Raw genomic sequence first — 113,321 nt, forward strand, 5'->3', positions numbered from 1 at the left:
TGTCGGGGATGCCAAGTGAGCGTCCATTGGGGCGGGGGCATCTGTTGCGACCGTTGCTCAATGTCACTCGCGCCGAGCTAGAAGCCTACGCGACTGAACATCAGTTGAGCTGGATCGAGGATCCGTCGAACCAGGACCACCAGTTCTCACGCAATTATCTGCGTCATCAAGTGTTCCCTGTACTGACCGCGCGCTGGCCGCAAGCGGTGGCGACCATGGCGCGCAGCGCTGCGCATCTGAGCGAAGCGCAGGGATTGCTCGACGAATTGGCGCAAATCGATCTGGCCCACGCCAGCACCGCCAGTGATTTCGATTGGTTGGGTTTGCCGTCGCTGGAGTTGGCACTGCTGGAGAAACTGTCTGATGCACGTCAGCGCAATGCGCTGAGTCATTGGCTCAAACCGCTGACGACCTTGCCGGACAGTGACCATTGGTCGGGTTGGGAGAATGTGCGCGATGCGACCGGCGATGCGCGTCCGCTCTGGCGGCTGGCGGCGGGTGAGTTGCATCGCGCGGGTGGGCGTCTCTGGTGGCTGTCAGGTGGCTGGCTGCGCACTCCGCCATCCCCGGTGTCTTGGGCTGAGCCCTCGGTATCACTGGTGTTGCCGGATAACGGCGTGCTCACACTCACCGGTCAAATCCCCGATGGCCTGCTGCATATCCGCTATCGTGAGGGAGGTGAGGTGATGAATTTACCCGGTCGCGGCCATCGCGATCTGAAGCGATTGCTCAATGAAAGCGGCGTGCCGGGATTTGTCCGTGGCAGATTGCCGCTGCTCTATCGAGGCGAGCAATTGCTGGCGGTGGCCAACCTGCGGGGCTTGGATGGCAATGCAAAGGACCGTTGGAATTTGCATTGGCAGCCACCGCACGAAGATCTAGGTTTGAGCTGAAAGGGGCTTTCCGGTAGACTACGCTCCCTTCTTGATACAACTTCTGTGGATTCGCCTGAATTGCAGGAGTTGCCGATTACCAAGCAGTCTTTGCTGGGCGATTCCAAAAAATGTGTAGCGAGCAACCTACCGGTGTTTCATCTTCCGGTCTGTCCCAACGCGGCGGTTTTTTTGAAAGGTGCACTGTGATTAATGCAGGTGATCGGGGGCTTCGGCCTTCCTTCGCTTTCCCCGGCGGCTCGGACCGCTTTAACGCAGACTTCTAGGGTTTTTCATGACGCGCTACATATTCGTCACGGGCGGTGTTGTTTCTTCATTGGGGAAAGGCATCGCATCGGCTTCATTGGCGGCCATCCTGGAGGCGCGGGGACTTAAGGTCACCATGCTGAAGCTGGACCCGTACATCAACGTTGACCCGGGCACCATGAGCCCGTTCCAGCACGGTGAAGTGTTCGTCACCCACGACGGCGCCGAGACCGACCTGGACCTGGGCCACTACGAGCGGTTCATCCGCACGACCATGACCCAGAACAACAACTTCACCACCGGCCGTGTCTACGAACACGTCCTGCGCAAAGAGCGCCGTGGTGATTACCTGGGCGCCACCATTCAGGTGATCCCGCACATCACCGACGAAATCAAGCGCCGGATCATCAAGGGCGCCGGCGATGCCGACGTGGCCATGGTCGAGATCGGTGGCACCGTGGGTGACATCGAATCGCAACCGTTCCTCGAAGCGATCCGTCAATTGCGTTTCGAAGTCGGCGCCAAGCGCGCGATGCTGATGCACCTGACACTGGTGCCCTACATCGCCACTGCCGGTGAAACCAAAACCAAGCCTACCCAGCACTCGGTCAAGGAACTGCGTTCCATCGGCCTGCAGCCTGACGTGCTGGTTTGCCGTTCCGATCACCCGATCGACATCTCCTCGCGTCGCAAGATCGCTCAGTTCACCAACGTTGAAGAGCGTGCGGTGATTGCGCTGGAAGACGCCGACACCATCTACAAGATCCCGGGCATCCTGCACTCCCAGGGCCTGGATGATTTCGTTGTCGAGCGTTTCGGCCTGCAATGTGGCGGCGCCGATCTGTCCGAGTGGGAAGCCGTGGTCGATGCCAAGCTCAACCCTGAGCATGAAGTCACCATCGCGATGGTCGGCAAGTACATGGAACTGCTGGACGCCTACAAGTCGCTGATCGAAGCGATGAGTCACGCCGGCATCAGCAACCGCACCAAGGTCAACCTGCGCTACATCGACTCCGAAGACATCGAAAACCAGGGCACTGCGCTGCTGGAAGGTGTCGACGCGATTCTGGTACCGGGTGGCTTTGGTCTGCGTGGCGTGGAAGGCAAGATCACTGCCGTTCAATTCGCTCGCGAAAACAAGGTTCCGTACCTGGGTATCTGCCTGGGCATGCAAGTGGCCGTGATCGAGTTCGCTCGTAACGTGCTGGGCTGGAAAGACGCCAACTCCACCGAGTTCGATCGCGCCAGCGGCCATCCGGTCGTGGGGCTGATCACCGAGTGGGAAGATGCCACCGGCGCCGTCGAAACCCGTACTGAAACGTCTGATCTGGGCGGCACCATGCGCCTCGGCGCTCAGGATTGCCTGCTGGAGCAGGGTTCCCTGGTGCACGATTGCTACGCCAAGGACGTGATCGTCGAGCGTCACCGTCACCGCTACGAAGTGAACAACAACCTGCTGCCGCAAATCATGGAGGCTGGCCTGAAAGTCACTGGTCGTTCCGGTGATGGCGCGCTGGTTGAAGTGGTTGAAGCCCCGGATCATCCATGGTTCGTCGCTTGCCAGTTCCACCCTGAGTTCACCTCGACACCACGCGACGGTCACCCGTTGTTCAGCGGTTTCGTTAAAGCAGCTTTGGTTCAACACCAGAAGAAGGCGTAAATCCGATGGCCCAGAAGATCATCCGCGTAGGCGATATCGAGATTGCCAACGACAAGCCAATGGTGCTTTTCGGTGGCATGAACGTGCTGGAAAGCCGCGACATGGCGATGCAGGTCTGTGAAGAATACGTAAAGGTCACCGAGAAACTCGGTATCCCTTACGTGTTCAAGGCCAGCTTCGACAAGGCCAACCGTTCCTCCGTGACCTCTTACCGTGGCCCTGGCCTGGAAGAGGGCATGCGGATTTTCCAGGACATCAAGCAAGCGTTCGGCGTGCCGATCATCACCGACGTCCACGAGCCTGATCAGGCCGCGGTCGTCGCTGAAGTCTGCGATATCATCCAGCTGCCAGCCTTCTTGTCGCGCCAGACCGACCTGGTGGTCGCGATGGCCAAGACCGGTGCGGTGATCAACATCAAGAAAGCCCAGTTCCTTGCGCCTCAGGAAATGAAACACATCCTGAACAAGTGCGTGGAAGCCGGTAACGATCAGTTGATCCTCTGCGAGCGCGGTTCGAGCTTCGGCTACAACAACCTGGTCGTCGACATGCTTGGCTTCGGCATCATGAAGCAGTTCGAATACCCGGTGTTCTTCGATGTGACCCACGCGCTGCAAATGCCTGGTGGTCGTTCCGATTCCGCCGGCGGTCGTCGCGCTCAGGTCCTCGATCTGGCCAAGGCTGGCATGAGCCAGTCGCTGGCCGGTCTGTTCCTCGAAGCGCATCCGGACCCGGACAACGCCAAATGCGATGGCCCTTGCGCCTTGCGTCTGGACAAACTGGAGCCATTCCTGGCCCAGCTCAAAGCTTTGGACGAACTGGTGAAGAGTTTTCCGACGGTAGAAACCGCGTAATCCTCATTTCTCCGGTAAAGTACCGCACGAATTAATGCTCAGGCCCTCGGGTCTGGGCCTTCTCGTCCGCAAGTCTGCCCGCTGCACATTGCTTGCCGGCGATACAAGATTTCCTTCAGCTGCGTCGTTTTCGTCAACTTTGGAGTGTTTACAACAATGGCAAAAATCGTCGACATCAAAGGTCGTGAAGTTCTCGACTCCCGTGGCAACCCCACTGTGGAAGCAGACGTGCTTCTCGATAACGGCATCATCGGCAGTGCTTGCGCGCCGTCCGGTGCTTCCACTGGCTCGCGTGAAGCACTCGAGCTGCGTGATGGCGACAAGAGCCGTTACCTGGGCAAAGGCGTTCTGAAAGCCGTCGCCAACATCAACGGTCCGATCCGTGACCTGTTGCTGGGTACAGACCCAAGCGACCAGAAAGCGCTGGATCACGCGATGATCAAGCTCGACGGTACTGAAAACAAAGGCTCCCTGGGCGCCAACGCGATCCTCGCCGTTTCCCTGGCCGCCGCCAAGGCAGCCGCACAGGACCAGGACCTGCCGCTGTACGCTCACATCGCCAACCTGAACGGCACCCCGGGTGTTTACTCGATGCCGGTTCCGATGATGAACATCATCAACGGTGGCGAGCACGCCGATAACAACGTCGACATCCAGGAATTCATGGTTCAGCCAGTAGGCGCCAAGTCTTTCTCGGAAGGTCTGCGCATGGGCACCGAGATTTTCCATCACCTCAAAGCTGTTCTGAAGGCCCGTGGCCTGAGCACTGCTGTGGGTGACGAAGGTGGTTTCGCACCGAACCTGGCTTCCAACGAAGACGCTTTGAAAGTGATCTCCGAAGCCGTGGCGAATGCCGGTTACAAGCTGGGCACCGACGTGACCCTGGCGCTGGACTGCGCTGCCAGCGAGTTTTACGAAGACGGTAAATACAACCTGTCCGGCGAAGGCCAGGTGTTCACCGCCGAAGGTTTCGCTGACTACCTGAAAGGCCTGACCGAGCGTTATCCGATCATCTCGATCGAAGACGGTCTGGACGAGTCCGACTGGGCTGGCTGGAAAATCCTCACCGACAAGATCGGCGAGAAAACCCAGTTGGTGGGCGACGACCTGTTCGTGACCAACACCAAGATCCTGAAAGAAGGCATCGATAAAAAGATCGCCAACTCGATCCTGATCAAGTTCAACCAGATCGGCACCCTGACCGAAACCCTGGAAGCCATCCAGATGGCCAAGGCCGCTGGTTACACTGCCGTGATCTCGCACCGCTCCGGCGAAACCGAAGATTCGACCATTGCCGACCTGGCTGTGGGCACCGCGGCTGGCCAGATCAAGACCGGTTCCCTGTGCCGTTCGGACCGTGTTTCCAAGTACAACCAACTGCTGCGTATCGAAGAGCAGTTGAATGGCAAAGCCAAGTACAACGGTCGCAGCGAATTCCGCGGTTAATCGTTAATTGGTAAAAAAGACACCGGATTGTGTCGGAAAAATCGCAGCAGCGATGGATTTGCCACTAATCTGATGCCTTATAAGCACAAGCCTGGATCTTCCAGGCTTCGTGCTATCAGAAGCTTCAAAGTTTTGGCATGGCTGTCTTTTTTCACTGGATACCTGATATTCGATGCGCAGTCCCAATTGGTTGTTCCTCGTCTTGCTCCTGCTGCTGGCTGGCCTGCAATACCGCCTGTGGGTGGGTAATGGCAGTCTGGCGCAAGTGGCCGAACTGACTCAGCAGATCGCAGATCAACACGCTGAGAACGAGGGGCTGCTTGAGCGCAATCGGGTGATGGACGCTGAAGTCAGTGAATTGAAAAAGGGCATGGAGACCGTTGAAGAGCGGGCTCGTCATGAATTGGGCATGGTCAAGGACGGTGAAACCCTTTACCAGCTGGCTCAATGAACCTTTCGTTACCGGCCTTCTGGGCTGTAATTCCTGCCGCGGGCGTCGGTGCCCGAATGGCCGCGGACCGTCCCAAGCAATATTTGCAATTGGACGGGCGCACTATTCTCGAACACAGCCTCGGCTGTTTCCTTGATCATCCTTCCCTGAAAGGGTTGGTGGTCAGTCTTGCTGTTGATGATCCTTATTGGCCGAACCTGGCATGCGCTGGCGATCCACGGATTCAGCGGGTTGAAGGTGGTTCCGAACGTTCCGGGTCGGTACTCAATGCGTTGCTGCATTTGCATGCGCAAGGCGCTGACGATGACGATTGGGTGCTGGTTCACGATGCGGCGCGGCCGAATCTGAGTCGTGATGATCTGGACAAATTGCTGGGTGAGCTCGCTGATGATCCGGTTGGCGGACTGCTGGCGGTTCCGGCACGCGATACCCTCAAACGGGTCGACAAGCACGGTCGTGTGGTCGAAACCGTGGACCGCAGTGTGATCTGGCAAGCCTATACGCCGCAGATGTTTCGCCTGGGTGCATTGCATCGGGCTTTGGCGGACAGCCTGGTGGCCGATGCCGTGATTACTGACGAAGCTTCGGCGATGGAGTGGGCGGGGCTGGCGCCGCGACTGATTGAAGGCCGGTCCGACAATCTCAAGGTCACGCGCCCTGAAGATCTCGAATGGTTGCGCCAGCGTTGGGCTAACCGCCGCTGAATGACTTGTTGACTGTTCTGCCGCCATCGCGAGCAGGCTCGCTCCCACAGTGTTTTGCGTTGACCGGCTTTTCGGTGTTTGCCAGCGACCCCTGTGGGAGATTCTATGTTGCAGGCAACCTAGGACTTAACTCCGATACTCCGGCCGCTCAGCCAACCCTTCCTTCAAGTAATCCACCAACTTGCGCACCTTTGGCGACAGATGCCGCTGCTGCGGATAAAGCGCCCACACGGCAGTGTTCGGCGGTTGGTGGGCTTCCAGCAGCGAAATCAACTCGCCGCTTTTAAGGTGCTCCAGCACGTAGTAGTCCGGCAACTGACACAAACCCACTCCCTGTAACGCCGCATCCAGCACCGCTTGCCCACTGTTGCAGCGCCAGTTTCCCTGCACTCGCTGGGAAAATTCCCGCCCGTTCTGTTCCAGTTGCCAGATGTCCGAGCTACCGATGAGGCAGTTGTGGCGGCTCAGTTCCGACAAACTGTGCGGCCGGCCGTAGCGTTCCAGATAGGACGGCGATGCACACAGGTACATGCGTCGTGGCGCCAGGCGTGTCGCTACCAGCCGCGAGTCCTGCAGGCGACCGAGACGGATCGCCAGGTCCAGCCCTTCGTGCACGAGGTCGAGTTGACGATTGCTCAGTTCGATGTCGATGCGCAGTTGCGGATAGAGCCCCATGAAACGGGTTACCAGCGGCACGATGAATCGTTCGCCGTACGCCACGGCGCAGGTCATGCGCAGCATGCCTTTGGGTTCGCTGGTCAGGTCGCCCACCGCTCGCAGTGCTTCTTCGCGACCATCCTGCAGGCGCTGGCAATGTTGCAGAAAGGTTTGCCCGGCTTCGGTCAGCGTGACCCGGCGGGTGCTGCGATACAGCAGTCGCGTCTGAAGGCGCTCTTCGAGGCGTACTATTTGTCGACTGATGTGGGAGGAAGAAACCCCGAGGCGTTCTGCGGCAGCCGTGAACTGACTGCACTCGGCGACGGCGACGAACTCGTCGATACCTTCCCAGCGGTTTTCGGACATCAAGGATTATCCCTGTATGGCAATAATGTTTTGCTTTTGTCCGGATTATTCACCGTAAGGCGCTGTATTACACTCCTTGTCTTGTTTTTATTCGCTGGAGAATCCACATGATCAAGTCACGCGCTGCCGTTGCCTTCGAGGCCAAGAAACCCCTCGAGATCGTTGAAGTCGATGTCGCCATGCCGAAGGCCGGTGAAGTCCTGCTGCGAGTGGTTGCCTCCGGTGTCTGCCATACCGATGCCTACACGCTGTCGGGCGCGGATCCGGAAGGTATCTTCCCGTCGATCCTCGGTCACGAAGGTGGCGCGGTGGTCGAGGCGATCGGTGAAGGCGTTACCTCCGTGGCCGTCGGTGATCACGTGATCCCGCTGTACACCCCGGAATGCCGCCAGTGCAAATTCTGTCTGTCGGGTAAAACCAACCTGTGCCAGGCGATTCGCGCGACCCAGGGTAAAGGCCTGATGCCGGATGGCACTTCGCGCTTTTCCTACAAAGGCCAACCCATTTTTCACTACATGGGGACCTCGACGTTCTCCGAGTACACCGTGCTGCCGGAAATCTCCGTCGCCAAAATTCAAAAAGAAGCGCCACTGGAGAAAGTCTGCCTGCTGGGCTGCGGTGTCACCACCGGCATCGGTGCCGTTCTTAATACCGCCAAGGTAAAACCAGGTGATACCGTCGCTATTTTCGGTCTCGGCGGCATCGGTCTGTCGGCAGTCATCGGTGCTGTCAAAGCCAAGGCTGCGCGGATCATCGCCATCGACATCAACCCGGCCAAGTTCGAGATCGCCAAGCAGTTGGGTGCAACCGATTGTGTGAACCCGAAAGATTTCGATCGTCCGATCCAGGAAGTCATCGTCGACATGACCGACGGCGGCGTCGACTTTTCCTTCGAATGCATCGGCAATGTCCAATTGATGCGTGCTGCACTCGAGTGCTGCCACAAGGGGTGGGGCGAGTCGGTAATCATCGGCGTCGCCGGTGCTGGCCAGGAAATCTCCACCCGTCCATTCCAGCTGGTGACCGGTCGCGTCTGGCGCGGTTCGGCGTTCGGCGGCGTGCGTGGTCGTACCGAGTTGCCAAGCTATGTCGAGATGGCTGAAACCGGCGAAATCCCGCTGGATACGTTCATCACCCACACCATGGGCCTGGAAGATATCAACAAGGCGTTCGACCTGATGCATGAAGGCAAGAGCATCCGTTCCGTCATCCATTTCTGAGGTCGGTCATGAGCCTGGAAAATATCTCCTGCCAGAAAAGCTTCGGCGGCTGGCACAAACGCTATCGGCACCGCTCCGATGTGCTCGGCTGCGACATGGTGTTTGCCGTGTACCTGCCGCCGCAAGCGGAGCAGGGCGGCAAGTTGCCGGTGCTGTACTGGTTGTCCGGCCTGACCTGCACCGACGAAAACTTCATGCAAAAGGCCGGCGCCATGCGCATGGCCGCCGAGCTGGGGCTGATCATCGTTGCCCCGGACACCAGCCCTCGCGGTCCTGATGTGCCGGGTGATCCGGATGGCGCCTGGGACTTCGGTCTCGGTGCCGGGTTTTATCTGAATGCCACGCAGGAACCCTGGTCGCGGCATTATCGGATGCATGACTATGTCGTGCAGGAATTGCCCGCATTGGTCGAAGCCCATTTCCCTGCCTCGGACAAGCGAGGCATCAGCGGTCATTCCATGGGCGGCCACGGCGCGCTGGTCTGCGCGTTGCGTAATCCGGGTCGTTATCAGTCGGTGTCGGCGTTCTCGCCAATCAACAATCCGATGGACTGTCCTTGGGGGCAGAAGGCCTTTTCCCGCTACCTGGGTGAAGACCGGTCGAAATGGCGCGAATGGGATACCAGCGTCCTGATTGCCGAAGCGAACGAGAAGTTGCCGTTGTTGGTAGACCAAGGTGATCGCGACGATTTCCTGGCCACCCAGCTCAAACCTGAAGCCTTGCAACAGGCCGCCAAACTGGCCGGTCATCCGCTGACGTTGCGCCTGCAACCCGGCTACGACCACAGCTATTTCTTCATCGCCAGCTTCATTGATGACCACTTGCAGCATCACGCACGCGCCCTAGGCGCCTAATGCAGGTAGAATCACGCCCTGACAAAAATCGGGGCGTTTTTTTATGCGTATTGGCCACGGCTATGATGTGCACCGTTTCGCTGAAGGCGATTTCATTACTCTGGGCGGCGTGCGCATTGCACACGGCTTCGGGCTGCTCGCTCATTCCGACGGTGACGTCCTGCTGCACGCCTTGAGCGATGCCTTGCTCGGCGCCGCTGCGCTGGGTGATATCGGCAAACATTTCCCGGACACCGACCCGACATACAAAGGCGCCGACAGCCGAGTGCTGTTGCGCCACGTCGTCGCACTGATCCACGCCAAGGGCTGGAAAGTCGGCAACGTCGATAACACCATCGTCGCCCAGGCGCCGAAAATGGCCCCGCATATCGAATCGATGCGCGCGCTGATTGCCGCGGATCTTCAAGTTGAGTTGGATCAAGTGAACGTGAAAGCTACCACCACCGAAAAGCTCGGCTTTGTCGGTCGCGAAGAAGGCATTGCCGTGCACTCCATTGCCTTGTTGCTGCGCGCATGAACGAACTGCAATTGCTCGGCCCGCGGGCCTATGGCGAAGCCCTCGGCACTGCAGTGCTGAAAGCCACGGCGGAAGATTTCCAGGTCGATGAAGTCCTCAACATTCCCCTCAGTGGCGACGGCGAGCACTTGTGGATCTGGGTGGAAAAACGCGGTCTGAATACCGAAGAAGCGGCACGACGGATCGCCAAGGCGGCGGGCGTGCCATTGCGCACCGTCAGTTACGCGGGCCTCAAGGATCGTCAGGCGCTGACTCGCCAGTGGTTCAGCGTGCAGCTGCCGGGCAAGGCTGATCCTGATCTGTCGGCGGCAGAAAACGATACGCTGAAGATCCTCAAGACCGGCCGGCACAAACGCAAGCTGCAACGCGGTGCTCACTCGGCCAATGGTTTCACGTTGCGACTGACGCAATTCGCTGGCGACAAAGCGGCGATCGACGAGCGTCTGCAACTGATCGCCAAGCAAGGTATTCCCAATTATTTCGGCGCCCAGCGTTTTGGGTTTGACGGCGGTAACGTGGTCGATGCCCGTGCCTGGGCGGCGCGTAAAGCGTTGCCGGAACAGCGCAACGTGCGTTCGCGTCTGCTCTCTACGGCGCGCAGTTTTCTGTTTAATCAGGTGTTGGCGGCGCGTGTCGCCGATGGGAGCTGGCAGCGTGCCCTGGTTGGCGATCTGCTGGCCTTCACCGACAGTCGCAGCTTCTTTCCGGCCGGTGAAGCCGAGTGCAGCGACCCGCGCCTGGCGATTCTCGATCTGCACCCGACCGGTCCGCAGTGGGGCGAAGGTGACTCGCCGGCCACTGGCGCTGTCCATGAACTGGAGCAGGCAATCGCCACGCGCGAAGCGGACTTGCGTGATTGGTTGATTAACGCCGGTATGAGCCACGAACGTCGCATCCTGCGACTGCCCATTGGTGGGTTGACGTGGCATTATCCCGAGCCTGACATTCTGCAACTGGAATTCGTCCTTCCGGCCGGATGCTTTGCCACCGTATTGGTGCGCGAGCTTGTTGATCTGGTGCCGGTGGGGCAGACGGACAGCCCATGCGTATTCTGATTTCTAACGACGATGGGGTAACCGCACCCGGTCTCGCCGCGCTTTATGCTGCGCTGGCGGATTACACCGAATGCGTGGTTATCGCCCCGGACCAAGACAAAAGCGGCGCCAGCAGCTCGCTGACGCTCGACCGTCCGTTACACCCGCAAACCCTGGCCAACGGCTTTATCAGCCTCAATGGCACACCGACCGATTGCGTGCACCTGGGCCTTAATGGCTTGCTGGAGTGCGAGGCGGACATGGTGGTTTCGGGTATCAACCTGGGCGCCAACCTGGGTGATGACGTGTTGTATTCCGGCACCGTGGCGGCAGCCCTTGAGGGACGTTTCCTGGCGCGCCCTTCGTTTGCCTTTTCGTTGGTCTCACGGCAAGTGGAGAACCTTCCCACAGCCGCGTACTTCGCGCGCAAACTGGTAGAGGCTCACGCGGACCTTGAACTGCCACCGCGTACGGTACTGAACGTGAACATTCCGAATTTGCCGCTGGACCATATTCGCGGTGTTCAACTGACCCGCCTCGGTCATCGCGCACGTGCTGCGGCGCCGATCAAAGTGGTCGATCCGCGCGGCAAATCCGGTTACTGGATTGCGGCGGCGGGGGATGCCGAAGATGGCGGCCCGGGCACCGATTTTCATGCGGTGATGCAAGGCTATGTTTCAATCACCCCACTGCAACTGGATCGCACCTTTAATGATGCCTTCAGAAGTCTCGATGGCTGGCTGGAGGGGCTGAACTAATGGCTCGTGAACAAGACGATATTCTGCGTCGTGGTATCGGGATGACCTCGCAACGGACTCGTGAGCGCCTCATTCAACGCCTGTATGAAGAAGGAATTTCCAACGCCAAGGTGCTGGAAGTCATTCGCCGTACACCGCGTCACCTGTTTGTCGACGAGGCGCTGGCTCATCGTGCCTACGAAGACACGGCACTGCCGATCGGCAATAACCAGACCATCTCGCAGCCTTATATGGTGGCTCGCATGAGCGAGCTGCTGCTGGAGGCAGGTCCTCTCGACAAGGTGATGGAAATCGGCACCGGCTCGGGCTATCAGACGGCGGTACTGTCGCAACTGGTCGAACGGGTATTTTCAGTCGAGCGCATCAAGGTTCTGCAGGACCGGGCCAAGGAACGCCTGGTGGAACTGAACCTGCGCAACGTAGTGTTCCGCTGGGGCGATGGTTGGGAAGGCTGGCCGGCGCTGGCGCCTTACAACGGCATTATCGTGACGGCGGTGGCGACCGATGTACCTCAGGCGCTGCTCGATCAGTTGGCACCGGGCGGGCGGCTGGTGATTCCGGTCGGCTCGGGCGAGGTTCAACAATTGATGCTGATCATCCGGGAAGAGCAGGGCTTTTCCCGGCGTGTGCTGGGGGCTGTTCGCTTCGTCCCGTTGCTCAATGGGCCACTGGCCTGAGCATTTGTTTCAGGGCGCTGAATTCTCTTCGATTGCTTGTGTCTTACACCGGCATCGATCAGTTAAACGGATTTCATCGTCAGGCAGCAAACGTGTGCGCGAAGCCATTTCGCTTCATTAAAGGTAAAGCCTGCACGGCTCGTTATACTTGCGACATTTCATGCCGGAACACGGCAATCCACATTTTCAGCCACCACAAAGGGAGCGGCGGGTGAGTCTCACAGTCATTGCGCAGCGAATGGGTAAAACGAGCTTTCAGCGCCTGGTGACTGGCCTTGTCTTGAGCACCTTGCTGGTAGGTTGCTCCAGCAACAAGTCGAGTGATGTTCGCGTCGTCGATCGCAACAAAGCCGTCGCCCAGCGTCCGGCAGTGACCACGGGTCAATACGTCGTCCGGCCTAAAGACACCTTGTTCTCCATTGCCTTTCGCTACGGTTGGGACTACAAAGCCCTCGCGGCACGCAACAACATTCCTACGCCTTACACGATCCATCCGGGTCAGACGATTCGCTTTGACGGTCGCACCGGTTCAACGCCGACGCCGATGGCCAGCACCGCCGATTCAACGCCTTCTTCGTCGCTGAAAACCACGGTAATCCGGCGCCAGGCGAATGGCGCAACCACCAGTACTGCGGTGGTTACACCGTCCGTCGGCAGCAAGCCGACCCCTGTTCCGATGCCTCCTGCCGGTCCGGCCCCGACCGGCTGGGGGTGGCCATCTAATGGCATTCTTATTGGAAAATTCTCTTCAAACGGGAGTTTGAATAAAGGAATTGATATCGCCGGGGATTTGGGACAGCCTGTTTTAGCTGCGTCTGATGGGACGGTGGTATACGCCGGGAGTGGCTTAAGGGGCTACGGCGAATTAGTCATCATCAAACACAGCGACACCTACGTCAGTGCCTACGGACATAACCGCAGGCTGTTGGTTCGGGAGGGGCAGCAGGTCAAGGTCGGACAGACAATTGCCGAAATGGGGTCAACGGGTACAGACCGGGTGAAGCTGCATTTTGAGATTCGCCGACAAGGTAAACCAGTAGATCCGCTGCAATTCCTGCCACGTCGTTGATCGCTTTCCAGCCTGTTCCGTCGCGTAGAGGGAACAGGTTCCAGCGTTGCCAGGGATAAAGGCGCCGCTTGAGCCTGAGGTCGAACTCACCAAAGGACTATAACAATGGCTCTCAGTAAAGAAGTGCCGGAGTTTGACATCGACGATGAGGTTCTCCTGATGGAGACCGGCATCGGTACGGATTCGATGTCGAATGATGAAGGGGCTGCTCCACCTTCCGTTCGTGCCAAATCCAAACACTCCGCCTCGTTAAAGCAACACAAGTACATTGACTACACGCGTGCGCTCGATGCCACGCAGCTGTACCTCAATGAGATTGGTTTTTCCCCTCTGTTATCCCCCGAAGAAGAAGTTCATTTTGCGCGCTTGTCGCAAAGTGGAGATCCGGCCGGGCGCAAACGCATGATTGAAAGTAACCTGCGGCTGGTGGTGAAAATCGCCCGGCGTTACGTCAATCGGGGTCTGTCGCTGCTTGACCTGATCGAAGAGGGCAACCTCGGTCTTATCCGGGCGGTAGAGAAGTTCGACCCCGAACGCGGCTTCCGCTTTTCGACCTACGCGACCTGGTGGATTCGTCAGACCATCGAGCGCGCGATCATGAACCAGACCCGGACCATCCGGTTGCCGATTCATGTGGTCAAAGAGCTCAACGTGTACCTGCGGGCTGCACGGGAGCTGACGCAAAAACTCGATCACGAACCCTCACCCGAAGAAATTGCCAACCTGCTGGAAAAACCGGTGGGCGAGGTCAAGCGCATGCTCGGCCTGAACGAACGGGTTTCTTCGGTCGACGTCTCACTGGGTCCGGATTCGGATAAAACCCTGCTGGACACCCTTACCGATGACCGTCCAACCGATCCATGTGAACTGTTGCAGGATGACGACCTGTCCCAGAGCATTGATCAATGGCTCTCGGAGCTGACCGACAAGCAACGCGAAGTGGTGATACGCCGCTTCGGCCTGCGCGGTCACGAGAGCAGCACGCTTGAAGATGTAGGCCTGGAAATTGGCCTGACCCGGGAGCGGGTCAGACAGATTCAGGTTGAAGGCCTGAAGCGTCTTCGGGAGATTCTCGAGAAGAACGGCCTGTCGAGCGAGTCGCTGTTTCAATAAGTAATTTTCTGGCTGGCATTAAAAAGCCCCGACTGTTCGGGGTTTTTTATTGCCTGGAAGACAGGCTGGGAGTTCCCTCCGTAGTTCCTCTGGTTTGTAGTCTCCCGCTGTAAGAGTTTGCTTACTCTTTCGTAAGTGTTCGCTAATTTCAATGCGTAGCAGTCGTACATATTCCTACAAGAGCGAAGATTAACTTATTGATTTGTATGCTTATTTTTTTTATGTGAATAGCGTGTGACAGAAAACTTCAGCTATTGGAGGCGATTGCTCTTGGTAGGGAATTCTCTAGTATCTGAACTGTGTCGACGGACAGACACACCCTTCAAGGATGAGGGGAAGGACATCGCAGGAAGCGATTCATCAGGACGATGAAAAGGAACACAGGGAATAGGGAAAAAATGTGGGCGGGTCAAACCGCCCCTTTTTTTGCCTGCAGAAAAGCAAAAAGGCCCACAAGGGGCCTTTTCGGGAACGCGGGGGCAATCAGCGTTCGAGATCTTTGATCTTGCCTTTGACACCATCCCACTCTTCGGCATCGGGCAAAGATTCTTTCTTCTCGGTGATGTTGGGCCAGATTTCCGCCAGCTCAACGTTCAGCTGAATGAATTGCTGCATGTCTTCCGGGACTTCATCTTCGGAGAAGATGGCCACGGCAGGGCATTCTGGTTCGCACAGTGCGCAGTCGATGCACTCATCCGGGTGAATCACCAGGAAATTCGGGCCTTCGTAAAAGCAGTCCACCGGACACACTTCTACGCAGTCGGTGTACTTGCACTTGATGCAGTTGTCGGTGACGACGAAGGTCATTTCTAATTTTCTCCTCAGGCGGCGGCAGCGGAGCCCCTTCACGTTGGGGTCGCCAGGTTTGGGAGCGATAGTCTGCTGGTCAGGCTATAAGCCAGCAGCATCCCAAACCGCGCGAGATTCTAACAGCTTGCAGGCAAGTGCGTTAGATCCGTGTCTTTAGTGTATAGAGCATTTCGAGCGCACGACGCGGCGTCATGTCGTCCAGATCAAGTTTGGCCAGATCATCCAGCACCGGATGCGGCAGGCTGGCGAACATGTCGCTCTGTTGCGGCGTGGCTGGTTTGCCTTTGGCGGTCTTGGGAGCTTCATGAGGCAGGGCGGTCGCTTCCAGCCGGCCCAAGTGTTCGCGAGCGCGCACGATCACTTCGCTCGGCACACCGGCCAACTGCGCTACCGCAAGGCCGTAGCTTTGGCTGGCAGGCCCTGGCAGCACGTGGTGCAGGAACACGATGCGTTCGTTGTGCTCGGTGGCGTTAAGGTGGACGTTAGCCACCAATGGCTGGGCTTCCGGCAACACGGTCAGCTCGAAGTAGTGGGTGGCAAACAGCGTATAAGCCCGCAGATGCGCCAGGCGTTCGGCCGCCGCCCACGCCAGGGACAGACCGTCGAAGGTGCTGGTGCCGCGACCGACTTCGTCCATCAGCACCAGGCTGCGCTCGGTGGCGTTGTGCAGAATGTTCGCGGTTTCGCTCATTTCGACCATGAAGGTCGAACGTCCGCCGGCCAGGTCATCGCTGGAGCCGATCCGGGTAAAGATCCGATCCACCAGCGACAACTCGCAACTGGCCGCCGGAACGAAGCTACCGATGTGTGCCAGCAGCACGATCAGTGCGGTCTGGCGCATGTAGGTGGATTTACCGCCCATGTTCGGACCGGTAATCACCAGCATGCGGGTGTTGTCGTCGAGGCTCAGGTCGTTGGCCACGAACGGCGTGGTCAGCACTTGCTCGACCACCGGGTGACGACCCTGGCTGATGCGCATGCACGGCTCGCTAACGAAGCGCGGGCAGTTTAGATCGAGGTTCAGCGCGCGCTCGGCAAGGTTGCTCAGCACGTCCAGTTCGGCCAGTGCCGCCGCGGTGTCCTGCAACGGCGGCAACTGGGCGATCAAATCTTCGAGCAGTGCTTCATAGAGCATCTTCTCGCGCGCCAGGGCGCGGCTCTTCGCCGACAGGGCCTTGTCCTCGAATGCCTTCAGTTCCGGCGTAATGAAGCGCTCGGCACCTTTCAACGTCTGGCGACGGATATAGTCTGCCGGCGCCGATTCAGCCTGCTTGCTTGGCAACTCGATGAAGTAGCCATGAATGCGGTTGTAACCGACTTTCAGGTGCGACAGACCGGTACGGGCCTTCTCGCGGGCTTCGAGGTCGATCAGGAATTGCCCGGCGTTTTCGCTGAGCGATTGCAGATCGTCCAGTTCGGCGTCGTATCCGGTTTTTAACACGCCGCCGTCACGGATAACGGCCGGTGGGTTGTCGATGATGGCTTTTGCCAGCAGCGCCGCCAGTTCCGGGTAGGTGCTGGTGGTCTTCGCCAGTTGAATGATGTGCGGAGCTTCCAGCTCCGTCATCGCCACTTGCAATTCAGGCAATGCACCAAGCGCATCGCGCAGGCGAGCCAGGTCGCGAGGACGGGCATTACGCAGGCCGATCCGCGCCAGGATCCGCTCGATGTCGCCGATTTCCTTGAGCTGCGGTTGCAGTTTCTCGAAACGGTAACCGTCGAGCAGGCAGGTGATCGAGGTCTGGCGCGCCAGCAATACGGTCAAATCCCGTAACGGGCGGTTCAGCCAGCGGGTCAGCAGACGACTGCCCATGGCGGTCTGGCAGCGATCGACCACCGATTGCAACGTGTTGTCGCGACCGCCGGCCAGGTTGGTGTCCAGTTCCAGGTTGCGACGGCTCGCGCCGTCCAGCACCACGGTGTCGTCCAGGCGTTCATGGCGCAGGCTGCGCAAATGGGGCAGGGCGGTGCGCTGGGTTTCCTTGGCGTAGCTGAGCAGGCAACCGGCGGCGCCGATGGCCAGGGTCAGGTTCTCGCAGCCGAAACCTTTCAGGTCCTGGGTGGAAAACTGCTGGCAAAGACTTTTCAGTGCCGAGTCACGCTCGAAATCCCACGGCGCGCGGCGACGAACCCCACGACGTTTCTCCGCCGGCAGGTCTTTCGGCCAATCGTCCGGGATCATCAGTTCTACCGGATTGACCCGCTCCAGTTCCGCCAGCAGGTTTTCCCAGCCCTTGATCTCCAGCACGGTGAAGTTGCCGCTGGTGATATCCAGCACCGCCAGGCCGAACAGACGCTCGTCACCCAGCACCGCTGCGATCAGGTTGTCCCGACGCTCATCCAGCAGCGCTTCATCGCTGACCGTACCCGGCGTGATGATCCGCACCACCTGACGATCCACCGGTCCCTTGCTGGTCGCCGGGTCGCCGACCTGCTCACAGATCACCACCGACTCGCCGAGCTTGACCAGTTTCGCCAGGTAACCTTCCGCGGCGTGGTAAGGAATCCCACACATCGGAATCGCCTGGCCCGCCGACTGCCCGCGGGCGGTCAAGGTGATGTCCAGCAACTTGGCGGCCTTCTTCGCGTCTTCATAGAAGATCTCGTAGAAGTCGCCCATGCGGTAGAACATCAACTGGTCAGGGTGCTGGTTTTTCAGGCGCCAGTACTGCTGCATCATTGGCGTGTGGGAGGACAGATCAGAAAGGGCTTTATTCATCGGATAATCAGGCAAATTCGTTGAAAGGTGTAGGGCAAAGGAGGGGCATCGGCCCGGCTTTTCCGCGATGGGCGCAAGGTTAACATGGGCGGTCCACCCGACGCAGGCATGAAAGCCCCGCGATACATTTCTTCGGTGTATGCACCGCATATGCGCAATTTATGCAATTTGGCATTTGTCTTCCGCGAAAAGAACAAGCACTATGCGTTTTATGCAAAAACGCAATGTTTCTACCGTCTTAAGAGCGCTGCTCGATCAGGCCGGGATCTCCCCCACGGAGCTTCACCGTCGTACCGGCGTGCCTCAATCCACTCTCTCGCGGATCCTCAGCGGGAAGATCGTCGATCCCTCGGACAAACACATCTCGAAGATCGCCGAGTACTTCGGCGTGAGCACCGACCAGTTGCGGGGGCGAGCGGATGTCGTGCCGGCAGCCAGCGCCGGGCGCGATCAACTGCATTCGGAACTCAAGGACATAAGTCTGTGGGACGACGATACGCCTGTTGATGATGACGAGGTATCGGTCCCCTTTCTTCGCGAGGTTGAATTGGCGGCAGGATCAGGAAGATTCGTCATCGAAGAGAGCGAGCGCTCTAGCCTGCGTTTCGGCAAGCGGAGTCTGCGCCACAACGGCGTGCAGTTCGACCAGGCCAAATGCGTGACCGTGCGCGGCAACAGTATGTTGCCGGTGCTGCGCGACGGCGCCACGGTAGGCGTCAACGCCGGCAAGTGCGGGATTGGTGACATCGTCGACGGTGACCTCTACGCCATCAACCACAACGGCCAGTTGCGAGTGAAACAGCTTTATCGCCTGCCGACAGGGATACGCCTGCGCAGCTTCAATCGCGATGAACATCCAGACGAGGACTACACCTTCCAGGAAATCCAGGAAGAGCAGATTGTCATCCTCGGTCATGTCTTCTGGTGGGGCATGTACGCCCGTTAACCTCACCGCTGTCAGATAAAACCCACCACTGAGTGGGTTTTTTTTCGCCTGCAAAAAACCACCAGCGCCTTTGTCTGCAGGGCGTTAATGCGTTTGTGCATTTCTATCGCACAAATAAATGCGTTGGCGCATTGACTGTGTATGCATCAATGCATATTCTTTGTCTCAAGCCGCTCAACAAAGCAGCTCGAAACGAAGCTCTCTAGTTCCACCACAAAGGCAGCGATGAACCGGCCTCAACGGTTCAGAGGGTTGGCAACTGACCCGGGTGTGCAGCGTAAAGCACCGCAAGCAGTTATCCGGCGGGCAGGGACCGCGGTCGGAAAAATAATATGAATGGGCCCGTACCGCGCCAGTAGCGCCGAAAGGTCGACGCGAAGGATCGCATTCTGAAAAGTCCGGTTAGCGCCGTAATGCTGTTCACTTAAGACATTCTTCAGTCGAGCTAGAACCTGTGGCGAGGGGGGTTATCGGAATGCCGCACCACCCCGTTCGGCTGCGAAGCAGTCGTAATCCAGACAACTTAGTCTGTCTGAAAAGACGCTGGGGCCGCTTCGCAGCCCAACGGGGTGGTGCGACGTTTCGCTAAATCCCCTCGCCACAAATGTGGACGCCGCGCTTAAGTGAACAGTATTACGGTTAGCGCCGGGCTTTTTGGAATGCCCACCTACCGTCAGGCAACTCAAGAGACACCGTTTGAAAGACACCCCCATCACTCATCAATCCCCCCCTCAGGAGACGCGACATGACAAACGAGCAACAAGCGTTGCTGGAGATGCCGATCTGGCTCGTCATCGTCCTCGCCCTGGTGGGCGGGGTGTCCGGCGAAATGTGGCGCGCCGACAAGGAGGGCGCCCGCGGCTGGTCATTGCTGCGGCGTCTGGCCTTGCGATCCGGGGCCTGCATGGTCTGCGGGGTCTCGGCCATCATGCTGCTGTATGCCGCCGGCGTGTCGATCTGGACGGCTTGCGCATTCGGTTGCCTGACGGCGATGGCTGGGGCAGACGTTGCCATTGGCCTTTATGAGCGCTGGGCGGCCAAGCGGATTGGCGTTTGCGAAGTGCCGCCGCGAGATACCCGCCAGGATCGCTGAACACAAAGCCCAATGGACTGGCGAGCAGCGGTGCCGACCGGCATCCGACCCGCAAGGATGCGGGTTTCCCAAGGCCAAGTACCTTTCACTCAAACCCGCACTTAAGCGGGTTTTTATTACCCGATGAAACCCCCATGAAGATCACTCCGCTGATCGACCCACTGCATGATCATTGCCCAAGTCTTGTACATCGAGTCGCCGACGGCATTTTGGAGGCTATATGACTGTTACGCAGCAACAACTACAAATCGTTATGCCCAACGCCTGCTCCCAAGCGGGCGTTTTCATTTCCGCACTCAACACAGCCATGACCCGCCACAACATCAACACCCCGAAACGCATCGCTGCGTTTCTTGCGCAAGTCGGCCACGAGTCGGGGCAGTTGCAGCACGTGCGTGAGTTGGGCAGCGTTCAATATATGAAAAAGTACGACACAGGCGCACTGTCTGTACGCCTGGGTAATACGCCAGAGGCCGACGGCGACGGGCAAAAATACCGTGGCCGAGGCCTGATTCAGATCACGGGTCGCGACAATTACCGTCAGTGCAGTCTCGGACTCTTCGGTGATGATCGTTTGCTGTTTTTACCAGCACTTCTGGAAAAGCCCCGGTGGGCCGCTGAATCGGCTGCCTGGTTCTGGGAGCGCAATGGCTTCAACGAACTGGCCGACCGTGACCAGTTCAACAGCATCACCCGTCGCATCAACGGCGGCCTGAACGGTTTACAGGACCGCTTGCAACTCTGGGCGCGGGCGAGGGCGGTGTTATGTCAGCCGTCGGTTTGATGCCGATGTCTTACCGCATCATTGGCGTTGTTGTGTTTCTGGCTGTGTTGTCTGGTGGCTCGGCGGCGCTGAGGTGGCGCTTTCAGGATTGGCGTTATGGCCGGCAACTGGCGGAACAGGCAGCGTGCAACGAATTATCGCCATCACCGATGCCCGGAACCGCGGACTGATTGCCTTGCAAGCCTGTCAGGCTTATATCAGAGCCCTCGCTCGCTAACATTTTGATCGATCCTGCGCCTTGCAAGCGTTATCCGCTCGTGTACGGTAGTTCTCATTCCGCTTGCTCAGGAGATGACCGTGAAAGAAATCACCCAACTGGCCGCTGAACTTGGCCGGCGCTTGCGGGTTCTCAATGCCCATGTCACCGCTGCAGAGTCCTGCACCGGCGGCGGGATCAGCGAGGCGATCACCCGCATTCCCGGGAGTTCGGCGTGGTTCGAGGCCGGGTATGTCACTTATTCCAACCGTCAGAAAACCTTGCAACTGAATGTCCCCGAGGTGTTGTTCGAGACAGCGGGGGCGGTCAGTCGTGAGGTGGTCGAGGCCATGGTCCGGGGCGCGCAGGAGAAAAGCCAGGCGCGATTTGCCGTAGCGGTGAGTGGTGTGGCGGGACCGGATGGTGGTTCGCCGAGGAAACCGGTGGGTACCGTGTGGCTGGCCTGGGGCGTTGGAGAACAGGTGTTCAGCGAGGTGCAGTACTTTCGAGGCAGCCGTGACGAGGTCCGCCGACAAACGGTGAAGGCCGCGCTAGAGGGGCTGCTGCGCCATGTCGCTGGAGAAATCTCAAATCAGGGGTAGGCGATCCTGAAACGCTGTGGAATAATACTGGCTACTTATACAGGTGTTGGCCGTCAGGCCTTATTGATTACGTGAGGACTTTAATGGACGACAACAAGAAGAAAGCCTTGGCTGCGGCCCTGGGTCAGATCGAACGTCAATTCGGCAAGGGTGCCGTAATGCGTATGGGCGATCAGGACCGTCAGGCGATCCCGGCTATTTCCACTGGCTCTCTGGGTCTGGACATCGCGCTCGGCATTGGCGGTCTGCCAAAAGGCCGTATCGTTGAAATCTACGGTCCTGAATCCTCCGGTAAAACCACGCTGACCCTGTCGGTCATCGCCCAGGCTCAAAAAGCTGGCGCGACCTGTGCGTTTGTCGATGCTGAACACGCCCTCGATCCTGAATACGCCGGCAAATTGGGCGTCAATGTCGACGACCTGCTGGTTTCGCAGCCGGACACCGGCGAGCAAGCCCTGGAAATCACCGACATGCTGGTGCGTTCCAACGCGGTTGACGTGATCATCGTCGACTCCGTGGCGGCCCTGGTTCCAAAGGCTGAAATCGAAGGCGAAATGGGCGACATGCACGTGGGCCTGCAAGCCCGTCTGATGTCCCAGGCGCTGCGTAAAATCACCGGTAACATCAAGAATGCCAACTGCTTGGTTATCTTCATCAACCAGATCCGTATGAAAATCGGTGTGATGTTCGGCAGCCCGGAAACCACCACCGGTGGTAACGCGCTGAAGTTCTACGCTTCGGTTCGTCTGGACATCCGCCGTACTGGCGCGGTGAAAGAAGGTGACGAGGTTGTCGGTAGCGAAACCCGCGTCAAGGTTGTGAAGAACAAGGTGGCTTCGCCATTCCGTCAGGCCGAGTTCCAGATTCTTTACGGCAAGGGCATCTACCTTAACGGTGAGATGATCGACTTGGGCGTGCTGCACGGTTTCGTCGAGAAGTCCGGCGCCTGGTATGCCTATGAAGGCACCAAGATCGGTCAGGGCAAGGCTAACTCGGCCAAGTTCCTGGCAGACAATCCGGAAATTGCCGCCAAGCTCGAGAAGCAACTGCGCGACAAGTTGCTGACTCCAGCGCCGGACGTTAAAGCATCGCCAGTCAAAGAGACTGCTGATGACCTGGCTGACGCTGATATCTGATTGATCCGATGACCGCCGTACTCGATACACTCGTCGCGGTGCGGCGAACCGCAATGGACCTGCTCGCTCGACGCGAGCACGGTCGAGTCGAGTTGACGCGTAAACTGCGTCAACGCGGCGCCCTCCCTGAAGTGATCGACACGGCACTCGACCGCTTGACGGAAGAAGGCTTGCTGTCCGAATCACGTTATCTAGAAAGCTTTGTTTCCTACCGTGCCCGTTCCGGTTATGGCCCTTTGCGTATTCGTGAAGAGTTGAGCCAGCGCGGCCTGCAGCGTACCGACATCGAACTTGCTTTGCGCGAGAGTGGTATCAACTGGCAGGAACAACTGGAAGACACCTGGCGGCGAAAGTTTTCCGGGCATTTGCCGATAGACGCCCGGGAACGTGCCAAACAGGGCAGGTTCCTGAGTTATCGGGGATATTCCATGGAAATGATCAGCCGCTTGTTCAGTGGCCGAGGGATGGACGATTGACTGAAACGGCTCGCTATTTCGATAGCGGGCCGTTTTTTTTGCTTACGTAACCTTGGACGGTTCCCGCGAGCGCTGTTGCGCCTGGGGTTGGGGTTGTGCCCAGTTTTCCGGCAGGTTGATGTAGTCCACCAGTTCCCGCAGGCGTCCATGATCACGGGCGTTGAAGGTGAAAGCGAGTCGTGCCAGGTGGCTGAACTGCGCTTCGTCGTGTTCCTCTCCGCTGTAGGCATGTTGATGGAAGTGATCGCTCAGACACAGGTCGGCAAAGGCCTCTTGCATGTGTTCGAGCGCCTGGTCGTTGAGCTTGTGATTCATGCGGATCACGAATTGATGCTTGAGCCAGCGACTGGAGTGAAAGTTACTGTAGAACTGGTTGATCTGCTCAACAGCGTCTTCCGCGCTGTAGACCAGACTGACAAGTTTCATATCGGTCGGCAGGATGTAGCGATTTTCCTCCAGTTGATGGTGGATGAAGTCCAGCGCACCTTGCCAGAACTTGCCGCCGGGCGCGTCCAGCAATATCACGGGCACCAGCGGACTTTTGCCTGTCTGGATCAGTGTCAGCACTTCCAGCGCTTCATCCAGGGTGCCGAAACCGCCAGGGCACAGGACCAGCGCATCGGCTTCCTTGACGAAAAACAACTTGCGGGTAAAGAAGAAGTGGAAGGGCAGCAGGTTGGTGGTGCCATTGACGGTGGGATTGGCATGTTGCTCGAAGGGCAGGGTGATATTGAATCCCAGGCTGTGTTCCAGGCCAGCACCTTCGTGGGCCGCCGCCATGATGCCGCCACCGGCACCGGTAATGACCATCAGGTCCGAGCGCGCCAGCTCGGCGCCAAGTTCCCGGGCCAGACCGTATAAGGGATGTTCTATAGGTGTTCGGGCCGAGCCAAAGACAGTGACCTTTCGGCGCCCCCTGAATTGCTCCAGAACACGGAAAGCGTGTTCCAGTTCACGAAGGGCTTGAAGGGTGATCTTGGCATTCCAGCGGTTGTGATCTTCCTGGGCCATGCGTAGCACGGTCAGGATCATGTCGCGGTAAATCGGGATGTTGGGGCTGTTGGGTGAAACCAGGTTGAGTTGCTCTTCGACCTTTCTGATGAGGTCGTGGCCGCTTTCTTCAAAATGACGGCTCAGTAGGTCATTCGGTTGGTAAGGCATCAACTTCTCCTTCCATACAGGCTCTGTTTTTCCCTTGGATGAAGGAAACATTGGCACAACAAGTCACATATTGGGCAGCCCCTTTCCTGCCCTGAAAAGTAAACGTGAACACTATGAATTTAGACCCTCATAGTGTTTTTCGCTGACTGATCATTGCGCCGCAAAGTCTTTCCTGGCAACCGCTTATTGGGGATTTGCAAGGTGCTTTCACCGCTCGTCCGAACACAAGGCGAGTGTCCGACAGTCTGATTTACTGAATTACAGGCACCACACGACAACTTTGCGTCAAAGGCAGGACGCTCGTTACAAGCGGTTGAAGGATTTTTATCGCTCAAGCAAGGGCGAGAAGCATGGAGGCGGGAAGGTATGACCAGAGTTATTCTGGAGATCGATACGCAACTGTATCGATTACTGAAATCATCGGCCGAGACCAATCATTTGAGTCTTGAAGAGGAGTGTTGCCGACGTCTGGAGGGCGCCGACCGACGCTCGCGTTACTTGCAAGCGCTGTTGGCAGAACTGCGCGCCGAGGATGAACAGCGGCGCGCCAATTCCCAATGATTACTTCTTCTTGGTCGGAGCCGCTTTCGGGCAGTCCGATTCCTGATAGCTGGCGGAGCCGACTGAGCGGTTGGTCTTCACTTCAGTGAAGTCGTAACGCATGACCGCACCCTTGGCCATCAGTTTGCGGAACGATGGGTTGTTGCATACAGAGGCGCCAAGCTGGAAATACACAGCTTTCGGGTCGGCACGCATCTTGTTGGCGTGGCTGCTTTGTACGCTCAGATGATTGATCAGCGTGTTGCCTTCGACGGTGTAGCCCTGATCAAGAATGTCTTCGTTGATCGCCCGTGGAGTACCAACACTGCTTTGTGTGGCGACGTTTCGCAGCTCTCTGTTGAGATTCTGCTCACTCAAGGAAGCAGCCTGAGCGCTGAAGGACGACGCCAGCAAAATGGCAGCGGTGGGAACGATAAGGCGCAGCATGAAACTCTCCTGGTTCAGTGACTGGTGGTTCGACCCGTCACATGACTGTGCGTTCAGTGGCGGCGAATTATAGGGGACGAGGCCTGGACGGTACAGGCTTGCGCCGGCTGCTCTGATAAACTGCCGCCACTTTCTGCCCTGCCGAGTGTTTTTCGTGTCGATTTTCTTCCCCTGCCGGCGTTGCCTGCGATGATCCCAGCAACTCCACGCTTTGCTGCAAACGCAGTAGCCCGCTTGCGCGATGAGCGAGAGGAAGAGGGCATCAAGCCGATTCAGGCCCGAGGCTGGAGGGCGCCGCGTTGCCGAGCCTGCCGCGTGATCGAGAGCCACTGCCTGTGCGCCTGGCGCCCACAGGTCGAGGCCCGTTCTGGCGTGTGCCTGATTATGACGGGCAAGGAAGTGTTCAAACCGAGCAACACCGGTTGGCTGATCGCCGATGTGGTGCGCGATAACCATGCGTTCATCTGGTCGCGTACAGAAGTTGACGAGCAACTGCTGGCGCTGCTGGCCGATCCGCAATGGCAGCCCTATCTGGTGTTTCCGGGTGAGTACGTCGAACCCGAACGTGTCACAAACAGCGTCGATGCCGATAGTTCGAAGCGTCCGCTGTTCATTCTGCTGGATGCCACCTGGACAGAAGCCCGGAAGATTTTCCGCAAAAGCCCCTACTTTGACCAGCTGCCGATCCTGAGCCTGTTGCCCGAGAAGTTATCGCGGTACCGGTTGCGCCGATCGACCCGTAGCGAGCATTTATGCACAGCCGAAGTGGCGGCGTTGTGTCTCGATCTGGCGGGTGATACCGCGGCGGCGTCGGCACTGGACGCTTATTTCGATGTGTTCAGCCAGCATTACCTTGATGCCAAGCATCAGCTTGAAATGAATGTTTCAACACCGGCACACGCCGAACTGATGCCTTTTGTGTAAATCGGCGCCCTGTCCCGCGCCGATTGTCGCCCATACTGCAAAGAACTGTACTGGCCATGCACCTTGACCACCCCGACTTCGCTGGGCATGCTTGGCGCCGATTAGGGCGCGGCCAAAGTTTGATACGCCGTATTCTTTACGTGGGATAACCATGTGATTGGCGTTGAACGTGCCCTGTTGGTACAGCTCCGTGGCTGTACCTCGAGTTGTTTGAAAAACAGGATCATTTGAAAAATGGCCACATACGAAATCCTGATTGCCGATGACCACCCTCTTTTCCGTAGCGCCCTGCATCAAGCGTTGACCCTGGGCCTGGGCCCGCAAGTCCGTCTGGTGGAAGTGGCAAGCATTGCCGAACTGGAAACCCGTCTGGACGAGAAGTCCGACTGGGATCTAGTGCTGCTGGACCTGAACATGCCGGGGGCCTACGGTTTTTCAGGGCTGGTGTTGTTGCGCGGTCAGTATCCGCAGATTCCGGTGGTCATGGTGTCGGCTCAGGAAGAAGCCTCGATCATGGTCAAGTCCCGTGAGTTTGGCGCCAGCGGCTTCATCCCCAAGTCCAGTGATCTGAGTGTCATCCAGAAAGCCGTGCGCGCGGTGCTCGATGGTGATGTGTTCTGGCCGCCCCAGGCGTTCGAGGCGGTCAGCGTTTCCGCCGAAGCCAAGGCCGCCAGCGAAGGCCTTGCGAGCCTGACGCCGCAGCAGTTTCGTGTGCTGACCATGGTCTGTGAAGGCTTGTTGAACAAGCAGATTGCCTACGAGCTGAGCGTTTCCGAAGCGACGATCAAGGCCCACGTGACGGCGATTTTTCGCAAGCTGAATGTGCGGACCCGGACCCAGGCGGCGTTGCTTCTGCAACAACTTGAGTCAATTTCGAGCTAAGCAGGCGCGGCGCGTTCACGCTTTTTTGACTTGGCTTACTCTAGCTTTCCCACTTCCTTTTTGGTCAGTTGCCTAATTTATGTCACCTTTCAAAGGCCAAACCGGCCTGAAACGCATCCTCAACGCCTCCGGTTATTCGCTGGACGGTCTGCGTGCAGCCTTCACTGGCGAAGCGGCCTTTCGGCAACTGGTATTGCTTAACGTCATATTGATCCCGCTGTCGTTCTTCCTGAACGTCAGTCGCGTCGAGCAGGCGTTGCTGATTGCAGTCTGTCTGTTGGCGTTGATTGTCGAATTGCTCAATTCGGCCGTGGAAGCGGCCATCGACCGCATTTCCCTTGAGTTGCACCCGTTGTCCAAGAACGCCAAGGACATGGGCAGCGCTGCTCAGTTAGTGGCGTTAACCATGATCGGGCTGGTGTGGGCGGTCATCCTGCTTTAAGCGATGGTAGGCAGGACGATCTCGTCGCTGCGCTGAACCCCGGCGGTGAAAGCGCGGCACAGGTCGAGGAATTCACGCATCGCCGACGTCTGATATTTCTGTTTGTGCCAGATGAAATAGAACTGCCGCGCCAGATCCAGATCCGGCGTCTCCACCGCCACGAGACTGCCGCGACGGAATGCGTCGCGCAGTGCCAGGCGAGAAATGCAGCCAATCCCCAACCCGGACTCCACCGCACGCTTGATCGCTTCGGTGTGTTCCAGTTCCAGCCGGATATTCAGCGAGCTGCGATGGTGACGCATGGCCTGGTCAAAGGTCAGTCGCGTGCCGGAGCCCTGTTCCCGCAGAATCCAGGCCTCGTGGGTCAGCTCTTCCATGGTCGCCGTGCCGCGCTTGGCCAGTGGGTGCTGGGGCGCGCAGAACACCACCAGTTCATCCTCGACCCAGCTCTGCACTTCGATGTCTGGATGACTGCAGTCACCTTCGATTAGACCCAGATCAATTTCATAGTGGGCGACCTGCTGCACAATGTTGGCAGTGTTCTGCACGTGCAGCTTCACCTGGCTTTCCGGATGGCGCTGCATGAAGCTGCCAATCAGCAAGGTGGCCAGGTAATTGCCGATGGTCAGGGTCGCGCCGACCGCCAGAGAGCCGAATCCGGACTTGCCATTGAGCAAGTCTTCGATTTCCTTGGACTGGTCGAGCAGCGCCACCGCTTGCGGCAACAGCTGTTTGCCGAGGGCATTGAGACTCAGCCGTTTGCCGGCGCGGTCGAACAGCTGGCAGCTGGACTGGCGCTCTAGCTCGGTGATCGAGGTGCTCGCCGCCGATTGCGAGAGGTTGAGCAGACCCGCAGCACGGGATACGCTTTCCTGCTGGGCGACGGCGACGAATACTTGAAGTTGACGGAGAGTAAATCGCATATCGATATAACCGATAACCCTTATCTTAATAATCCAGTTAACAGATATTGTGGCTGCCATTAGAATGCGATGCAATTGCGCACAGCAGCTCATTTTTTTGCAGAGCCGGCGCAGAGCTCGCGCAGACCAATCTCCAGGAGTCCCACGTACATGAGCAACATGAACCACGAGCGTGTCCTCAGTGTTCATCACTGGAACGACACTCTGTTCAGCTTCAAGTGCACCCGCGATCCGGGCCTGCGCTTCGAGAACGGTCAGTTCGTGATGATCGGCCTGCAACAGCCCAACGGCCGGCCGCTCATGCGCGCTTACTCGATTGCCAGCCCGAACTGGGAAGAGCATCTCGAGTTCTTCAGCATCAAGGTGCCTGACGGCCCGCTGACTTCCCAGCTGCAGCATCTGAAGGAAGGCGACGAGATCATCATCAGCAAGAAGCCTACCGGCACGCTGGTGCTGGATGACTTGAAGCCTGGCAAACATTTGTACCTGCTGAGCACCGGTACCGGTCTGGCGCCGTTCATGAGCGTCATCCAGGACCCGGAAACCTACGAGCGTTTCGAAAAAGTGATCCTGTGCCACGGCGTACGTTACGTCAACGAAGTCGCTTACCGCGAATTCATCACCGAGCACTTGCCGCAGAACGAGTTCTTCGGCGACGCCCTGCGTGACAAGTTGATCTACTACCCGACCGTGACCCGCGAGCCGTTCGAGAACGAAGGTCGCCTGACCGACCTGATGCGCAGCGGCAAGCTGTTCAGCGACATCGGTTTGCCACCGATCAACCCGCAGGACGACCGCGCCATGCTGTGCGGCAGCCCGAGCATGCTCGACGAGACCAGCGAAGTGTTGAACAGCTTCGGTCTGAAAGTGTCGCCGCGGATGCGCGAGCCGGGTGATTACCTGATCGAGCGAGCGTTCGTCGAGAAGTAAGCAGCGCTGCAATCCATGTGGGAGCGAGCCTGCTCGCGATAGCGGACCGTCAGTCAACGTCATCGTTGAATGTTTCGCCGCCATCGCGAGCAGGCTCGCTCCCACATTGGTTTGGTGGTGACCATAAAAAGCCCGCGTTGCCTGTAATGGCAGCGCGGGCTTTTTCGTTTTTGGCGTTCAGACGTTCGCGGGAATGACTTCCAGAACGCGGATCAGGTCAGGCGTCGGGTAATGCCAGCGCACATCCACATCCCAGAACTGCGCACCGTATTCCCGTTCGGGTGTAGGAATCTGGTACGCCGGACGTGGGTCTTGTGCCAGGCATTGCTCGATCAACTCCACCAGCGGTTCTTCAAGGCGCTGAGCATGGCCGTGAGCCTGTTGCAGTGCTGAATCCGTCCACTGCACGGGAATCAACTGCGGCGCGGCGCTGGCGATGCGGTTGGAGGCCGTGTCGATGATGTCGGCGTAAGGCACGTAGGGTTTGATGTCGAGAATCGGCGTGCCGTCCAGCAGGTCAATGCCGGATATCCACAGGCGATTGGCTTCAACCTTGTCCAGCTTCACCACGGATTGGCCGATGCCATTGGGCCGATGCGTCGCGCGGGTGGCGAACACACCCATGGATTTGTTACCGCCGAGACGAGGAGGGCGGACTTTCAGTCGTGGCTTTTCTTCCAGGGCCTGGTGAAACAGGAACAGCAGCCACACGTGGCTGACCTGTTCCAGACCTTGCACCGCATCGCCCTGATCGAACGGCGCCACCAGTTCCAGCACGCCGCGAGCGGCCGGAGCCAGTTGTGGCTGGCGCGGGATGGCGAACTTCTCCTTGAAACAGGAGCGCACAAAGCCGATGGGGGAAACGCTGTAGGTCATGGTCTGGGGTCGAGGCGGGGTGAGGGTGGGCATGATAACCCACACAATGATCGTTCCCACGCTGCGTGGGAATTGCCTCAACGGACGCTCCGCGTTCGCTTTGGAAGGAACGCGGAGCGTCCCGGGCTGCATTCCCCCGCGGAGCGTGGGAACGATCATCAATCACCGCGATTGAGCCTGTTCCACCAACCACCCCATCAAGTCGCGCAATTTCGGCGAAGGTCCGGGTTTTTCGGGGAAAACCAGGTAATACGCGAGCCCGGTCTTCACCTTCAATTCAAATGGCATGACCAGCCTCCCGGCACTCAAATCATCGCCGATCAACGACCAATCCCCAATCGCCACGCCTGTTCCTTGGGACGCCATCGACATCGCCAGGTCCAGCGTTTCGAAATGCTGACCCTTGCCGACATTGCTCAAGCGAATATCCGCCGTGGCCAGCCAGGCTTTCCAGTCCCGTTCATCCCGGGTCGGGTGCAGCAACATGTGCTGCTCCAGATCCTGCGGCGTCATCAGCGGCACTGGACCTTCCAGCAGAGGTTTGGAGCAGACCGGTGTCAGTTGCTCATCGAACAAATGAAAAGAGGCCAGCGCGCTGTCCGGCGGTGCGCCGTACATCACCGCGGCATCGAACTGCTCGCGATGAAAATCCACGCCGTGCTTGACCGTGGTGGTCAATTCCACTGGCACATCCGGGCGTTCCCGTTGCCACTGCACCAGCCGTGGAAGCAGCCAGCGCATGACACACGTCGGGGCCTTGAGTTGCAGGGTTTCGCGCTTCTCGCCGATCTGCTCCACGGCCTCGTCGATCAGGCCGAAAACCTGCTGCACCCGTGGCAGCCATTCCCGTCCTTCGGCGGTCAGGCTCAAGCCCCGCGCCTGGCGAATGAACAGCTCATAACCGAGGTGATCTTCCAGCCCGGCGATCTGCCGGCTCACCGCGCCTTGGGTGATGTGCAGCTGTTCGGCGGCCCGGGTGAAGTTGCAGCACTGCGCGGTGATCAGAAAAGTGTGCAGCGCCGGCAGGGGAGGCAGTCGTTTCATTGGGATCCAAGGTATGACGTGAGGACATGGCTAGTATGACTTTTTATCCATTGTTGCGGCTACGTGTCGCCCGTTCCAATGAGGCCATCCCTGGACTTGCCGACCCATCATAAACACTGCGCAGGTCCGGCGTCTCAAACGAACAAGAAGGGCAAAGACATGGCGACGTGCGGCGAAGTATTGGTCAAGTTACTCGAAGATTACGGGGTCGAGCAGGTGTTCGGCATTCCCGGGGTTCACACCGTGGAGCTGTATCGCGGGCTGGCCCGTTCGAGCATCAACCACGTCACTCCGCGGCACGAACAGGGCGCCGGTTTCATGGCCGACGGTTACGCTCGCACCAGCGGCAAACCGGGTGTGTGCTTCATCATCACCGGCCCAGGCATGACCAACATCACCACCGCCATGGGCCAGGCCTATGCCGACTCGATCCCGATGCTGGTGATCTCCAGCGTGCAATCGCGCAGCCAGTTGGGCGGCGGTCGCGGCAAGCTGCACGAGCTGCCGAACCAGAGCGCATTGGTCGGCGGCGTGGCGGCGTTCTCCCACACCTTGATGTCGGCGGCTGAATTGCCGGGTGTCCTGGCGCGCGCTTTTGCGCTGTTCCAGGCCGGCCGTCCGCGCCCGGTGCATATCGAAATTCCGTTGGACGTGCTGGTCGAAGAGGCCGATGACCTGCTCGCCAGCGTACCGGTGAACATCGACCGCGCCGGTGCCTCGCCGAGCGCCATCAGCCGCATGACCGCGCTGCTGGCCGGTGCCAAGCGCCCACTGATTCTCGCCGGTGGCGGCGCCATCGATGCCGCCGCCGAGTTGACTGAACTGGCCGAACGGCTGGACGCCCCGGTGGCCCTGACCATCAACGCCAAAGGCATGCTCGAATCCAATCACCCGTTGCTGATCGGCTCGACCCAAAGCCTGGTCGCGACTCGCGCTTTGGTGGCTGAAGCTGACGTGGTACTGGCAATCGGCACCGAACTGGCCGAAACCGATTACGACATCACCTTCGCCGGCGGTTTCGAAATTCCTGGCGTGCTGCTGCGTGTGGACATCGACCCCGACCAGACCGTACGCAACTACCCGCCGAAAGTTGCGTTGGTAGCCGACTCGCGCAACGCCGCCCAAGCCTTGCTGAGCGAACTGTCCCACCACTCGCTGGCCGAGCGCCGCAACGATTGGGGCCAGGTGCGAGCTGCGCGTTTGCGCGATGAATTGGCCGCATTCTGGGATGCCCCCACGTTGGCTCAGACTCGCTTCCTGGAAACCGTCTTGCACGAACTGCCAAACGCAGTCTTCGTCGGTGATTCGACCCAACCGGTGTATACCGGCAACCTGACCTTCAACCCGGAACGCCCGCGTCGCTGGTTCAATTCGTCCACCGGTTACGGCACCCTCGGTTACGCCTTGCCGGCCGCGATTGGCGCCTGGCTCGGCGGCAATGTTGAAAACGGCGCACGTCCTCCAGTGGTGTGCCTGATCGGCGACGGCGGCCTGCAATTTACCCTGCCGGAACTTGCCAGCGCCGTTGAAGCTCGCACCCCGGTGATCGTCCTGCTGTGGAATAACCAGGGCTACGAAGAGATCAAGAAATACATGGTCAACCGCGCCATCGAGCCGGTCGGCGTGGACATCTACACCCCGGACTTCATCGGCGTGGCCAAGGCGCTGGGCTGTGCCGCCGAAGCCGTCTGCGGTGTCGAGCAACTGCGTAGCGCACTGCGCGCCGCCACCGATCGCCAGGGACCGACCCTGATTGAAATCGATCAGACCCAGTGGATGAAGGCGGTGTCGAAATGAGTTTTCCAACCACTCTTGATGGCCTGTACATCAACGGCCAATGGTCCGCCGGCAACGAGCATTTGCGCGTGATCAACCCGGCGACCGAAGCGCTGTTGACCACCGTGAATGGCGGCGATGAACGCGCAGTCGAGCAAGCCGTTACTGCTGCGACCAACGCCTTCAAGCAATGGTCGACAACCACTGGCGCCGAGCGCGGGGCGATCCTGCGCAGAATCGCCGCGGGTGTGCAGGCCGGTCGTGAGCAATTGATGAAATTGCAGTCGAGCAACAACGGCAAACCACTGTTTGAAGCGGCCATCGACGTCGATGACGTGATCGCCACCTTCGAGTACTACGCAGGTTTAGCCGAAGGGCTCGATGCCAAACAAGACAGTAACGTCGAGCTGCCAACCGACGACTTCAGCGCTCGTGTGCGCCGCGAGCCGTGCGGTGTGGTCGGCCTGATCGTGCCGTGGAATTTCCCCATGGTCACCACCGCCTGGAAACTCGCCCCGGCCCTGGCCGCCGGTTGCTGCGTGGTACTCAAGCCGTCCGAAGTGACGCCGCTGCCGGAGCTGGAACTGGCGACGATCATCGCCGAGGCCGGTCTGCCAAACGGTGTGTTCAATCTGGTTTGCGGCACCGGCCTGGCCGTCGGCGCGCCGCTGTCGGCGGATCCGCGCATCGCCAAGATTTCCTTCACTGGTAGTAACGCGGTGGGCGTGCAGGTGATGCAGCGGGCGGCAGAAACCGTGAAGGGCGTGAGCCTTGAACTGGGCGGCAAATCCTCGCTGCTGGTGCTCAAGGACGCGGACATCGAGCTGGCCGTGGAAGTGGCCTGTGGTGGCGGTTTCTTCAACGCCGGGCAGATGTGTTCGGCCACCAGTCGCGTGCTGGTGGCCGATGAACTGGCGGACGAATTCCTCATCCGTTTGAAGGCCCGCGCCGAAGCCATTCGCGTGGCTGACCCGTTCGACCCGAACGTGGAAATGGGCGCACTGGTCAACCAGGCGCAATACCAACGCGTGCTCGGTCACATAGATCGCGGTTTGAGTGCCGGCGCCAAACTGGTTTGCGGCGGCAATCGTCCGGCAGACCTGCCGCGCGGTTATTTTTTACAGCCAACGATTTTCACCGATGTGCCCTCAGGCAGTGCGCTGTGGTGCGAAGAGATCTTCGGCCCGGTGATCTGCGTGCGCAGTTTTGCCAGCGAAGCCGAGGCGATTGCCCTGGCCAACGACAGCCAGTTCGGCCTGGTGGCCAGCGTGGTCACCCGCGACGCCGAAGCGGCCGATCGGGTCGCCAACGCCTTGCAGGCGGGGCTTGTGTGGATCAACGCGCCGCAAGTGATCTTCCCGCAGACCGCCTGGGGTGGCTACAAACAGAGCAGCATCGGTCGCGAATTGGGGCCGTGGGGCTTGCAGGCTTTCCAGGAAATCAAACACGTGATTCGGGCTGTCTGACGGCACGAAAAAGGTGAGCGCATGCCTCGTGATGAGGCATGCACTGGCGTCATGGCTTCGATGAGTTTTTATCGATAGTCAGGTGTTTTACACGACCTCAGGATGAACTCGCTGGCTCAGCCAAACCCCCGAAAATACGGGGGCTAATGCTGAATCGGTCGCGCGGATGCAACAGTTTCGACCTGCCTTATACCTACAAAAACAAAGGGAGTCCGTAATGGGCGAACATGATCTGAACAGACGTCAATTCATCAAGACCGTAGGCGTAGCCTCGGTGGCAGCGGCCGCCATGAGCATGCCGTTCATCAAGGCCAATGCCAGCGACACACGCTTCCAGGGCAAAACCCTGCGCTTGCTGACTTGGTCCGATGACACCGGTTTGGCAGCCCTGCGCAATATCGCCGCGACCTTCGAAGCCAAGTACGGCTGCAAAGTCATCGCCGACCGCACCGGCAGCACCTCGGAAATGGTCGCCAAACTCAAGGCCGGCGGTGATCGTCCGCAGTACGACATCATCACCCTGGCAGGCGTCGGCGCCGAAGGTCTGGCCGCCGCCAACCTGCTGGAAAAACCCGACCTCAACCGCATTCCCAACCTGATCGACGTACCGGAGAAATACCGCACCGGCGCCAACGGTCACGGCATCGGTTACCTGCTGTGGTGCAACAGCCTCGTCTACAGCACCCGCACCATCAAGGAAGCGCCGGACAGCTACGCAGCCCTGTGGGACGCGGAGCTGTCGCCGAACATCTTCCTGCCGCCGCCGAACTGGACCGAAGCGATGGACCTGATCATCATCGCCGCCAAACTGGCCGGTGGTGACGAACACAACATCGAGCCGGGCTTCAAGAAGCTCGCCGAGCTGAAAGATCGCGTAGTGACCCTGGGTGAAAACCCGAACCAGATCGCCGAACTGTTCCGCACCGGTTCGCTGGACATGGGTGGCCTGTACGCGCCGGCGTTTTTCCCGAAACAAATCCGCGATCCGGCTTACGGCCTGGGTGCCACCTTCGGCATGAAGGAAGGTTTCTACACCGACCTGATGCTCTCGGTCATGCCGAAAAGCCGTCCGGGCGATATCGACCTGGCCTATGCCTTTATCAACCACTCCCTGGACCCACTGGTGCAGGGCAAGATGGCTGAGGACATCTACAACGGTCCGGTCAACGCCAAGGCGATCATCTCCGCCGAAGCGCGAAAGAGCCCGTACATCCTCACGCCGGAGCAGATTGCCGAGAAAGCGATCATGCACGACAACGCCTTCCTGGCCTCCGTGCATGACCAATGGATTCGTCGTTACACGGAAATCTTTTCTTCCTGATCGAGTGACGACCACAGGATCTTCAGCCACTGAAGATCCCCTGTGGGAGCGAGCCTTTGTGGCGAGGGGGCTTGCCCCCGTTGGGACGCGAAGCGTCCCTAAATCCTGTCATCGCGGTGCATCAGGTGCACCGCGATGACAGGATAACGACTGCTTCGCAGCCGAACGGGGGCAAGCCCCCTCGCCACACAAGCTCGCTCCCACAAGGGGCCAATGTGATTTCGAGGCCTGTGCTTGCTCAGCTGCTTTCCATTGACGAGACCCTTGCTATGGAACACCAACCTCTGACTCATCCTGTTGCCGCCGCTGCAGTGCGCGCCAATCGGGGTGTTTCGCCGACGACGCGTGCCTGGTTTTTCCTCTCGCCGTCGATGCTGTTTCTGGGCGTATTGATCGCCGCCAGCCTGCTGGTACTGCGCATGAGCGTGGGCACCAAAGGCGCGGAATGGACCGGGTTCAGCCTGGCCAGTTACGCCCAATTGCTGGAACCGTATTACCTCAAATCCTTGCTGCTGACCCTGCGTCTGGCGCTGATCAGCGCAGTGATCGCCGTGGTGCTGGCGATCCCGGTGGCCTACACCATGTCGCGGCTGACCTCGCCCTTCGTGCGACGGATCTTCCTCGCCGCGGTGCTGCTGCCATTGCTGGTCAACCTGTTGCTGCAAAGCTACGGCTGGCTGGTGATTCTCGGTCCCGGCGGGATGCTCAATCAGGCGCTGATGGGCCTGGGCCTGATCAAGCGCCCGATCATGCTGCTCTACAACCAGAACGGCGTGTTGATGGGCCTGGTGCAAACCGCGTTCCCGTTGGCTGTGCTGCCGATTGCCAGCGCCATGCGCGGCGTCGCCCGGACCTATGAAGAAGCCGCCGCCACCCTGGGCGCCAGTCGTTTTCAGGTGTTCCGCCAAGTGGTGCTGCCGATGAGCATGCCGGGGATCATCACGGGTGCGACATTGGTATTCGCCTACAACGCCAGCAGCTTCGTGGTGCCCTTGCTGCTCGGCGGCCGACGCGTGCCGATGCTGGCCGTGATGGTCCATGACCAGATCGCCCCGCTGATGAACTGGCCCGCCGCCTCCGCTGCCGGTGTGGTGCTGATTGTCACCACGCTCGCGATCATGACTTTGTCCGAATACATCACTGGCCGTCGTCGGCGCATGCTGGAGGCTTCCCAATGAGCACCCTGATCAAAAAGCGTTATGGGCTGTTGCCCGGCGAGACCGGCAAGTTCGCCGGCATTCTCTCGGGCTTCATCCTGCTGCTGGCGGTGCTGCCGATCCTGACCATGATCGTCATGTCGTTCAGCGGTGCATCGAACCTCGATTTCCCGCCGAGCAGCTACAGCCTGCAATGGTACGAGGCCGCCTGGAACACCTTCGTGTCGCCGGATTCCAGCGATGTGCTGAGCCTGGGCAAAGCCATGACCACCAGCCTGATGGTGGCGTGCCTGACCATGATCTTCGCGACGATTATCGCGGTGCCGGCAGCCTATGCCCTGACCCGTTGTGAGTTCCGCGGCAAGGCTGTTGCGCTGCAACTGATGTCGCTGCCATTGGTGTTCCCGATGGTGGTGTTGGGGCTGGCGTTATTGCTGGTGTTCGACAGCCTGCCGTTCCACATCACGACCTCGCGGCTAGTGATTGCCCACGTGATCCTGGCGCTGCCGTTCGTGGTGAAAAACTGCACCGCGGCGATGCTCTCCATCGGCAGCGAAGTCGAAGAAGCCGCGCAGATGCTGGGCGCTTCACCGACCCGGGCGATTATCGATGTGGTGGTGCCGTTGATGAAGTCGGGAATTCTGGCGGGGATGCTGCTGGCGTTCATCGTCTCGTTCAACGAATTCACCGTGACCTATTTCCTCTACACCATCGACGTCATGACCGTGCCGATCTGGATGTACAGCCGCACCGTGTCTTCGCTCGACCCCACCGTATTCTCGTTTGCCGTGCTGATCGTGCTGATCGACTTCGTGCTCATCTGGGCGCTGGAAAAGTTGGTTGGCGAAGGCGGCGTTTCGTTCTGATTTCTTGAGGTGATTCAAATGACTGGTCTGATTCTGGAAAACGTCGAGAAACATTACGGCTCGGCCTGCGCGGTAAAGGATGTAAACCTGCATTTGCCCGAGGGCAAGCTGGTGTGTTTTCTCGGCCCGTCGGGCTGCGGCAAAACCACCTTGCTGCGAATGATCGCAGGGCTCGAAACCCTGAGCGGCGGCGAGATCCGCCTGGACGGTGAAGACATCGGCCACACCCCGGCGCATCAACGTAATTTCGGCATGGTGTTTCAATCCCTGGCGCTGTTCCCGCACATGACGGTGGGGGAGAACATCGCCTACCCGCTGAAACTGCGTGGCGTCAGCAAGGCTGATCAGCAGGCGCGGGTGGCGGAGTTGCTGCAACTGATTCAGTTGCAGGAAATGATCGACCGTCCGGTGTCGAAACTCTCTGGCGGTCAACGCCAGCGCGTGGCGATTGCCCGGGCGATTGCCAGCCGTCCGAAAATCCTCTTGCTCGACGAGCCGCTGTCGGCACTGGACGCCAAGCTGCGTGAATCGATGCAGGTGGAAATCCGTCAGCTGCAACAACGCTTGAACATCACCACCATCATGGTCACCCACGACCAGCGTGAAGCCATGACCATGGCCGATATCGTCGTGGTATTGGGGGAACATCGCGTGCAGCAAGTGGGCTCGCCGATTGAGATCTACCGGCATCCGGCCAATGAATTCGTCGCGGATTTTATTGGTTCAGGAAACATTTTCCCGGCCACGGCGCTGGGCAACGGCAAGGTCAGCTTGCCCGGTGGCGATGCGCTGCAAGTGCCGATCTGCAGCAGCATTGTGGTCGGTGAGAAAGTGAAGATGCTGATTCGCCCTGAGGACCTGCAACTGTCGCATCCGCAGGCGACGGCGGGTAATCGGCTGCTCGGCAAGGTGACGTTCGTGCGTGATATTGGCGCGACGATTGAAACGACCGTGGAGTGTTCCGGGGTGTCGTTTACGGCGTTGAGTACGCCGTGTCAGGGGTTTGGGTTGAGCATTGGCAATCCGGTGTCGGTGACCTTGCCGGCTGAGGCGTGCCGAGTGTTGAGCGCCTGACTTTAGAGGTGGATTGACTGTACTGGCCTCTTCGCGAGCAAGCCCGCTCCCACAGTTGACCGCGTTCTCATGAACAACTCGGTCTAATGTGGGAGCGGGCTTGCTCGCGAAGGCGTAAGTCGCAGCACCACAAAAACTGAATCAAACCGACAAGCGCAACCGCGCCAAATCCCGCAACGGCGGAGCCCCGAACAATCGGCTGTACTCCCGGCTGAATTGCGAAGGGCTTTCATACCCCACCCGATACCCCGCCGCCGAAGCCTCCAAGCCTTCGGCCAGCATCAACCGCCGTGCTTCTTGCAGGCGCAACTGCTTCTGATACTGCAGCGGACTCATCGCCGTCATCGCCTTGAACCGGTGATGCAAGGTCGACACGCTCAGGTTCACTTCCTTCGCCAGATCATCGATGCGCAACGGCTGTTCATAGTTGCCGTTGAGCCATTTGATCGCCTGGCTGATGCGATGGCTCTGGCTGTTGGCGATAGCGATTTCGTACAGCCGATGGCCCTGTTGACTGCGCAACAACCGATAAAGAATTTCCCGGCGAATCAACGGCGCGAGCATGGCGATGTCTTTCGGCGCATCCAGCAAACGAGCCAGACGCAGCACGGCGTCGAGCATCGCAGTGTCGATCCGTTCGACATACAAGCCGCGCCCAGTCGGTCGGGTGGGCACACCGAGAGGACCGGCATCGGCAATCAGCGCGGAGATTTCCGCCGGGTCGATATCCAGCCGCACCGCGAGGATCGGTTCTTCAGACGTGACGTTCACCACGCGCCCGCTCAATGGCATCGAGACGGAGACCACCAGGTAATTCAGCGGATCGTAGTTGAAGTATTCATCGGCCAGCCTGACCTCTTTACGGCCCTGCGCCATGATGCACAACGCGGGTTGCGCCAGTACCGGGGCAAACTCATGGGACTGGCTATGGCGAGACATGAAGAGCGAGCCGACGGCAGTCGCATAAGTGCCATCGTCCGTCGTGTTGCGGCGAATGATAGCGGCCAGTTCTGCGCGCTGTTTCTCCATGTCGGTGTCCAGCGGGGCTTGAAAATGATCGAGCGACGACATGCAAGGCATCCTCGGTGGGGCGTTGGTAATGAGGTGAGCTTAAGTTTGTGCAAGACGAAGCGGTAGACACATCCTGCCTCAACCTTGCCTGATTCTGCACGGAGTGAATTGACGACACCTCTATGACAGGGCAACCCCAGGAAAACTTGCTTGAAAGCCGTGTTTCAGCCCTGTGACAGGATTTACACGTTGTTACAGGTGCTGGGGTGCAGCTTCGCAGGATTGTGCAACAAGCCTGCAGGAATCGACTAACCGCGCTTCCACCGGCGCGCTTAACCTTGGATCCTGTCGCAGCCCGTCCCACGGCTGCCACTCGAGTACCTGGGAGGGTTGAACATGTCTACGCAGATCCCCGTCAGTCATATGGCCTTTGTCCGCGCCCGCGCCGGGCGTTCGGCGGAACTCGGTGCACGCCTGAGTGCCTTGATCGAGCCGTCCCGCAGCGCGCCGGGTTGCCTGAGTTTTGCCCTGCAACAATCGCAGTGCGATCCGGAATTGTGGCTGGTGTCCGGTTTCTGGATGAACCAGCAGGCCATGACCGCTTATTTCAGCACCCCGGCCATGCAGGTTTTTGCCGGGTTGGTGCAAGACCTGGTGGTCAACAGCCTGGATTTTCATACCTTCAAGGATGTGTCGGCCGCCCAGGCGCTGGGGCAGTCCCAGTCATGGGTACACAAAATGGCGGGTTGAGGGTTTAATGGCTCAATTCTCCATTCAGCAGGATCCGCGAAATGGCACGCAAAGCCTTTGAAACCTTCGAAGCCGTATCGGCCGTAGTACCCCGTGAAGGCGGTTATAACGCCGCGATTGCCACCAAGGCCATCGGTGGTTCGGGTGCACCGCGCTTTCACAAGCTACTCGAAGAGCAGACCTTCAAAACGGCCCGCGAGGCCGATGAAGCCGCCGCGCTGCAACTGACCCACCTCAAAGATGTCAGCGAAGACGGCGACCTGATCTGGTAACTACTTGACCGCCCCCGGGCGATACATCTTGAACAATGCCTCAGGCCCCAGCTGGAAATAATCCGCTGGCCCGCCGCCGCGCAGAATCGGTTCTGCCGCGGCGGTGTCGTACACCCCATCCTTCAACAGCCACTTGGCGATATGCACGGCGACCACTTCGCCGAGAATCAGCCAGCTCGGCACCACGTTGCCATCGGCCCGCTGCAACTGAATGATCTGCGTGACCTTGCATTCGAAGGACACCGGGCTTTCGGCGACGCGCGGCACCTGGATGATTTTCGACGCTGCCGGGGTCAGTCCGGACAGCTCGAACTCGTTGACCTCAGGCCCGACCATGGCGCAGCTCTGGTTCATCTGCTCGGCCAGCGGACGGGTCGCCAGGTTCCAGGCGAACTCACCGGTGCGCTCGATGTTGTTCAGGCTGTCTTTGCGCCCGACACTGGAAAAACCAATGATCGGCGGAATGTAGTTGAAGGCGTTGAAGAAACTGTAAGGCGCCAGGTTCAGGTGGCCATCGGTATCCTGGGAGGAAATCCAGCCAATGGGACGCGGGCCGACGATGGCATTGAACGGATCATGCGGCAGGCCGTGGCCGTTGGCGGGTTCGTAGTAGTGGATGTCGTCGGGCATGGAAGGCTTTCCTGAGGCTTATTCGCAGATCGCGCCATAGTGCTGGGACGAACGGATAATTTCCAGCGATGAGATCCTAATAATGTGGGAGTGAGCCTGCTCGCGATAGCGGTGTGTCAGGCAACCAATTTGTTGTCTGACACACCGCAATCGTCGGAACGCCGCCCGGAGCAGGCTCACTCCCACAGGGTTTGGGTTGAGGCAAATAAATAGGGGCAGACCCGTTAAGGTCTGCCCCTGTTTTTTATTGCGCGGGCGGGATCAGTCCGTCTCGATCCGCGAGTGTTTGCGGGTGTCTTTCATGGTGATGTACACCAGCAACGACACCGCGATGCACGCCGTGACATACCAGTAGTAACCGGTTTCCATGCCAATGCTCTTGAACCACAGTGCGATGTATTCAGCGGTGCCGCCGAAGATCGACACGGTCAGCGCGTACGGCAGGCCGACGCCCAGCGCGCGGATTTCGGTCGGGAACAGTTCGGCTTTGACCACCGCGTTGATCGAGGTGTAGCCGCTGACGATGATCAGCGCCGCCATGATCAGGAAGAACGCGCCCCACCAGGTTTGCACGGTGTGCAGGGTGGTCAGGATCGGCACGGTGAACAGCGTCCCGAGGATACCGAAGGCAATCAGGATTGGCCGGCGACCGACTTTATCCGAGAGTCCGCCAACGAGTGGTTGCAGGCACATGAACAGGAACAGCGTGGCAGCCGAAATAGTGGTGGAGTCGGAGATGCTCATGCCGACGGTGTTCACCAGGTATTTCTGCATGTACGTGGTGTAGGTGTAGAACGCCAGGGTGCCGCCCATGGTCAGGCCGACCACGGTCATCAGTTCCTTCGGATGGCGCATCAAGGTGCGCATCGCGCTTTCCTTGGCCTTCTCTTTCTTGGTGAACGACTCGGTTTCTTCCATGCCACGACGCAGGTACAGCGCGACCACGGCACACAGCGCGCCGATGGCGAACGGGATGCGCCAGCCCCAGGCGTACAATTCTTCAGTGGTCAGGGTCTGTTGCAGCACGATCAGCACTGCCAACGCGATGAGCTGGCCGGAGATCAGGGTCACGTACTGGAAGCTGGAGTAGAAGCCGCGACGATCCTTGGTGGCCATCTCGCTGAGGTACGTCGCCGAGGTGCCGTACTCGCCACCGACCGACAGGCCTTGCAGCAGGCGAGCGAAAATCAGCAGGATCGGTGCGCCAATGCCAATGGTTTCATACCCAGGGCTCAGGGCGATCAGCAGCGAGCCGAAACACATCAGATACACCGAAGCCATCAGTGCTTTCTTGCGACCGGCCTTGTCGGCGTAGAGGCCCATCAACCAGCCACCGATCGGGCGCATCAGGAAGCCCACGGCGAAGATCGCGGCGGTGTTCAGCAGTTGCGCGGTGGTGTCGCCTTTGGGGAAAAAAGCCTTGGCAAAGTACAGGGAGAAAGCGGCGTAGACATACCAGTCGTACCACTCGACCATGTTGCCGACAGAGCCGCTGAAGATCGATTTGATGCGACTGGCAGTGGTTCTTTCTTTGGCCGGCAGGGCAGCCGAACCAAGGGGCAGGGTGTTGGAGTTATCCATTGAAGGATCCTCGTTTAATTGTTTTTGTGGAGCGCGTTGAAACGCAGCCTGCTGGGGCTATAGCAGGAGATGTGCCAAGGGGAGGAGGGCCGGTTTAGAGGGGGTTTGCAGCTTGAGTGAGCGGAAATCCGCTTATGGAGCGTTGGGTGACAAGCGGATTTACGCCGAATCTGATCGTTCCCACGCTCTGCGTGGGAATGCCTCAACGGACGCTCCGCGTTCGGCTCTAGATGGGACGCGGAGCGTCCCGGGCTGCATTCCCACGCGGAGCGTGGGAACGATCAGTCGTGCAGGAACATCTCCCGGGTCAGGCCATGGCGCTGCATCTTTTCATTGAACGTCCGGCGCGGCAGTTGCAGTTCTTCAAGCACCGCTTTCACATCCCCCTTGTGCCGGGTCAACGCCGCGCGCAAGCAATGCGCTTCAAACGCTTCCTGCTGCGCCGCCAGTGACTGGCCGGGGTCGATCCCCGCCGGTTCCGGCTCGCCCAGGCCCAACACTTGTCGCTCAGCGACGTTCGCCAATTCGCGCACATTGCCCGGCCAGTCGTGGCTCAGCAGGTGGCTCAACTGCGGGCCGCTCAGCGGTGGAAACGTGCGTCCCAACCGTTCGGCGGCATTTTGCGCGAACGACTCGAACAACAACGGAATGTCTTCACGCCGCTCGCGCAACGGTGGCAGCCGCAACTCGGCCACGTTCAACCGATAGGCCAGGTCCTCACGAAAACGTCCGGCCCGGGCTTCGTCGAGCAAGTCGGGTTTGGTTGCGGCGATGATCCGCAAATCCACGCGGATGCTCTGGTTCGAGCCCAACCGCTCCAGCTTCTGCTCCTGCAACACCCGCAGCAATTTCACCTGCTGGGCCAGCGGCATGCTTTCGATTTCATCGAGAAACAGCGTGCCGCCATCGGCGTATTCGAGCTTGCCGATGCGTTTGCCCGAGGCGCCGGTGAACGCGCCGCTCTCGTGACCGAACAGCTCGGCCTCGAACAACTGCTCGGGAATTGCTGCGCAATTCAGCGCCACAAACGGTTTGTCGGCACGCGGACCGAAGTCGTGCAGGCACCGGGCAACCAATTCCTTGCCGCTGCCGGTTTCACCGCGAATCAACACATTGACCGGCAGCGACGCCAGGTCCAGCACTTGCCGACGCAGCGTCTGCAACCCACGGGACACGCCCAGCAACGTCGCATCGAGTTTGGCGCGGTTGTCCGCCTGCTCATGCAGGGCGCGGTTTTCCAGCACCAGCCGCCGCTTGTCCAGTGCGCGGCGCAGACTGCCGAGCAGGGTTTCGGGGCTGAAGGGTTTTTCCAGGAAGTCGTAGGCGCCATCGCGCATCGCTTCGACCGCCATCGGCACATCGCCGTGACCGGTCAGCAGAATCACCGGCAAGTCGGCATCGCGGCGCTGAACCTCGGCCAGCAGTTCCAGGCCGGTCATGCCAGGCATGCGCACATCGCTGAGGATCACCCCGGGGAAATGCTTGGGCAGCTGCGCCAGGCACTCATCGGCGCGGCTGAACAACTGCACCTCGAACCCCGACAGGCTCAGCCATTGTTCGACGGCACTGCGAATGCTGCTTTCGTCGTCGACCACCATCACGGAATTCAGCATGAGCCAGGGGCCTCCAGGTCGATGGGCAAGGTCACGGTGAACACCGCGCCGTTGGCATGATTGTCGGCGCTCAGGCGTCCGCCCGATTCGTGAACGATGGCAAAGGATACGGCCAGCCCGAGGCCCAGGCCATCACCCACCGGTTTGGTGGTGAAGAACGGATCGAACACGTTGGCCAAGTGCTCTTCGGCAATGCCACCACCATTGTCAGAAACTGTCAGGCGCCAGAGTTGTTCGTCGGCTTCGAGACGGATTTCCAGGCGTTTGCACGGTTTGTCCTGCATGGCGTCCAGGGCGTTGCGCAGCAAATTGATCAGCACTTGTTCCAGGCGAATCGCATCGCCACGCACCCAGGCCGGACGCGTCAGATGCAGCACGGTGCTGATGTGTTCGTCACGCAGGCGCGCATCCAGCAATTGCAAGGATTGATCCACCACCGCCGCCAAATCCAGGCGCTCACGCAGCCCGCTGGGGCTTTTGCGGGCGAAGGTTTTCAGATGGCCGGTGAGGGCCGCAATGCGCGTCAGCATGTCATCCACCGGTTTGAGCGCCTTGTAAGCGTCGTCGACCCGACCGTGATCGAGCAGCAGCCTCAGCGTGGCAAGCTGCATGCGCTGGGCGGTCAGCGGCTGGTTGATTTCATGAGCCAGCGCGGCAGACATCTGGCCGAGAGCGGCGAGTTTGGCCGACTGCACCAGACCGTCTTGGGCGGTGCGCAGGTCGCGGGTGCGTTCTTCCACCAGTTGTTCGAGCTCTTCACGACTGCGCTGGCGCAGCTTGGCCAGACGCCAGCGCTGATTGAGGAACAGCAACAGAAACACCACGGCCAGCCACAACCCGGCGGCGGCGAGCCCGGCGTTGCGCCTGTCTTCGAACGCGATTTGCGGGCGACGCAGCAGGTGCAAGGTCCAGCCTTCGGTGCTCAGCGGCAGCGATTCCCACAGGTAATTCGCCGTCCCGCCAGGCCCCACGACCCGCGTCAGGTCACTGTTGTCATCGAAGCGCCGCACCGATTGATATTCGAGCGGTGTCAGCGGTTGTTTGTCGTATTGACGGGTGGCCTTGAGTTCGGCGTGATCGCTGTCATTCAGCGGTTTCAACAGGCGATAGCGCCAGCCCGGCTGGTTGGCGATAAAAACAATCCCGCGTGCATCGCTGACCAGCAGCGTGTCGCTGCCCTGACGCCACTCGCGCTCCAGTTCCGGAAATTCGAGTTTCACCACCATTGCACCGAGGAACTGGCCGTCGTCACCTGTGACCGCGCTGGACAGGAAGTAACCGGGAATCCCGCTGGTCACGCCCACCGCGTAAAAGCGCCCGGTGCCCTGGGTGCGTGTTTGGCTGAAATAGGGGCGAAAGCCATAGTTGTGACCGACGTAACTGCTGGGCAAACGCCAATTACTCGCGGCCACCGCCAGACCGGTGCGGTCCAGCAATTCCAGGGTCGAGGATTGCGCCGCGCCGTTGATCTTTTCCAGTTTGCGGTTCAGTGCGTCCTGCTGTTCAGCGGACACCGAACCCTTGAGCGCGGCGCGTAACTCCGGGTCCAGCGCGAGCACGGCCGGCAGGGCGCGGTAGCGGTCGATCAGGGTGTGCAGGGAATTGGCGTAGAGCGCCAATTGCTGATTGGCGCGGGCGGCGTCTTCGACCAGCGCCTGGCGTTCGGTGTGGCGCACGGCAAGCCCGGCGGCAAAGATGGCGCCCGCGATGATCAGCAAGATGTAGAGCATCAGTCTCAAGGCGCGAGAGGTTACAAGCATGCTTTTGGCAAATATAGGTATTCGGGCGGGCACGATAGCATGTGGCCCTGAACTTGTTTCAGGGCTTGTGCTTGGTTGAGCTATACCGCTGTGAACTTCCTGGAGTTTGAATGAAGCACGGACCGTAGATCATTCAACACTTTGATCCTCTTGTCGGTTTTCTCTGCGATTCGTTGTTGCGTATAACCGCCAACTTCGGTCCTGTTGAACTCATCAAACCTGGCCACCAGCCGGCGTTTCCCCCGTTCCAACGCGCCGATCATGTTGGTGATGTCGTTATCCTGCGTTGTGACCTCGTCTTCAGTGAGATCTGTTCCTGCTGCATTCACTTCGAGAATGATGGGTATGGCTTTTAACCCGATTTTTAGAGACGTCCCCACGACTGGGATTAAACCCAGCCCCAATGACGTCGCTTTTTCGGCCACCTTTACTTGTCCGCTTGTTGTCTTGAGTTTGGCCCATGAGTCGCGGATGTCATAATTCGAGAAGTCCGAGTTGATATCGGCCATCACCTCACTATGGTTCAGCCGGCCCGGCTCCAGGCTTACCGAGGTGTTTAAGGCGGTTTTTTTTCCGATGGATTCCATAGCCTTTCCGATGGCTTTAGAGCCTGCTGGCCCTGCCAGCCCTCCTACTACTCCCCCTGCAACCATACCTAAGGGCCCCCCGATGCTCCCTATCGCAGCACCAATACCTACACCGGTAAGGTGAGAGGCAACGCGTTCGGCCAGAAAGTACCCTGTTCGCTTGCCACTGGACACAGCATGTTCTTCGGGTGATCGGTGATTGAGGATTTGCTGCTCGACATCACGTGCGCCCTTGGAGACTGCATCCAGCAGTTCCAGGTGTTTGTAAATTTGCAAGTCAAATCTCCTGCTTGGGTCACCGAAGGCATTTGCAGCTTTGAATTTCGCCGCGATACCGAACGCCAACTTGAAGCCACCTTCATGATCGCAATACGTCAAAGGATTATTCCCTACCATCGCATACAAATTCAGCCCATCCACATCCCCCGCCGGGTCAGCACTCACCCAACGCTGCAACCACGGCGCGTAATAGCGCGCGCCGTAGTAATACAGCCCGCTGTCATCCATTTCCTTGCCCGAATAGCGGATGGTTTTGTAGTCGGCGTCCACCTCGCTGCCCCGCGCGTACCAGGCCGTGGCGCCGAACGGGTAATAACCTTCCTGGCTGATCACCTGTGCATTTTGATCGAGCTCCAGCGTGGAGGAACCCAGATGGTCATCGACGCTGTAGCGCACTTGATCGGCGGCGATGTTCGCGGGTTGGCCGCTGACCCAGTGCAGGCAACGCACGCTGCCGTGCCCACCGGGCAGGGTGATCACGTGCAGTTCTTCGCCGTTGTCACGGGTGCGGATTTCCAGGCCCGGCAGGTAGATCACTTCCTGGAAGTGAGTCAGCGAAGGTGTGTGGGTTTCATGGCGTTTGAACACGCGCACGCCCTGGCTGTAGCGGTAGAACTCCTGGTCATTGGCGCCGTTGTCGCGTTTGACCAGCGTCACCGATGCCAGTTGGTCCAGGGTGTTCCACGTCAAGGTCTTGCCCGGCTGCAAGTGCTGGAGGTTGCCATGAACATCGAACAACGCGGGGAAAACTGGGACAGGATCTCCCTCTTTCCAGCGCACGCCGCGGTTGCTGGCAGGGTCGATGAACATCGCGCGGGTATGTGAGGCACCCGCCCGCACGTGCCGCAGTTCGATCAGGTTGTTACCGGCGTCGTACTCGTAGTGTTGCGTGTAGTTAAGCCGATTGTTCGGATCCCCAGGCAGGGGCCGCCCCGGAACATCCGACGGCGGCGCATCGTCGTAACCGCTGGCGCGGGTCAGGCGGTACAGCGAGTCATAGGTGAAATCGCGGTGGCCGTCGACCAGCTGGTTGGCGAAATGGATCGGCTGGAAGGTATGGTCTTCAAGGCGGGTGATGTTGCCGACACGATCATAGAAATATTCCAGGTCTTGCAGCGCCTGCTCGGCTTTTTTTTGTGCCCGTTGCGTGGACAGGCGCCCATCGGCCGGGTCGTAGGTCCAGGTGCTGAGCACCTCGTTGCCGGCGCGTTGTTCGATGATCTGGCCGGCGGCGTTGTACTGCGCGTCTTGCAGAACCGGCTGCCAGTTCGGGCTGTCTTTGATCCGCAGTTCAACCTGCTTGAGCTGCCCGGCGATGTCGTAGCGCGACTGTTGCTGATGCTCACCGGCATCGGTCTGGCTCAGCACCGTGCCCAGTGGGCTGAAGGTGCGACTGCTGACGTAGGGCTGGTCCTCGGCCAGGGTTCGGGTTTCGCGCAGGGGGTGTCCGAGCAGGCTATAGCTGTCGAAACTCAAGGTGCCGGAGCGGTCGAGTTGCCCGGTCAATTGGCCGCGCAGGTTAAATGCGGGATCGGCGGAGTCATCGGCATAGAAGGTTTCGACGTTCGGCTGGCCATTTTCCTCGACGGCAATCGGCCGCAACTGACGGTCGTAGGTGGTGCGCCAATGATTGCCGCGTTGGTCCCAGCGCTGGAGCTCTTCCCCCGCCAGCCCCGGCAGGCTCAAACGCCAACCAGCATCAACGGATTCGACTTTCAGCGGTTCGCCGGAGAGACCGTAGACACTGCTCATGTTGGGGACGATACCGAACAGTCGCGGGTCCCATTGCTCCAGCAGTCGCCCGGCAACGTCGTAGCGCTGGCGGCCGATCATTGGTTCCACGGGGCCGGCAGCGACCTTGCGCAAGTACGCGACCTGGCGAATCGGCAAGCCCCGACTATCGATGACCGTCAGGTTCGGAGTGCGCCAATCAACCGAGGTCGTCATGGCTTGCCTGCCTTCAGTTCTCCTTCCGGCGGCGCAACGTAGGTGTCGTTGAAATCCAGGCTGGTGGTGTACCAGGGATGGATAATTTCGAACGCGACATCTCCTTTGGCGTTGATGACTTTGTACAGGCGACCCAGCACGTCGTAAAAGTTCTGATCGTGATGGCCGAACTCCCGGAAGGAATGGTCATTGATATAGCAATGTCCATCGGCGAAATAAGGGCGAAATGCCCGAACGGCTAACCCCTTGTTGTTGTATTCCACACGTTCGCTAACGCGCCAGCGCGGATCGGCGTGCGCGACCTTGGGTTTGCCGTCTTCAATCACCAGCTCACCGTTGACCACCACAAACGCCAGCCCCGGTTCGACCAACTGTTTGGTCTGCAGTGTCCGGCCGAAACCGTCCACAAAGACTTTGACGATCTGGATTTGTTGCAGCTCATCATCCCAATAGCGGTCGGCGGTGAGGACGACGCTGTGCACCGGTTCGCGGGGCACCGTGCGGATCAGGTCGAGCAGCGCTTGTTCAGGCGCGGTCAGGGACTTGAGCCGGGACAGGCGACGGCGGGCGCTGGCACAAATGTGCAGGCTGGGTAGCACGTAACCCTGGGCGATCCAGGCGGCCAGCCAGTCAGGTGTCTGGCTGACGGACGGGGGGAGTTCGCCCATCCAGCTGAACAGGTCCTTGCGCAATACGCTGGCTGCTTTTTGCAGGGCGCCTTTGGGATCTTCGATGGCCGGGTCTGGACGATGGTCAATGGGACGTTCGTGTTCGTCGAGGGGGCGAAAACCAACTTTTTCGCCGCCTTCAGTGCCATAAAAACTGATGGCAAGGGGTTGTCCGGACGGCTCGTAAAGGGCTTCCTCGACATTGTCATTGGCATCGAAGCGGCGCATGAGTTGCAGCGCGTGGTAGTCATATTCGAAACGGGCTTCGCACAAGTCCGGCTGGGTGATGCTTTTCGGCAGCAGACAGTAGGCGTCGTATTGGGCTTTCGTGATGCCGTAGCTGGGGGGTTCGTTGTACTCCATCACTTTGTAAAAGCTATCGAGCTTGCCGTATTTGGCAAAACCGTACCGCGACGACCATAGGTTTCTCTCCTCGTCCTCTTCCTGGTCTGCCTCTGGGTCTACCCCCAGCACCAGAGGCATGGCCGAGTAACCGATTCTTTCCAGTTCGACCCGAATATCAAGCGACGGCACCGTGTCATAGGCTTGCAGTGCGGTCTTGTCCAGTTGGGCAATTTCCATCGGCGCCCGCAGCGCCTCGAAATCCGCCTCGCCGTCGGCTAGCAGTGCCCGGCCGTCAGTCTTGAAGTAGCGATAGACCGACTGCGTGGTCAGTAGCCGCTGAGCGACCCATTCGGGCGAGGCGTACAGTTCGAGCAAGCCCTCATAAGAAATGTCTGCGGGAGCGAGTCCCCCGGCGGCTGGCTTCTTGGGCAGTACCAACGCATTGCCCCGTTGCAGATAGGGCAGACCCAGTCGCCAGCCTTGCCAGCCTTGCCAGTCCTCCAACTTCTGCAAATGAATGAACTTGGCGCGGGTTTCGTTCAGGTAATAGGACTGTTGCGCCGGGTCATGGGCATCAAGCCACCATTTCTGTTCATCGACATCGTCAAAGGGCGGTTCATCCTGCTCGGTCCTGCGTCGTGCATAGCTAACCGTGATGGCATGCACAGGCAGCCCGAACTCGTCGTGGCTCAAGGTGATTTCATGTCGGCACAGCGGGTCATTCACGAAGCGTTCGTACTGGTAACTGATCGTTTCCAGTTGCAAGGGCAGCATGACCGGGTGCGCGTCATGGTCTGCCTTTTTGCGCTGTTCGCGAACCTTGTAACGGCTTTCCTCCACCGCGAACGGCACCGCCGTGGCCAGGTCATCGTCGGCGGCGTAGGTCTCCACGCGCAACACCGAACCGGCGAGGGCGTTGGCGATTTCGTGGGCGGTGGCTTCGTCGGGCGGCGGGATCGGCTCATCGAAAGCGTCGTTGTGGTGGTACTGGCAGAACAGCGTGGGTTTCAAATCACAGGCTTCGGAGTCACGGTTGAAATAGCCATCGCGTGGCAGGTCGATTTGCCGTCCGGTGTGGAACCAGGTGCAGACCAGCGCCGGGGCGGTAAAACCGGTGTCGTCTGCCCGTGTGGCCGTTTCGCTGTCGGTCTGGCGCAGCAAGCCAAAGCCGCGAAACTCGCGGTTCTGGCCATCGTAGTAACCCTGCAAGTACTGGAAAAACTGGTTCAGGCAGTTGCCGGTGATTTCATCGAGCTGGCTTTGTTGCTTGACCACGGGCACCGGGAACGGCAAGTAGGAAATCGGCAGACGTTTGAACTTGAGTATCCGATTCTTTTCATCCAGCCATTCCTGCGCCGAACTGCGATACACCACCTGGGTGCTGCAGCCCATGTTGTTGTTGCTGGCGACCAGCATGTACGGTTTGGCGCTGACGAAATCGTAGCGCCAGTGCCGTGGTTTCATGTGCGGCACGGTCAAGATCAGGCTCGCGCACCCCAAACCCTGCAAGTCGGCGAGGGTGACCTGGCACAGGTTGTCGTAGCGGATTTCTTCGGGCCACGGCACCGTTACGGGGATTTGCTCCAGACCATTGCCGCCGTGATTGAAATAGATCTCGAAACAATCGGACTTCAGATAAATCAGTGCCGGTGCACCGGAGCCGTCCAGGTCGGCAATCCGCACCCGCGCCGCGTCGAATGTCGCGTAGTCGAAGGGTAGGGCACTCATGACGAAGCCTTTGCCGAACCGACCGTGACCAAGGTTCGGCCAGCATTTGATTTCGTCGTGGCGGATGCGGCACAGCTCGGTCATGTCGCTGCCCAGTAAATTGCCGAGCAACACCAGTTCGCTGCGAGCGTTGCTGAACAGCGGCAGGCGATCGGTGTCCGGTGTGTGCTCGACGTCCTGGCCCGGCGCGAAACCTTCCTCACGCCGATTGGCGTACAGGCGCACGCTGCGCGGGCCGATCAGTGCCATCGAGCTGAGCCCGTCGCCCATCAAGTCGCCAGACTGTGTAAGCGTTTGGAAAAACTCTACCGGGAATGCTGTAAAGGGAATGAACCCTGACCAGCTGCGATCGGGGTTAAGGGTGTGGAAACCGCTCATGCCGGGGGACGCGAGGATCCAGTCCAGCCGGCCGTCGCCGGTCAGGTCGGTCAACGCCTGATAGGTCGGTTGATTGCGATCGGCTACGGGAATTCGCGACAGTTCTGTCCAGGGACCGTAGTGGATGTCATCGGCACCTGTCAGCGCGCGCAAGGGTTCGCGGTAATACCAGCTCTGGTCGTAACGGCAGAGAAACCCCGGCACACCTTCACCGAACAGATCAACGCATTGATGAAGCGCGCCGTCCTCGATGCCGGGCATGTTTTCGAACGGGAAAAACGGACTCGACTGCTTGTTGAGTTCGAACTCTGAATAGTCGAAAACCACCGGCGGCATGTTTTCCACGGCGCCGCTGGCGTCGTATGACTGATAGTGCGCTTTTTTCAGTTGGTTATATGTCCGGTGAGTCGTAGGGTATTCCAGCAACAATCGCCGAACCAGCACAGGTTTCGGACCTAAGTGCTCGGGGAAATGGTGAAACATCAAGACCTGATGGCACAGGCGGCGGGTCCCTAGTTCAAATCCGTAGGTGTAGCTGTGGAAGGGATCGCTGCGCAATTGCCACTCACCATGACCATTGCCGGGAGCATCGAACGGCGGGCCGTAGATCGGCTTCTTTTCCAGGTCGAGGGTGCGTTCGCCGTAGTCGAACAGCAGGTGGAAATGCCAATCCAGGCTCGCCGGGTTTTCCACTGTCCAGGCATACAGGTCTTGGCTGGCCTTGGCATTGCCGTAATACACCCGGTGCAGGTAACGCTGGGCACGATAGTCGTGTTTGTCCTCCGGGGTGTTAGCCTGATCCTCGGGCTTATAGTCGAAACAGATGTGTTCGCCATGAGGGTTCATGCTTTCTAGCAGCAACCACACACCGATACGCAGCGCCGCGACAGGGTTGGTTGTGTCTATAGGTTCGGCGCGCCGCGAAGCGTCGGTCTTACCGTAGACATGCAGGCTGCCATCGGCCCCGTGCACCAGCCAGAAGGGCGGCTTTTCCTCCGGTTGCCACAGCTCGATCAGATCGAACGAACTCTCGACCCGCGGCCAGTAGCGCACAACGTCGTGCTTGCCAATGGAGAGGCCGCGATATTCGGTTACTTCTCTGGACGTTGGCTTGCCCTCGGCATCCAGCTCGGGCATCAACTCCTCGCCGCCAGGGCCGACCATGATGTCGGTGGCGAGGTAATCGGGCACACCCTTGCTGGTCTGGCGAGTGATGGCACTGGTCCCCAAACGCCAGCCAATGCCGAACGGACCGTTACCGCCCTGGCTGTCATAGCCCAGCGCCATGGCGGGGTCGAAACCGCGCCCTGCTGAAAGGGGCAGCGGCAATTCGAATGAAGCACTGCCCGTTACGCCGACCGATCCCCAGTTTTTGCCGATCGTGGCAATGGAAGCGCTCTTGGCGATCGAGGGTTCAGTGATGCTCAGGGACGCTTGCTCTTCCATGGGGCTGATCCTGTATCGGCTTTGCGCTCTCCCATAGCAACGGAGTCGCGTGATGGAGCGACGCTAACAAAATCAGGGGAAGGTGTGACCTGTCACATCTGACAGGTGGGGCGGGGTTTTCTAGACCGAATATGTTGAAAAACGCTGTGCGTTATAGCGAATGGTAAAAATGGGGCGCAAAAAAAACGGCCGGGACATCTGAAAGACGACCCGGCCGTATGGGCAAGCTCAAGCGTTTACTGCACTTCTACCGCCAGGCTTTCACTGATCTTTTTCTGCCAGATGGCAGGACCGGTGATGTGTACCGACTCGCCCTTGCTGTCGACCGCAACAGTCACAGGCATGTCCTTGACGTCGAACTCGTAGATCGCTTCCATGCCCAGTTCGGCGAAAGCCACCACGCGGGATTTCTTGATGGCTTGCGCCACCAGGTAAGCCGCGCCGCCGACTGCCATCAGGTAAACGGCTTTGTGGTCCTTGATCGCTTCGATCGCAGTGGGGCCGCGCTCGGATTTGCCGATCATGCCCAATAGGCCGGTTTGCTCGAGGATCTGACGGGTGAACTTGTCCATCCGCGTCGCGGTGGTCGGGCCGGCAGGGCCAACCACTTCTTCGCGCACCGGATCAACCGGGCCGACGTAGTAGATGAAGCGACCCTTGAGGTCCACCGGCAGGGTTTCACCCTTGTTCAGCATCTCGACCATGCGCTTGTGCGCCGCGTCGCGACCAGTGAGCATCTTGCCGTTGAGCAGGACGGTTTCGCCCGGCTTCCAGCTCTGCACGTCTTCCGGGGTCAGGGTGTCGAGGTTGACGCGACGGGCCGATGGGCCGGCTTCCCAGACGATTTCCGGGTAGGCGTCCAGCGGTGGCGCTTCCAGGGAGGCCGGGCCGGAACCGTCGAGCACGAAGTGCGCGTGACGGGTGGCGGCGCAGTTCGGGATCATGCACACCGGCAACGAAGCGGCGTGGGTCGGGTAATCCATGATCTTCACGTCGAGCACGGTGGTCAGGCCACCCAGACCCTGGGCGCCGATGCCCAGTTGGTTGACCTTCTCGAACAGTTCCAGGCGCATCTCTTCGATACGGTTGGACGGGCCGCGCTTTTTCAGCTCGTGAATGTCGATGGATTCCATCAACACTTCCTTGGCCATCACCGCGGCTTTCTCGGCGGTGCCGCCGATGCCAATGCCGAGCATGCCCGGTGGGCACCAGCCGGCGCCCATTTCCGGAACGGTTTTCAGCACCCAGTCAACGATCGAGTCGGACGGGTTGAGCATGGCCATTTTCGACTTGTTCTCGGAACCGCCGCCCTTGGCTGCCACGTCCACTTCCACGGTGTTACCCGGAACGATGGAGTAGTGGATAACGGCCGGGGTGTTGTCCTTGGTGTTTTTACGAGCGCCCGCCGGGTCGGCGAGGATCGAGGCACGCAAGACGTTTTCCGGCAGGTTGTAAGCCCGGCGCACGCCTTCGTTGATCATGTCGTCCAGGCCCATGGTGGCGCCATCCCAGCGTACGTCCATGCCCACGCGAACGAAGACGGTAACGATGCCGGTGTCCTGGCAGATCGGGCGGTGGCCGGTGGCGCACATCCGCGAGTTGATCAGGATTTGCGCCATGGAATCACGGGCCGCTGGCGATTCTTCGCGCAGGTAGGCTTCGTGCATCGCCTGGATGAAGTCAACGGGGTGGTAGTAGGAAATGAATTGCAGGGCGTCGGCAACGCTCTGAATCAGGTCGTCTTGCTTGATCACGGTCATGAGTCGCGCTCCTCTAAAAGACGGGAACATTCAATAAGGTGCTTGCAGCTTGGGTGCATCGGTCGGTTGCAAGCACCTTTCAAGGCACGCCGGGGCTGCTGGCGCGACGCTAAAAAGGCGCGGCAGTATAGCGCGCCTCGGTTCCGGGCACACCCGCCGACAGTCAATCGTTGGTCGCATAAAGGCAGGTGCGGTTTTTTTGCTTTTGTGGCGAGGGAGCAAGATCCCTCGCCACAGGATTATCACTTCTTTGGGTCATGCCTTTGACGCCAGTTTTTCGCCCTGAAAATTGAATGGTCATTTATCAGGCACGCAACTAAAGTGGCATTCGGTCTGTAGAGTAGGACACTCAAGCAGCCTCCCTTCGCACGGTGAGTCAACGATTGACCCATAACGCCATCCAGCGCTTGTTGCTCAAACGCTTCGCCCTCGCAGCCGGCACTTACGCCCTGGCTTTGGTGCTGTTGTGGCTGGCGTTTTTCACCGGCCATTACGAGCAATCCCTGGCCAACGTGGCCATCGGCAGTGCGCTGGTCGTCATCAGCCAGGCCGCGTTGTTCGTGGTGTTTTACAGCGGCTGCAACCTGCGTTTTTCCGACCCCAGCCTGACCGAAGTGCAAGTGTTGCTGGGGCTGGGTTGGCAAACCTGGCTGATCGCCCATCTGGACGAGGCACGCGGCGCGTTCCTGGTGTTCTACGTGCTGATTCTGCTGTTCGGCTTGTTCCATCTTTCACGCTTTGCCTTCTTGCGGTGCGCGCTGTTGGTGTTCGTCAGTTTCAGTGCGATCACGCTGTGGGAGGGTTACCACTTTCAGTTACCTGACCCGGCACTGGCCGCGTTGCAGGTGTGCGTGCTGCTCATCGTGCTGGTCTGGCTGGAGCTTTATGCCCGTCACGTCCAGGCCTCCCGTCAACGCATGCGTCAGCGCCGATTTGCCTTGCAGGCGCATCAGGACACCCTGCGCGGGATGATGCGCCAGCTCGAAGACCTGGTGGCCACCGACGAGCTGACAGGGCTGTTCAATCGCCGGCATTTCCTGCGCCTGGCCTCCCGTGAGCTGAAGGCCATGGACGCCGATGTCATGCATGGCCTGGCACTGATCGACCTCGACCATTTCAAGCGGATCAACGATGTGCACGGCCATGCCGCCGGTGATCAGGTGCTGCAAGCCTTTGCCGCCGTGGCCACCGCCTGCTTGCGCGATGGCGATGTCCTGGCCCGTTACGGTGGCGAAGAATTCGTCGTGCTGTTGCCCGATTGCAACGCCGAGCGCCTGACCTCCTGTTGCGAGCGGCTGCGCATTGCGTTCACCGATGTGCAATTGATCGGACTCGACGTCGCCCATCTCAGCTTGTCGGCGGGCATGACGTTGCTCGAACTGGGCGACGATCTCGATGAAGCCTTGCAGCGTGCCGATCAGGCGCTTTATCGCGCCAAGCGTGACGGCCGCAATCGTTGCGCGGCCGCGTGGGAGAACGTCGATGCCTGAGTTACGGGTCGGCGAACGCCAATGGTCGGTGGCGGCGGGCAGCAACCTGCTCGATGCGTTGAATCAGAACGGCGTGTCGGTGCCCTACAGTTGTCGCGCCGGCAGTTGCCATGCGTGTCTGGTGCAATGTGTCCAAGGGCTGCCGAGCGACAGCCGCCCCGACGCCCTCAGCGCAGAGCAACGACAGCAAGGTTGGCGCCTGGCGTGTCAGTGCCAGGTGGTCGAGGACTTGCAAGTCCACACGTTCGATCCGCTACAGGACGGCCGCCCGGCCGAAGTGGCGGCTGTCGATTGGTTAAGCGCCAACGTGTTGCGTTTGCGCCTGATCCCCGAGCGTCCGTTGCGCTACAGCGCCGGGCAGCATCTGGTGTTGTGGGCAGGCAATGTGGCGCGCCCGTATTCATTGGCCAGCCTGCCGGAAGAAGACCGTTTTCTGGAGTTCCACCTCGATTGTCGCCAGTCGGGGGAATTCAGCGATGCGGCCCGTCAGCTGAAAATCGGCGATGCGCTCCGCCTCGGCGAACTGCGCGGCGGAGCGCTGCATTACGACCCGGACTGGAACGCCCGACCACTTTGGCTGCTGGCCGCCGGCACGGGGTTGGGCCCGTTGTTCGGCATCTTGCGAGAAGCGTTACGGCAAGATCACCAAGGTGCCATTCGCGTCATTCACCTGGCCCATGATGCCGAGGCGCATTACCTGGCCAAACCCCTGCAAGCCATGGCCGCCAGCCGCGCGAACCTGAGCATTGAGCTGTGGACAGCGGCCGAGTTGCCCGAGGCTTTGGCGCAACTGCGGCTTGTTTCACGGCAAACCCTGGCCTTACTCTGCGGGGCCCCTGACAGCGTCGACGCCTTTGCCCGGCGCTTGTACCTGGCGGGATTGCCGCGCAATCAACTGCTGGCGGACGTCTTTGTTCTGCGCGGTTGAGCGCTGATTTTTCAGACGCGAGACCGACCATGAGCGATGCCATCCAGTTTGAACGCGAGCGCGGCCTGCTGACCCTGCGCTTCAACCGCCCAGACAAGAAAAACGCCCTGACCCGCGCCATGTACAGCCACTTGGCCGAAGCGCTGAAACTGGCGGATACCGACCCTGAAATCAATGCCGTGCTGATCACCGGGACTGCCGAGTGCTTTACCGCCGGCAACGACATCGCCGACTTCATCCAGCAACCGCCGGGCAACCTCGACAGCCCGGTGTTTCAATTCATGCTCAACCTGCTCGAATGTCGCAAACCGGTGATTGCCGCCGTGGCCGGTGCAGCCGTGGGCATTGGCACGACGATGTTGCTGCATTGCGATCTGGTGTATGTCAGCCGCGATGCGCGCCTGCGCATGCCGTTCGTGAATCTGGGGCTATGCCCGGAGTTTGGTTCCAGCCTGATCCTGCCGCGGTTGCTCGGGCAGGCCAAAGCGGCGCAATTGTTACTGTTGGGTGAAAGCTTCAGCGGTGAACAAGCCGCACAGTGGGGGATAGCGACCGAAGCCTTGGACAGTGGCGAAGCGGCGTTGGCCAGGGCGCGAGAGGTGGCGTTGCGTTTCGAGTCGCTGCCGCCGGAAGCGGTGCGCATCAGCAAGCAATTGATGAAAGCCGCGGACCGCGAACAACTGCGCAAGGCCATAGAAGAAGAGAGCGCACAGTTCACCCAACGGCTGCGCTCGGCGGAAGCGATTGCGGCGTTGACCGGGTTCATCAAACGGCATTGATTCTGCGGTGACTGGGCGGGCCTCATCGCGAGCAGGCTCACTCCCACATTGATCTGTGGCGTACACAAAATCCGAGGCCAGTTCAACCAAACCCCTGTGGGAGCGAGCCTGCTCGCGATGAGGCCAGGTCAGGCAAATACACATCCCGGATCAGAAACCAAAAAGCCCCGCCATTCACATGGCGGGGCTTTATGCGTATGTGCGCCCAAAACCTGAAAAAACACGGGCCGTCTACTGTCAAGTCTGACAGTAGACGGCCCCCACCTTCACTGTTCAGATGCTCTGACCCGGCGCAGTCCTTTAACCCCCCGGTGATCATTCATTATTTGAAGGAGAACACAATGTCAGCACAAGACCTGCTCTCTGGCACGCTCGATCCTGCCTTTGGGGTAAACGGCAAGGTCCACCTTGACTTCGACGCAGCGATAAGCGCCACCATCAAGGGACTGACTGTGGCGGCCGATGGAAAAATCTATTTCACCGGGAGTTACATCGCTAACGAACATGCCGGATATATGCTCGGACGCCTCAATGCCGATGGATCGCCTGACCCGACATTCGGCACCCATGGTCTTGTCATTGACTCGTTCGCAGGTGAACCCGACTCCGCTGGCAGTACCATTACCCTTCTTGAAAACGGGAGCATTCTTCTTCAAGCCTCAACCCGTGTAGATCTGTACCTCGCGTACGTCCCGGCGTTGGCCCGCTACAACCACAACGGCAGCCTTGATCCAGATTTTGGCACTGGGGGTAAAGTGATCATCGACACCCCGCTTGCCACTGCCATTGACCCACCGGATCAAACGGCAATGACCCCGACACGCCAGGCATCAGACATTGCCCAGGTACTTCCCGACGGTAAAATCCTGGTATGCACCTATCGTCCCCGGGTAGGAGCGATTTTCAGACTCCAGAGCAACGGTTCACTGGATCTGAGTTTCAATGGTGTTGGCTACATTACCTTGAGCCACCCTGACGCACCTGATCAGCCGGTATTGATTGACAACGTATTGCTTCAAGCAGACGGCCAGTACCTGGCCTGTGGCAGTTTTAACCAATCAAAAAATGCTTTTGTCGCTCGTTACAACACGGACGGCAGCCTGGATCGCACCTTTGGTAAAGACGGCTTCGTTCTCGTTGCCTCCTCTCCCTCTGACGACAAACGCCTGCGCTTCACACAGATGTCGATGCAACCTAATCAACGAATTCTCGCTATTGGCGAAGTTCTCTCCACTCCCTATGAAGGCGTGATGGTGAGTCTTGAGCCAGATGGAAGTCCAAACATCCAGTTCAATGGCGCGCGCCCGGTTTACACGCAACTGGACGATAAACCGACCAGCTGGGTAGGTGCTGCGATGCAAACCGACGGGAAGATCGTCGTGGCGGGAGCCATACAGGGTTCAGACGCCATTCACTTCGACGGCGTTGTCGCTCGTTTCCAGAGCAATGGCACCCTGGATCCTGTGTTCAACGGATCGGGTTGGGCCCGTACCGGTTTCGACAAAGGTGATGGTGTCACTGCAATGACGCTGCAGACCGACAATAAGACGCTGCTCGCGGCTGACGATCAATCGCAAAAATCAGCCATCCTGCGTTACCTGGCGTAGCCCTTCACCCAGGCCCGAAAGGGCTCGGGCACGATTGTCATCATCCTCAGTCGGGAGAGCAGGACCATGTCCAACGTACACAACCAGTCACCTTTAGCTTCTGGCGATCTAGATCCCGGCTTCGGCGATGGCGGCCGAATTTACTTGAGTGTTGAAGGCTATGGCGAAACTGTAAAAATACAACCCGACAATAAAATCGTCGTTGGATTTCGCACTGGCCCCGGCTTCGGGCTGGCTCGTCTCCAGCCAGATGGCTCGCCAGACATGACCTTTGGTATCGATGGATACGTCATTGGAGAGTTCGGCCAGGATAACGAGATCACCCCGGTGACTGATCTGCACCTGCTGCGCGATGGTCGAATTCTACTCGTCGCAGAGAAGACGACATCAATGCGCACGTACCCGGCACTGGCCATGTTCCATCGCGATGGCAGTGCAGATACGACCTTTGGCCAGAACGGACAACAAATCGTCCAGCTCAAACCTGCCGGACAAGACGAGCTGCAAACAGGATTCTGCCGCCATTCAACGGTGTTGGCCGGCGATAAAATACTCCTGACACTCACCCCTCAAAGGATAGTGAACGACCGATACGAAGGGCTGCTGATTCGACTTGAACCCAATGGTTCTCTGGACACCACATTTAATAGCGGAGGCTATGTCCCTGTCCCTTACAAAGACACTGGGCTGACGACGCTTGAAGGTGTTGCCGTGCAAGCCGATGGCCGTTACCTGGTCGCCGGTACGACGCGAATACGTACACACACGTTCAGTTTTATGACACGGGTTCATGAAAACGGGGGCATCGACGCGACATTCGGAGAGCTAGGTTATGCCACGGTCGAGATTCCAGGGGTAAACACTTATCTGGGACCGATAGCCCTCACCCAGGACGGCAAAACGGTCGGCGCAGGACATCTGGGCGGGGCGTGGTATACCGGCCGTGGGCTTCTATCGGTTATCGACACCGAAGGCCAACCGGATGCGCAGTTCAACAATGGAATGCCTGCCCTGCTGTCCATCCCGCAAATGGATGTGATCTGGCGCGATGTCATTGTCCAGAACCAACACCTCACACTGGTCGGCGGCGGCCAAACATCGGAAGGCATAACCCGGTATGCCATCGCCCGCTACCTGCCCTCCGGACAATTGGATAGTCGTTTTGGACAAGAGGGCGTTATCCGAGGGGAACCCAGGGTATCTATCGCTGCGGCAACGCTACGACAGCACGACGCGAATATCATCACCGTCGGTACCACTGAAGGTAACGGTGAACGTGTGACGGTCAGTTGTTATTCAGGATGAGCCGGTCAGCCCATTGATGAACGCCGCGGACCGCGAACAACTGCGCAAGGCTATAGAAGAAGAGAGCGCACAGTTCACTCAACGGCTGCGCTCGGCGGAAGCGATTGCGGCGTTGTCAGCGTTCATCAGTAAACACTAGCCGATCGTTCCCACGCTCCGCGTGGGAATGCCTCAACGGACGCTCCGCGTTCGGCTTTGGGACGCAGAGCGTCCCGGGCTGCATTCCCACGCGGAGCGTGGGAACGATCATAGGGAAACCAAAAAGCCCCGCCATTCACAGGGCGGGGCTTTTGTTTTTCAGCAACCGGTCACTCAGACCATCTTGTCGCCAACGTGCAGGATTTTCATCCCGTTGGTGCCGCCGATGGTGTGGTAGCTGTCGCCCTTGGTCAGAATGACCCAGTCGCCTTTCTCGACCACACCCAACTTGAGCAACTCGTCGATCGCGGCCTGGCTGACTTGCTCAGGCGGCAGCGATGCCGGGTCGAACGGTACGGTGTAGACGCCACGGAACATGGCCGCGCGGGCCTGGGTTTCGCGGTGCGGGGAGAACGCGTAGATCGGGATCGAGGAACGGATGCGCGACATGATCAACGGCGTGTAGCCACTTTCGGTCAGGGCGATGATCGCTTTAACGCCCGGGAAGTGGTTGGCGGTGTACATGGCCGCCAACGCGATGCTCTGGTCGCAGCTTTCGAAGACCTTGCCGATGCGGTGGCTGGAGGTCTTGCTGGTCGGGTGCTTTTCAGCGCCGATGCAGATGCGCGCCATGGCTTGCACCGCTTCCAGCGGGTACAGGCCGGCAGCACTTTCCGCCGAGAGCATCACGGCGTCGGTGTAGTCCAGCACGGCGTTGGCTACGTCGGACACTTCGGCGCGGGTCGGCATCGGGTTCTGGATCATCGACTCCATCATCTGGGTCGCCACGATCACAGCCTTGTTGTGGCGGCGTGCGTGCAGAATGATTTTCTTCTGAATGCCCACCAGCTCGGCGTCGCCGATTTCCACGCCCAGGTCACCACGGGCCACCATGACGGCGTCGGAGGCTTTGATCAGGGCGTCGAGGGTTTCGTCGTCGGCCACGGCTTCGGCGCGTTCGATCTTCGCCACCAGCCAGGCGGTACCGCCGGCTTCGTCGCGCAGTTGACGGGCGTATTCCATGTCGGCGGCGTCACGCGGGAAGGACACGGCGAGGTAGTCGACCTGCATCTCGGCAGCGAGCTTGATATCGGCCTTGTCTTTTTCAGTCAGGGCCGGAGCGGTCAGGCCGCCACCGCGACGGTTGATGCCTTTATGGTCGGACAGCGGGCCGCCGATCAGTACGGTGCAATTCAGTTCGGTGGCATTGGCGGTATCAACGCGCATCACCACACGGCCGTCGTCGAGCAGCAGCTCGTCGCCTACGCCGCAGTCTTTAACCAGGTCCGGGTAGTCGATGCCGACGACGGTCTGGGTGCCTTCGGTCAGAGGATGGCTGGTGGAGAAGGTGAATTGATCACCGATCTTCAGCTCGATCTTCTTGTTGGCGAATTTGGCGATACGGATTTTCGGGCCTTGCAGGTCACCCAGCAGGGCGACGAAGCGGCCGTGCTTGGCAGCGAGGTCTCGCACCAGCTTCGCGCGAGCCTTGTGCTCGTCGGGGGTGCCGTGGGAGAAGTTCAGGCGGGCGACGTCCAGGCCAGCCAGAATCAGCTGTTCGAGAACTTCCGGCGAGTTACTGGCCGGGCCAAGGGTAGCGACGATTTTGGTGCGACGGACGGACATGCATAGACTCCTGAGTTCAAGCGCTGGGTGAGGCTACTATGGTCTCTGGTTGTAGTCATTGTTCGTTTGCACTACTTATTCGTTTGTTTCTTGAAACGAACAATCCCGAAAGTTTTCAGCCGCACCGATTCAATAGACCTACCGTTTGTCGGCACTGTTAGTTCTAACAGGTAGGCGGGCGCTTGAGCGCGGGGTTGAATGCGCTGGAGCCTCGTCAAATGGTGACGAGTCAAGGAGATGACAACATGGCTACAAGTACTCAGGAACTGAAGGCGCCGAAAATTGATGAACCGAGTGAGGGCGCTAGAGTAGAAAACCAAGTCAGATTCAAGGGGGCCGGCGTTCCAGGTGCCACCGTTCAGATTACAAAGGTAGAAGACCAGCATTTGGTATTGACAACCCTCGTATTGGCGGACGGTACCTGGGCAGGTACTGCTAATGAAAACCTGGAGGGGTTGATTACGGTTTCGGCATTCCAGACCCTTAACCAAAATACTTCGCCTGCGTCGCCACATCGAAAATTCACGGTCAAATGACCGGAACGTCTTCGTTCATTTGCAAGCCCACTGAGCCTTGGCGGCTCAGTTGGTTTTTCCAATACTCCGAAGCGGGTGATTCGTTACTCCCTGTCTTATGCTGCCAGCACCCGATCATTGAAGATTTTCGCCAACGGGTCGATACAGAGCTCAAGACAGGAGAACCCCCATGCGATTCGTGCTCATTGCCGCCCTTGCCATCAGTGCCCTCAGCGTCACGGGCTGCACCCGTTGGTCGATGAACCATCATTTGAATAACGCCTACAGCGCCTACGACCGCGGCAATTGCGAGCAGGTGATGCTCGAACTGTCCAAAGTCGAACGCGCCAGCCGAGCGCGGCCTTACGTGTGGCCGGAAGCATCGATGATGCGCGGCTTGTGCCTGGAACGGCAGAAACTGTTTGTCGATGCGGCGCAAACCTACCAGTTCATCATCGCCGCGTACCCGCAAAGTGAATACGCCTACCGCGCCCGCGCCCGTCTGGAAACCTTGCAGTCGCTGGGCCACTATCCGCTGCGCAGCGCGGCTGCGGTCGTGCGCCCGACGCGGTTCTGATGGTCCTGATCGTTCAAAGGCTGGCTCACCGGCGGTGGTGAGCTATAGTCGAATAGATCGGTTTAGAGCCTTGCCTCTGATCGACGCAACACCTGAGATCGGCAGGCGTAAGCGGCAGCGGCGTTATGGACTGTCGCACCGGGATCGGGGAGAGCGCGCCCATGCTTCTATATAAAAGAAGCAGGCTCGTTCCGAAGCATTAGTGCGGCTCTGCTTAAGAGCCTTGCTGGGCCATTTGCGCATGTTTACTGACCGCCGGATCGAGCGGCATCAACTGCCGTATTTTCTAAGAGTGTTCAACAGCGTCACCGACAAACCCATCGGCTTTCTGGGCAACGTGTCCGAAGACGGGCTGATGCTGATCAGCCAGCTGCCGATGATGATCGGCGCCGATTTCGATTTGCGTCTGAAAATCCCCGACAGCGATGGCTGCATGCAGGTCATCGATCTTCAGGGGTGTTGTTTGTGGTGCCATGAAGACACGACCCCTCAACATTACGACGCCGGGTTCAGCCTGCAACGGGCACCGCCGGAGTATGGGCAACTGGTCAGCGCCTTGAAGCAATACTTCAGTTTTCAGCCGCTGCCTGCTTCTGCGTGATGCCCTGCGGTGCCTGTACTGGCGCCTTCGCGGGCAAGCCCGCTCCCACAGTGATCGCGTCGAACAAAATGTTGGCGTACACCACCGAACCTGTGGGAGCGGGCTTGCCCGCGAAGGCGTTAGCGCAGGCGCCTGATATTTAAGCTCAGGTCACCTTGATCGCCGCCTCGTTCGCCAGCGACCGCTCCACCAGCATCAACCCCAACTCACTCAACTGATAAATCGCCATCGCCAGATGTCGCGGCTTGTCGTCCAGGCTTTCGGCCAGGTCCAGCAGCAGAATGCTGACAGTCGAAAAGGTCTCGTAGGTCTCGATGGTCAAGGCTTCGGGGTTGGCATCGGACACAACTGTGAACATCTTCATGGCTCGTTCCTCGGTAGTGCGTTCGTCGGTAAAGCGGTTTTTGGTGTTGTTTTGTTTTAGGTAGTGTTTCAGAGCCTTTTTGGCGGCGGCGTGGAGCTTATTAGGGTCGAGGGTGGCGTAGGGCGAACGGGGGATGGATTCGAATTTTTCGGGTGGAGGTTTGAACATCGGGTTAACTCCTTTGGATCGCTAATGGGTAGAGACAGGAGAACCTTAAGGTTGAACGGCCATCTTCAATAGTCAGCCAGGGCCGCTGCTAGTTGTAGGCAGAGGCGCTTGGTTTTGTAGTCGATGTCGTTTGCTCGAATATTCGAGTAGGAAAAGAGCCGTCCAACGATGAACATTTGTCATGCCACCAAGCAATTCCTTCATCACAGAGCGCCCGACAATTTTGAGAAATTGTCGGGCGATATTTGCAAAAGTTGAAAGTTTTTGTCACTCATCAGAGTGTGGTTTTTTCGGGGGCTGTACTTCTTTAAAGTCGGTGGACACAGAGATAAGCGCCAGAGAGATAAATTTTTGGTTTCGATCTAGCGTTTGGAGCGCCCCTCGGATGTTACTTGCGACTTCAGTAGCCCCTTGCTTCTCCACCCAATTGGTTAGTTCTTCTATTGCCGCCCCCATTGCCAGCTGGTTCTGAGAGATCTGGGTTAGCACTGCAGTGAATAGATTTTTCTCATCCATGATTTATTCCTCGGTGTAGAGCGAAACGTTTGTTGGTTATGACCGATGCTCAAAACTGTTTGGGAAAGAGTTGACCGCTGCATCGCGTCCTTAAGTAGTTCCACTATCACTTCCTATCGAGGTCGTGAAGCAGCTATTTTCTACGCTGGGTACCGTTACATCATTCCGGCTTTTTTCCAACCCAGATATCGCGTCACCAGCTCGGCCCCCAACTCTGAGGGCCGAGCATCCAGCACCGGCACCCCATGAGCACTCAACCGCTCATGAAGCTCCGCCCGTTCATTCAAGTAATCCACCGTCCCGCAATAGGCCAGCGCCTCCGGCAAGGTTTGCACCGGCGTGTGCCGCAGCGTGTCGAGCAAGTCTTCGCGCAGACTCGCCACCAGCACCCGATGCTGTTTGCTCAGGCGCTTGACCGCGGTCAGCAGTTCTTCATCGTCTTCATCCCGCAAGTTAGTTACCAGCACCACCAGCGCCCGGCGTTTTTGTCGGGCCAGCAGTTGGTTGGCGGTGGCCTGATAATCGGCCGGACGCTGGGTGCTGTTGAGGTCGTAGACGCTGTTGAGCAAGACCTTGAGTTGCTCGGTGCCTTTGACCGGCGCGAGGTAATGCGGTCGGTCTGCGGCGAAGGTGCTCAGGCCTACCGCATCGCCTTGGCGCAGGGCGACGTAGCTGAGCAGCAGGCAGGCATTGAGCGCATGGTCGAAGTGCGACAGTTCATCATCCTGGCTGCGCATGCGGCGGCCGCAATCGAGCATGAAGATGATCTGCTGGTCGCGTTCGTCCTGATACTCGCGGGCAATTGGAGTGCGCTGGCGGGCGGTGGCTTTCCAGTCGATCTGGCGCAGGCTGTCGCCTTCGCGGAATTCACGCAGCTGATGAAATTCCAGACCCAGACCGCGACGCTGGCGTTGGCGCACGCCGAGTTGGCTGAGCCAGTTGTCCACCGCCAGCAGTTGGCCGCCGTAGAGACGGGCGAAGTCCGGGTAGACGCGGGTGCTGTCGGCCACGTTGAGCAGGCGTTTGTCGGACCATAAACCCAATGGGCTCGGCAGGCTGATTTCGCAGCGTTCGAAGGTGAAATGACCGCGTTTTAGCGGGCGCAGCCGATAGCCGATCTGGCTGTGCTGGCCGGGTTGCAGTTCGACCGACAGGGGCAGGTTTTCGAAGCTCAGGCCGTCCGGCACATGGTCGAAAATCTGTATGTTCAGTGGTTGGGCAAAATCATGCTCGATCTCCAGTCGCACTTCACCCCATCGACCGAGTGCAAGGCTGCCAGGCATTTGTCGGTGGAGTCGGGGCGAGGGCAGTCGTTTGAGACGGACGGCGTCGAGTATCGCCAGGGCCAGCAGCGCCAATAACAATCCCCAGTGGATCGACAACAGGCTTGATGGGACCGTGAATTCCAATGCCCGCAACGCGCCCAGCACGATGCCGATGGCCAGCAGCACCGCGAGCCAGACCAGTAACAGACGAGAAGGCTTCATCAGCGCACACCTTTTGTGGCGAGGGAGCTTGCTCCCGCTGGGTTGCGAAGCAGCCCCAAAACCCGTCGACGCGTCATGTCAGGTAAAACGCGTCTGCCTGTTTTACGACTGCTTCGCAGTCGAGCGGGAGCAAGCTCCCTCGCCACAAGGGGGCGTTGCATGACCATGGTCACAGACGTGGCGCCGGCACTTGATCGAGCAGTTGCTTGAGCACTTGATCGACCTCCAGACCTTCGATGTCCAGCTCCGGGGCAATGCGCACACGGTGGCGCAGTACTGACAGCACGCAGCCCTTGATGTCATCGGGAATCACGAATTCGCCGCCACGCAACAAGGCGCGGGCGCGGGCGCAACGTACCAGCGCGATGGACGCCCGAGGCCCGGCGCCGAGGGTCAACCCCGGCCACGTGCGGGTGGAGCGGGCCAGGCGCACGGCGTAATCGAGCACCTGATCGTCCAGCGGCAAGTCGCTGGCGATGCGCTGCAAAGCCAGCACATCCTTGGCTTGCAACACCGTGCGCAACGGCTGCACATCGAGCATGTCGGCGCGGGTCGAGCGGCTGACCTGGCGCACCATGTTCAGCTCCTGATCGGCGTCGGGGTAGTCCATGCGCACCTTGAGCATGAAGCGATCAAGCTCGGCTTCAGGCAGCGGGTAAGTGCCTTCCTGTTCGATGGGGTTTTGCGTGGCGAGCACCATGAACGGTTGCGCGATCGGCAGGGCGCGGCCTTCGAGGGTGACTTGGCGTTCCTGCATGGCTTCGAGCAGTGCGGCCTGGGTTTTCGCCGGGGCGCGATTGATCTCGTCGGCCAGCAACAGGTTGGTGAACAACGGCCCTTTGCGCAGTTTGAATTGCTCGGTTTGCATGTCGTACACCGCATGCCCGGTGACATCGCTGGGCATCAGGTCCGGGGTGAACTGGATACGTGCGAACTCGCCGCCGAAGCAGCGGGCGAGGGCGCGTACCAGCAACGTCTTGCCCAACCCCGGCACCCCTTCGAGCAGCACATGGCCGCCAGCGATCAGGGCGGTGAGCACATCGTCGATCACGCTGTTCTGGCCGATCACGGCTTTTTGCAGTTCAGTTCTTACCGCCTGGGCCAACTGGCTGGCGCGCTGGCGTTGCTGCGCAGCGTGGTTCAGTGTGCCGGGCTCGATCTCACTCATAAGGCATTCCTCAAGGTTTGCAGGTGGGCGACCTGACGGCTGAATTCAGCGCTGGACAGCCGCTGTTTCGGTCGCGGGCTCATGGCCTGGCTGATAGCGCGTGTGGGTTGGCCGGTCAGGCGTGCGAGCACCAGCCATTGTTCGGCAACGCCGAGTTGTTCGAAACCGGGATGACGGCGCCGCACACGACGCAAGATGTCGTGCTGCAAGGCTTGCAGCAGGTGTTGCTGACCGTTGCGGCGCAACATGAAATCGGCGCTGGCGCGCAGGTGTTCCTGAAGTTGACGGCGGGCCCTGGGGGCCGGTTCCAGCAGCGGCCCCTGGCGCACGCCGACGTGCCAGAAGGCAAGGCCGATCAGGGCAAAAAGGGCGACCAGTGCCTGGGGGAAATAGCGCAGGAGCAAGGTCGGCAGACTGTCGTGATCGGTGTTGAACAGCAGGGTCACGTTCGTGTCCGCGGTCAGGTACCAGAGCAACCAGGCGTTGTCGTACTGGTCAATGGCCGGGGTTTTCCACAGGTCGGCGTCGGTGACCACGATGATCGAACCGAGCCCGTGATTGAGCTGCATCATGTGCGTGGCCTTGCCGCTGTTGGCCCAGGCTTGCGCGAGGTTTTTCGGGTCTTCGAGATGGAATGCGGTATCGAAACCGGCGTAGGCCGGCGCGTTTTCGTCTTCCAGATACAACTTGGTCAGCTTGGGATAAGGATCGTCATCGATAGTGTGCGGCGGGTCCTTGAGGTCTTTGCTCAGCGACTGGTGCAGTTGCACCCGGTCGAGCAACAGGTCGTTGCTTTGGCCGGTTTTTTCATCCCACAGCGACTGGGCAACAAACAAAAGTCGCCCGCCGGCCCGGGTCCAGTTCAACAGCTGATCGACCTGGCGCGGAGTCATGTTGTCGCGGTCTCCGAGCAATAACAGGCTGTGCTGATGCGGCTCCAGGGTGGGCAGGATGTCGAGGCTGTTGGCGTGGTTCACCGTCAGGCCCTGTTTGCGCAGGAAATATTCGGCAGCGAGATAGGGATTGGCCTGGGCTTCGGGCGAGGGGCCGTGATCGATGTCTGCCTGATAGGGCGTCGCCTTGACGTACAGATAAACACTCAGCGCGCCCAATAGCACGGCGATGAACACGCCGACCGCCAGCCAGTGTCGCCGGTTCAATGCAACGCTCCCGGGCCGAACAACGCCCGCCAGCCGTCACAGAGTTCCTGTTGCAAATGTGCGGGAGGCAGGCGATGCCCGTAGGCCATGTTCTGCCAGTGCCCGGTCAGGCTTTTACTGAAGGCCAGCAAGGCAGGTTGGTGCAGGTGTTCGATGCGCTGAAGAACTTCGCCTTCGGTGTCGGCGGGTTTGAGCAACAGGTTGAAGTCGTGCAGCAAATGGCTGAGCAGACCGCGATAGAGCAATCCGAGGGCCTCGCGGGGTTGGGTTTGCCAGAGGCGTTCGGCGCTGGCGGCGATGTCGGCGGGCAGGGTTTCGCGGTTGAGGTCCAGGCCGAAAGCCTGTTGCGGTAACGGCCGCGTGACCTTGCTGTTCAAGGCCGGTCGACGCCTGACGAAGGCTTGCATCCAGTCACGGTAATGCCAGATCAATAAACCGATGGCACCGATCACGACACCCCACAACACCACTTCAATCAGGGTGGCCGCTGCGCCGAAGCGTTGGTTGTCCAGAAGCTTGAGCAGCGCCTCCAGCCATTCGGTTGTTGGTTCATCGTCCGCCTTGTCGGTGGCAGGTTGGTCCTCGCCAAAACGATAGCGCGTGACCGATTCCTTATTCTTGAACGGAGGCTGATCGAGGATCGCCTTGATGCTGTCCCGGGAGGCCTGACTGGTCAGTGGCTGGTCCAGCAGACGCGGGGTGTCGGGTGAAATGACTGGCTCGGCGGCCCACACGGTTTGTGCTGTCGGCATCAACAGGAATGCTGCCAGCAGCACGGGGACGGCGGCGCTGCTCAAGCGTTGGCGCATGCGGCGGAACACCAGCTCGATATCCCAGGCCTCCAATACCGTGCGCCGGTTCAGATAAAGGCTGAAGCCGCAGGCGACATAAACCGGTTCCCAGACAATCAGCACCAGTGCGTAAAAGGCGTTGGTCAGGTGTTCCAGCCATCGCCAGTCCTGTGTGGCGGCGGTGATCAAGGTCTGCCAGCTCCAGTCGAGTTCGACCTGTTGCGGCAAGAACATGTAGAACAGCACCATCAGGCCGATCCACAGCGCGGTTTCCAGGTGTACGCCGATGATGGTCAGCCAACGCGCGGCACCGGCGTTGCGCTGCAACAGCACCTGCAAGCGCTGTTGTCGTGGCTCACCACTGAGCCCTTCGAGTTGCACCACCGGCATCAGAAAACTGCGACTCAGGCTCAGGCGCCGCCAGGTCAGGCTCACCAGCAGCTGCGGTTGCAGCAGCCGCGGAAATTGGCGCAACGTCTGTTTCAGGGTGGGCGTTTCGCCAAACATGGCTTTGGACAGGATGTACAGCGGCAGGCGGTCGAACGCCGGTTTCAGCCACCAGAAAATAAACACGGCGAGGGAGGGCGAATCCCATAGCACCCAACTGAGCAGGGCGAAAACCGGCAAGGTCACGAGGGCCCAACTGGTCATCAGCAGACGCCGGTGTCGTTGGCTCAGCAGGACGCCCAGGTCCATGGCTTCCCAAGTGGTGCGCGGGCGGATGACAGCCGTGGCGTCACTCAGGCGCATGGCGGGTCCGTCCGGCAAACAGCAGATAAGTCGCCACCAACAACCAGAGCGCTGCACCGACCAGGTATTTGGTCATGGGCGCGACCCCGATCGTGGACGACCAGTAAGCCTCGATAAACGCCGCAATCAGCAGAAACAGCATGACCCCGCAAATCAGCAGCACGCTTTTGCGGGCCGCCAATCGCAGGGCTTCGGAGCGAGGCAGGCGCCCCGGTGCGATCAACGCCCAACCCAGTTGCAGGCCGGCGGCACCGGCCAGGGCGATGGCACTCAGTTCGAAGGCGCCGTGGCCAACCACGAATGGCCAGAAGGTTTGCCCGTAGCCGATGTACGTCAGGTGCCCGGCCACCGCACCAATCATCAAACCGTTGAAGAACAGGAAAAACGCACTGCCCAAGCCAAACAGCAAGCCGCTGGCGAAGGTCTGAAAGGCGATGCCGATGTTGTGCATGATGTAGTAACCGAACATCACCCAGTCTTCACTGGCCGCCCGTTCTGCCGAACGCCCCAGGTGACCGGCCTCGGGGTCATACATGCCTTGCATCTCGCTGACCTGCTCGGCCGGGATCAGGTTGTAGACCAGGTCGGGGAACAGATACACCAGCAACGCGAAGCCAATCAGGCTGCCAAAAAACATCAGGCTGGCGGCGAGCACGAAACGCCACTGTTCGCGCACCAGTCGCGGGAAGTCAGCCAGGAGGAAGCCCAGCACGTTGGCCCCCAGTCGACTGCGATGGCGATAAAGCTGTTGATGCCCGCGCAGCACTTGTTGCTGTAATAAATCGATCAGGAAGCTGCTGTAACCCCGTTCCTGGGCCAGCGCCAGATGCTGGCAGAGACGACGATAATCGCTGGGGAAATTGGCGACTTGCTGTGCTTGCTTGCCTTGCTCCAGCTGTTCAAGCACGAGGGTAAATTGCGCCCATTCGGCCTTGTGGCGACTTTCGAAAAGGCTTTGCTTCATGTCGGGCCCAACAAGCCACGGGCGATGCCATTGAGTTCATCCACGGCCCCTGGCGCCGACACCTGCAACGGTTGCGCGAGAATCGCCGCCAGCTCTTTGACCCGTGCTTCAGAGAGTTCACCCTGGCGCTCGGCAAAACCGAGGATGGCGTGCTGTTCGGTCAGCGTTAGCGCAAAGGTCGGGCGTCGGGGCTGGACGGTGGGCAGTTGTGGTCGGGCGAGCGGTTGTTCGCGGTAGATCACCAGCGTGCCGGCGGCCAGATCGCCGAGGCGCTTGAAGGTCGGATGTTGCAGGCAACTGATGGCGCCGAGGAAATAGCCGAACGGCAGCATGTCGACAAATCGCAGCAGGTTGCGCAGCAGCGAAGCAGACCAGCCGATCGGCGTGCCATCGTCCTGCACCACCCGCAGGCCCATCCATTGCTTGCCTGGCGAACGACCCTGGTTGAGCACTTCGAACAGCACCATGTACCACCAGCTCACCACGAACAACAGAATCGAGCCGAGCCCTGCACCGAGTTTCCCGAGGAACGCCAGGACAATAAACAGCAGGCCGACGATCAACCCGCGCAGCCCGAGATCGATGGCGAACGCCAGCGCACGAACCATCAACCCGGCCGGGCGCAGTGGCAGGTCGATGCCTTCCGGCGTTTCGACTTGATACCGCGTATCCAGTGGCGGGGACAGCGTCGCGTTCCTTGGCAGTGCTGTGGTCTCGAGCATGGGCAACCTTGATGTGGCCTGTTCGGGATTCGATGTCCGTCCGATGCTAGCAGCCTCTCGAGGGAAAACGACATAACTATGTATTGCACGGCACGTGGCCAGAGGTGATTGAATGACAAGATTACTGGCCGGGGCGGGATGTGAACGCCTAGACTTCGCCGATCTTCAGTTCAGGAATAGCCCGTGACCTCTATCTTCTGGTACGACTATGAAACCACTGGCATCAACCCCCGTTGCGACCGCCCGCTCCAGATGGCGGGGATTCGCACTGACTTCGATCTCAATGAAATAGACGAGCCGGTCAACCTTTACTGCCAGCCCAGTGAAGACATCCTGCCCCATCCGGCGGCCTGTGCGATCACCGGTATCACCCCCGGCCGACTGGCCGAGCAAGGCTTGAGCGAAGCCGATTTCATGACCCGGGTGCATGCCCAACTCGCGGCGCCCGGCACGTGCGGGGCGGGGTACAACACGTTGCGTTTCGATGACGAGATGACCCGTTACAGTCTTTACCGAAATTTTTTCGACCCTTACGCGCGCGAATGGCAGGGCGGTAATAGTCGCTGGGACCTGATCGATGTGGTGCGTGCAGCCTATGCCTTGCGCCCTGACGGCATCGTTTGGCCGACGGACGACGAGGGGCGGATAACGCTCAAGCTCGAACGCCTGACTGCCGCCAATGGCATTGATCACGGAAATGCTCACGAAGCGCTGTCGGACGTTCGCGCCACTATCGCCCTGGCGCGTCTGATCCGGGAAAAACAGCCAAAGTTATATGACTGGTTGTTTCAGTTGCGCGGTAAACAAAAGGTGATGGATCAGATTCGTCTCTTGCAGCCGATGGTGCACATCTCCGGACGCTTTTCGGCGGCGCGTAATTATGTCGGTGTGGTATTGCCTTTGGCCTGGCACCCGCGCAACAAGAACGCCTTGATTGTCTGTGATCTGCACCTGGATCCTCAGGGCTTGCTCGATCTGGATGCCGACACTTTGCGTCAACGGCTGTATACCCGCCGCGATGACTTGGCCGAGGGCGAGTTGCCGGTGCCGCTCAAACTTATCCACATCAATAAATGTCCGGTGGTGGCGCCGTTGGCGGTACTTCGCTCTGAAGATCAGCAACGTTTGGAGCTGGATATGTCGCTCTACCAAGAGCGCGCGCTGCGGCTAAGTGACGCACAAACAATTTGGCGAGATAAAGTGCAGGCGATTTATGCCAGCGAAGCGTTCACCCCGAGCCAAGACCCGGAGCAACAGTTGTACGATGGTTTTATCGGTGATCGGGATCGGCGTCTTTGTGAGCAAGTCAGGTCTGCCGACCCTGCTCAATTAGCGCAACAACAATGGCCCTTCGATGATGAGCGATTGCCCGAATTATTGTTTCGATATCGCGCACGCAACTTCCCCGATACGTTGAATTTCGAAGAGCAAGAACGCTGGCGAATATTCTGTCAGCAACGTTTGTCAGCACCCGAGTGGGGGGCGCCAAATACGTTGGAAACTTTTGCAGAAGCCGCAGCCCAATGGAGTAATACGGCTACATCGTTTCAGCGAGAGGTGCTGAATGAATGGCAGAATTATGTCGAAGGATTACGCAAACGTTTGAATCTTTGAAATCGAAAATGTTCGGAGCTGAATACCGGGCATAAAAAAACGCCAGCAAATGCTGGCGTTCTTTTTTGTCGCGGGTAAGTCCGCGACAAGCGCTACGGCTTAGCCCAGCAGGGTAGCCCAGCCTTCAACCACGTCACCGCCCCACTTGGCTTTCCACTCTTTCAGAGTCTTGTGGTTGCCACCTTTGGTTTCGATGACTTCGCCGTTGTGCGGGTTTTTGTATTGTTTAACTTTGCGAGCACGCTTGGTGCCAGTAGTTTTTACTGCGCCGCCACGTGGTGCTTTGGTTTTGGACTCAGGATCCAACAGGGCAATGATGTCACGCAGAGACTTGGAGTATTCGCCCATCAGGGTGCGCAGTTTGCCTTCGAATTCCAGCTCGGTTTGCAGTTTGTCGTCTTGGGACAGGTTCTTCAAACGGGCTTGCAGCTCTTTGATAGCTTCTTCGGTGGCGCGATATTCGTTGATCAAGGACATGAGGACTACCTTATGTAGGGCGCTGGATGGCAGGTGACAGTGCGGCAATAATAGTCAGGGTGTTTCACCAAGTAAACATTTAACCGGGGTTTTATTTAAATTAGTTACGATGAATAGGCATAAATTGCCGGTGCAGTTAAAAGTGTGATGCAGTCATCACGAATATTCACAATTGTGCACTTGAAGAATGGCAACAGGGACACCATCGCGCGGGTTGCAGGTGCTGCCAGAACCTCTGCCGCTTGCCTTTGTGTCGGGCCACGCGTCATCAATACTGCAGTTTTGTTGCGCAATCGCTAGAATGGCCGCCTTTGCGAAGTTCTGGAGTTTTACCCTCATGCGCACTTTTCGGCTGGTGATTGCTTGCCCGGACCGCGTCGGTATCGTTGCTAAAGTCAGTAACTTTCTGGCGTCACATAACGGCTGGATCACTGAAGCGAGCCATCACTCGGATAATCTCAGTGGCTGGTTCTTCATGCGTCACGAAATTCGTGCCGATTCGCTGCCCTTCGGTATCGATGCCTTTCGCGAGGCGTTTGCACCGATTGCCGAAGAGTTCTCGATGAACTGGCGCATCACGGATACCGAGCAGAAAAAGCGCGTGGTTCTGATGGCCAGTCGCGAGTCTCACTGCCTCGCCGACTTGTTGCACCGCTGGCACAGTGATGAACTGGATTGCGAAATTTCCTGCGTGATTTCCAACCATGACGACTTGCGCAGCATGGTCGAGTGGCACGGGATTCCGTATTACCACGTACCGGTCAATCCGCAGGATAAAGAGCCGGCCTTCGCCGAAGTCTCGCGCCTGGTCAAACAGCACGATGCTGAAGTGGTCGTACTTGCCCGCTACATGCAAATCCTGCCGCCCGAGTTGTGCAGCGAATATGCCCACAAGGTCATCAACATTCACCACAGCTTCCTGCCATCGTTCGTCGGCGCCAAGCCGTATCACCAGGCATCGATGCGTGGTGTGAAGTTGATTGGCGCGACTTGCCACTACGTGACCGAAGAGCTGGATGCCGGTCCGATCATCGAACAGGACGTCGTTCGCGTCAGCCACAGTGACAGCATCGACGATATGGTGCGTTTCGGTCGGGACGTCGAAAAGATGGTACTGGCCCGTGGCCTGCGCTATCACCTGGAAGACCGGGTGCTGGTGCACGGCAACAAAACCGTGGTGTTCTGATAACTTGCTGCTGATCGTTCCCACGCAGAGCATGGGAACGATCTACAGAACGAGAACTGACCATGGCCGATCCACTGGACAAAGCCACATCCAAGGCTCCCGCCACATTGGGCGAGGGGTGTTTGAGCCGTTACGACCCGGATGACATGAACCCTGAAGACGGCACGGAGTTTCCCGGTGCCGCCGAGTTGTGGGAACAGTTGCAGAACGACCCCGACGACAACACTAAGCCTGCTTGAACTTCATCAACTTCTTCAGCAACGGCCGCCCGAGCATCAGCAAAAACACCGGGCCGCCCACCAGCAAATAGAAGTAATAAGTCACCGCCCGCCAGATCAGGATCGCCGCCGCCGCGGTGGATTTTCCTACCATTGGCGCCAGCAGCGCCGCCGACGTCAGTTCCGCCGCTCCGGCACCGCCCGGCAACAGGCTGAACTGCCCCGCGCTCAGCGAAAGCATCTGGATCAGAAAGCTCCAGGCCCACTGCAAATCCGCCCCAAGCCCACGCAACGCCAGATACAGCACGCTATAGCGCAAGCCCCAATGCAGGCACGTCAGGGCAAACACCGTAATTAATGTCTGAAAAGGCAGCTTCAAGGTGTCCGTGAACGCCGCGAGGAAATGCAGGAGTTTTCGCGCCCAGCGCACACGGGTGGTGGTTTTGACATTCAGGCGAGCGAGCAATCGACCACTCAAACGAATCAGCACGCGATGGTAGCGGGCGACCACCACGCAACTGAACAACCCGCCGAACATCGAAATGGCGCTGACGGTCAGCAGCCATTCCATGCGTTGGCTGAGGTGCTGGAACAACGCGTAAATCAGGATCCCGCTCAGCGCGCAGAGAAAAAACAGCAAATCGCTCAGTTGATCCATGGCAAACACAGCGCTGCCCCTGGCCGGACGCACGCCATTGCGCGCGAGCAGCGCCATGATGGTCAGCGGCCCGCCGCTGCCGCCCGGTGTGGCGCAGTAAGCGAACTCGGCGGCCATCACTACCCCGAGGCTTTTCAGCGGGCTCACCTTGTCGCGCTGATCGCCTAGCAACAGGCGCAAGCGCATCGTGTTCAGCACCCAACACAGCAGGATCATGCCGAACATGATCAGTAACCAGGTCAGCGGAAAGCTTCGCAGCCGATACCAGGTTTCGTTACCGCCCAGCAGCGATGGAATCAGCACCGCAGCGAGCAGTGCGACGAGCAGCAGAATCCCGCGACTCATGCGGCGCGCCCCATACGCTCGCGTTGCAGCGCCAGCCAGCGTGACTTGGTCAACGGCACACGCCCCTCGTCGAGCAAGCGCTTGAGGGTTTTCAGCCAGTAAGTGCGCGAGAACTCATGACGCATATCCACCGGGTGCAGGCCAAGACGAATCACCGGCGCTTGCTGCCAGCGTTGTTCGCGTTGATCGCTGACGAACTTCGACAGCCCTCGGCGCCAGGCACTGCGGGCGCTCCAGACCAGCCCCGGCGCGTCGAACGCGGTGAAATCCGGCAGGCGATAGAGATGCTGCGAGTCGCTGGTGTAACTCAGGGGTAACTGGCGCAAAGCCTGGCGCGTCCCTTCGCTCATCAACCAGGCCGGGGCGACGAAGCCTTCCAGCGGCCAGTGATAACGGTGGAACACTTCGATACCGGCGTGCAGGCGGGCGAGGGCGGTTTCTTGAGACAGGCTGTAAAACTCGCCTTCGTGGGTATAGATCCGGCGCATGAACCAGTCTCTTGGTGTAATGGGAGTAGGCGCGTCATCGCAATGAAAGTAACCGTGCAAGGCCAGTTCGTCACCTCGGGTGAGACGGCGGGTGAGCACACGTCGAAATCCCGGGTGCTCCTGCAGATCGTTGTGCTTGTGGAAATTGGGCACCACCAGCCAGGTCATCGGCACTTCGCCCAAGGCGTCGACGGCCTCGACAAAGGGTTGATAGTCGCCCCAGGTTTGCGGCGCGACGTCGTGCAGGACGAGTAACAGGTTGGGCGGGTTCATGGGGTCAGCCATTGGCCGTCAGCGGCCAGTGGCTACCGAGCACGGCGTGATAGTGGCCCAGCAGGCTGGTGACCACCGTGTCCCAGGAGTAATGCCGTTCGACATGGCTGCGGGCTTGTTTGCCCAAAACCACGCTGCCCGAACTGAACAGCTCGCGGACCGTGTTGGCCATCGCCAATGGATTGTTCGGCGGGCAGAGCCGGCCGCATTGATCGGTGATGATTTCCTGAAAGGCCCCGGCCGCCACGGCCACCACCGGAATGCCACTGGCCATGGCTTCTAGAACCACCAGGCCGAATGTTTCCTGATCGCCGGCATGCAACAGCGCATCGGCACTGGCCATCAACCGCGCCACTTGTGCGGCCGGACAGAACTTGTCGACCACGGTGACGTTGTCGGGCACTGCGGCCGGCATCGACGAACCCACCAACAGCAGGTGATAGCGTCGGCCCAGGCGTTTCATGCACTCGAGCAGCACCGGCAGGTTTTTTTCCTTGGAGCCGCGCCCGGCGAAAATCAGTAAATGAGTGTTCTCATCAATGCCCAGTTTGGCCCGCAGACCCGGGTCTCGTGCAGCGGGATTGAAGGTTTGCAGGTCGACGCCCAGCGGTTGCACGAAAACGTTCTTCACCCCTAGCCCGACCAGTTTGTCGGCCATGACCTGACTGGGTGCCAGAACCCGATCGAAATTGCCATAGAGCTTGCTGACATAGGCTTCAACGTTGGTGGTGACCCAATTGCCCATGCGATTGCTGACCAGCATCGGCAGGTCCGAATGGTAAAAGCCGATCACCGGGACATCCAGTTGCCGCCGGGCGTCAAGGGCCGCCCAGGCGGTGAGGTAGGGATCGCCGACCTCGATCAGGTCGGGCTGTAAATCCTGCAGAACATTGCGCCATGGCGCGAGACGGAGGGGGAAACGATAACCTTTGCCGAAGGGCAGTGCAGGGGCCGGAACCGTATAAATGCCATCCTGTTCGCTCAAGTGAGCCCCAGGAATCAACAGACTGTGGCGAATGCCTGGCTTGATGCTCAGGCGACGGTGTTTTGCATCCAGATAAGTGCGCACGCCACCGCTGGCAGGGGCGTAGAACATGGTTATGTCAGCGATATGCACGATGAACATCCCTCCGGTCCGTTGTTCTCCCTTGGTTGACCTTTATGAAGGATAGATGTTCGGTTGGGGTTTTGTGGCGGGACGTCAGTGAGGGTTTTGCGGTGTGTTACAGACCGCTATCGCGAGCAGGCTCACTCCCACAGGGTCTGGCGCTGTACCTGTGGGAGCGAGCCTGCTCGCGAGGGGGCCCTGATCAGACACTAAATACGGAAACTGCCTACCAATTGTTTAAGCCGCGCCGCCTGCTGCTCAAGATCCGCGCACGCCCGCAACGTCGACTGCAGGTTTTCTACCCCTTCCTGATTCAGTGTGTTGATCTCGGTAATGTCCACATTGATCGACTCCACCACGGCAGTCTGCTCTTCGGTCGCCGTCGCCACCGACTGGTTCATCCCGTCAATTTCGCCGATACGCAAGGTCACGCTGTTCAACCGTTCGCCGGCCAGGTTGGCGATTTCGACGCTGTCCTGGCTGTGGCGCTGGCTGTCGCTCATGGTGCTGACGGATTCGCGGGCGCCGACTTGCAGCTCCTCGATCATGGTCTGCACCTGTTGCGCCGATTCCTGAGTGCGGTGCGCCAGGTTGCGCACTTCATCGGCCACCACGGCAAAACCACGTCCGGCTTCACCGGCGCGCGCCGCTTCAATAGCCGCGTTCAGCGCCAGCAGGTTGGTTTGCTGGGAGATGCTGGTGATCACTTCGAGAATCTGCCCGATGTTCACGGTTTTGCTGTTCAGCGATTCGATGTTGGTGCTCGAGGCGCTGAGCATGCTGGACAGCTGATTCATCGCGACAATGCTGCGATCCACCACTTGCTGGCCATCTTCGGCCAGGCTGCGGGCATCGCTGGCCTGACTCGATGCTTGTGCTGCGTTACGGGCGATTTCCTGAGCGGCGGCACCGAGCTGGTTGATCGCCGCGGCCACGCTGCTGGTGCGCGAAGCCTGTTGGTCGGAGTTGAACATCGACGAGTTCGAGGCGGCCACTACACGCAGCGCCACTTCGTTGACTTGCCCGGTGGCCGACGACACTTCGCGGATCGAACTGTGAATGCGTTCCACGAAGCGGTTGAACGCGGTGCCGAGGACACCGAATTCGTCGTTGTTCACGATGGTCAGGCGTTTGGTCAGGTCGCCTTCGCCGTCGGCAATGTCCGCCATGGCGCGGGTCATCACGTGCAGCGGCTGAATCAGGATGCGGATCAGCATGCCCAGCAGCGCGATGATGATGGCCACGGCAATGACCGTCGCAACGACCGCCGAGGCGCGAAACTCGCTGAGCATCGAGAAGGCTTTGTCCTTGTCCACCGACAGACCGATGTACCAGTTGACTGAGGACAGCCCTTTGATCGGGGTAAAAGTCACGATCCGAGTCTTGCCGTCGACGTCGACTTCACTGAAGTCGCTGCTGATGCGCGGGGTGTTTTTCGGGTACGCCTCGCTCAGGGACTTCATCACCAGCGCTTTGTCCGGGTGGACCAGGATTTTTCCGTCGGCGCTGACCAGAAAGGCATAGCCCATGCCGTCGAAGTCCAGTGCGTTGAGGCTGTCGGTGATCACCTGCAAACTCAAGTCCCCCCCCACCACGCCGATGTTTTGTCCGTCCTTGAGTACGCTGTCAACGATGGAGATCACCAGCTGGCCAGAGGCGAGGTCGATGTAGGGCTCGGTCAGGGCAGAACCGCTGGTGCTTTGCGCGCTCTTGTACCAAGGGCGAGCACGAGGGTCATAACCGTCGGGCATCTTGCTGTCCGGGCGGATGATGAAAGTGCCATCTTTATTGCCCAGGTAGGCGCCCATAAAGGTCGACGACACGGCCTTCTGTTCCAGCAGGTTGGAGACATTGGCTGTATTTGCGTTCAAGGCTACGGTTTGCGACAGGTTTTCGATCAGCAGACTGCGACCGGCCAGCCAGGTTTGAATGTTTTTTGCAGTGACGCTGCCCATTTCCTGCAAGTAGTTGTCCAGATCGCGGCGTATCGCATTGCGCTGCAAATAGTCGTTGTACAGCGTGAACGAGGCGAAGGCGGCAATGACGATGAGGGCGGCGGCCAGCAGGATTTTATGGCTGAAGCGCAGATTTTTGTTCATGGCTCGGGGTGTCCGCTAAGGTCTTATTGTTCGGGGCGCGTTGCTGCTAATGCGCGCAAAATGAGTGCGCAATGGAGCGAGTCGGTAATTCCTGCTCTCCGTAGGGGAATCTCGGACCTTGCTTTCAATTGGGTCTCTCGCTTATTTCTATCGGCCGCGAAGGATCAAAGATTAACCATGGGTGACAAAATGCCTGACTCATTACAACTCGTTATCGGTGCCGACCTTGCCGGGGAGCCGATTGCCCAGGCCATGCGACTGGCGAACCGTCATGGCTTGATCGCGGGCGCTACCGGGACGGGCAAAACGGTCACCTTGCAACGGATGGCCGAAGCATTCAGCGATGCCGGCGTGGCGGTGTTCGCCGCCGATATCAAGGGCGACCTGTGTGGCCTGGGCGCCGCCGGCAACCCTCAAGGTAAAATCGCCGAGCGGATCGCCGGGATGCCCTGGCTGAACCACACGCCACAAGCGTATCCGGTGACCCTGTGGGACATTCACGGTCAGTCCGGTCATCCATTGCGCACAACCTTGAGCGAAATGGGGCCGTTATTGATTGGCAGCCTGCTGGAGCTGACCGACAGTCAACAGTCGGCGCTGTACGCCGCGTTCAAGGTGGCGGACCGTGAAGGGCTGTTGTTGCTGGACCTCAAGGACCTGAAAGCGCTGCTCAATCACCTGCGTGACAACCCGGAATTACTGGGTGACGACGCCGCGCTGATGACCACCGGTTCCAGCCAGGCGCTGTTGCGGCGCCTGGCGACCCTGGAACAGCAGGGCGCCGAAGCGCTGTTCGGTGAGCCAGGGCTGCAACTCGAAGACATCCTGCAGCCGACCGCCGAGGGGCGCGGGCGCATTCACCTGCTCGATGCCAGCCGTCTGGTGCATGAAGCGCCGAAGGTCTACGCGACGTTCCTGTTATGGCTGCTGGCCGAATTGTTCGAGCAATTGCCAGAACGCGGCGATTCGGACAAACCGCTGCTGGCACTGTTTTTCGACGAAGCACATTTGTTGTTCGCCGGTACGCCAAAGGCCTTGCAGGATCGTCTTGAGCAGGTGGTGCGGCTGATACGCTCGAAAGGCGTGGGCGTGTATTTCGTCACGCAATCGCCGGGCGACTTGCCGGATGAGGTGCTGGCCCAGCTCGGTTTGCGCGTTCAGCATGGCCTGCGCGCGTTCACCGCCAAGGAACAGAAATCCTTGCGCGCGGTGGCCGAAGGCTTCCGGCCGAACCCGGCGTTCGATGCCTTGTCGGTGCTGACCGAGCTTGGGATTGGCGAGGCGCTGGTCGGCACGTTGCAGGACAAGGGCACGCCGGAGATGGTTCAGCGGGTGTTGGTGGCACCGCCGCAATCGCGGATCGGGCCACTGAGCGAGGCTGAACGCACGGTGCTGATCGCCGGTTCGCCGTTTAAGGGGCGGTATGACAAACCCATCGATCGTGAATCGGCTTATGAAGTGTTGATGGGGCGCAAAGGGTTGGCGCCAGAACCTGACGCTGTTCCGGGCAAACCGGCAGCCGAAGAGCCAAGCTTCACCGACAAGGCCGGGGAATTCCTCGGCACCGCGGCGGGGCAGGCACTGAAATCAGCGATGCGCCAGGCGGCCAATCAATTGGGCCGACAGTTGGTGCGCGGTCTGATGGGCTCGTTGCTCGGCGGCAGCAAACGCCGCTGATTCATTGATCGTTCCCACGCTCTGCGTGGGAATGCAGCCAGGGACGCTCCGCGTCCCAAAGCGTGACGCAGAGCGTCACAAGAGGCATTCCCACGCAGAGCGTGGGAACGATCGGTAAGAAGGAGTCAGGTCTTGGGTTTGGCGTGCGCCGCCAGCCGTTCCAGCGCCGCCCGCAGATTCGGATCGCTGATCCCGTCGGCCGTGGCCTGAATGGTCGCGCCTGCATCGGTCGACAAACTGATGGTATGACCAGCCGCCCCTTGCTGAACGGTCGGTGGCTGAACCTTGAACAGAATCCGCGTCAAACTGGCGAATTCGTCGAACATCTGTAATTGCCGTTGCAGACGCTTTTGCTGATAACGCAGGCGGGTCGCCCAATGCCCGTCGGTCACGATCAGCAGCAAACTGCCCTCGCGCCACGACGCCACATGGCAATGCTCGCGGGCGGCGGGCTGCAATTGGCTTTCCAGCAGACGTTGTAAATGACCCAGGCGTTGAGCGTGGCCGAAGATGGCTTTCAGCGGTTTGGCTTCGCGAAGCAGGACGGCGGGTGCTCTGGCCGTAAGAGGGCGAAATGCCATGATCAGACACCTGAAGTAACAGAGCCGCCATGGTAGCAGAAAGCATCGGATGCACCCGAGCCATTGCTTTGCGAGCGCTTTACCCATTAAATCAACAAGTAACTTCTGTCGTGAATGGCTTGAAGTTGAGCAAAAAGCCCTTATTTTAAGTGAGCCCCGTCACAACGCTGTGCCGGCATCGTGGAACAACGCCACTTTCCTCACCACCGTTTCCGGGTAGAATGCTCGTTCGCATGCGGCCATGAGGGCTGCTCGGGCGACTCACGGGGCCGCCCTCCATCCCTTTAGTGTGGAAGATCCTGCCGATATGTTTGCGCCTTTGTTAAAGAAACTTTTTGGAAGCAAGAACGAGCGTGAAGTCAAACGCATGCTCAAGACGGTGCAACTCGTCAATGCCTTCGAAGAGCAAATGGTGGCCCTTTCGGACGATCAATTGCGTGCCAAGACAGATGAGTTCAAGGCCCGCATCGCCAAAGGGGAAACCCTCGACAAGCTGCTGCCAGAAGCCTTTGCGGTCGCCCGCGAAGCCGGTAAGCGCGTCATGGGTATGCGTCACTTCGATGTCCAGCTGATCGGCGGCATGACCTTGCATGAAGGCCAGATCGCGGAAATGCGCACTGGTGAAGGCAAGACCCTGGTGGCAACACTGGGCGTTTACCTCAACGCGCTGTCCGGCAAGGGCGTGCACGTTGTGACGGTGAACGACTACCTGGCCCGTCGTGACGCCAACTGGATGCGTCCGCTCTACGAATTCCTCGGCATGACGGTCGGCGTGGTCACACCATTCCAGCCGCCGGAAGAAAAGCGCGCTGCTTACGCCGCCGACATTACCTACGGCACCAACAACGAATTCGGTTTCGACTACCTGCGCGACAACATGGCGTTCAGCATGGAAGAAAAATTCCAGCGCGAACTCAATTTTGCCGTGATCGACGAAGTCGACTCCATCCTCATCGACGAAGCCCGTACTCCGCTGATCATTTCCGGTCAGGCCGAGGACAGCTCCAAGCTGTACATCGAGATCAACAAACTGATCCCGCAGCTTGAGTTGCACGTCGAGGAAGTTGAAGGCGAAGTCACCAAGGCCGGCCACTACACCGTCGACGAGAAGACCCGTCAGGTCGAGCTCAACGAAGCCGGTCACCAGTTCATCGAAGACATGCTGACCCGCGTTGGCCTGCTGGCTGAAGGCGAGAGCCTGTACTCGGCGCACAACCTCGGCCTGCTGACTCACGTCTATGCCGGTCTGCGTGCGCACAAACTGTTCAATCGCAACGTCGAATACATCGTGCAGGACGGTCAAGTCGTACTCGTCGACGAACACACCGGTCGTACCATGCCGGGTCGCCGTCTGTCCGAAGGCCTGCACCAGGCCATCGAAGCGAAGGAAGGACTGAACATTCAGGCCGAAAGCCAGACGCTGGCTTCGACCACGTTCCAGAACTACTTCCGTCTGTACAACAAGCTGTCCGGCATGACCGGTACCGCTGACACCGAAGCGTTCGAATTCCACCAGATCTACGGTCTGTCGGTGATGGTTATCCCGCCGAACAAACCGCTGGCGCGTAAAGACTACAACGACCTGGTGTTCCTGACCGCCGAAGAGAAATACGCGGCGATCATCAACGACATCAAGGAATGCATGACCCAGGGCCGTCCGGTGCTGGTGGGTACTGCAACCATCGAAACTTCCGAGCACATGTCTGCGTTGCTGCAGAAGGAAGGCATCGAACACAAGGTTCTGAACGCCAAGTTCCACGAAAAAGAAGCCGAGATCATTGCCCAGGCCGGTCGCCCAGGCGCACTGACCATCGCCACCAACATGGCCGGTCGTGGTACCGACATCCTGTTGGGCGGTAACTGGGAAGTGGAAGTGGCAAGCCTGGAAAACCCGACCCCTGAGCAGATTGCCCAGATCAAGGCCGACTGGCAGAAACGTCACCAGCAAGTGCTCGAGTCCGGCGGTTTGCAGGTGATTGCTTCCGAGCGTCACGAATCGCGCCGTATCGACAACCAGTTGCGTGGTCGTGCCGGTCGTCAGGGTGACGCCGGTTCCAGCCGTTTCTACCTGTCGCTGGAAGACAGCCTGATGCGCATCTTCGCCTCTGATCGGGTGAAGAACTTCATGAAGGCCCTGGGCATGCAGCCTGGCGAGGCGATCGAGCACCGCATGGTGACCAACGCCATCGAGAAGGCTCAGCGCAAGGTTGAAGGCCGCAACTTCGACATTCGCAAGCAACTGCTTGAGTTCGACGACGTCAACAACGAACAACGTAAAGTGATCTATCACATGCGTAACAGTTTGTTGGCCGCCGACAACATCGGTGAAACCATCGCCGACTTCCGTCAGGACGTGCTCAACGCCACTATCAGCGCACACATTCCACCACAATCGCTGCCTGAGCAGTGGGACGTGGCCGGTCTGGAAGCGGCGTTGCAGAGCGACTTCGGCGTGGCGCTGCCGATCCAGAAATGGCTCGACGAAGACGATCACCTGTACGAAGAAACCCTGCGCGAGAAGCTCATGACCGAGCTGATCGCCGCGTACAACGAGAAAGAAGACCAGGCCGGTGCCGAGGCACTGCGCACCTTCGAGAAGCAAATCGTTCTGCGCGTACTGGACGACCTGTGGAAAGACCACCTGTCGACCATGGATCACCTGCGTCACGGCATCCACTTGCGTGGTTATGCACAGAAGAACCCGAAGCAAGAGTACAAGCGCGAGTCCTTCACGCTGTTCTCCGAGCTGCTGGATTCGATCAAGCGCGACTCGATCCGTGTGCTGTCTCACGTTCAGGTTCGCCGCGAAGATCCGATCGAAGAAGAACAACGCCTGCGCCAGGAAGCCGAAGCGCTGGCTGCGCGCATGCAGTTCCAGCACGACGAAGCACCGGGGCTTGAGCAACCGGAGCTGCTGGGTGAAGAGGTCGATGTCGCCCTTGCCACCGCGCCGGTACGCAATGAACAGAAGCTGGGCCGTAACGAACTTTGCTACTGCGGCTCGGGCAAGAAGTTCAAGCATTGCCACGGGCAGATCCAGTAAAACCCGTTTCATACGCTGAAATACCCGCGCCGCGACCGGCTTATGCCGTCGCGGCGTTTTGCCATTTAAACCACCGTTCTTCCTGAAAGCGGTGCTGACATCATTTATTAAGGAGCGCATTCATGGCTGTTGGTCTTGGTCCGTTGCCAACGTTGCACCCGGTTGCCGGTTTTGAACTCGGTATCGCCTCGGCTGGCATCAAGCGCCCGGGGCGCAAGGATGTTGTGGTGATGCGCTGTGCCGAAGGCTCCACGGTCGCTGGCGTGTTCACCCTGAACGCCTTTTGCGCCGCTCCCGTGATCCTCGCCAAGCAGCGTGTGCAAGGTCCGGTGCGTTACCTGTTGACCAATACCGGCAATGCCAACGCCGGCACTGGCGAACCAGGCCTTGCCGCTGCCGAGCGCACCTGCGCCAAACTGGCTGAGCTGACCGGCGTCGACGCCAGCCTGGTGCTGCCGTACTCCACCGGTGTGATCGGCGAGCCGTTGCCGGTCGAGAAAATCGAAGGGGCCCTGCAAGCCGCCCTCGACGACCTGTCGGTCAATAACTGGGAAGCTGCCGCCACCGGCATCATGACCACCGACACCTTGCCAAAAGGTGCGAGCCGCCAGTTCCAGCATGACGGCGTGACCATCACCGTCACCGGTATCAGCAAAGGCGCGGGCATGATCCGCCCGAACATGGCGACCATGCTCGGTTACATCGCCACCGACGCCAAAGTCTCCCGCGACGTGCTGCAAAACCTGCTGCTGGACGGTGCCAACAAGTCGTTCAACCGCATCACCATCGACGGTGACACGTCGACCAACGACTGCTGCATGCTGATCGCCACCGGTCAGGCAGCACTGCCGGAAATCACTGAGGCCAGCGGTGATCTGTTCGCCAAGCTGAAACAGGCTGTGTTTGAAGTGTGCATGGACGTGGCCCAGGCCATCGTTCGCGACGGCGAAGGCGCGACCAAGTTTGTCACCGTTGAAGTCAACGGAGGCGGCAATCATCAGGAATGCCTGGACGTCGGTTACACCGTGGCTCACTCGCCGCTGATCAAGACCGCACTGTTTGCCTCCGATCCGAACTGGGGCCGCATTCTGGCCGCCGTGGGTCGTGCCGGCGTACCGAACCTGGATGTGAGCAAGATCGACGTGTTCCTCGGTGAAGTGTGTATCGCCAGCCGTGGCGCTCGCGCATCGACCTACACCGAAGCCCAGGGCGCGGCCGTGATGCAGCAGGAAGAAATCACCATCCGTATCGAGCTGGGTCGCGGTGATTGCAGCGAAACCATCTGGACCACCGACCTGTCCCACGAATACGTGAAAATCAACGCCGAGTACCGCACCTAACCAACCGTTAGACCGAGTCGCTGCATTCGCGAGCAGGCTCGCTCCCACAGGGGATCTTCAGTGGACACAGGTTTTGTGCACAGCAGGATCAAATGTGGGAGCGAGCCTGCTCGCGAAAGCGGTCTGTCAGTCACTGCATAGACTGGCTTGTTCCCTCCACCAAAAGGTCCCGAACATGAGCTTGCACCTGATCATCGGCGACAAACTGCATTCCTCCTGGTCCCTGCGCGGCGCATTGGCCCTCGACCTGGCCGGCGCCCCCTACACCGAAGAACTGATCAAGCTGAACCAGCCGGATACGCGTGAGCGTCTGCTCAAGCACTCGCCGACTGCAAAAGTCCCATTGCTGAAAACCGAACACGGCACCATCGCCGACTCCCTGGCGATTGCCGAGTATCTGGCAGAGCAGTTCCCCGACGCCGGCCTCTGGCCCAAAGACACCGCCGCCCGCGCCCAGGCGCGATCGGCCTGCGCGCAGATGCACAGCGGTTTCTTCGCCATGCGCGGCAACATGCCATTCGACTTGAGTCACGACGCTGCGCTGTCGCCGGTACCGGCTGACGTCCAGGCTGACATCGAGCGCATGTTGGCGTTGTGGGCCGAGTGCCGGGCAGCCGCCACCGAAACCGGTCCGTTCCTGTTTGGCGGCGCGACCCTGGCGGATGCCTTCTTCGCACCGATCGCCGTACGCCTGCGCACCTATCAGGTGAGGCTGCCCGCAGCGGACGCGGCCTACGTCGAAACCATCTACCAATGGCCAGCCTTCAAGGCTTGGCAGAAGGCAGGTCTGGAGGAGGTCGGGCAGTGAAGCGAGTACACGTAGCCGCCGCTGTCATTCGCGATGGCAGTGGCAAGATCCTCATTGCCCGCCGCGCCGACACCCAGCATCAGGGCGGATTGTGGGAATTTCCCGGTGGCAAGGTCGAGGCCGACGAATCCGTTGAAACCGCCCTGGCTCGCGAGCTGCATGAAGAGTTGGGCATCGGGGTCAGCGCGGCTCGCCCGCTGATCAAGGTCCGGCACGATTACCCGGACAAGCAAGTGTTGCTGGACGTTTGGGAAGTGTCGGCTTTTACCGGCGAACCGCACGGCGCCGAAGGCCAACCGTTGGAATGGGTCGCGCCTCGGGATCTGCTGAGCTACGAGTTCCCGGCCGCCAACCAGCCGATTGTCGCGGCTGCACGGTTACCCGCGCAGTATTTGATTACCCCGGACGACCTGGAAACCCCAGCCTTGCTGCGCGGAATTCAAAAAGCCATTGCCGGCGGCATCAAGCTGATCCAGTTGCGGGCACCCAACGGCTACGATCCGAAGTACCGTGATCTGGCGGTGGACGCGGCGGGGCTGTGTGCGGGCAAGGCGCAGTTGATGATCAAGGGGCCGTTCGAGTGGCTGGGAGATTTCCCGTCGGCCGGTTGGCACATCACCTCCGCGCAGCTGCGCAAATATGCGGCGGCTGGCCGCCCGTTACCGGCGTCGCGCTGGTTGGCGGCGTCCTGCCATAACGCTGAAGAACTGGCGTTGGCCGAGGAGATGGGGGTGGATTTTGTGACCCTGTCACCGGTGCAGCCGACCCTGACTCATCCGGGGGCTCAGCCGCTGGGTTGGGAGCAGGCTCGCGCGTTGATCGAAGGTTTCAGCAAACCGGTGTTCTTGCTCGGTGGTGTTGGCCCGGCGGATCTTCAGAAAGCCTGGGAAGCGGGCGCACAAGGTGCGGCGGGGATCCGGGCGTTTTGGCCTGATTCTTTGGTGTAGCGGGTGGCCTCTTCGCGAGCAGGCTCGCTCCTACAGTGGATCGCATTTCTTCAGGAAGAACTCGGTCAACTGTGGGAGTGAGCCTGCTCGCGATGGCGTGCTGACAGGCGCCGGTTAATCCTGAGGTTTCGCCGCAGGCTGCCACAAAATCTCGGCAATCCCCTGCCGCTTGGCAATCAACCGTGCCACCACAAACAACAAGTCCGACAATCGATTGATATACGCCAACCCAACCCCGGCCAACGGTTCGACTGCATTCAAATGCTGACACCGCCGCTCGGCACTGCGCGCCAGGCATCTGCACACATGAGCCTGGGCAATCAGCGCCGAGCCACCCGGCAAAATGAAATTCTCCAGCGGTCCCAGCTCTTCATTCCACACATCGATCGCGGCTTCCAGCCGTTCGACTTCTGCCGTGTTCAGTGCCTGATACACCGGCATCGCCAACTCACCGCCCAAGTCGAACAACCGATGCTGGCAAGGCGCCAAAACCTCGATGACTTCGTTCAAGCCCGGATATTCGCCACTTTCCGCCGCCAACCCGGCCAATAGCACACCCACCTGACTGTTCAGCGTATCGACCTCGCCAATGGCTTCGATCCGCGGATGGTCCTTGGGCACCCGGCGGCCATCGCCGAGCCCGGTTTCGCCTTTGTCGCCAGTGCGGGTGTAAATCTTCGACAAACGAAAACCCATGGTTACCTCGACAGCTGATTGAGTTCTTGAGAGACCACCGGCGTGCCCGACAACGGCAGGCGCAAGGTGAAACAGGTGCCTTGGCCCGGCGTCGATTGCACTTCCATCTGGCCTTTGTGGTTGTTGGTGATGATGAAATACGAGACCGACAGGCCAAGGCCTGTGCCCTGACCGATTTCCTTGGTGGTGAAGAACGGTTCGAAAGTGCGTTTGCGCACGCTCTCGCTCATGCCGATGCCGTTGTCCTCCACCTGGATTTCCGCCCAGGGTGGATTCAGTTTGGTGCGCAGAATGATCCGTCCCGGCTCGCGGTCGTCTTCACGCTGGTGAATCGCCTGAGCGGCGTTTTTCAACAGATTGAGCAGTACTTGCTCCAATTCGTTGGCGGTCCCGGGTACCGGGCCCAACGCTGGATCGAACTGACGAATGATCGCCTGGCCCTTGAAGTCGAAACCGATCGCCAGGTCGAAGTCGTTGCTGGCGATTTCCACTGCCTGATCGATCAACGCCGGCAGGTCGCAGGGGGCCATTTGCCGGGTACTGCGACGGCTGAAACTGAGCATGTGCGTGACAATCTTTGCCGCCCGGGCGCCCGCCTGTTGAATGCCGTCGAGCAACTGCGGCACTTCCCGCGCTTGCAGGTATTTGTTGACCGTTTCCAGCGTGACCCCGATTTGCTCGGCTTGCTCGAGATTCTTCGGCAGCTCAGGCGAAAGGCGTCGGCGAATGTTTTGCACGTTGTGCAGGATCGCGCCTAACGGGTTGTTGATCTCATGAGCCATGCCCGCGGCGAGGCCGCCGACCGAGAGCATTTTTTCCGACTGCACCATCATTTCTTCCAGCGACAGACGTTGAGTGATGTCGTCGATCCGGATCACCACACCGCGCCCGGCGCCACCCATCAGCGGGTAGAACGTCAGGGCGTAATGCCTGGGTTCTTCGTCCTTGAACCAGGTGACACGTTCGATCTTGGCCACCGTATGCTGCTCGACGGTTTGCTTGAGTTGCGGCAGAAATGGCTTGAGTGGTTCGAAGGCCAGGAAGATCGGCTGGTTCAAGGCCTCGTCGAGGCGCGTGCCGGAGAGGGCGCTGGCCTCCTGATTCCACTGCGTCACATAGAGCTGTTCATCAAGGGCAATCAGCGCCGAGGGCATGGAGTCGATGATGCTGTTGAGGTAGTTCTGGAAACCGGTGAGCTTCTTCTCGATCTTGCTGCGCACCTGAACTTCGAGTTCCAGCTTGCGATTGGTATGACGGGTTTCTTCGGCCAGGCCCTGAGCCTGATCATAGGCCGCCTGGGAATCGTCCCGGGCGCGCTTGAGTTGCTGCTCCCGGGCTTCGATCCGCGAGAGCATGGTGTTGAACGCTTCGGCGAGGCTGCCGATTTCATCATGGTTGCCGCGGGAGGCGCGCAGGGCGTAGTTCTCTTCCCGGGTTACTTGCCGGGACAACTCTTCGAGTTGGTGAATCGGCTGGGTGATCAGGCGCTTGATTTGTCGGGCAATCACCAGCCACAACAGCACACTGAAGATCAGAATCCCGAGACTCGCGGTCAGGGTCCCGGTGTAGAACGCCATCGGCAGTTCGCTGCTGGCGACCAGTAACAGGTGGCCAGGCGCGGTGCCAGGGCGGGGCAGGGTGATGATTTGATTGCTGCGAAACTCCGTGGCTTGCCAGGCTTCAATGTGCCGAAAACGCGTTGGCAGGTTCAGCTTCTCGCCATGCTGCAACTGCGCCAGGCGCTCGCCCTTGCCGTCGTAAAGAGCCGCCGCGCGCAGCGGTGAATAGCTGTTGAGTTCATTGAGCAGGCGTTCGGCGCTTTGCGGTGACTGCAAGGCTTCGGACACCAGGCTGGGGTTGGACACCAGGCGGCCGATGGTCTGCAAGGCCTGAGGTGCCATGCTTTCCTGGGAGATGTAGTACGCAGCGCTGATAAAGGTCAGGTTGGCGACCAGCAGGACGGTGGTCAACAGCACCAGCAGGGCGGCCAGCAATTTCTGGCCGACCGGAAGGTTTTCAAGGCGCTGGCGCAATGGCATCTGGTTCATCGCTGAAAAGGAACAAGTGGCCAGCGTAGCCGCTGCTCAGTCGCTGGGCAATCCAAGGCTGTGCAGATGGGTGATCAATCTTTGTTCAAGTTGATTGAGGTGCGGCAGGTTCAACTGATGTCTCGCGGCGACTTTGCAGGCATGACCCAATAGATAGCTGATCTCGGTGCGGCGCTGGTTCGCGACGTCCTGGTACATCGAAGAGTAATTGGCGGCGGTCGCTTGAATCACCCGCTCGACTTCCTGTTGAAGGTCTTCGGCGGCGGCTGGCTGGCCGCACCGCTCAAGCAACTCGGTCAATTCGACGCAAAGGGTGGCGACTTCGCAGTGGTGTTCCTGCAAACCGCCATTACGGCAATCGTGCAGCACGGTCAGCGGATTGATCGCACAGTTGAGCGCCAGTTTTCGCCACAGCCGGGTCAGAATATCGGTGCTCCATTCGTGGGGAATGCCGGCGATGCTCAGGTCATCCAGCCAGATCGGCGCCACGGGATGCCCTGCATCCCCCAGCCAGGTGTAACCGTGGCCGGCGAAGACCACGCGCCAGTCGCCATCGCGAAAGGCACCCTCGGTGCTCGACGCGTAAATGCAGCGGGCTTGCGGTACCTGCGTGGCGACAGCGTCCTGGCTGCCAAGACCATTCTGCAACAGGATCAGCTCGGCGTCGGGGGCCAGGCGGGGTGCCAGTTGGGCCACGGCTGCCTCGGCATCGTAGGCTTTACAGGCCACCAGCAAGCGGTGGATCGGTTCAGGGTGGTCGGGTGTCTCGGCGGGCACCGGATAGCACTTCGCTTCACCATGCTCGACCAGCGTCAGCCCACCCGCCGCCTGATACGCCGCTAAGCGGGCAGCGTCCCGCAGGATCAGCTTGACCGGCACGTCGGCCCGCGCCAGTCGAGTCGCCCATAAGGTGCCAAGGCTGCCGGCGCCAAGAACATGCCAGGTGGTGGACATCAGCTTTTTGCTCTGTTTATCGCGCGCATGGGTGGCTCGCAGTGAATGATGGGAAAGACCCGTTATAATCAGCGCGGATTTTAACCGCAAGCCAGGCGTGCTCCATCGTGATCGAGCATGCCCTTTTATTGGAGAGATTACATGCCGTCGTTCGACGTGGTATCCGAACTGGACAAACACGAAGTCACCAACGCGGTCGAGAACGCCGTCAAGGAACTCGATCGTCGTTATGACCTGAAAGGCAAAGGCACCTTCGAGTTCAAGGAAAAGGACCTGACCGTCAACCTGACCGCTGAAGCCGATTTCCAGCTCGAAGCGATGATTGAGATCCTCAAGCTGGCCCTGGTCAAGCGCAAAATCGACGTGCAGTGCCTTGAAGTCAAGGATGCCTATGCGTCGGGCAAGCTGATGAAGCAGGAAGCAGTCCTCAAGGAAGGCATCGACAAAGAGCTGGCGAAGAAAATCGTCGCTCATGTCAAAGACGCCAAGCTCAAGGTTCAGGCTGCCATTCAAGGCGAGCAAGTGCGCATTACCGGCAAGAAACGTGACGATTTGCAGGAAGCCATCGCGGCCCTGCGCGCCAAGACGTTCGATATGCCGCTGCAGTTCAACAACTTCCGCGACTGACCTTTCAGGCGGAAACCCTGTGGGAGCGAGCTTGCTCGCGAAGAAGGGCGTATCAGTCGACATCACTGTTGAATGACACCCCGTTTTCGCGAGCAGGCTCGCTCCCACCGGGATTGTGCTTAACCCAGGAGAATATAGATGGATTTGAATACTGAAGTGGACAACCTGGTCAAGGCGTCTCAAGCCTGGATTCCAATGATCATGGAATACGGCAGCCGCGTGCTGCTGGCGGTGCTTACCTTGGCCATCGGTTGGTGGCTGATCAACAAGGTCACGCAAAAGCTCGGTGGCCTGTTGGCGCTGCGTAACGCCGACCTCGCCCTGCAAGGCTTCATCAGCAGCCTGGCGAACATTATTCTCAAGGTTCTGCTGATCGTCAGCGTCGCCTCGATGATCGGCGTGGAAACCACTTCGTTTGTTGCGGCCATCGGTGCGGCCGGTCTGGCCATCGGTTTGGCCTTGCAGGGCAGCCTGGCGAACTTCGCCGGTGGTGTGCTGATTCTGTTGTTCCGCCCGTTCCGCATTGGTGATTGGATCGAAGCCCAAGGTGTTGCCGGCACTGTCGACAGCATCCAGATCTTCCACACTGTGTTGCGTACCGGCGATAACAAAACCATCATCATGCCGAACGGCAACCTGTCGAACGGCATCATCACCAATACCAACCGTCAACCGACCCGTAAAATTGTGTTTGATGTGGGCGTTGATTACCAAGCGGACTTGCAGCAAGCCCGTCAGGTCTTGCTGGACCTGGCCAACGATGAGCGTGTTTTGGCTGACCCGGAACCTCAGGCAGTGATTTCTACCCTGGGCGACAGTTCGATTACTGTTTCCCTGCGAGTGTGGGTGAAGACTGCGGATTATTGGGATGTGCTGTTCATGTTCAACGAACACTCCCGTGATCGTTTGAAAGCAGCTGGTATCGATATCCCGTTTCCACAGCGGGTGATTCGGGTGGTTCAGGAATCAGCGGTGCAGTGATTGATCCTTCGAACAATGCCTGACTGTTGGGTCAGGCATGTTCTGGAAAAAGTCGATCATTTAAATGCTGAGTTGTAGCCGATAAAAAGGCCCATCCGAAGATGGGCCTTTTGTTTGTTACCGCAAATTAACTGCTTGCGATTACAAGATCGACAGCGGGTAGTCAACGATCAGACGGAACTCTTTGATATCGCCTTCACCTTGGTCGCTGTTAGCGAAGTGCCATGCCTGACGGATACGGAAGGACAGGTCTTTCGCTGGGCCGTTCTGTACAACGTACTTGGCTTCGAAGTTGGTTTCGTTGTGCTTGCCGTCTGCACCGTACATACCAGCGTAAGCGCTGTTTGTTGGAGTGTTGGTGCCGTCGATGTCCCAACCTTTTACGTAACGGGTCATGAAGCTCAGACCAGGAACGCCGTATTCAGCCATTTTCAGGTCGTAACGGATTTGTGCCGATTTCTCGTTAGGACCGTTGAAGTCGGAGTACTGGATGGAGTTGGCGAGGAAAATCGAGTCGCCACCACGGTTGTTTTTGCCCACCCCGATGTAGTCGAACGGAGTATCACCGTTGACCTTCTGGAAGCCCAGGGTGATGGTGTGCGCCTTCAGGAACGAGTAAGCCGCGGCCAGCGAGTAGGTGGTGTTGCTGATATCGCCTACTTTAGCGTCACCGGTGTCTTGGGTGTTGTAGATGTTACCGTCGAAGTTGATCGACTGACTGTCAGTCAGCGGAAGGGTGTAGTTCAAATTCGCGTAGTACTGGTTCCAGATGTCTTCGAGCTTGGCACCATAAAGCGAGGCGCTCAGGTTGTCAGTGAAACCATACTTGCCGCCGAAATAGTCGATCTTGTTGGCTTCTTCACCATCGCTGAAGTTCGCATAGGTTGCGTACAGGCCGCCATCGCTGGCGTTCTTGTCCTGGCTGGAAGCCGAGTAGAAGTGACCAGCTTCGAGGTCGAGGTCTTTGATTTCGCTGCTTTGCAGTTGGATACCGCTGGCAGTTTGAGGAAGGATGCGGGAGCCACCAACAGCGAACACTGGAGCAGTGCTTGGCTGCATCTCACCGACTTTCAGCTCGGTTTTGGATACGCGGAATTTAACGGCGCCGCCGGCTTTGCCCTGGCTGTCGTTGACTTCGCGATAACCGCTGGCATTTCGGGTGTCGCTACGGCTCATGTTGCCGGTGCCGCCGGTGCCATCGCCACCGTCCAGCTTGATTGCCAGGTAACCGAACGCATCGACGCCGACGCCGATCAGGCCCTGAGTGTAACCGGAGCTGTAGTTGCCCCAAAGACCTTGGGTCCAGTCTTTCTGGTCGTTGGCGCCATCTTTGTTATCACGGTTGAAGTAGTAGTTGCGAACCAGCAAGTTCAACGAGCTGTCTTCAACAAAACCTTTGGCTTCAGCCTGGTCACTTACAAAAGGTGCGGCCGTAGCCATTTGAGTACTGGCTGCTGCTGCAACTGCCAGTGCGATCATGCTCCACTTCATCACGCGCATCGTGATTTGCTCCTTTGGTTTTAGAAGAGTACTGCCGTCCCACCTGATTTATTATCTGGGCGGCTCTTTCTTTTTGTGTCGGCGCAAACTTATATCACGCCGACCATGTTGGCGATACTTGCGCATCTAACCTTTCAGCTTCTTTACGACCCTGTCGCAAACAGCTTGGTAGATGTCGCAAATTTACAGCCCCGACGCAAGCGGACTGACAACTTTTAGCGTTGTTTTCCAGGACCTGAGCATCGGTAAAAAGAGTCCCTGGGTGAAACGCTTGAATCTCCATCGGGCAACCCTGCCGCTGTTTTTATTTGCCTTAAGGCGTCCACTTCCAGCGGACGCTTTAAAGGCGATGTGGGTGTGAATGCAACAAACGTGCACAAATCAGAATCCTGACGGTTTTTTTTCTGAAAGCCTGCCTGTCGCTGTAAAAACCTCATAAAACCGGGGTGTTCATCCATATTTTGTTTGGGCTTGACGCCATGGTTTGCGTCGTGTTGCACCCTTGTGGCCGACTGCATGACAACCCAAAACGTTACCGGTTCACCCCACCAGTGAGTAAATGGCGGATGCCTGACCGACTCAGCGTAGACGCGCTGTGCGGTTTTGGTGCAAAAAATTTTAATCACTGTACCGAATTCATACAGTGCGGTCGTTTGGCAACATTGAACGGGTCGTTGTTTATCAGTCAGTTCGGCGTTTTTTGTGTGGTTGCTGGTTCTGTAATGGTGCGTCCTGATCGAAAACGATTCATGTCGGGGCGCGTGGCTGGTCGTTTGTGCTTTCTCGGGTTGGCTTCGGCCATGGTTCGTCGTGAAGCCGGCGGCGTTCGCAGGTATGCTGCCGTCCTGTCGCTTGGTGCGCCGTCTCTCGGAATGGACGCTAAGCTGAAATTGATGACCAGGCGGGAGTGCGCGCAGTGTTCGTTCTAGATCCACGGCTTCAACAAGACACGTTACCGATCGGGGATTTCCCACTCTGCCGGTTGCTGCTGTCCAATGATTCGAACTACCCCTGGTTCATTCTGGTGCCGCGACGCGAGGATATCAGTGAGATATTTCAGTTGGATGTCGCAGATCAACAGCAGCTGTGGCAGGAAACGACCGCACTGGCGGAAATGCTCAAGGACTCGTTCGACGCGGACAAATTGAATGTCGCGGCCCTGGGTAACGTCGTCAGTCAGTTGCACATGCATGTGATAGTGCGCAAGCGTGAAGACGCCGCCTGGCCGGCACCGGTCTGGGGTAAACACCCGGCCAAACCTTATGGTTCGGAGCAGATCGCGTTGATACGCGAACGGTTGCGCCTGGTATTGACCGATGATTTTACGTTTCTGGAGGGTTGAATCATGAGCCTGGAAGAACGCGTTACCGATCTGGAGAGCCAACTGGCGTTTCAGGATGACACCATCCAGGCACTGAGCGATGTGCTGGCGACGCAGCAGCGTGCAGTGGAGCGCTTGCAGCTGCAAATGGCCGCATTGCTCAAGCGGCAAGAAGAAATGGCCGGTCAGTTCGAGACGTTCGAAGAAGAGGCGCCACCACCGCATTACTAGACGGCACGCAATAAAAAACCGCGAACAGCCAGGCTGTTCGCGGTTTTTTTTAGCCTCGGATCAGCGGCGCGGCAGTGCGGCGATCACATCTTCGGCTTGCAGGCCTTTGTCACGATTCATGACAGAGAACTCCACGCGCTGGCCTTCGACCAGGACACGGTGACCCTCGCCACGAATGGCCCGGAAATGCACGAAAATATCATCGCCGGAATCACGGGAAATAAAGCCGAAGCCTTTGGATGTGTTGAACCACTTTACGGTACCGGTATCGCGGTTGCTCATGTCATAGCTTGGCGAGGCGGCGGCCGGTGAAGATTTGTAGAAGCTGATGGTCAGGTGCAGAAGAACGGCAATCAGGGCAGCGACCAGGCTGAACAGAACGGCAGGTTGACCGGCAATGACAGGCATTGGCGCGAGCAGCGTCAGGGTTTGCAGGACGACGGCCAGAACCAGCAGGGCGCTGACCAGGTTTTGCAATTGATGACGCGGGCCTTTGTTCCAGTAAGGGATAACAGGAGCGAGGGTGAGGTTGAGCAGGCCGAAAAAGGCCAGGTACAGCGCATCAGGTTGTTGCAGGTAAGGTACGGCTTCGGATCGCAGGCTAGGGATGAAGGACAGCAGCAAGGCTGCTGCGCCCATTAGCAGGTGGACAATTTTCAACATTTTGAGTAACTCACGTTAAGACGGATCACAAGGAAGAGCTGATTGAGCACGGTTCGCTTCAGAACAATAGGAGGCGTTGGACACGTACCCGGTATCAGCCTATGCGCAGCCCCCGGAAAATAGGCGGTAGCGACACACTGCCTATTTAACAGCAAAGCCTGCGGCTACTCAAATCAGGCAGTCCAGCGGTGCTCTGAGAGTCGATTTGTCGCAGGTGACCGTCGCGCATGCCCGTCCATAAGAAAACTATGTAGGTGCTGCGGTCTGCTGTCTCTTTAAATCCCTTATGCGCTAGTCAAATGGCGTCTGACTATGTAGGAAAACGTCCGGCCTAGGACGGTCTCCATGATCGCCCTTCAATTGTTGGCTTCTCCTACGTTGATGGTCATAAAGTCATCTGGATATACCTATGCGCCTGCGCTTCTATAGGGCAACAGATATTGCTCTTAAAGAAGGCAAGGATGGCTAAGGAGTGTCAACGAAATGGATGACGAAGACAGGAGAAGCGAGGGGCAGGTCGGTCCGGTCAAGGAGATAAGGATCGATCCATTTGTCAGCGAATTTGATATGGGCCTGGCCCAGCCTTTATCCCGATCAGTGCGGTTGAATGGTTTCGCCACCTGCTTGCGACTTGAACAGGTGTACTGGGATATTTTGAATGATATGGCCAAGGTCAACTGCTGTTCCGTCAGTGCGCTGTTGTCCCATGTGGACCGCGAGGTGCATTTGCGTCACGGCGGGGTCAAGAATTTCACCGGGCTGGTGCGGGTTGTGTGTGTCGTGCACAGCCTGAAGGAAGGTGGCTGCATCGCCATGCCTTGACCACAGGGGTGAATGAATAGAGTGTCGGTCTGTGCAGTCTTACGGCTGCACAGGCTGCATTTAATGGATATAATCCCGCTCTTTGCCGCAAAACCCAGCGTGTGCGGTAGCAATCTGATCGCCGAGACAACCCCCATGCCGATGTACGACTATCAATGTGCTTCCTGTGGTCATCAGTTGGAAGCCATTCAAAAGATCAGCGCAGCACCGCTGGTCGACTGCCCTGCCTGCCAGGCGCCAGAGCTTAAGAAGATGCTGTCCATGCCGGGCTTCCGCCTTAGCGGCACCGGCTGGTACGAAACCGATTTCAAGACCGGTTCCAAGAAGAATCTGGCCGGCGGCGACAAAGCTGACTAGGGTCTTGAGCCTGAGTTGAACGACACGAGCGAGCTCTTGCATCATCTGGCGCCTTTCACCAGGGCCGGATATGAGCAAGGCCTCCAACCGAATTTCGAATTACGAGAAGCGAAACCACTACCATGATGCGCAGCCATTATTGCGGCCAACTGAACGAAAGCCTGGAAGGCCAGGAAATTACCCTTTGCGGATGGGTTCACCGTCGCCGTGACCACGGTGGGGTGATTTTCCTCGATATCCGTGATCGGGACGGTCTGGCCCAGGTGGTGTTCGACCCGGACCGCGCTGAAACTTTCGCCGCCGCCGATCGCGTGCGCAGCGAGTACGTGGTCAAGGTCACCGGCAAGGTTCGCCTGCGTCCGGCCGGTGCCGGCAACGCCAACATGGCGTCGGGCATGATCGAAGTGCTGGGCTACGAGCTGGAAGTATTGAACGAAGCGGAAACCCCGCCGTTCCCGCTCAACGAGTTCTCCGACGTCGGCGAAGAAACCCGCCTGCGTTATCGCTTCATCGACCTGCGTCGTCCGGAAATGCTCGAGAAGCTGCGCCTGCGTTCGCGCATGACCACCAGCATCCGTCGTTACCTGGACGAGAACGGCTTCCTCGATGTCGAGACGCCGATCCTGACCCGCGCTACCCCGGAAGGTGCTCGCGATTACCTGGTGCCGAGCCGTACTCACGCCGGTTCCTTCTTCGCCTTGCCGCAATCGCCGCAGCTGTTCAAGCAACTGCTGATGGTGGCTGGCTTCGATCGCTACTACCAGATCGCCAAATGCTTCCGCGACGAAGACCTGCGTGCCGACCGTCAGCCTGAGTTCACTCAGATCGACATCGAAACCAGCTTCCTCGATGAAAAAGACATCATTGGCATTACCGAAGGCATGATCCGCAACCTGTTCAAGGAAGTGCTGGATGTGGAATTCGGCGACTTCCCGCACATGACCTGGGAAGAGGCCATGCGTCGTTACGGCTCCGACAAGCCGGACCTGCGTAACCCGCTGGAACTGGTTGACGTTGCCGATCAGCTGAAAGAAGTCGACTTCAAAGTCTTCAGCGGCCCGGCCAACGACCCGAAATGCCGCGTTGCCGCCTTGCGCGTTCCTGGCGCAGCGAGCATGCCGCGCAAGCAGATCGACGACTACACCAAGTTCGTCGGCATCTACGGTGCCAAGGGCCTGGCGTACATCAAGGTCAACGAGCGCGCCAAAGGCGTCGAAGGCCTGCAATCGCCGATCGTCAAGAACATCCCTGAAGCCAACCTCAATGTGATCCTCGATCGCGTTGGCGCGGTTGACGGCGACATCGTGTTCTTCGGTGCCGACAAGGCCAAGATCGTCAGCGAAGCCCTGGGCGCGCTGCGGATCAAGGTCGGTAACGACCTGAACCTGCTGACTTGTCAGTGGGCGCCAATGTGGGTAGTCGACTTCCCGATGTTCGAAGAGAACGACGACGGCAGCTTCGCGGCCTTGCATCACCCGTTCACCGCGCCGAAGTGCACCCCGGAAGAATTGGAAGCCAACCCGGCGACCGCTCTGTCCCGTGCCTACGACATGGTCCTGAACGGCACCGAGCTGGGTGGTGGTTCGATCCGTATCCACCGCAAGGAAATGCAACAGTCGGTGTTCCGTCTGCTGGGTATCAGTGAAGCGGAACAGGAAGAGAAATTCGGCTTCCTGCTCGACGCCCTGAAATACGGCGCGCCGCCGCACGGTGGCCTGGCCTTCGGTCTGGACCGTCTGGTGATGCTGATGACCGGCGCCCAGTCGATCCGTGAAGTGATCGCCTTCCCGAAAACCCAGAGCGCCGCTTGCGTCATGACTCAGGCACCGGGTGTGGTAGATGCCAAGGCATTGCGCGAACTGCACATTCGTCTGCGCGAAACGCCTAAAGCTGAGTAAGGCTGACCAGAAGGGCGCATCTTCGGATGCGCCCTTTCTTTATAGAATGGTCGAGATTTTTATTTGCTGGCTGGCGCATCATGGCGCGGCGGGCAATGTTTCAAAGAGAATTCGGAGCGAGATATGGCGGGTCATTCCAAGTGGGCGAACATCAAGCACCGCAAAGAACGTCAGGATGCCAAGAAGGGCAAGATTTTCACCAAGTGGATTCGTGAACTGACCGTTGCGGCCCGTCAGGGCGGTGGCGATCCGGGTTCCAACCCGCGTTTGCGTCTGGCGCTGGACAAGGCCCTCGGCGCGAACATGAGCCGGGACATCATCGACCGTGCGGTCGCCCGCGGTGCCGGTGCTGCCGACACCGACGACATGGTCGAGCTGACCTACGAAGGCTACGGCCCGGGTGGCGTGGCGGTGATGGTCGAGTGCATGACCGACAACCGCAACCGCACCGCCGCCGCTGTTCGTCATGCGTTCAGCAAATGCGGCGGCAACCTCGGTACGGACGGTTCGGTGGCCTATCTGTTCGAGCGCAAGGGGCAGATATCCTTCGCTCCTGGCGTTGATGAAGATGCGCTGATGGAAGCGGCGATGGAAGCCGATGCCGATGACGTGGTGACCCACGAAGACGGCTCCATCGACGTGTTCACCTCGTTCGCCGGTTTCTATTCCGTGCGCAACGCTTTGGAGGCCGCAGGCTTCAAGGGTGATGATGCGGAAATCGTGATGCTGCCGACCACCAGTGCCGAACTCGACCTGGAAGGCGCCGAGAAGGTTCTCAAGCTGATCGACATGCTTGAAGACCTGGATGACGTGCAGAACGTCTACTCCAACGCGGACATCCCTGAATCGGTGGCCGCTCAGCTCGGTTGATGCATTGATAAAGATCGCAGCCTTCACCTGACCCCTGTAGGAGCTGGCGAAGCCTGCGATCTTTTGACTTTAAGATCGAAAATCAAAAGATCGCAGCCTTTGGCAGCTCCTACACAGTTATCCTCAAGCCACCGCGATCTCTTTCTGCAGGCGTTATGACTTTAATTCTTGGTATCGACCCCGGTTCGCGCATCACCGGTTATGGCGTGGTACGCGATACCGGGCGTGGATGCGTTTACGTGGCGTCGGGCTGCATTCGCACAGGGTCCGGCGAGCTGCATGAACGCCTGCAAATCGTCTATCGCGGCGTGCGCGAAATCATCCAGACCTACGGGCCGGTGACCATGGGCATCGAAAAGGTCTTCATGGCGCGCAATGCCGATTCTGCGCTGAAACTTGGCCAGGCCCGCGGCGCGGCCATCGTTGCCGGGGCGGAAGAAAGCCTGGAAATCGCTGAGTACACGGCGACCCAAGTCAAACAGGCGGTAACCGGGACTGGCGCGGCGAATAAAGAGCAGGTGCAAATGATGGTCATGCACATGCTGAAACTGACCAGCAAGCCGCAAATCGATGCCTCGGACGCCCTGGCCATTGCTATTTGCCATGCTCACACCCGCTCCAGCCTGTTGCCCCATGGCCTGGGTACGGCACGCAGTCGTGGCGGACGCCTGCGTCTCTGATAGCATCAGCAATCATTTTTTATGGAGCGAGGGTTTTGCGCCTGTGTCGTCGGCGCAAAACCCTCGTTCTGTCAGTCGCCAGCACTGATCTGGCCAACGCTCAAGGATCTGAAACGTGATTGGACGCTTGCGCGGCACACTCGCTGAGAAACAGCCGCCGCACCTGATTCTGGATGTAAACGGTCTGGGGTATGAGCTGGAAGTGCCCATGACCACGCTTTATCGCTTGCCGTCGGTCGGTGAACCGCTGACCTTGCACACCCATTTGGTCGTACGCGAAGACGCGCAATTACTCTATGGCTTCTTCGGCAAGCGTGAGAGAGACTTTTTTCGCGAGTTGATCCGTCTCAATGGTGTGGGGCCGAAATTGGCCCTGGCCCTGATGTCGAGCCTGGAAGTCGATGAGCTGGTCCGTTGCGTACAATCCCAGGACACCTCGGCGCTGACCAAGGTGCCGGGCGTGGGCAAGAAGACTGCCGAGCGTTTGCTGGTGGAACTCAAGGATCGCTTCAAGGCCTGGGAAACCGTGCCGGCCATGTTTGCCCTGGTGCCAAACCAGCCGGGTGGGCCTGATACGACGCCGGTCGCCACCGCCGAAAATGACGCGGTCAGCGCGCTGATCTCCCTGGGCTACAAGCCGCAGGAAGCCAGCAAGGCGATTTCTGCGATCAAGGAGAAAGGTTTGAGCAGTGAAGACATGATTCGTCGTGCCCTGAAGGGAATGATCTAAGTGATTGAAGCTGATCGTCTGATTGCCGCCACACCGGGGCCTCGTGATCGCGAGGAAGTCCAGGACCGGGCGATTCGTCCTGTCAGCCTGGCCGAATACATTGGCCAGCCGACCGTTCGCGAGCAAATGGAGTTGTTCATCCAGGCCGCCCGTGGGCGCAATGAATCCCTGGACCACACGCTGATTTTCGGCCCGCCGGGCCTGGGTAAGACGACCCTGGCCAACATCATCGCCCAGGAAATGGGCGTGTCGATCAAGAGCACCTCGGGCCCCGTGCTTGAACGTCCGGGTGACCTGGCGGCGCTGTTGACCAATCTCGAGCCACACGACGTTCTGTTCATCGACGAAATCCATCGGCTTTCACCAATCGTCGAAGAAGTGCTGTACCCGGCCATGGAAGATTTCCAGCTCGACATCATGATCGGCGAAGGGCCGGCCGCGCGTTCGATCAAGCTTGATCTGCCGCCGTTCACCCTGGTCGGTGCGACGACGCGGGCGGGGATGCTGACCAATCCGCTGCGCGACCGTTTCGGTATCGTCCAGCGCCTGGAGTTCTATAACACCGCCGACCTGGCAACGATTGTCAGTCGTTCGGCGAATATCCTCGGCTTGCCACTGGACCCGGAAGGCGCCTTCGAAATCGCCCGTCGTGCCCGTGGTACGCCACGGATCGCCAACCGCTTGCTGCGCCGGGTTCGCGATTTCGCCGAAGTTCGCGCCAAGGGCCACATCACCAAGCCGATTGCCGACCTGGCCTTGAACCTGCTGGATGTCGACGAGCGAGGCTTCGATCACCAGGATCGACGTCTGTTGTTGACCATGATCGAGAAGTTCGACGGTGGGCCGGTCGGGGTCGATAGCCTTGCCGCCGCCATCAGTGAAGAGCGCCACACCATTGAAGACGTGCTGGAGCCGTACCTGATCCAGCAGGGCTACATCATGCGTACGCCACGGGGGCGGGTGGTGACCCGGCATGCGTATCTGCACTTCGGTTTAAACATCCCGTCACGATTGGGCGAGATGCCCGTGGTAGACGAGTTCCTCGATGCCGTGGACGATTAATAACCTTTGCGCGCTGATATATTCGGGGTTTGTGTGGTCCCAGGACCGTACTTTCGCCAGAAAGCCGTGAATCAATGAAAAACAGTTGCCTGGCCGGATTGGCAACCTGAGGAGTAAGCACTAGAGTATGCGCGCGCAAAACGGGCTTGAGCCTTTCGCACTTCGTTGTCGCGTTTATTACGAGGACACCGATGCGGGCGGCATCGTGTATTACGTCAATTACCTCAAGTTTATGGAACGGGCTCGAACCGAGCGGCTCCGGGAGCTGGGCTTTGCCCAATCCCAGCTAGCAGGTGAGGACCTGTTGTTCGTCGTGCATTCCAGCGAAGCGCGTTACCACGCGCCGGCGCGACTGGACGACGAGTTGCTGGTAAGCGCTGAAGTAATCGAATTGAACCGTGTCAGCCTGCGCTTCAAGCAGCAGGTCAGGCGGGCTACGGATAATGCGCTGCTCTGCGAAGGGCAGTTTCTGGTGGCCTGTGTGCGCACTAACAGTTTAAAACCCCGGGCCATTCCCGAAGCTCTACGTGCGGCCTTTGCCGACGTGAGCGGCGCGGGTACACACTCAAAGCAGGAGATAAAGCGTGGAAGCTAACGTCGTCGACCATTCCTCCATGTGGAGCCTGGTCAGCAATGCCAGTATCGTGGTGCAACTGGTAATGCTGATCCTGGTAGCCGCATCGGTGACCTCATGGATCATGATCTTTCAGCGCAGCAATCTGCTGCGCGCCGGTCGACGTGCCCTGGAGAGCTTTGAAGAGCGCTTCTGGTCCGGTATCGACCTGTCCAAACTCTACCGTCAGGCTGGCAGTAACCCTGATCCGGATTCAGGCGTAGAGCAGATCTTCCGTGCCGGTTTCAAGGAATTCTCCCGTCTGCGCCAGCAGCCAGGCGTTGACCCGGAAGCGGTCATGGAAGGCGTGGCCCGTGCCATGCGCGTCGCCATTTCCCGCGAAGAAGAAAAGCTCGAGCAGAGCCTGCCGTTCCTCGCGACCGTCGGTTCCGTCAGCCCGTATATCGGTCTGTTCGGTACCGTCTGGGGGATCATGAACTCCTTCCGTGGCCTGGCCACTGCCCAGCAAGCGACCCTGGCCACTGTGGCCCCGGGTATTGCCGAAGCACTGATTGCTACCGCGATTGGCTTGTTCGCCGCCATCCCGGCCGTTATCGCTTACAACCGTTTTGCTGCGCGCAGTGAAACCCTGCTGGGCCGTTACTACACCTTCGCCGATGAATTCCAGGCGATCCTGCACCGCAAAGTGCACACCAGCGAAGAATAAGCAGGTAATTTCCAATGGCTTTAATCGCTCGAGCTCGCAAAAAGCGCAAGCCGGTTGCCGAGATGAACGTGGTGCCTTACATCGACGTGATGTTGGTGCTGCTGGTCATCTTCATGGTGACCGCGCCGATGCTCAATCAGGGCGTGAAAGTTGATCTGCCCAAGGTTTCCAGCGAAGCCTTGCCGCAGGACAACAACACCCAGGTCCTGACCATTTCGATCAAGGCTGACAAGACCTACTACTGGAACCTTGGCAGCGAAGTCGACACTGAAAAGCAACAGGACAAGGCCATGACCTTGCCGCAGATGACTGACGCCGTGACCAAGATCATTCGCGCCGGCACTGAAGGTGGCAAGCGTACCCAGGTGTTCATCCGCGGCGACAAGACCGTCGACTACGGTTCTGTCATGGGCGCCATGGGCGGATTGCAGAAAGCCGGGGTCGGTAATGTTGGCTTGATTACCGAGGCACCCTGATGCAGCAAATGCGAGAGCCGTCCGCCTCGGAAAGCTACTTCTGGCCTAGCGTCTGGGCGCTTGTCTTGCACGTGCTGGTTTTTGGCATGCTGTTCGTCAGCTTCGCCTTCACGCCCGAACTGCCGCCGGCCAAGCCGATTGTCCAGGCGACCCTGTACCAACTGAAATCGAAAAGTCAGGCGACCACCCAGACCAATCAGAAGATTGCGGGTGAGGCGAAGAAATCCGCCGCACGCCAGACCGAAGTCGAACAGATGGAACAGAAAAAGATCGAGCAGGAAGCGATCAAGGCCGCGGAACAAAAGAAGGAAGACGCGGCTCAAAAAGCCGAAGAATCCAAAAAGGCCGACGAGACGAAGAAAGCGGAAGAGGCAAAAAAGGCTGATGAAGCCAAGAAAGCCGATGAAGCCAAGAAGACCGCCGAAGCTAAAAAGGCCGAAGAGAAACAATTGGCTGATATAGCCAAGAAGAAGTCTGAAGAAGAAGCCAAGAAAGCAGCTGAAGAAGAGGCCAAGAAAGCGGCCGCTGAAGAAGCGAAGAAAAAGATCGTCGAAGACGCGAAGAAGAAAGCTGCCGAAGACGCCAAGAAGAAATCTGAAGCTGAAGAGGCGAAGAAGAAAGTCGCCGAAGACGCGAAGAAGAAAGCTGCTGCCGATGCTGCGAAGAAAAAATCGCAGGAAGCAGCACGTAAATCCGCCGAAGACAAAAAGGCTCAGGCCTTGGCAGATCTGCTTTCTGACACGCCGCAGCGTCAGCAGGCCTTGGCGGATGAGCAGGGTGACGAAGTCGCCGGTAGTTTCGATGATCTGATTCGTGCTCGTGCAGCGGAAGGCTGGGCTCGTCCACCTTCGGCCCGCAAAGGCATGACAGTCGTGTTGCAAATCGGCATGTTGCCGGACGGTACGTTGACTTCGGTGAGCGTGGCCAAGTCCAGTGGCGATGGTCCGTTTGACGCTTCCGCTGTAGCGGCGGTCAAGAACATTGGACGTTTGACAGAAATGCAGGGAATGAAGCCGAGTGATTTCGCTCCGTATCGTTCATTCAAGATGACATTCACACCTGAGGATCTAGCCTTGTGAGAAACCTTCTTCGAGGAATGCTTGTCGTTATCTGCTGCATGGCAGGGATAGCGGCAGCTGATGAAAAAAACATTCTGGTCACCAGCGGCAGTGATCGGGCCACCCCGATCGCAGTCGTTCCGTTTGGCAACCAGGGCGGCAGCGTTCTGCCGGACGACATGGCCGAAATCATCGGTAACGACCTGCGCAACTCGGGTTATTACTCGCCGATTCCAAAACAGAACATGATCAGCCAGCCAAGCCAGGCCAGCGAAATCATCTTCCGTGACTTCAAGGCGCTGGGCGCCCAGTACGTCATGGTCGGCAGCATTGCTCCTGCGGGCGGTCGCCTGCAGGTTCAATACGCACTGTTCAACGTCGCCACCGAGCAGCAAGTGCTGACCGGCAGCGTGTCGGGCAGCGTCGATCAACTGCGCGACATGTCGCACTACATTGCGGACCAGTCGTTCGAAAAACTCACCGGTATCAAAGGTGCGTTCTCGACTCGTCTGCTGTACGTGACGGCTGAGCGTTTCTCTGAAAAGAACACTCGCTACACGCTGCAACGTTCTGACTATGACGGTGCCCGTGCCGTGACCCTGCTGCAATCGCGCGAGCCGATCCTGTCGCCGCGTTTCGCACCGGACGGCAAGCGCATCGCTTATGTGTCGTTCGAGCAGAAGCGTCCGCGTATCTTCATGCAGAACATCGACACCGGTCGCCGTGAGCAGATCACCAACTTCGAAGGCCTGAACGGCGCGCCAGCATGGTCGCCGGATGGCAATCGCCTGGCATTCGTCTTGTCGAAAGATGGCAACCCGGACATCTATGTGATGAACCTGGGTTCGCGTCAGATCACCCGTGTCACCAACGGTCCTGGCATCAACACCGAACCGTTCTGGGGCAAGGATGGTTCGACCATCTACTTCACCTCGGACCGTGGCGGCAAGCCGCAGATCTATAAAACCAGTGCAGGTGGTGGCGGTGCGGAACGTGTGACCTTTATCGGTAACTACAACGCCAACCCTAAGCTTTCGGCTGATGAAAAGACCCTGGTGATGATCCATCGTCAGGAAGGTTTCACTAATTTCAAGGTGGCGGCCCAGGATTTGCAGCGCGGAAGCGTAAAAATCCTTACTGATAGCACTCTGGACGAGTCGCCTACTGTTGCGCCCAACGGCACCATGGTAATCTACGCCACCCGCCAGCAGGGCCGGGGAGTCTTGATGCTCGTGTCCATTAATGGACGCGTAAGGCTCCCGCTTCCTACCGCACAAGGCGAAGTCAGAGAACCTTCCTGGTCCCCTTACCTGAACTGACGCGGCGCTACACGTTGTACTTAACACATTGGGGTTCATTAGGAGTTTCACGATGGAAATGCTGAAGTTTGGTAAATTTGCTGCGCTGGCTCTGGCCATGGCTGTAGCTGTAGGTTGCTCGTCCAAAGGCGGCGACAATGCCGGTGAAGGCGCTGTAGATCCAAACGCTGGTTACGGCGCAAACACTGGTGCAGTTGACGGCTCCCTGAGCGAAGAAGCTGCTCTGCGCGCAATCACCACTTTCTACTTCGAATACGACAGTTCGGACCTGAAGCCAGAAGCCATGCGCGCTCTGGACGTTCACGCCAAGGACCTGAAAGCAAACGGCGCTCGCGTTGTTCTGGAAGGCAACACCGACGAACGTGGTACTCGTGAGTACAACATGGCACTGGGCGAGCGTCGTGCGAAAGCCGTTCAGCGTTACCTGGTACTGCAAGGTGTTTCCCCAGCTCAGCTGGAACTGGTTTCCTACGGCGAAGAGCGTCCAGTTGCTACCGGCAACGACGAGCAGTCCTGGGCTCAAAACCGTCGCGTCGAACTGCGTAAGTAATTCGTCATGCGAACGTGCCGTCGTGCTGTAACTGTTTTGGCTCTCAGCCTCGCACCGCTTGCGGTGTGGGCTGCGGTTCCTGTGGTCGATAATGACTCCGGCTATACCAATAGCGGGACTAATAATCCGCCTGCAGGTTACGGTACGAACGGCGCCTATGCCGGGGGAGGGGTTTCGGCCCCTGTCTCGGCACAGGGCGAGCTGTTCAACCAACTGCAATCGATGCAGGAGCAGATCTCGCGCCAACAAGGCATCATCGAAGTTCTGCAAAATGATGTAGCGCGCATGAAGCAAGAGAGCCTGGAGCGATATCAGGATCTTGATCGGCGCATAGGAACCGGCGTTGCACCAGCCGCGACTCCTGATAATTCTTCCACCGGTGGCAGTTTGAATGCCCCCGGTGCAGCAGCGGGCGCGGGAGCGGCAGCCGCTGCCACTTCCACACAAGCGCCTGCCGCGGGTGGCGAGCAGGCTGATCCGGCGAAGGAAAAACTGTATTACGATGCAGCCTTCGACCTGATCAAAGCCAAGGACTTCGACAAGGCCAGCCAGGCTTTTGCCGCATTCCTGCGCAAGTACCCGAACAGTCAGTACGCGGGTAATGCCCAGTACTGGTTGGGGGAAGTGAACCTGGCCAAAGGCGATCTGCAAGGTGCAGGTCAGGCTTTTGCCAAGGTTTCTCAGCTGTACCCCAAGCATCCAAAAGTGCCTGATTCGCTGTACAAGCTGGCTGATGTAGAGCGCCGTCTTGGTCATCCCGACAAGGTCAAAGGTATTTTGCAACAGGTTGTGTCCCAATATCCGGGCACTTCCGCCGCTCAGCTGGCCCAGCGTGATCTGCAAAAAATGTAAGGGCGGCTTTACCCGTCTTGAAGAAACCCGCGCTTGTCGCGGGTTTTTTCGTTAGAATTCACGCCCTTTTTATGAAACACGCTTTTTGGGATCTGCGCGATGGCGGGGTTCCTTGAAGTGCCTGACGGAGGCGGACAGCCTGTTTAGCTGTCATGCCCGTGGCGACTATGCAAGACACATTGAGAATCACCGAAGTTTTCTACTCGTTGCAGGGTGAAACGCGGACTGCCGGGCTGCCCACTGTTTTTGTGCGCTTGACCGGTTGCCCATTGCGTTGCCAATACTGCGACAGCGCTTATGCGTTCACTGGCGGCACCCTTCGCACGCTCGACGACATCCTCGAGCAAGTGGCCGGTTTTCGTCCGCGTTACGTCTGTGTCACCGGCGGCGAGCCGCTGGCACAGCCCAATGCCATCCCATTGCTCAAGCAGTTGTGTGACGCCGGTTACGAGGTCTCGCTGGAAACCAGCGGTGCCCTGGATATCTCGGCGGTCGATCCACGGGTCAGTCGCGTCGTCGACCTGAAAACCCCGGGTTCGAAAGAAGCCCACCGCAACCGCTACGAGAACATCGAACTGCTCACGCGCAACGATCAGGTGAAGTTTGTCATCTGCTCGCGGGAAGACTATGACTGGGCTGTGTCCAAGCTGATCCAGTACGGTCTGGATCAGCGTGCCGGCGAAGTCCTGTTCTCGCCGAGTCACCATGACCTCAATGCTAGGGACCTGGCTGACTGGGTGGTGGCGGACAACCTGCCTGTGCGTCTGCAATTGCAGTTGCATAAATATCTTTGGAATGACGAGCCGGGGCGCTGAAATGACTGAACAACTGAATACTGCTGAAAAACGTGCGGTCATCCTGCTGTCCGGCGGTCTGGACTCCGCGACCGTGGTGGCCATGGCTCGCGCTGAAGACTACAGCTGCTACACCATGAGCTTCGACTACGGTCAGCGCTCTCACGCAGAATTGCACGCCGCCGAACGTGTCGCTCGCGACCTGGGTGTGGTCGAGCACAAGGTGATCGGCCTGAACCTGAACGGGATCGGCGGTTCAGCATTGACCGACACCAGCATCGATGTGCCGGAAGAAGCGGGCGAAGGTATTCCGGTGACTTACGTGCCGGCGCGCAACACCGTTTTCTTGTCCCTGGCGTTGGGATGGGCTGAAGTGCTCGGCGCCCGCGACATCTTTATTGGTGTGAACGCTGTGGATTACTCCGGTTACCCGGATTGCCGTCCTGAGTTCATTGAATCCTTCGAGCGCATGGCCAATCTGGCGACCAAGGCCGGCGTCGAGGGGAATGGTTTTCGTATCCAGGCGCCACTGCAGAACCTCAGCAAGGCGCAGATAGTCCAGGCGGGCGTGAAGCTCGGTGTTGATTACGGCCTGACTGTTTCCTGCTATCAGGCCGACGATAACGGTCGTGCATGCGGCAAGTGCGACAGCTGCCGCCTGCGTGCAGAAGGCTTTGCGGCAGCCGGAATCAGTGACCCAACACCTTATTTTTGATTTATTTCAAATTAGGTGTTGAATAGTCCTTAAAAATCAGTATTATACGCGCCACCACACAGCGGGTCGTTAGCTCAGTTGGTAGAGCAGTTGGCTTTTAACCAATTGGTCGTAGGTTCGAATCCCACACGACCCACCATTTTTGTAGCAGTTTTAAAAGTCTGGAAGGCCCACGCAAGTGAGGATTTCCGGATTTTTTTTTGCCTGCGATTTAAGGTTGCCCGGGTTCTGGGCTGAGCCGCGTGACGCAGGTCAGAATCATCTTTTGCATCTACGGGATATTCTGTAGCCTTGCGCAGCTTCAACGTTGTCCGTGCCTGATGATACTCACTTTCCCGGCGGTACCCTGAAGGGGCCGGAGCCGGGTGTATACTCGACTTTCGCGCGAACGCGCCTGCAGGTCTTGCGAACATGACGCAGATTTCCGAACGCCTTCTGGTTCAAGCCCACCTCGACG

106 protein-coding genes, 1 tRNA gene and 3 pseudogenes (1 of these 110 running past the window's edge) are annotated in these 113,321 nt (G+C 58.8%); 73 read left to right on the top strand and 37 right to left on the bottom strand.

Annotated features, from left to right (window positions below):
* From tilS to ispD, 6 genes are all read left to right on the top strand, one after another.
* A partial coding sequence (gene tilS / locus AC3WP4_RS11765; protein ID WP_102650637.1) for a tRNA lysidine(34) synthetase TilS occupies positions 1-893 on the top strand: 893 nt, incomplete at its 5' end.
* A gap of 274 nt (positions 894-1,167) precedes the next feature.
* Entirely contained in the window at positions 1,168-2,799 is a 1,632-nt protein-coding gene (gene pyrG, locus AC3WP4_RS11770; RefSeq protein ID WP_074879667.1) for a CTP synthase, read from the top strand.
* A 5-nt stretch (positions 2,800-2,804) separates the two neighbouring features.
* Positions 2,805-3,650: a 3-deoxy-8-phosphooctulonate synthase gene (gene kdsA, locus AC3WP4_RS11775; RefSeq protein ID WP_056720954.1), complete on the top strand. Its 846-nt coding sequence runs from the start codon at positions 2,805-2,807 to the stop codon at positions 3,648-3,650.
* A 156-nt stretch (positions 3,651-3,806) separates the two neighbouring features.
* On the top strand, positions 3,807-5,096 hold the full coding sequence (eno, locus tag AC3WP4_RS11780; RefSeq protein ID WP_010462792.1) for a phosphopyruvate hydratase: 1,290 nt from the start codon (positions 3,807-3,809) through the stop codon (positions 5,094-5,096).
* A 172-nt stretch (positions 5,097-5,268) separates the two neighbouring features.
* Positions 5,269-5,547, top strand: a complete 279-nt coding sequence (gene ftsB / locus AC3WP4_RS11785) for a cell division protein FtsB (RefSeq protein ID WP_008028992.1) — start codon at positions 5,269-5,271, stop codon at positions 5,545-5,547.
* A complete protein-coding gene (gene ispD, locus AC3WP4_RS11790; RefSeq protein ID WP_074879664.1) occupies positions 5,544-6,251 on the top strand; it encodes a 2-C-methyl-D-erythritol 4-phosphate cytidylyltransferase in 708 nt (235 codons plus the stop codon). Before ftsB ends, ispD begins: the two co-directional genes overlap by 4 nt.
* Positions 6,252-6,377: 126 nt before the next feature.
* On the opposite strand, the gene AC3WP4_RS11795 is transcribed toward ispD, so the two are convergent.
* Complete coding sequence (locus AC3WP4_RS11795; RefSeq protein WP_074879661.1) at positions 6,378-7,274, bottom strand: LysR family transcriptional regulator; 897 nt, start codon at positions 7,272-7,274, stop codon at positions 6,378-6,380.
* 107 nt (positions 7,275-7,381) lie between these two features.
* Here AC3WP4_RS11795 and AC3WP4_RS11800 point away from each other — a divergent pair, with 107 nt between their 5' ends.
* The 8 genes from AC3WP4_RS11800 (at position 7,382) to rpoS (ending at position 14,516) form a co-directional block, all read left to right on the top strand.
* The gene (locus AC3WP4_RS11800) at positions 7,382-8,494 is read left to right on the top strand and encodes an S-(hydroxymethyl)glutathione dehydrogenase/class III alcohol dehydrogenase (protein ID WP_008154027.1); all 1,113 of its coding nucleotides are present in this window, start codon (positions 7,382-7,384) and stop codon (positions 8,492-8,494) included.
* Positions 8,495-8,502: 8 nt separating this feature from the next.
* Positions 8,503-9,348, top strand: coding sequence for an S-formylglutathione hydrolase (gene fghA / locus AC3WP4_RS11805; RefSeq protein ID WP_102615344.1), 846 nt, complete (start codon positions 8,503-8,505; stop codon positions 9,346-9,348).
* A gap of 43 nt (positions 9,349-9,391) precedes the next feature.
* A complete protein-coding gene (gene ispF, locus AC3WP4_RS11810; RefSeq protein ID WP_076029935.1) occupies positions 9,392-9,865 on the top strand; it encodes a 2-C-methyl-D-erythritol 2,4-cyclodiphosphate synthase in 474 nt (157 codons plus the stop codon).
* Positions 9,862-10,920, top strand: a complete 1,059-nt coding sequence (gene truD / locus AC3WP4_RS11815; protein ID WP_102615345.1) for a tRNA pseudouridine(13) synthase TruD — start codon at positions 9,862-9,864, stop codon at positions 10,918-10,920. Before ispF ends, truD begins: the two co-directional genes overlap by 4 nt.
* Positions 10,908-11,657, top strand: a complete 750-nt coding sequence (surE, locus tag AC3WP4_RS11820) for a 5'/3'-nucleotidase SurE (RefSeq protein WP_074879649.1) — start codon at positions 10,908-10,910, stop codon at positions 11,655-11,657. Before truD ends, surE begins: the two co-directional genes overlap by 13 nt.
* Positions 11,658-11,698: 41 nt before the next feature.
* Positions 11,699-12,334, top strand: a complete 636-nt coding sequence (locus AC3WP4_RS11825; RefSeq protein WP_173860469.1) for a protein-L-isoaspartate(D-aspartate) O-methyltransferase — start codon at positions 11,699-11,701, stop codon at positions 12,332-12,334.
* Between the two features lie 211 nt (positions 12,335-12,545).
* Entirely contained in the window at positions 12,546-13,403 is an 858-nt protein-coding gene (locus AC3WP4_RS11830) for a peptidoglycan DD-metalloendopeptidase family protein (protein ID WP_102615346.1), read from the top strand.
* Positions 13,404-13,508: 105 nt separating this feature from the next.
* A complete protein-coding gene (gene rpoS, locus AC3WP4_RS11835; RefSeq protein ID WP_008154012.1) occupies positions 13,509-14,516 on the top strand; it encodes an RNA polymerase sigma factor RpoS in 1,008 nt (335 codons plus the stop codon).
* 483 nt (positions 14,517-14,999) lie between these two features.
* On the opposite strand, the gene fdxA is transcribed toward rpoS, so the two are convergent.
* Together fdxA and mutS are read right to left on the bottom strand one after the other, a co-directional pair.
* Positions 15,000-15,323 carry a ferredoxin FdxA gene (gene fdxA, locus AC3WP4_RS11840; protein WP_008154011.1) on the bottom strand — a complete coding sequence of 108 codons (324 nt, stop codon included), beginning with the start codon at positions 15,321-15,323 and terminating at the stop codon, positions 15,000-15,002.
* Positions 15,324-15,465: 142 nt separating this feature from the next.
* Positions 15,466-18,045 carry a DNA mismatch repair protein MutS gene (mutS, locus tag AC3WP4_RS11845; RefSeq protein ID WP_076029939.1) on the bottom strand — a complete coding sequence of 860 codons (2,580 nt, stop codon included), beginning with the start codon at positions 18,043-18,045 and terminating at the stop codon, positions 15,466-15,468.
* Positions 18,046-18,256: 211 nt separating this feature from the next.
* Between mutS and AC3WP4_RS11850 the strand changes: the two genes are divergently transcribed.
* From AC3WP4_RS11850 to recX, 7 genes and pseudogenes are all read left to right on the top strand, one after another.
* Positions 18,257-18,991, top strand: a complete 735-nt coding sequence (locus AC3WP4_RS11850) for a LexA family transcriptional regulator (protein ID WP_074880849.1) — start codon at positions 18,257-18,259, stop codon at positions 18,989-18,991.
* A gap of 745 nt (positions 18,992-19,736) precedes the next feature.
* Entirely contained in the window at positions 19,737-20,084 is a 348-nt protein-coding gene (locus AC3WP4_RS11855; protein ID WP_074879641.1) for a phage holin family protein, read from the top strand.
* A 220-nt stretch (positions 20,085-20,304) separates the two neighbouring features.
* On the top strand, positions 20,305-20,868 hold the full coding sequence (locus tag AC3WP4_RS11860) for a glycoside hydrolase family 19 protein (RefSeq protein WP_074879639.1): 564 nt from the start codon (positions 20,305-20,307) through the stop codon (positions 20,866-20,868).
* A gap of 100 nt (positions 20,869-20,968) precedes the next feature.
* Positions 20,969-21,085, top strand: a pseudogene (locus AC3WP4_RS11865) (lysis protein); the annotation flags it as partial.
* 80 nt (positions 21,086-21,165) lie between these two features.
* Positions 21,166-21,666 (top strand): CinA family protein, encoded by a 501-nt coding sequence (locus tag AC3WP4_RS11870; protein WP_074880845.1) that lies wholly within the window; start codon positions 21,166-21,168, stop codon positions 21,664-21,666.
* A gap of 83 nt (positions 21,667-21,749) precedes the next feature.
* A complete protein-coding gene (gene recA, locus AC3WP4_RS11875) occupies positions 21,750-22,802 on the top strand; it encodes a recombinase RecA (RefSeq protein WP_007907270.1) in 1,053 nt (350 codons plus the stop codon).
* An 8-nt stretch (positions 22,803-22,810) separates the two neighbouring features.
* Positions 22,811-23,278, top strand: coding sequence for a recombination regulator RecX (gene recX / locus AC3WP4_RS11880; RefSeq protein ID WP_102615347.1), 468 nt, complete (start codon positions 22,811-22,813; stop codon positions 23,276-23,278).
* A gap of 42 nt (positions 23,279-23,320) precedes the next feature.
* On the opposite strand, the gene AC3WP4_RS11885 is transcribed toward recX, so the two are convergent.
* Complete coding sequence (locus tag AC3WP4_RS11885) at positions 23,321-24,439, bottom strand: LOG family protein (RefSeq protein ID WP_102615348.1); 1,119 nt, start codon at positions 24,437-24,439, stop codon at positions 23,321-23,323.
* 366 nt (positions 24,440-24,805) lie between these two features.
* Between AC3WP4_RS11885 and AC3WP4_RS11890 the strand changes: the two genes are divergently transcribed.
* Positions 24,806-25,000: a hypothetical protein gene (locus AC3WP4_RS11890; RefSeq protein WP_074879630.1), complete on the top strand. Its 195-nt coding sequence runs from the start codon at positions 24,806-24,808 to the stop codon at positions 24,998-25,000.
* Here AC3WP4_RS11890 and AC3WP4_RS11895 read toward each other — a convergent pair whose 3' ends face one another.
* Entirely contained in the window at positions 25,001-25,426 is a 426-nt protein-coding gene (locus AC3WP4_RS11895; protein ID WP_033053929.1) for a PA3611 family quorum-sensing-regulated virulence factor, read from the bottom strand.
* Positions 25,427-25,615: 189 nt separating this feature from the next.
* Between AC3WP4_RS11895 and AC3WP4_RS11900 the strand changes: the two genes are divergently transcribed.
* The 3 genes from AC3WP4_RS11900 to AC3WP4_RS11910 all read left to right on the top strand — a co-directional run bounded on the left by AC3WP4_RS11900 (position 25,616) and on the right by AC3WP4_RS11910 (position 27,674).
* Positions 25,616-26,350, top strand: coding sequence for a tRNA-uridine aminocarboxypropyltransferase (locus AC3WP4_RS11900; RefSeq protein WP_102615349.1), 735 nt, complete (start codon positions 25,616-25,618; stop codon positions 26,348-26,350).
* Between the two features lie 234 nt (positions 26,351-26,584).
* Positions 26,585-27,232 (top strand): response regulator transcription factor ErdR, encoded by a 648-nt coding sequence (erdR, locus tag AC3WP4_RS11905; protein ID WP_074879624.1) that lies wholly within the window; start codon positions 26,585-26,587, stop codon positions 27,230-27,232.
* Between the two features lie 79 nt (positions 27,233-27,311).
* Complete coding sequence (locus tag AC3WP4_RS11910; RefSeq protein ID WP_074879622.1) at positions 27,312-27,674, top strand: diacylglycerol kinase; 363 nt, start codon at positions 27,312-27,314, stop codon at positions 27,672-27,674.
* Here AC3WP4_RS11910 and AC3WP4_RS11915 read toward each other — a convergent pair.
* Positions 27,671-28,597 carry a LysR family transcriptional regulator gene (locus AC3WP4_RS11915; RefSeq protein WP_074879619.1) on the bottom strand — a complete coding sequence of 309 codons (927 nt, stop codon included), beginning with the start codon at positions 28,595-28,597 and terminating at the stop codon, positions 27,671-27,673. The two genes, AC3WP4_RS11910 and AC3WP4_RS11915, sit on opposite strands and share 4 nt — an antisense overlap.
* Before the next feature lie 150 nt (positions 28,598-28,747).
* Between AC3WP4_RS11915 and fpr the strand changes: the two genes are divergently transcribed.
* Entirely contained in the window at positions 28,748-29,527 is a 780-nt protein-coding gene (gene fpr / locus AC3WP4_RS11920; protein WP_008054100.1) for a ferredoxin-NADP reductase, read from the top strand.
* Between the two features lie 177 nt (positions 29,528-29,704).
* Here the strand turns inward: fpr and tsaA are convergent, their stop codons facing one another.
* Together tsaA and AC3WP4_RS11930 are read right to left on the bottom strand one after the other, a co-directional pair.
* Positions 29,705-30,403 (bottom strand): tRNA (N6-threonylcarbamoyladenosine(37)-N6)-methyltransferase TrmO, encoded by a 699-nt coding sequence (gene tsaA, locus AC3WP4_RS11925; protein WP_074879616.1) that lies wholly within the window; start codon positions 30,401-30,403, stop codon positions 29,705-29,707.
* A gap of 162 nt (positions 30,404-30,565) precedes the next feature.
* Positions 30,566-31,447: a LysR substrate-binding domain-containing protein gene (locus AC3WP4_RS11930; RefSeq protein WP_102615351.1), complete on the bottom strand. Its 882-nt coding sequence runs from the start codon at positions 31,445-31,447 to the stop codon at positions 30,566-30,568.
* Between the two features lie 159 nt (positions 31,448-31,606).
* On the opposite strand from AC3WP4_RS11930, the gene AC3WP4_RS11935 reads away from it, so the two are divergent.
* The 6 genes from AC3WP4_RS11935 to AC3WP4_RS11960 all read left to right on the top strand — a co-directional run bounded on the left by AC3WP4_RS11935 (position 31,607) and on the right by AC3WP4_RS11960 (position 39,107).
* Positions 31,607-33,244: a 5-guanidino-2-oxopentanoate decarboxylase gene (locus AC3WP4_RS11935; RefSeq protein WP_102615352.1), complete on the top strand. Its 1,638-nt coding sequence runs from the start codon at positions 31,607-31,609 to the stop codon at positions 33,242-33,244.
* A complete protein-coding gene (locus AC3WP4_RS11940) occupies positions 33,241-34,689 on the top strand; it encodes an aldehyde dehydrogenase family protein (protein WP_102615353.1) in 1,449 nt (482 codons plus the stop codon). The genes AC3WP4_RS11935 and AC3WP4_RS11940 overlap by 4 nt, the downstream gene beginning before the upstream one ends.
* A 217-nt stretch (positions 34,690-34,906) precedes the next feature.
* A complete protein-coding gene (locus AC3WP4_RS11945) occupies positions 34,907-36,010 on the top strand; it encodes an extracellular solute-binding protein (protein ID WP_050682563.1) in 1,104 nt (367 codons plus the stop codon).
* 269 nt (positions 36,011-36,279) lie between these two features.
* Entirely contained in the window at positions 36,280-37,188 is a 909-nt protein-coding gene (locus AC3WP4_RS11950; protein WP_074879606.1) for an ABC transporter permease, read from the top strand.
* Positions 37,185-38,033 carry an ABC transporter permease gene (locus AC3WP4_RS11955; RefSeq protein WP_074879603.1) on the top strand — a complete coding sequence of 283 codons (849 nt, stop codon included), beginning with the start codon at positions 37,185-37,187 and terminating at the stop codon, positions 38,031-38,033. Before AC3WP4_RS11950 ends, AC3WP4_RS11955 begins: the two co-directional genes overlap by 4 nt.
* A gap of 18 nt (positions 38,034-38,051) precedes the next feature.
* A complete protein-coding gene (locus AC3WP4_RS11960; RefSeq protein WP_074879601.1) occupies positions 38,052-39,107 on the top strand; it encodes an ABC transporter ATP-binding protein in 1,056 nt (351 codons plus the stop codon).
* Between the two features lie 141 nt (positions 39,108-39,248).
* Here AC3WP4_RS11960 and AC3WP4_RS11965 read toward each other — a convergent pair whose 3' ends face one another.
* On the bottom strand, positions 39,249-40,178 hold the full coding sequence (locus AC3WP4_RS11965) for an AraC family transcriptional regulator (protein WP_074879598.1): 930 nt from the start codon (positions 40,176-40,178) through the stop codon (positions 39,249-39,251).
* Between the two features lie 336 nt (positions 40,179-40,514).
* On the opposite strand from AC3WP4_RS11965, the gene AC3WP4_RS11970 reads away from it, so the two are divergent.
* On the top strand, positions 40,515-40,868 hold the full coding sequence (locus tag AC3WP4_RS11970; protein ID WP_074879597.1) for a putative quinol monooxygenase: 354 nt from the start codon (positions 40,515-40,517) through the stop codon (positions 40,866-40,868).
* Between the two features lie 41 nt (positions 40,869-40,909).
* On the top strand, positions 40,910-41,140 hold the full coding sequence (locus AC3WP4_RS11975) for a hypothetical protein (RefSeq protein WP_033057544.1): 231 nt from the start codon (positions 40,910-40,912) through the stop codon (positions 41,138-41,140).
* Here AC3WP4_RS11975 and AC3WP4_RS11980 read toward each other — a convergent pair whose 3' ends face one another.
* From AC3WP4_RS11980 to AC3WP4_RS12010, 7 genes are all read right to left on the bottom strand, one after another.
* Complete coding sequence (locus AC3WP4_RS11980) at positions 41,141-41,770, bottom strand: flavin reductase family protein (protein ID WP_102615354.1); 630 nt, start codon at positions 41,768-41,770, stop codon at positions 41,141-41,143.
* Between the two features lie 261 nt (positions 41,771-42,031).
* On the bottom strand, positions 42,032-43,351 hold the full coding sequence (locus AC3WP4_RS11985; protein WP_074879592.1) for an MFS transporter: 1,320 nt from the start codon (positions 43,349-43,351) through the stop codon (positions 42,032-42,034).
* Positions 43,352-43,632: 281 nt separating this feature from the next.
* Positions 43,633-44,964 carry a sigma-54-dependent transcriptional regulator gene (locus tag AC3WP4_RS11990; protein ID WP_074879590.1) on the bottom strand — a complete coding sequence of 444 codons (1,332 nt, stop codon included), beginning with the start codon at positions 44,962-44,964 and terminating at the stop codon, positions 43,633-43,635.
* Entirely contained in the window at positions 44,958-46,724 is a 1,767-nt protein-coding gene (locus AC3WP4_RS11995) for a sensor histidine kinase (protein WP_102615355.1), read from the bottom strand. The genes AC3WP4_RS11990 and AC3WP4_RS11995 overlap by 7 nt, the downstream gene beginning before the upstream one ends.
* 80 nt (positions 46,725-46,804) lie before the next feature.
* Positions 46,805-49,537, bottom strand: coding sequence for an RHS repeat domain-containing protein (locus AC3WP4_RS12000; RefSeq protein WP_102615356.1), 2,733 nt, complete (start codon positions 49,535-49,537; stop codon positions 46,805-46,807).
* Positions 49,534-54,102, bottom strand: a complete 4,569-nt coding sequence (locus AC3WP4_RS12005; protein ID WP_102615357.1) for a SpvB/TcaC N-terminal domain-containing protein — start codon at positions 54,100-54,102, stop codon at positions 49,534-49,536. Before AC3WP4_RS12005 ends, AC3WP4_RS12000 begins: the two co-directional genes overlap by 4 nt.
* A gap of 236 nt (positions 54,103-54,338) precedes the next feature.
* Positions 54,339-55,862: a fumarate hydratase gene (locus AC3WP4_RS12010; protein WP_008156025.1), complete on the bottom strand. Its 1,524-nt coding sequence runs from the start codon at positions 55,860-55,862 to the stop codon at positions 54,339-54,341.
* 383 nt (positions 55,863-56,245) lie between these two features.
* Here AC3WP4_RS12010 and AC3WP4_RS12015 point away from each other — a divergent pair, with 383 nt between their 5' ends.
* The 6 genes and pseudogenes from AC3WP4_RS12015 to AC3WP4_RS12040 form a co-directional block, all read left to right on the top strand.
* On the top strand, positions 56,246-57,352 hold the full coding sequence (locus AC3WP4_RS12015) for a GGDEF domain-containing protein (RefSeq protein ID WP_102615358.1): 1,107 nt from the start codon (positions 56,246-56,248) through the stop codon (positions 57,350-57,352).
* On the top strand, positions 57,345-58,280 hold the full coding sequence (locus AC3WP4_RS12020; protein WP_102615359.1) for an iron-sulfur-binding ferredoxin reductase: 936 nt from the start codon (positions 57,345-57,347) through the stop codon (positions 58,278-58,280). The genes AC3WP4_RS12015 and AC3WP4_RS12020 overlap by 8 nt, the downstream gene beginning before the upstream one ends.
* A gap of 29 nt (positions 58,281-58,309) precedes the next feature.
* A complete protein-coding gene (locus tag AC3WP4_RS12025) occupies positions 58,310-59,059 on the top strand; it encodes an enoyl-CoA hydratase-related protein (protein WP_102615360.1) in 750 nt (249 codons plus the stop codon).
* A gap of 341 nt (positions 59,060-59,400) precedes the next feature.
* Entirely contained in the window at positions 59,401-60,666 is a 1,266-nt protein-coding gene (locus AC3WP4_RS12030) for a delta-60 repeat domain-containing protein (protein WP_158242627.1), read from the top strand.
* Between the two features lie 66 nt (positions 60,667-60,732).
* Positions 60,733-61,971 carry a hypothetical protein gene (locus AC3WP4_RS12035; RefSeq protein ID WP_102615362.1) on the top strand — a complete coding sequence of 413 codons (1,239 nt, stop codon included), beginning with the start codon at positions 60,733-60,735 and terminating at the stop codon, positions 61,969-61,971.
* A 13-nt stretch (positions 61,972-61,984) separates the two neighbouring features.
* Positions 61,985-62,110: pseudogene (locus AC3WP4_RS12040) on the top strand (enoyl-CoA hydratase); the annotation flags it as partial.
* A gap of 173 nt (positions 62,111-62,283) precedes the next feature.
* On the opposite strand, the gene pyk reads toward AC3WP4_RS12040, so the two are convergent.
* Positions 62,284-63,735 (bottom strand): pyruvate kinase, encoded by a 1,452-nt coding sequence (gene pyk / locus AC3WP4_RS12045; protein ID WP_076028423.1) that lies wholly within the window; start codon positions 63,733-63,735, stop codon positions 62,284-62,286.
* A gap of 245 nt (positions 63,736-63,980) precedes the next feature.
* Between pyk and AC3WP4_RS12050 the strand changes: the two genes are divergently transcribed.
* From AC3WP4_RS12050 to AC3WP4_RS12060, 3 genes are all read left to right on the top strand, one after another.
* Positions 63,981-64,271 (top strand): hypothetical protein, encoded by a 291-nt coding sequence (locus AC3WP4_RS12050; protein WP_146011589.1) that lies wholly within the window; start codon positions 63,981-63,983, stop codon positions 64,269-64,271.
* A gap of 169 nt (positions 64,272-64,440) precedes the next feature.
* The gene (locus AC3WP4_RS12055) at positions 64,441-64,827 is read left to right on the top strand and encodes a tetratricopeptide repeat protein (protein WP_008156235.1); all 387 of its coding nucleotides are present in this window, start codon (positions 64,441-64,443) and stop codon (positions 64,825-64,827) included.
* Positions 64,828-65,068: 241 nt separating this feature from the next.
* Positions 65,069-65,428, top strand: coding sequence for a PilZ domain-containing protein (locus tag AC3WP4_RS12060; protein WP_102615364.1), 360 nt, complete (start codon positions 65,069-65,071; stop codon positions 65,426-65,428).
* Positions 65,429-65,573: 145 nt separating this feature from the next.
* On the opposite strand, the gene AC3WP4_RS12065 is transcribed toward AC3WP4_RS12060, so the two are convergent.
* The 8 genes from AC3WP4_RS12065 to AC3WP4_RS12100 form a co-directional block, all read right to left on the bottom strand.
* Positions 65,574-65,960 carry a DUF6124 family protein gene (locus tag AC3WP4_RS12065; protein ID WP_102615365.1) on the bottom strand — a complete coding sequence of 129 codons (387 nt, stop codon included), beginning with the start codon at positions 65,958-65,960 and terminating at the stop codon, positions 65,574-65,576.
* A gap of 267 nt (positions 65,961-66,227) precedes the next feature.
* On the bottom strand, positions 66,228-66,476 hold the full coding sequence (locus tag AC3WP4_RS12070) for a hypothetical protein (protein ID WP_046049686.1): 249 nt from the start codon (positions 66,474-66,476) through the stop codon (positions 66,228-66,230).
* 155 nt (positions 66,477-66,631) lie between these two features.
* Positions 66,632-67,963, bottom strand: coding sequence for a DUF58 domain-containing protein (locus tag AC3WP4_RS12075; protein WP_102615366.1), 1,332 nt, complete (start codon positions 67,961-67,963; stop codon positions 66,632-66,634).
* Positions 67,964-68,132: 169 nt separating this feature from the next.
* Positions 68,133-69,131: an AAA family ATPase gene (locus AC3WP4_RS12080; protein ID WP_102615367.1), complete on the bottom strand. Its 999-nt coding sequence runs from the start codon at positions 69,129-69,131 to the stop codon at positions 68,133-68,135.
* Positions 69,128-70,291 carry a DUF4350 domain-containing protein gene (locus tag AC3WP4_RS12085; RefSeq protein ID WP_102615368.1) on the bottom strand — a complete coding sequence of 388 codons (1,164 nt, stop codon included), beginning with the start codon at positions 70,289-70,291 and terminating at the stop codon, positions 69,128-69,130. The genes AC3WP4_RS12080 and AC3WP4_RS12085 overlap by 4 nt, the downstream gene beginning before the upstream one ends.
* On the bottom strand, positions 70,288-71,832 hold the full coding sequence (locus tag AC3WP4_RS12090) for a DUF4129 domain-containing protein (protein WP_102615369.1): 1,545 nt from the start codon (positions 71,830-71,832) through the stop codon (positions 70,288-70,290). The genes AC3WP4_RS12085 and AC3WP4_RS12090 overlap by 4 nt, the downstream gene beginning before the upstream one ends.
* A complete protein-coding gene (locus tag AC3WP4_RS12095; protein WP_102615370.1) occupies positions 71,819-72,796 on the bottom strand; it encodes a stage II sporulation protein M in 978 nt (325 codons plus the stop codon). The genes AC3WP4_RS12090 and AC3WP4_RS12095 overlap by 14 nt, the downstream gene beginning before the upstream one ends.
* Positions 72,793-73,518, bottom strand: a complete 726-nt coding sequence (locus AC3WP4_RS12100; RefSeq protein ID WP_102615371.1) for an RDD family protein — start codon at positions 73,516-73,518, stop codon at positions 72,793-72,795. Before AC3WP4_RS12100 ends, AC3WP4_RS12095 begins: the two co-directional genes overlap by 4 nt.
* Before the next feature lie 183 nt (positions 73,519-73,701).
* On the opposite strand from AC3WP4_RS12100, the gene sbcB reads away from it, so the two are divergent.
* A complete protein-coding gene (gene sbcB, locus AC3WP4_RS12105; RefSeq protein ID WP_074879526.1) occupies positions 73,702-75,132 on the top strand; it encodes an exodeoxyribonuclease I in 1,431 nt (476 codons plus the stop codon).
* Between the two features lie 99 nt (positions 75,133-75,231).
* On the opposite strand, the gene mvaT is transcribed toward sbcB, so the two are convergent.
* A complete protein-coding gene (mvaT, locus tag AC3WP4_RS12110) occupies positions 75,232-75,609 on the bottom strand; it encodes a histone-like nucleoid-structuring protein MvaT (protein ID WP_007933316.1) in 378 nt (125 codons plus the stop codon).
* Between the two features lie 337 nt (positions 75,610-75,946).
* Here mvaT and purU point away from each other — a divergent pair, with 337 nt between their 5' ends.
* Positions 75,947-76,795 (top strand): formyltetrahydrofolate deformylase, encoded by an 849-nt coding sequence (gene purU, locus AC3WP4_RS12115; protein WP_074879520.1) that lies wholly within the window; start codon positions 75,947-75,949, stop codon positions 76,793-76,795.
* Between the two features lie 62 nt (positions 76,796-76,857).
* Positions 76,858-77,034: a hypothetical protein gene (locus AC3WP4_RS12120; RefSeq protein ID WP_162842866.1), complete on the top strand. Its 177-nt coding sequence runs from the start codon at positions 76,858-76,860 to the stop codon at positions 77,032-77,034.
* Here AC3WP4_RS12120 and gpgF read toward each other — a convergent pair.
* The 5 genes and pseudogenes from gpgF to AC3WP4_RS12145 all read right to left on the bottom strand — a co-directional run.
* The gene (gpgF, locus tag AC3WP4_RS12125; protein ID WP_074879517.1) at positions 77,021-78,016 is read right to left on the bottom strand and encodes a glucosaminyl phosphatidylglycerol flippase; all 996 of its coding nucleotides are present in this window, start codon (positions 78,014-78,016) and stop codon (positions 77,021-77,023) included. The two genes, AC3WP4_RS12120 and gpgF, sit on opposite strands and share 14 nt — an antisense overlap.
* Positions 78,013-78,789: an N-acetylglucosaminyl phosphatidylglycerol deacetylase gene (gene gpgD, locus AC3WP4_RS12130; RefSeq protein WP_102615373.1), complete on the bottom strand. Its 777-nt coding sequence runs from the start codon at positions 78,787-78,789 to the stop codon at positions 78,013-78,015. Before gpgD ends, gpgF begins: the two co-directional genes overlap by 4 nt.
* A complete protein-coding gene (gene gpgS / locus AC3WP4_RS12135; protein WP_102615374.1) occupies positions 78,782-79,903 on the bottom strand; it encodes an N-acetylglucosaminyl phosphatidylglycerol synthase in 1,122 nt (373 codons plus the stop codon). The genes gpgD and gpgS overlap by 8 nt, the downstream gene beginning before the upstream one ends.
* 191 nt (positions 79,904-80,094) lie before the next feature.
* Complete coding sequence (locus AC3WP4_RS12140) at positions 80,095-80,859, bottom strand: methyl-accepting chemotaxis protein (RefSeq protein WP_409077343.1); 765 nt, start codon at positions 80,857-80,859, stop codon at positions 80,095-80,097.
* A 93-nt stretch (positions 80,860-80,952) separates the two neighbouring features.
* A pseudogene (locus tag AC3WP4_RS12145) lies at positions 80,953-81,984 on the bottom strand (HAMP domain-containing protein); the annotation flags it as partial.
* 189 nt (positions 81,985-82,173) lie between these two features.
* On the opposite strand from AC3WP4_RS12145, the gene AC3WP4_RS12150 reads away from it, so the two are divergent.
* Positions 82,174-83,661 (top strand): helicase HerA-like domain-containing protein, encoded by a 1,488-nt coding sequence (locus AC3WP4_RS12150; protein ID WP_102615387.1) that lies wholly within the window; start codon positions 82,174-82,176, stop codon positions 83,659-83,661.
* Positions 83,662-83,786: 125 nt separating this feature from the next.
* Here the strand turns inward: AC3WP4_RS12150 and AC3WP4_RS12155 are convergent, their stop codons facing one another.
* Positions 83,787-84,242 (bottom strand): DUF721 domain-containing protein, encoded by a 456-nt coding sequence (locus AC3WP4_RS12155; RefSeq protein ID WP_008147416.1) that lies wholly within the window; start codon positions 84,240-84,242, stop codon positions 83,787-83,789.
* 307 nt (positions 84,243-84,549) lie between these two features.
* Between AC3WP4_RS12155 and secA the strand changes: the two genes are divergently transcribed.
* From secA to AC3WP4_RS12175, 4 genes are all read left to right on the top strand, one after another.
* Positions 84,550-87,285 (top strand): preprotein translocase subunit SecA, encoded by a 2,736-nt coding sequence (gene secA / locus AC3WP4_RS12160; RefSeq protein WP_074879505.1) that lies wholly within the window; start codon positions 84,550-84,552, stop codon positions 87,283-87,285.
* Positions 87,286-87,407: 122 nt separating this feature from the next.
* Positions 87,408-88,625: a bifunctional glutamate N-acetyltransferase/amino-acid acetyltransferase ArgJ gene (gene argJ, locus AC3WP4_RS12165; RefSeq protein ID WP_008147411.1), complete on the top strand. Its 1,218-nt coding sequence runs from the start codon at positions 87,408-87,410 to the stop codon at positions 88,623-88,625.
* Between the two features lie 175 nt (positions 88,626-88,800).
* Positions 88,801-89,433 carry a glutathione S-transferase family protein gene (locus tag AC3WP4_RS12170; RefSeq protein ID WP_102615376.1) on the top strand — a complete coding sequence of 211 codons (633 nt, stop codon included), beginning with the start codon at positions 88,801-88,803 and terminating at the stop codon, positions 89,431-89,433.
* Positions 89,430-90,380, top strand: a complete 951-nt coding sequence (locus tag AC3WP4_RS12175) for a Nudix family hydrolase (RefSeq protein WP_102615377.1) — start codon at positions 89,430-89,432, stop codon at positions 90,378-90,380. Before AC3WP4_RS12170 ends, AC3WP4_RS12175 begins: the two co-directional genes overlap by 4 nt.
* Before the next feature lie 114 nt (positions 90,381-90,494).
* On the opposite strand, the gene AC3WP4_RS12180 is transcribed toward AC3WP4_RS12175, so the two are convergent.
* The 3 genes from AC3WP4_RS12180 to AC3WP4_RS12190 are packed head-to-tail and all read right to left on the bottom strand — an operon-like array spanning position 90,495 to position 94,078.
* Positions 90,495-91,076 carry a cob(I)yrinic acid a,c-diamide adenosyltransferase gene (locus AC3WP4_RS12180; protein WP_102615378.1) on the bottom strand — a complete coding sequence of 194 codons (582 nt, stop codon included), beginning with the start codon at positions 91,074-91,076 and terminating at the stop codon, positions 90,495-90,497.
* Positions 91,077-91,078: 2 nt separating this feature from the next.
* Entirely contained in the window at positions 91,079-93,115 is a 2,037-nt protein-coding gene (locus AC3WP4_RS12185; protein ID WP_074879494.1) for a sensor histidine kinase, read from the bottom strand.
* A gap of 45 nt (positions 93,116-93,160) precedes the next feature.
* Entirely contained in the window at positions 93,161-94,078 is a 918-nt protein-coding gene (locus tag AC3WP4_RS12190) for a putative 2-dehydropantoate 2-reductase (protein ID WP_102615379.1), read from the bottom strand.
* A 141-nt stretch (positions 94,079-94,219) separates the two neighbouring features.
* Between AC3WP4_RS12190 and AC3WP4_RS12195 the strand changes: the two genes are divergently transcribed.
* Complete coding sequence (locus AC3WP4_RS12195) at positions 94,220-94,705, top strand: YajQ family cyclic di-GMP-binding protein (protein WP_007906601.1); 486 nt, start codon at positions 94,220-94,222, stop codon at positions 94,703-94,705.
* A 138-nt stretch (positions 94,706-94,843) separates the two neighbouring features.
* Positions 94,844-95,686, top strand: coding sequence for a mechanosensitive ion channel family protein (locus AC3WP4_RS12200; RefSeq protein WP_074879487.1), 843 nt, complete (start codon positions 94,844-94,846; stop codon positions 95,684-95,686).
* Between the two features lie 141 nt (positions 95,687-95,827).
* Here the strand turns inward: AC3WP4_RS12200 and AC3WP4_RS12205 are convergent, their stop codons facing one another.
* Complete coding sequence (locus AC3WP4_RS12205) at positions 95,828-97,186, bottom strand: OprD family porin (protein ID WP_074879484.1); 1,359 nt, start codon at positions 97,184-97,186, stop codon at positions 95,828-95,830.
* 916 nt (positions 97,187-98,102) lie between these two features.
* On the opposite strand from AC3WP4_RS12205, the gene AC3WP4_RS12210 reads away from it, so the two are divergent.
* Both AC3WP4_RS12210 and AC3WP4_RS12215 read left to right on the top strand, forming a co-directional pair.
* Positions 98,103-98,528, top strand: a complete 426-nt coding sequence (locus AC3WP4_RS12210) for an HIT domain-containing protein (protein WP_074879481.1) — start codon at positions 98,103-98,105, stop codon at positions 98,526-98,528.
* A 3-nt stretch (positions 98,529-98,531) separates the two neighbouring features.
* Positions 98,532-98,738, top strand: a complete 207-nt coding sequence (locus tag AC3WP4_RS12215) for a SlyX family protein (RefSeq protein ID WP_008029236.1) — start codon at positions 98,532-98,534, stop codon at positions 98,736-98,738.
* Positions 98,739-98,798: 60 nt separating this feature from the next.
* On the opposite strand, the gene AC3WP4_RS12220 is transcribed toward AC3WP4_RS12215, so the two are convergent.
* The gene (locus AC3WP4_RS12220) at positions 98,799-99,401 is read right to left on the bottom strand and encodes a cold-shock protein (protein WP_102615380.1); all 603 of its coding nucleotides are present in this window, start codon (positions 99,399-99,401) and stop codon (positions 98,799-98,801) included.
* A gap of 483 nt (positions 99,402-99,884) precedes the next feature.
* On the opposite strand from AC3WP4_RS12220, the gene AC3WP4_RS12225 reads away from it, so the two are divergent.
* From AC3WP4_RS12225 to nadA, 18 genes are all read left to right on the top strand, one after another.
* Positions 99,885-100,223 (top strand): ribbon-helix-helix domain-containing protein, encoded by a 339-nt coding sequence (locus AC3WP4_RS12225; protein ID WP_074879475.1) that lies wholly within the window; start codon positions 99,885-99,887, stop codon positions 100,221-100,223.
* Between the two features lie 135 nt (positions 100,224-100,358).
* Complete coding sequence (locus tag AC3WP4_RS12230; protein ID WP_010457489.1) at positions 100,359-100,580, top strand: FmdB family zinc ribbon protein; 222 nt, start codon at positions 100,359-100,361, stop codon at positions 100,578-100,580.
* A gap of 122 nt (positions 100,581-100,702) precedes the next feature.
* A complete protein-coding gene (gene aspS, locus AC3WP4_RS12235) occupies positions 100,703-102,478 on the top strand; it encodes an aspartate--tRNA ligase (protein ID WP_074879473.1) in 1,776 nt (591 codons plus the stop codon).
* 123 nt (positions 102,479-102,601) lie between these two features.
* Positions 102,602-103,348: a YebC/PmpR family DNA-binding transcriptional regulator gene (locus tag AC3WP4_RS12240; protein WP_008072427.1), complete on the top strand. Its 747-nt coding sequence runs from the start codon at positions 102,602-102,604 to the stop codon at positions 103,346-103,348.
* 155 nt (positions 103,349-103,503) lie between these two features.
* Positions 103,504-104,028 (top strand): crossover junction endodeoxyribonuclease RuvC, encoded by a 525-nt coding sequence (ruvC, locus tag AC3WP4_RS12245; RefSeq protein ID WP_007945844.1) that lies wholly within the window; start codon positions 103,504-103,506, stop codon positions 104,026-104,028.
* Between the two features lie 115 nt (positions 104,029-104,143).
* Positions 104,144-104,758: a Holliday junction branch migration protein RuvA gene (gene ruvA / locus AC3WP4_RS12250; RefSeq protein ID WP_046049661.1), complete on the top strand. Its 615-nt coding sequence runs from the start codon at positions 104,144-104,146 to the stop codon at positions 104,756-104,758.
* A complete protein-coding gene (gene ruvB / locus AC3WP4_RS12255) occupies positions 104,759-105,820 on the top strand; it encodes a Holliday junction branch migration DNA helicase RuvB (protein WP_008147374.1) in 1,062 nt (353 codons plus the stop codon).
* Positions 105,821-105,947: 127 nt separating this feature from the next.
* Positions 105,948-106,415: a tol-pal system-associated acyl-CoA thioesterase gene (ybgC, locus tag AC3WP4_RS12260; RefSeq protein WP_008147372.1), complete on the top strand. Its 468-nt coding sequence runs from the start codon at positions 105,948-105,950 to the stop codon at positions 106,413-106,415.
* Positions 106,405-107,100 (top strand): protein TolQ, encoded by a 696-nt coding sequence (gene tolQ, locus AC3WP4_RS12265; protein ID WP_008147369.1) that lies wholly within the window; start codon positions 106,405-106,407, stop codon positions 107,098-107,100. Before ybgC ends, tolQ begins: the two co-directional genes overlap by 11 nt.
* Before the next feature lie 23 nt (positions 107,101-107,123).
* Entirely contained in the window at positions 107,124-107,576 is a 453-nt protein-coding gene (gene tolR / locus AC3WP4_RS12270) for a protein TolR (RefSeq protein WP_161807482.1), read from the top strand.
* Positions 107,576-108,655, top strand: coding sequence for a cell envelope integrity protein TolA (gene tolA / locus AC3WP4_RS12275; RefSeq protein WP_074879466.1), 1,080 nt, complete (start codon positions 107,576-107,578; stop codon positions 108,653-108,655). Before tolR ends, tolA begins: the two co-directional genes overlap by 1 nt.
* A 17-nt stretch (positions 108,656-108,672) precedes the next feature.
* On the top strand, positions 108,673-109,953 hold the full coding sequence (gene tolB / locus AC3WP4_RS12280; protein WP_166675809.1) for a Tol-Pal system beta propeller repeat protein TolB: 1,281 nt from the start codon (positions 108,673-108,675) through the stop codon (positions 109,951-109,953).
* A 52-nt stretch (positions 109,954-110,005) separates the two neighbouring features.
* Positions 110,006-110,503: a peptidoglycan-associated lipoprotein Pal gene (gene pal / locus AC3WP4_RS12285; RefSeq protein ID WP_003178634.1), complete on the top strand. Its 498-nt coding sequence runs from the start codon at positions 110,006-110,008 to the stop codon at positions 110,501-110,503.
* A gap of 6 nt (positions 110,504-110,509) precedes the next feature.
* Complete coding sequence (gene ybgF, locus AC3WP4_RS12290; protein ID WP_102615381.1) at positions 110,510-111,355, top strand: tol-pal system protein YbgF; 846 nt, start codon at positions 110,510-110,512, stop codon at positions 111,353-111,355.
* Between the two features lie 167 nt (positions 111,356-111,522).
* Positions 111,523-112,170 carry a 7-carboxy-7-deazaguanine synthase QueE gene (queE, locus tag AC3WP4_RS12295; RefSeq protein ID WP_074880837.1) on the top strand — a complete coding sequence of 216 codons (648 nt, stop codon included), beginning with the start codon at positions 111,523-111,525 and terminating at the stop codon, positions 112,168-112,170.
* Between the two features lies 1 nt (position 112,171).
* Positions 112,172-112,864 carry a 7-cyano-7-deazaguanine synthase QueC gene (gene queC, locus AC3WP4_RS12300; RefSeq protein WP_102615382.1) on the top strand — a complete coding sequence of 231 codons (693 nt, stop codon included), beginning with the start codon at positions 112,172-112,174 and terminating at the stop codon, positions 112,862-112,864.
* 63 nt (positions 112,865-112,927) lie between these two features.
* Positions 112,928-113,003 (top strand) — tRNA-Lys (locus AC3WP4_RS12305).
* Positions 113,004-113,275: 272 nt separating this feature from the next.
* Positions 113,276-113,321, top strand: the beginning of a protein-coding gene (gene nadA / locus AC3WP4_RS12310) for a quinolinate synthase NadA (RefSeq protein WP_008146918.1). The gene runs 1,013 nt beyond the window's last position; only the first 46 of its 1,059 coding nucleotides appear in the window; the start codon lies at positions 113,276-113,278; its stop codon lies beyond the right edge, outside the window.

The organism is Pseudomonas sp. FW305-20, assembly GCF_058788075.1.

What these genes read in the sequence shown, in the direction of transcription:
- pyrG (WP_074879667.1), top strand. Translation starts at nt 1,168, where the DNA reads ATGACGCGCTACATATTCGTCACGGGCGGTGTTGTTTCTTCATTGGGG.
- kdsA (WP_056720954.1), top strand. Translation starts at nt 2,805, where the DNA reads ATGGCCCAGAAGATCATCCGCGTAGGCGATATCGAGATTGCCAACGAC.
- eno (WP_010462792.1), top strand. Translation starts at nt 3,807, where the DNA reads ATGGCAAAAATCGTCGACATCAAAGGTCGTGAAGTTCTCGACTCCCGT.
- ftsB (WP_008028992.1), top strand. Translation starts at nt 5,269, where the DNA reads ATGCGCAGTCCCAATTGGTTGTTCCTCGTCTTGCTCCTGCTGCTGGCT.
- ispD (WP_074879664.1), top strand. Translation starts at nt 5,544, where the DNA reads ATGAACCTTTCGTTACCGGCCTTCTGGGCTGTAATTCCTGCCGCGGGC.
- AC3WP4_RS11795 (WP_074879661.1), bottom strand. Translation starts at nt 7,274, where the DNA reads ATGTCCGAAAACCGCTGGGAAGGTATCGACGAGTTCGTCGCCGTCGCC.
- AC3WP4_RS11800 (WP_008154027.1), top strand. Translation starts at nt 7,382, where the DNA reads ATGATCAAGTCACGCGCTGCCGTTGCCTTCGAGGCCAAGAAACCCCTC.
- fghA (WP_102615344.1), top strand. Translation starts at nt 8,503, where the DNA reads ATGAGCCTGGAAAATATCTCCTGCCAGAAAAGCTTCGGCGGCTGGCAC.
- ispF (WP_076029935.1), top strand. Translation starts at nt 9,392, where the DNA reads ATGCGTATTGGCCACGGCTATGATGTGCACCGTTTCGCTGAAGGCGAT.
- truD (WP_102615345.1), top strand. Translation starts at nt 9,862, where the DNA reads ATGAACGAACTGCAATTGCTCGGCCCGCGGGCCTATGGCGAAGCCCTC.
- surE (WP_074879649.1), top strand. Translation starts at nt 10,908, where the DNA reads ATGCGTATTCTGATTTCTAACGACGATGGGGTAACCGCACCCGGTCTC.
- AC3WP4_RS11825 (WP_173860469.1), top strand. Translation starts at nt 11,699, where the DNA reads ATGACCTCGCAACGGACTCGTGAGCGCCTCATTCAACGCCTGTATGAA.
- rpoS (WP_008154012.1), top strand. Translation starts at nt 13,509, where the DNA reads ATGGCTCTCAGTAAAGAAGTGCCGGAGTTTGACATCGACGATGAGGTT.
- fdxA (WP_008154011.1), bottom strand. Translation starts at nt 15,323, where the DNA reads ATGACCTTCGTCGTCACCGACAACTGCATCAAGTGCAAGTACACCGAC.
- mutS (WP_076029939.1), bottom strand. Translation starts at nt 18,045, where the DNA reads ATGAATAAAGCCCTTTCTGATCTGTCCTCCCACACGCCAATGATGCAG.
- AC3WP4_RS11850 (WP_074880849.1), top strand. Translation starts at nt 18,257, where the DNA reads ATGCAAAAACGCAATGTTTCTACCGTCTTAAGAGCGCTGCTCGATCAG.
- AC3WP4_RS11855 (WP_074879641.1), top strand. Translation starts at nt 19,737, where the DNA reads ATGACAAACGAGCAACAAGCGTTGCTGGAGATGCCGATCTGGCTCGTC.
- AC3WP4_RS11860 (WP_074879639.1), top strand. Translation starts at nt 20,305, where the DNA reads ATGACTGTTACGCAGCAACAACTACAAATCGTTATGCCCAACGCCTGC.
- recA (WP_007907270.1), top strand. Translation starts at nt 21,750, where the DNA reads ATGGACGACAACAAGAAGAAAGCCTTGGCTGCGGCCCTGGGTCAGATC.
- recX (WP_102615347.1), top strand. Translation starts at nt 22,811, where the DNA reads ATGACCGCCGTACTCGATACACTCGTCGCGGTGCGGCGAACCGCAATG.
- AC3WP4_RS11885 (WP_102615348.1), bottom strand. Translation starts at nt 24,439, where the DNA reads ATGCCTTACCAACCGAATGACCTACTGAGCCGTCATTTTGAAGAAAGC.
- AC3WP4_RS11890 (WP_074879630.1), top strand. Translation starts at nt 24,806, where the DNA reads ATGACCAGAGTTATTCTGGAGATCGATACGCAACTGTATCGATTACTG.
- AC3WP4_RS11895 (WP_033053929.1), bottom strand. Translation starts at nt 25,426, where the DNA reads ATGCTGCGCCTTATCGTTCCCACCGCTGCCATTTTGCTGGCGTCGTCC.
- AC3WP4_RS11900 (WP_102615349.1), top strand. Translation starts at nt 25,616, where the DNA reads ATGATCCCAGCAACTCCACGCTTTGCTGCAAACGCAGTAGCCCGCTTG.
- erdR (WP_074879624.1), top strand. Translation starts at nt 26,585, where the DNA reads ATGGCCACATACGAAATCCTGATTGCCGATGACCACCCTCTTTTCCGT.
- AC3WP4_RS11910 (WP_074879622.1), top strand. Translation starts at nt 27,312, where the DNA reads ATGTCACCTTTCAAAGGCCAAACCGGCCTGAAACGCATCCTCAACGCC.
- AC3WP4_RS11915 (WP_074879619.1), bottom strand. Translation starts at nt 28,597, where the DNA reads ATGCGATTTACTCTCCGTCAACTTCAAGTATTCGTCGCCGTCGCCCAG.
- fpr (WP_008054100.1), top strand. Translation starts at nt 28,748, where the DNA reads ATGAGCAACATGAACCACGAGCGTGTCCTCAGTGTTCATCACTGGAAC.
- tsaA (WP_074879616.1), bottom strand. Translation starts at nt 30,403, where the DNA reads ATGACCTACAGCGTTTCCCCCATCGGCTTTGTGCGCTCCTGTTTCAAG.
- AC3WP4_RS11930 (WP_102615351.1), bottom strand. Translation starts at nt 31,447, where the DNA reads ATGAAACGACTGCCTCCCCTGCCGGCGCTGCACACTTTTCTGATCACC.
- AC3WP4_RS11935 (WP_102615352.1), top strand. Translation starts at nt 31,607, where the DNA reads ATGGCGACGTGCGGCGAAGTATTGGTCAAGTTACTCGAAGATTACGGG.
- AC3WP4_RS11940 (WP_102615353.1), top strand. Translation starts at nt 33,241, where the DNA reads ATGAGTTTTCCAACCACTCTTGATGGCCTGTACATCAACGGCCAATGG.
- AC3WP4_RS11945 (WP_050682563.1), top strand. Translation starts at nt 34,907, where the DNA reads ATGGGCGAACATGATCTGAACAGACGTCAATTCATCAAGACCGTAGGC.
- AC3WP4_RS11950 (WP_074879606.1), top strand. Translation starts at nt 36,280, where the DNA reads ATGGAACACCAACCTCTGACTCATCCTGTTGCCGCCGCTGCAGTGCGC.
- AC3WP4_RS11955 (WP_074879603.1), top strand. Translation starts at nt 37,185, where the DNA reads ATGAGCACCCTGATCAAAAAGCGTTATGGGCTGTTGCCCGGCGAGACC.
- AC3WP4_RS11960 (WP_074879601.1), top strand. Translation starts at nt 38,052, where the DNA reads ATGACTGGTCTGATTCTGGAAAACGTCGAGAAACATTACGGCTCGGCC.
- AC3WP4_RS11965 (WP_074879598.1), bottom strand. Translation starts at nt 40,178, where the DNA reads ATGTCGTCGCTCGATCATTTTCAAGCCCCGCTGGACACCGACATGGAG.
- AC3WP4_RS11970 (WP_074879597.1), top strand. Translation starts at nt 40,515, where the DNA reads ATGTCTACGCAGATCCCCGTCAGTCATATGGCCTTTGTCCGCGCCCGC.
- AC3WP4_RS11975 (WP_033057544.1), top strand. Translation starts at nt 40,910, where the DNA reads ATGGCACGCAAAGCCTTTGAAACCTTCGAAGCCGTATCGGCCGTAGTA.
- AC3WP4_RS11980 (WP_102615354.1), bottom strand. Translation starts at nt 41,770, where the DNA reads ATGCCCGACGACATCCACTACTACGAACCCGCCAACGGCCACGGCCTG.
- AC3WP4_RS11985 (WP_074879592.1), bottom strand. Translation starts at nt 43,351, where the DNA reads ATGGATAACTCCAACACCCTGCCCCTTGGTTCGGCTGCCCTGCCGGCC.
- AC3WP4_RS11990 (WP_074879590.1), bottom strand. Translation starts at nt 44,964, where the DNA reads ATGCTGAATTCCGTGATGGTGGTCGACGACGAAAGCAGCATTCGCAGT.
- AC3WP4_RS11995 (WP_102615355.1), bottom strand. Translation starts at nt 46,724, where the DNA reads ATGCTTGTAACCTCTCGCGCCTTGAGACTGATGCTCTACATCTTGCTG.
- AC3WP4_RS12000 (WP_102615356.1), bottom strand. Translation starts at nt 49,537, where the DNA reads ATGACGACCTCGGTTGATTGGCGCACTCCGAACCTGACGGTCATCGAT.
- AC3WP4_RS12005 (WP_102615357.1), bottom strand. Translation starts at nt 54,102, where the DNA reads ATGGAAGAGCAAGCGTCCCTGAGCATCACTGAACCCTCGATCGCCAAG.
- AC3WP4_RS12010 (WP_008156025.1), bottom strand. Translation starts at nt 55,862, where the DNA reads ATGACCGTGATCAAGCAAGACGACCTGATTCAGAGCGTTGCCGACGCC.
- AC3WP4_RS12020 (WP_102615359.1), top strand. Translation starts at nt 57,345, where the DNA reads ATGCCTGAGTTACGGGTCGGCGAACGCCAATGGTCGGTGGCGGCGGGC.
- AC3WP4_RS12025 (WP_102615360.1), top strand. Translation starts at nt 58,310, where the DNA reads ATGAGCGATGCCATCCAGTTTGAACGCGAGCGCGGCCTGCTGACCCTG.
- AC3WP4_RS12030 (WP_158242627.1), top strand. Translation starts at nt 59,401, where the DNA reads ATGTCAGCACAAGACCTGCTCTCTGGCACGCTCGATCCTGCCTTTGGG.
- AC3WP4_RS12035 (WP_102615362.1), top strand. Translation starts at nt 60,733, where the DNA reads ATGTCCAACGTACACAACCAGTCACCTTTAGCTTCTGGCGATCTAGAT.
- pyk (WP_076028423.1), bottom strand. Translation starts at nt 63,735, where the DNA reads ATGTCCGTCCGTCGCACCAAAATCGTCGCTACCCTTGGCCCGGCCAGT.
- AC3WP4_RS12050 (WP_146011589.1), top strand. Translation starts at nt 63,981, where the DNA reads ATGGCTACAAGTACTCAGGAACTGAAGGCGCCGAAAATTGATGAACCG.
- AC3WP4_RS12055 (WP_008156235.1), top strand. Translation starts at nt 64,441, where the DNA reads ATGCGATTCGTGCTCATTGCCGCCCTTGCCATCAGTGCCCTCAGCGTC.
- AC3WP4_RS12060 (WP_102615364.1), top strand. Translation starts at nt 65,069, where the DNA reads ATGTTTACTGACCGCCGGATCGAGCGGCATCAACTGCCGTATTTTCTA.
- AC3WP4_RS12065 (WP_102615365.1), bottom strand. Translation starts at nt 65,960, where the DNA reads ATGTTCAAACCTCCACCCGAAAAATTCGAATCCATCCCCCGTTCGCCC.
- AC3WP4_RS12070 (WP_046049686.1), bottom strand. Translation starts at nt 66,476, where the DNA reads ATGGATGAGAAAAATCTATTCACTGCAGTGCTAACCCAGATCTCTCAG.
- AC3WP4_RS12075 (WP_102615366.1), bottom strand. Translation starts at nt 67,963, where the DNA reads ATGAAGCCTTCTCGTCTGTTACTGGTCTGGCTCGCGGTGCTGCTGGCC.
- AC3WP4_RS12080 (WP_102615367.1), bottom strand. Translation starts at nt 69,131, where the DNA reads ATGAGTGAGATCGAGCCCGGCACACTGAACCACGCTGCGCAGCAACGC.
- AC3WP4_RS12090 (WP_102615369.1), bottom strand. Translation starts at nt 71,832, where the DNA reads ATGCGCCTGAGTGACGCCACGGCTGTCATCCGCCCGCGCACCACTTGG.
- AC3WP4_RS12095 (WP_102615370.1), bottom strand. Translation starts at nt 72,796, where the DNA reads ATGAAGCAAAGCCTTTTCGAAAGTCGCCACAAGGCCGAATGGGCGCAA.
- AC3WP4_RS12100 (WP_102615371.1), bottom strand. Translation starts at nt 73,518, where the DNA reads ATGCTCGAGACCACAGCACTGCCAAGGAACGCGACGCTGTCCCCGCCA.
- mvaT (WP_007933316.1), bottom strand. Translation starts at nt 75,609, where the DNA reads ATGTCCTTGATCAACGAATATCGCGCCACCGAAGAAGCTATCAAAGAG.
- purU (WP_074879520.1), top strand. Translation starts at nt 75,947, where the DNA reads ATGCGCACTTTTCGGCTGGTGATTGCTTGCCCGGACCGCGTCGGTATC.
- AC3WP4_RS12120 (WP_162842866.1), top strand. Translation starts at nt 76,858, where the DNA reads ATGGCCGATCCACTGGACAAAGCCACATCCAAGGCTCCCGCCACATTG.
- gpgF (WP_074879517.1), bottom strand. Translation starts at nt 78,016, where the DNA reads ATGAGTCGCGGGATTCTGCTGCTCGTCGCACTGCTCGCTGCGGTGCTG.
- gpgD (WP_102615373.1), bottom strand. Translation starts at nt 78,789, where the DNA reads ATGGCTGACCCCATGAACCCGCCCAACCTGTTACTCGTCCTGCACGAC.
- gpgS (WP_102615374.1), bottom strand. Translation starts at nt 79,903, where the DNA reads ATGTTCATCGTGCATATCGCTGACATAACCATGTTCTACGCCCCTGCC.
- AC3WP4_RS12140 (WP_409077343.1), bottom strand. Translation starts at nt 80,859, where the DNA reads ATGTTCAACTCCGACCAACAGGCTTCGCGCACCAGCAGCGTGGCCGCG.
- AC3WP4_RS12150 (WP_102615387.1), top strand. Translation starts at nt 82,174, where the DNA reads ATGCCTGACTCATTACAACTCGTTATCGGTGCCGACCTTGCCGGGGAG.
- AC3WP4_RS12155 (WP_008147416.1), bottom strand. Translation starts at nt 84,242, where the DNA reads ATGGCATTTCGCCCTCTTACGGCCAGAGCACCCGCCGTCCTGCTTCGC.
- secA (WP_074879505.1), top strand. Translation starts at nt 84,550, where the DNA reads ATGTTTGCGCCTTTGTTAAAGAAACTTTTTGGAAGCAAGAACGAGCGT.
- argJ (WP_008147411.1), top strand. Translation starts at nt 87,408, where the DNA reads ATGGCTGTTGGTCTTGGTCCGTTGCCAACGTTGCACCCGGTTGCCGGT.
- AC3WP4_RS12170 (WP_102615376.1), top strand. Translation starts at nt 88,801, where the DNA reads ATGAGCTTGCACCTGATCATCGGCGACAAACTGCATTCCTCCTGGTCC.
- AC3WP4_RS12180 (WP_102615378.1), bottom strand. Translation starts at nt 91,076, where the DNA reads ATGGGTTTTCGTTTGTCGAAGATTTACACCCGCACTGGCGACAAAGGC.
- AC3WP4_RS12185 (WP_074879494.1), bottom strand. Translation starts at nt 93,115, where the DNA reads ATGCCATTGCGCCAGCGCCTTGAAAACCTTCCGGTCGGCCAGAAATTG.
- AC3WP4_RS12190 (WP_102615379.1), bottom strand. Translation starts at nt 94,078, where the DNA reads ATGTCCACCACCTGGCATGTTCTTGGCGCCGGCAGCCTTGGCACCTTA.
- AC3WP4_RS12195 (WP_007906601.1), top strand. Translation starts at nt 94,220, where the DNA reads ATGCCGTCGTTCGACGTGGTATCCGAACTGGACAAACACGAAGTCACC.
- AC3WP4_RS12200 (WP_074879487.1), top strand. Translation starts at nt 94,844, where the DNA reads ATGGATTTGAATACTGAAGTGGACAACCTGGTCAAGGCGTCTCAAGCC.
- AC3WP4_RS12205 (WP_074879484.1), bottom strand. Translation starts at nt 97,186, where the DNA reads ATGCGCGTGATGAAGTGGAGCATGATCGCACTGGCAGTTGCAGCAGCA.
- AC3WP4_RS12215 (WP_008029236.1), top strand. Translation starts at nt 98,532, where the DNA reads ATGAGCCTGGAAGAACGCGTTACCGATCTGGAGAGCCAACTGGCGTTT.
- AC3WP4_RS12220 (WP_102615380.1), bottom strand. Translation starts at nt 99,401, where the DNA reads ATGTTGAAAATTGTCCACCTGCTAATGGGCGCAGCAGCCTTGCTGCTG.
- AC3WP4_RS12225 (WP_074879475.1), top strand. Translation starts at nt 99,885, where the DNA reads ATGGATGACGAAGACAGGAGAAGCGAGGGGCAGGTCGGTCCGGTCAAG.
- AC3WP4_RS12230 (WP_010457489.1), top strand. Translation starts at nt 100,359, where the DNA reads ATGCCGATGTACGACTATCAATGTGCTTCCTGTGGTCATCAGTTGGAA.
- aspS (WP_074879473.1), top strand. Translation starts at nt 100,703, where the DNA reads ATGATGCGCAGCCATTATTGCGGCCAACTGAACGAAAGCCTGGAAGGC.
- AC3WP4_RS12240 (WP_008072427.1), top strand. Translation starts at nt 102,602, where the DNA reads ATGGCGGGTCATTCCAAGTGGGCGAACATCAAGCACCGCAAAGAACGT.
- ruvC (WP_007945844.1), top strand. Translation starts at nt 103,504, where the DNA reads ATGACTTTAATTCTTGGTATCGACCCCGGTTCGCGCATCACCGGTTAT.
- ybgC (WP_008147372.1), top strand. Translation starts at nt 105,948, where the DNA reads ATGCGCGCGCAAAACGGGCTTGAGCCTTTCGCACTTCGTTGTCGCGTT.
- tolA (WP_074879466.1), top strand. Translation starts at nt 107,576, where the DNA reads ATGCAGCAAATGCGAGAGCCGTCCGCCTCGGAAAGCTACTTCTGGCCT.
- tolB (WP_166675809.1), top strand. Translation starts at nt 108,673, where the DNA reads ATGCTTGTCGTTATCTGCTGCATGGCAGGGATAGCGGCAGCTGATGAA.
- pal (WP_003178634.1), top strand. Translation starts at nt 110,006, where the DNA reads ATGGAAATGCTGAAGTTTGGTAAATTTGCTGCGCTGGCTCTGGCCATG.
- ybgF (WP_102615381.1), top strand. Translation starts at nt 110,510, where the DNA reads ATGCGAACGTGCCGTCGTGCTGTAACTGTTTTGGCTCTCAGCCTCGCA.
- queE (WP_074880837.1), top strand. Translation starts at nt 111,523, where the DNA reads ATGCAAGACACATTGAGAATCACCGAAGTTTTCTACTCGTTGCAGGGT.
- queC (WP_102615382.1), top strand. Translation starts at nt 112,172, where the DNA reads ATGACTGAACAACTGAATACTGCTGAAAAACGTGCGGTCATCCTGCTG.